At 44.5% G+C, this 115,343-nt stretch carries 99 protein-coding genes and 3 pseudogenes (1 of these 102 running past the window's edge); 58 read left to right on the forward strand and 44 right to left on the reverse strand.

All coding sequences use genetic code 11. The annotated features are described in order from the left end of the window. The first annotated feature begins 265 nt into the window (after positions 1-265). The 4 genes and pseudogenes from Q0852_RS10125 (at position 266) to Q0852_RS10140 (ending at position 4,521) form a co-directional block, all read left to right on the forward strand. Entirely contained in the window at positions 266-412 is a 147-nt protein-coding gene (locus tag Q0852_RS10125; protein ID WP_299017906.1) for a hypothetical protein, read from the forward strand. A 65-nt stretch (positions 413-477) separates the two neighbouring features. Continuing rightward, positions 478-723 (forward strand): annotated as a pseudogene (locus Q0852_RS10130) (winged helix-turn-helix domain-containing protein); the annotation flags it as partial. Positions 724-742: 19 nt separating this feature from the next. Next, a complete protein-coding gene (locus Q0852_RS10135) occupies positions 743-3,571 on the forward strand; it encodes a hypothetical protein (RefSeq protein ID WP_299017907.1) in 2,829 nt (942 codons plus the stop codon). A 317-nt stretch (positions 3,572-3,888) separates the two neighbouring features. Beyond that, positions 3,889-4,521: a hypothetical protein gene (locus tag Q0852_RS10140; RefSeq protein WP_299017908.1), complete on the forward strand. Its 633-nt coding sequence runs from the start codon at positions 3,889-3,891 to the stop codon at positions 4,519-4,521. Here Q0852_RS10140 and Q0852_RS10145 read toward each other — a convergent pair. From Q0852_RS10145 to Q0852_RS10155, 3 genes are all read right to left on the reverse strand, one after another. Beyond that, positions 4,510-5,256 (reverse strand): MBL fold metallo-hydrolase, encoded by a 747-nt coding sequence (locus Q0852_RS10145; protein ID WP_299017909.1) that lies wholly within the window; start codon positions 5,254-5,256, stop codon positions 4,510-4,512. The two genes, Q0852_RS10140 and Q0852_RS10145, sit on opposite strands and share 12 nt — an antisense overlap. A gap of 288 nt (positions 5,257-5,544) precedes the next feature. Then, positions 5,545-6,783: an NYN domain-containing protein gene (locus Q0852_RS10150; protein ID WP_299017910.1), complete on the reverse strand. Its 1,239-nt coding sequence runs from the start codon at positions 6,781-6,783 to the stop codon at positions 5,545-5,547. 257 nt (positions 6,784-7,040) lie between these two features. After that, complete coding sequence (locus tag Q0852_RS10155; RefSeq protein WP_299017911.1) at positions 7,041-7,484, reverse strand: hypothetical protein; 444 nt, start codon at positions 7,482-7,484, stop codon at positions 7,041-7,043. A 193-nt stretch (positions 7,485-7,677) separates the two neighbouring features. On the opposite strand from Q0852_RS10155, the gene Q0852_RS10160 reads away from it, so the two are divergent. Beyond that, on the forward strand, positions 7,678-7,992 hold the full coding sequence (locus Q0852_RS10160; protein ID WP_299017912.1) for a DUF6506 family protein: 315 nt from the start codon (positions 7,678-7,680) through the stop codon (positions 7,990-7,992). 10 nt (positions 7,993-8,002) lie between these two features. Continuing rightward, complete coding sequence (locus Q0852_RS10165; protein WP_299017913.1) at positions 8,003-8,857, forward strand: helix-turn-helix domain-containing protein; 855 nt, start codon at positions 8,003-8,005, stop codon at positions 8,855-8,857. Positions 8,858-8,904: 47 nt separating this feature from the next. Here the strand turns inward: Q0852_RS10165 and Q0852_RS10170 are convergent, their stop codons facing one another. Both Q0852_RS10170 and Q0852_RS10175 read right to left on the reverse strand, forming a co-directional pair. Beyond that, complete coding sequence (locus Q0852_RS10170) at positions 8,905-9,504, reverse strand: GNAT family protein (RefSeq protein WP_299017914.1); 600 nt, start codon at positions 9,502-9,504, stop codon at positions 8,905-8,907. A gap of 95 nt (positions 9,505-9,599) precedes the next feature. Further along, positions 9,600-10,466 carry a helix-turn-helix domain-containing protein gene (locus Q0852_RS10175; RefSeq protein WP_299017915.1) on the reverse strand — a complete coding sequence of 289 codons (867 nt, stop codon included), beginning with the start codon at positions 10,464-10,466 and terminating at the stop codon, positions 9,600-9,602. Between the two features lie 281 nt (positions 10,467-10,747). On the opposite strand from Q0852_RS10175, the gene Q0852_RS10180 reads away from it, so the two are divergent. Further along, positions 10,748-10,975: a hypothetical protein gene (locus Q0852_RS10180; RefSeq protein ID WP_299017916.1), complete on the forward strand. Its 228-nt coding sequence runs from the start codon at positions 10,748-10,750 to the stop codon at positions 10,973-10,975. Positions 10,976-11,044: 69 nt separating this feature from the next. On the opposite strand, the gene Q0852_RS10185 is transcribed toward Q0852_RS10180, so the two are convergent. Then, positions 11,045-11,539, reverse strand: a complete 495-nt coding sequence (locus Q0852_RS10185) for a copper chaperone PCu(A)C (RefSeq protein ID WP_299017917.1) — start codon at positions 11,537-11,539, stop codon at positions 11,045-11,047. Positions 11,540-11,826: 287 nt separating this feature from the next. Here Q0852_RS10185 and Q0852_RS10190 point away from each other — a divergent pair, with 287 nt between their 5' ends. The 3 genes from Q0852_RS10190 (at position 11,827) to Q0852_RS10200 (ending at position 17,828) form a co-directional block, all read left to right on the forward strand. Then, a complete protein-coding gene (locus Q0852_RS10190) occupies positions 11,827-12,765 on the forward strand; it encodes a LysR family transcriptional regulator (protein WP_299017918.1) in 939 nt (312 codons plus the stop codon). A 247-nt stretch (positions 12,766-13,012) separates the two neighbouring features. Beyond that, positions 13,013-14,218, forward strand: coding sequence for a NupC/NupG family nucleoside CNT transporter (locus Q0852_RS10195; protein ID WP_299017919.1), 1,206 nt, complete (start codon positions 13,013-13,015; stop codon positions 14,216-14,218). Between the two features lie 481 nt (positions 14,219-14,699). After that, the gene (locus tag Q0852_RS10200) at positions 14,700-17,828 is read left to right on the forward strand and encodes a hypothetical protein (protein WP_299017920.1); all 3,129 of its coding nucleotides are present in this window, start codon (positions 14,700-14,702) and stop codon (positions 17,826-17,828) included. Positions 17,829-17,928: 100 nt separating this feature from the next. Here the strand turns inward: Q0852_RS10200 and Q0852_RS10205 are convergent, their stop codons facing one another. After that, entirely contained in the window at positions 17,929-19,296 is a 1,368-nt protein-coding gene (locus Q0852_RS10205) for an MATE family efflux transporter (RefSeq protein WP_299017921.1), read from the reverse strand. 142 nt (positions 19,297-19,438) lie between these two features. Here Q0852_RS10205 and Q0852_RS10210 point away from each other — a divergent pair, with 142 nt between their 5' ends. The 5 genes from Q0852_RS10210 (at position 19,439) to Q0852_RS10230 (ending at position 24,738) form a co-directional block, all read left to right on the forward strand. Continuing rightward, entirely contained in the window at positions 19,439-20,311 is an 873-nt protein-coding gene (locus Q0852_RS10210) for a LysR family transcriptional regulator (protein WP_299017922.1), read from the forward strand. A 109-nt stretch (positions 20,312-20,420) separates the two neighbouring features. Then, positions 20,421-22,358 carry an alkaline phosphatase family protein gene (locus Q0852_RS10215; protein WP_299017923.1) on the forward strand — a complete coding sequence of 646 codons (1,938 nt, stop codon included), beginning with the start codon at positions 20,421-20,423 and terminating at the stop codon, positions 22,356-22,358. 95 nt (positions 22,359-22,453) lie between these two features. Next, positions 22,454-22,831 carry an STAS/SEC14 domain-containing protein gene (locus Q0852_RS10220; RefSeq protein WP_299017924.1) on the forward strand — a complete coding sequence of 126 codons (378 nt, stop codon included), beginning with the start codon at positions 22,454-22,456 and terminating at the stop codon, positions 22,829-22,831. Between the two features lie 247 nt (positions 22,832-23,078). Continuing rightward, positions 23,079-23,729 carry an outer membrane beta-barrel protein gene (locus Q0852_RS10225; RefSeq protein ID WP_299017925.1) on the forward strand — a complete coding sequence of 217 codons (651 nt, stop codon included), beginning with the start codon at positions 23,079-23,081 and terminating at the stop codon, positions 23,727-23,729. 127 nt (positions 23,730-23,856) lie between these two features. Next, complete coding sequence (locus tag Q0852_RS10230) at positions 23,857-24,738, forward strand: 6-carboxytetrahydropterin synthase (protein WP_299017926.1); 882 nt, start codon at positions 23,857-23,859, stop codon at positions 24,736-24,738. Between the two features lie 56 nt (positions 24,739-24,794). Here Q0852_RS10230 and Q0852_RS10235 read toward each other — a convergent pair whose 3' ends face one another. Beyond that, entirely contained in the window at positions 24,795-25,298 is a 504-nt protein-coding gene (locus Q0852_RS10235) for a DUF3016 domain-containing protein (RefSeq protein WP_299017927.1), read from the reverse strand. Positions 25,299-25,700: 402 nt separating this feature from the next. Between Q0852_RS10235 and Q0852_RS10240 the strand changes: the two genes are divergently transcribed. From Q0852_RS10240 to Q0852_RS10270, 7 genes are all read left to right on the forward strand, one after another. After that, complete coding sequence (locus tag Q0852_RS10240; protein ID WP_299017928.1) at positions 25,701-26,435, forward strand: IclR family transcriptional regulator; 735 nt, start codon at positions 25,701-25,703, stop codon at positions 26,433-26,435. A gap of 19 nt (positions 26,436-26,454) precedes the next feature. Next, positions 26,455-27,432, forward strand: coding sequence for an arginase family protein (locus Q0852_RS10245; protein WP_299017929.1), 978 nt, complete (start codon positions 26,455-26,457; stop codon positions 27,430-27,432). Positions 27,433-27,938: 506 nt separating this feature from the next. Next, complete coding sequence (locus tag Q0852_RS10250) at positions 27,939-29,606, forward strand: ShlB/FhaC/HecB family hemolysin secretion/activation protein (protein ID WP_299017930.1); 1,668 nt, start codon at positions 27,939-27,941, stop codon at positions 29,604-29,606. Positions 29,607-29,627: 21 nt separating this feature from the next. Then, positions 29,628-34,472: a hemagglutinin repeat-containing protein gene (locus tag Q0852_RS10255; RefSeq protein WP_299017931.1), complete on the forward strand. Its 4,845-nt coding sequence runs from the start codon at positions 29,628-29,630 to the stop codon at positions 34,470-34,472. 464 nt (positions 34,473-34,936) lie between these two features. Then, positions 34,937-35,137 (forward strand): hypothetical protein, encoded by a 201-nt coding sequence (locus Q0852_RS10260; protein WP_299017932.1) that lies wholly within the window; start codon positions 34,937-34,939, stop codon positions 35,135-35,137. Between the two features lie 122 nt (positions 35,138-35,259). After that, positions 35,260-35,550, forward strand: coding sequence for a DUF3303 family protein (locus Q0852_RS10265; protein WP_299017933.1), 291 nt, complete (start codon positions 35,260-35,262; stop codon positions 35,548-35,550). Between the two features lie 256 nt (positions 35,551-35,806). Continuing rightward, on the forward strand, positions 35,807-36,526 hold the full coding sequence (locus Q0852_RS10270; RefSeq protein WP_299017934.1) for a hypothetical protein: 720 nt from the start codon (positions 35,807-35,809) through the stop codon (positions 36,524-36,526). Between the two features lie 79 nt (positions 36,527-36,605). Here Q0852_RS10270 and Q0852_RS10275 read toward each other — a convergent pair whose 3' ends face one another. Beyond that, positions 36,606-37,919, reverse strand: coding sequence for an anaerobic C4-dicarboxylate transporter family protein (locus Q0852_RS10275; protein ID WP_299017935.1), 1,314 nt, complete (start codon positions 37,917-37,919; stop codon positions 36,606-36,608). A 424-nt stretch (positions 37,920-38,343) separates the two neighbouring features. Between Q0852_RS10275 and Q0852_RS10280 the strand changes: the two genes are divergently transcribed. Continuing rightward, the gene (locus Q0852_RS10280; protein ID WP_299017936.1) at positions 38,344-40,716 is read left to right on the forward strand and encodes a Lon protease family protein; all 2,373 of its coding nucleotides are present in this window, start codon (positions 38,344-38,346) and stop codon (positions 40,714-40,716) included. A gap of 85 nt (positions 40,717-40,801) precedes the next feature. On the opposite strand, the gene Q0852_RS10285 is transcribed toward Q0852_RS10280, so the two are convergent. The 6 genes from Q0852_RS10285 to Q0852_RS10310 form a co-directional block, all read right to left on the reverse strand. Then, positions 40,802-41,749 (reverse strand): universal stress protein, encoded by a 948-nt coding sequence (locus Q0852_RS10285; RefSeq protein WP_299017937.1) that lies wholly within the window; start codon positions 41,747-41,749, stop codon positions 40,802-40,804. Between the two features lie 194 nt (positions 41,750-41,943). Then, complete coding sequence (locus Q0852_RS10290) at positions 41,944-43,392, reverse strand: hypothetical protein (protein ID WP_299017938.1); 1,449 nt, start codon at positions 43,390-43,392, stop codon at positions 41,944-41,946. After that, entirely contained in the window at positions 43,389-44,429 is a 1,041-nt protein-coding gene (locus tag Q0852_RS10295; protein WP_299017939.1) for a glycosyl hydrolase family 8, read from the reverse strand. Before Q0852_RS10295 ends, Q0852_RS10290 begins: the two co-directional genes overlap by 4 nt. Then, positions 44,426-46,477 (reverse strand): cellulose biosynthesis cyclic di-GMP-binding regulatory protein BcsB, encoded by a 2,052-nt coding sequence (locus tag Q0852_RS10300; RefSeq protein WP_299017940.1) that lies wholly within the window; start codon positions 46,475-46,477, stop codon positions 44,426-44,428. The genes Q0852_RS10295 and Q0852_RS10300 overlap by 4 nt, the downstream gene beginning before the upstream one ends. 20 nt (positions 46,478-46,497) lie before the next feature. After that, positions 46,498-48,729 carry a UDP-forming cellulose synthase catalytic subunit gene (gene bcsA, locus Q0852_RS10305; protein ID WP_299017941.1) on the reverse strand — a complete coding sequence of 744 codons (2,232 nt, stop codon included), beginning with the start codon at positions 48,727-48,729 and terminating at the stop codon, positions 46,498-46,500. Between the two features lies 1 nt (position 48,730). Next, a complete protein-coding gene (locus Q0852_RS10310; RefSeq protein ID WP_299017942.1) occupies positions 48,731-49,255 on the reverse strand; it encodes a hypothetical protein in 525 nt (174 codons plus the stop codon). Between the two features lie 468 nt (positions 49,256-49,723). Here Q0852_RS10310 and Q0852_RS10315 point away from each other — a divergent pair, with 468 nt between their 5' ends. Next, on the forward strand, positions 49,724-51,079 hold the full coding sequence (locus Q0852_RS10315; RefSeq protein ID WP_299017943.1) for a multiheme c-type cytochrome: 1,356 nt from the start codon (positions 49,724-49,726) through the stop codon (positions 51,077-51,079). 50 nt (positions 51,080-51,129) lie between these two features. Next, positions 51,130-51,690, forward strand: coding sequence for a NapC/NirT family cytochrome c (locus Q0852_RS10320; protein WP_299017944.1), 561 nt, complete (start codon positions 51,130-51,132; stop codon positions 51,688-51,690). Between the two features lie 160 nt (positions 51,691-51,850). Here Q0852_RS10320 and Q0852_RS10325 read toward each other — a convergent pair whose 3' ends face one another. Then, positions 51,851-53,035 (reverse strand): DUF3103 family protein, encoded by a 1,185-nt coding sequence (locus Q0852_RS10325; RefSeq protein ID WP_299017945.1) that lies wholly within the window; start codon positions 53,033-53,035, stop codon positions 51,851-51,853. A 401-nt stretch (positions 53,036-53,436) separates the two neighbouring features. Here Q0852_RS10325 and Q0852_RS10330 point away from each other — a divergent pair, with 401 nt between their 5' ends. From Q0852_RS10330 to Q0852_RS10355, 6 genes are all read left to right on the forward strand, one after another. Next, positions 53,437-53,928, forward strand: coding sequence for a hypothetical protein (locus Q0852_RS10330; RefSeq protein ID WP_299017946.1), 492 nt, complete (start codon positions 53,437-53,439; stop codon positions 53,926-53,928). A 240-nt stretch (positions 53,929-54,168) separates the two neighbouring features. After that, positions 54,169-54,927 (forward strand): nicotinamide riboside transporter PnuC, encoded by a 759-nt coding sequence (gene pnuC, locus Q0852_RS10335; RefSeq protein WP_299017947.1) that lies wholly within the window; start codon positions 54,169-54,171, stop codon positions 54,925-54,927. Positions 54,928-54,938: 11 nt separating this feature from the next. After that, positions 54,939-55,670, forward strand: coding sequence for a nucleoside phosphorylase (locus Q0852_RS10340; RefSeq protein ID WP_299018101.1), 732 nt, complete (start codon positions 54,939-54,941; stop codon positions 55,668-55,670). Between the two features lie 149 nt (positions 55,671-55,819). Beyond that, on the forward strand, positions 55,820-56,500 hold the full coding sequence (locus tag Q0852_RS10345) for a Crp/Fnr family transcriptional regulator (RefSeq protein WP_299017948.1): 681 nt from the start codon (positions 55,820-55,822) through the stop codon (positions 56,498-56,500). Between the two features lie 45 nt (positions 56,501-56,545). After that, on the forward strand, positions 56,546-56,842 hold the full coding sequence (locus Q0852_RS10350) for a DUF503 domain-containing protein (RefSeq protein WP_299017949.1): 297 nt from the start codon (positions 56,546-56,548) through the stop codon (positions 56,840-56,842). 82 nt (positions 56,843-56,924) lie between these two features. Beyond that, complete coding sequence (locus Q0852_RS10355; RefSeq protein ID WP_299017950.1) at positions 56,925-57,113, forward strand: hypothetical protein; 189 nt, start codon at positions 56,925-56,927, stop codon at positions 57,111-57,113. A 47-nt stretch (positions 57,114-57,160) separates the two neighbouring features. On the opposite strand, the pseudogene Q0852_RS10360 reads toward Q0852_RS10355, so the two are convergent. Further along, a pseudogene (locus Q0852_RS10360) lies at positions 57,161-57,789 on the reverse strand (IS1 family transposase); the annotation flags it as partial. 93 nt (positions 57,790-57,882) lie between these two features. After that, positions 57,883-59,253, reverse strand: a complete 1,371-nt coding sequence (locus tag Q0852_RS10365; RefSeq protein WP_299017951.1) for a sodium:alanine symporter family protein — start codon at positions 59,251-59,253, stop codon at positions 57,883-57,885. 770 nt (positions 59,254-60,023) lie between these two features. Here Q0852_RS10365 and Q0852_RS10370 point away from each other — a divergent pair. After that, positions 60,024-60,227 (forward strand): hypothetical protein, encoded by a 204-nt coding sequence (locus Q0852_RS10370; protein ID WP_299017952.1) that lies wholly within the window; start codon positions 60,024-60,026, stop codon positions 60,225-60,227. Between the two features lie 97 nt (positions 60,228-60,324). Here Q0852_RS10370 and Q0852_RS10375 read toward each other — a convergent pair whose 3' ends face one another. The 7 genes from Q0852_RS10375 to Q0852_RS10405 all read right to left on the reverse strand — a co-directional run bounded on the left by Q0852_RS10375 (position 60,325) and on the right by Q0852_RS10405 (position 69,921). Beyond that, the gene (locus Q0852_RS10375) at positions 60,325-61,986 is read right to left on the reverse strand and encodes a methyl-accepting chemotaxis protein (RefSeq protein WP_299017953.1); all 1,662 of its coding nucleotides are present in this window, start codon (positions 61,984-61,986) and stop codon (positions 60,325-60,327) included. Positions 61,987-62,284: 298 nt separating this feature from the next. Further along, a complete protein-coding gene (gene pepE / locus Q0852_RS10380; protein WP_299017954.1) occupies positions 62,285-63,016 on the reverse strand; it encodes a dipeptidase PepE in 732 nt (243 codons plus the stop codon). Between the two features lie 97 nt (positions 63,017-63,113). Then, complete coding sequence (gene dcuC, locus Q0852_RS10385) at positions 63,114-64,502, reverse strand: C4-dicarboxylate transporter DcuC (RefSeq protein ID WP_299017955.1); 1,389 nt, start codon at positions 64,500-64,502, stop codon at positions 63,114-63,116. A gap of 356 nt (positions 64,503-64,858) precedes the next feature. Continuing rightward, entirely contained in the window at positions 64,859-66,076 is a 1,218-nt protein-coding gene (locus Q0852_RS10390; protein ID WP_299017956.1) for an OFA family MFS transporter, read from the reverse strand. Positions 66,077-66,233: 157 nt separating this feature from the next. Next, on the reverse strand, positions 66,234-66,956 hold the full coding sequence (locus Q0852_RS10395) for a LytTR family DNA-binding domain-containing protein (protein WP_299017957.1): 723 nt from the start codon (positions 66,954-66,956) through the stop codon (positions 66,234-66,236). Next, positions 66,950-68,599: a LytS/YhcK type 5TM receptor domain-containing protein gene (locus tag Q0852_RS10400; protein WP_299018102.1), complete on the reverse strand. Its 1,650-nt coding sequence runs from the start codon at positions 68,597-68,599 to the stop codon at positions 66,950-66,952. Before Q0852_RS10400 ends, Q0852_RS10395 begins: the two co-directional genes overlap by 7 nt. Positions 68,600-68,754: 155 nt before the next feature. Beyond that, positions 68,755-69,921, reverse strand: coding sequence for an amidohydrolase (locus tag Q0852_RS10405; protein WP_299017958.1), 1,167 nt, complete (start codon positions 69,919-69,921; stop codon positions 68,755-68,757). Positions 69,922-70,063: 142 nt separating this feature from the next. Between Q0852_RS10405 and Q0852_RS10410 the strand changes: the two genes are divergently transcribed. The 5 genes from Q0852_RS10410 (at position 70,064) to Q0852_RS10430 (ending at position 74,740) form a co-directional block, all read left to right on the forward strand. Then, complete coding sequence (locus Q0852_RS10410; protein WP_299017959.1) at positions 70,064-70,240, forward strand: hypothetical protein; 177 nt, start codon at positions 70,064-70,066, stop codon at positions 70,238-70,240. Positions 70,241-70,691: 451 nt separating this feature from the next. After that, the gene (locus Q0852_RS10415) at positions 70,692-72,062 is read left to right on the forward strand and encodes an amidohydrolase family protein (protein ID WP_299017960.1); all 1,371 of its coding nucleotides are present in this window, start codon (positions 70,692-70,694) and stop codon (positions 72,060-72,062) included. A gap of 253 nt (positions 72,063-72,315) precedes the next feature. Then, on the forward strand, positions 72,316-72,777 hold the full coding sequence (locus tag Q0852_RS10420) for a DUF3299 domain-containing protein (protein WP_299017961.1): 462 nt from the start codon (positions 72,316-72,318) through the stop codon (positions 72,775-72,777). A gap of 94 nt (positions 72,778-72,871) precedes the next feature. Further along, positions 72,872-74,116, forward strand: coding sequence for a carbohydrate porin (locus Q0852_RS10425; protein ID WP_299017962.1), 1,245 nt, complete (start codon positions 72,872-72,874; stop codon positions 74,114-74,116). Positions 74,117-74,464: 348 nt separating this feature from the next. Further along, positions 74,465-74,740: a nitrogenase-stabilizing/protective protein NifW gene (locus Q0852_RS10430; RefSeq protein ID WP_299017963.1), complete on the forward strand. Its 276-nt coding sequence runs from the start codon at positions 74,465-74,467 to the stop codon at positions 74,738-74,740. 145 nt (positions 74,741-74,885) lie between these two features. On the opposite strand, the gene Q0852_RS10435 is transcribed toward Q0852_RS10430, so the two are convergent. After that, positions 74,886-75,836, reverse strand: coding sequence for an NAD(P)-dependent oxidoreductase (locus Q0852_RS10435; RefSeq protein WP_299017964.1), 951 nt, complete (start codon positions 75,834-75,836; stop codon positions 74,886-74,888). 205 nt (positions 75,837-76,041) lie between these two features. Here Q0852_RS10435 and Q0852_RS10440 point away from each other — a divergent pair, with 205 nt between their 5' ends. The 3 genes from Q0852_RS10440 (at position 76,042) to ltaE (ending at position 78,252) form a co-directional block, all read left to right on the forward strand. Further along, complete coding sequence (locus Q0852_RS10440; RefSeq protein WP_299017965.1) at positions 76,042-76,401, forward strand: VanZ family protein; 360 nt, start codon at positions 76,042-76,044, stop codon at positions 76,399-76,401. A 356-nt stretch (positions 76,402-76,757) separates the two neighbouring features. After that, on the forward strand, positions 76,758-77,135 hold the full coding sequence (locus Q0852_RS10445) for a DUF6404 family protein (protein WP_299017966.1): 378 nt from the start codon (positions 76,758-76,760) through the stop codon (positions 77,133-77,135). 91 nt (positions 77,136-77,226) lie between these two features. Beyond that, a complete protein-coding gene (gene ltaE / locus Q0852_RS10450) occupies positions 77,227-78,252 on the forward strand; it encodes a low-specificity L-threonine aldolase (protein ID WP_299017967.1) in 1,026 nt (341 codons plus the stop codon). Positions 78,253-78,325: 73 nt separating this feature from the next. Here ltaE and Q0852_RS10455 read toward each other — a convergent pair whose 3' ends face one another. From Q0852_RS10455 to Q0852_RS10470, 4 genes are all read right to left on the reverse strand, one after another. After that, positions 78,326-79,321, reverse strand: a complete 996-nt coding sequence (locus Q0852_RS10455) for a hypothetical protein (protein WP_299017968.1) — start codon at positions 79,319-79,321, stop codon at positions 78,326-78,328. 360 nt (positions 79,322-79,681) lie between these two features. Then, the gene (locus Q0852_RS10460) at positions 79,682-82,087 is read right to left on the reverse strand and encodes a hypothetical protein (protein ID WP_299017969.1); all 2,406 of its coding nucleotides are present in this window, start codon (positions 82,085-82,087) and stop codon (positions 79,682-79,684) included. 78 nt (positions 82,088-82,165) lie between these two features. Continuing rightward, positions 82,166-83,356 carry an alpha-xenorhabdolysin family binary toxin subunit A gene (locus tag Q0852_RS10465; RefSeq protein WP_299017970.1) on the reverse strand — a complete coding sequence of 397 codons (1,191 nt, stop codon included), beginning with the start codon at positions 83,354-83,356 and terminating at the stop codon, positions 82,166-82,168. A gap of 855 nt (positions 83,357-84,211) precedes the next feature. Continuing rightward, the gene (locus Q0852_RS10470; protein ID WP_299017971.1) at positions 84,212-85,255 is read right to left on the reverse strand and encodes a GMP reductase; all 1,044 of its coding nucleotides are present in this window, start codon (positions 85,253-85,255) and stop codon (positions 84,212-84,214) included. Between the two features lie 297 nt (positions 85,256-85,552). Here Q0852_RS10470 and Q0852_RS10475 point away from each other — a divergent pair, with 297 nt between their 5' ends. Then, entirely contained in the window at positions 85,553-85,900 is a 348-nt protein-coding gene (locus Q0852_RS10475; RefSeq protein WP_299017972.1) for a hypothetical protein, read from the forward strand. Between the two features lie 145 nt (positions 85,901-86,045). Then, positions 86,046-86,528, forward strand: coding sequence for a hypothetical protein (locus tag Q0852_RS10480; RefSeq protein WP_299017973.1), 483 nt, complete (start codon positions 86,046-86,048; stop codon positions 86,526-86,528). Here Q0852_RS10480 and Q0852_RS10485 read toward each other — a convergent pair. Further along, on the reverse strand, positions 86,525-87,556 hold the full coding sequence (locus Q0852_RS10485) for an AraC family transcriptional regulator (protein ID WP_299017974.1): 1,032 nt from the start codon (positions 87,554-87,556) through the stop codon (positions 86,525-86,527). The genes Q0852_RS10480 and Q0852_RS10485 overlap by 4 nt on opposite strands. 164 nt (positions 87,557-87,720) lie before the next feature. On the opposite strand from Q0852_RS10485, the gene Q0852_RS10490 reads away from it, so the two are divergent. Both Q0852_RS10490 and Q0852_RS10495 read left to right on the forward strand, forming a co-directional pair. Beyond that, positions 87,721-88,125 (forward strand): MFS transporter, encoded by a 405-nt coding sequence (locus tag Q0852_RS10490; protein WP_299017975.1) that lies wholly within the window; start codon positions 87,721-87,723, stop codon positions 88,123-88,125. Continuing rightward, the gene (locus Q0852_RS10495) at positions 88,118-89,341 is read left to right on the forward strand and encodes an HlyD family secretion protein (protein ID WP_299017976.1); all 1,224 of its coding nucleotides are present in this window, start codon (positions 88,118-88,120) and stop codon (positions 89,339-89,341) included. Before Q0852_RS10490 ends, Q0852_RS10495 begins: the two co-directional genes overlap by 8 nt. A gap of 188 nt (positions 89,342-89,529) precedes the next feature. Here the strand turns inward: Q0852_RS10495 and Q0852_RS10500 are convergent, their stop codons facing one another. Next, positions 89,530-90,315: an EAL domain-containing protein gene (locus Q0852_RS10500; protein WP_299017977.1), complete on the reverse strand. Its 786-nt coding sequence runs from the start codon at positions 90,313-90,315 to the stop codon at positions 89,530-89,532. A gap of 765 nt (positions 90,316-91,080) precedes the next feature. Here Q0852_RS10500 and Q0852_RS10505 point away from each other — a divergent pair. Then, positions 91,081-91,428 (forward strand): hypothetical protein, encoded by a 348-nt coding sequence (locus Q0852_RS10505; RefSeq protein WP_299017978.1) that lies wholly within the window; start codon positions 91,081-91,083, stop codon positions 91,426-91,428. Positions 91,429-91,586: 158 nt separating this feature from the next. Beyond that, the gene (locus Q0852_RS10510) at positions 91,587-92,273 is read left to right on the forward strand and encodes a hypothetical protein (protein WP_299017979.1); all 687 of its coding nucleotides are present in this window, start codon (positions 91,587-91,589) and stop codon (positions 92,271-92,273) included. A 26-nt stretch (positions 92,274-92,299) separates the two neighbouring features. Here the strand turns inward: Q0852_RS10510 and Q0852_RS10515 are convergent, their stop codons facing one another. Next, on the reverse strand, positions 92,300-93,475 hold the full coding sequence (locus Q0852_RS10515; protein WP_299017980.1) for a cation:proton antiporter: 1,176 nt from the start codon (positions 93,473-93,475) through the stop codon (positions 92,300-92,302). A 578-nt stretch (positions 93,476-94,053) separates the two neighbouring features. Between Q0852_RS10515 and Q0852_RS10520 the strand changes: the two genes are divergently transcribed. The 4 genes from Q0852_RS10520 to Q0852_RS10535 are packed head-to-tail and all read left to right on the forward strand — an operon-like array spanning position 94,054 to position 98,829. Beyond that, a complete protein-coding gene (locus Q0852_RS10520; protein ID WP_299017981.1) occupies positions 94,054-95,535 on the forward strand; it encodes a TolC family protein in 1,482 nt (493 codons plus the stop codon). Next, positions 95,532-96,506, forward strand: coding sequence for an efflux RND transporter periplasmic adaptor subunit (locus Q0852_RS10525; protein WP_299017982.1), 975 nt, complete (start codon positions 95,532-95,534; stop codon positions 96,504-96,506). Before Q0852_RS10520 ends, Q0852_RS10525 begins: the two co-directional genes overlap by 4 nt. A 5-nt stretch (positions 96,507-96,511) precedes the next feature. Further along, the gene (locus tag Q0852_RS10530) at positions 96,512-97,672 is read left to right on the forward strand and encodes an ABC transporter permease (RefSeq protein ID WP_299017983.1); all 1,161 of its coding nucleotides are present in this window, start codon (positions 96,512-96,514) and stop codon (positions 97,670-97,672) included. Then, a complete protein-coding gene (locus tag Q0852_RS10535) occupies positions 97,669-98,829 on the forward strand; it encodes an ABC transporter permease (RefSeq protein ID WP_299017984.1) in 1,161 nt (386 codons plus the stop codon). The genes Q0852_RS10530 and Q0852_RS10535 overlap by 4 nt, the downstream gene beginning before the upstream one ends. A 41-nt stretch (positions 98,830-98,870) precedes the next feature. Here the strand turns inward: Q0852_RS10535 and Q0852_RS10540 are convergent, their stop codons facing one another. The 6 genes from Q0852_RS10540 to Q0852_RS10565 all read right to left on the reverse strand — a co-directional run bounded on the left by Q0852_RS10540 (position 98,871) and on the right by Q0852_RS10565 (position 101,404). Then, complete coding sequence (locus tag Q0852_RS10540; protein ID WP_299017985.1) at positions 98,871-99,341, reverse strand: CreA family protein; 471 nt, start codon at positions 99,339-99,341, stop codon at positions 98,871-98,873. Between the two features lie 134 nt (positions 99,342-99,475). Then, positions 99,476-99,928, reverse strand: coding sequence for an META domain-containing protein (locus tag Q0852_RS10545; protein WP_299017986.1), 453 nt, complete (start codon positions 99,926-99,928; stop codon positions 99,476-99,478). Between the two features lie 142 nt (positions 99,929-100,070). Then, positions 100,071-100,355: a hypothetical protein gene (locus Q0852_RS10550; protein WP_299017987.1), complete on the reverse strand. Its 285-nt coding sequence runs from the start codon at positions 100,353-100,355 to the stop codon at positions 100,071-100,073. Positions 100,356-100,527: 172 nt separating this feature from the next. Further along, positions 100,528-100,839 (reverse strand): cysteine-rich CWC family protein, encoded by a 312-nt coding sequence (locus Q0852_RS10555; protein ID WP_299018103.1) that lies wholly within the window; start codon positions 100,837-100,839, stop codon positions 100,528-100,530. Between the two features lie 61 nt (positions 100,840-100,900). Next, positions 100,901-101,122 (reverse strand): hypothetical protein, encoded by a 222-nt coding sequence (locus Q0852_RS10560; protein ID WP_299017988.1) that lies wholly within the window; start codon positions 101,120-101,122, stop codon positions 100,901-100,903. A gap of 66 nt (positions 101,123-101,188) precedes the next feature. Beyond that, positions 101,189-101,404, reverse strand: coding sequence for a hypothetical protein (locus tag Q0852_RS10565; protein WP_299017989.1), 216 nt, complete (start codon positions 101,402-101,404; stop codon positions 101,189-101,191). Positions 101,405-101,643: 239 nt separating this feature from the next. On the opposite strand from Q0852_RS10565, the gene Q0852_RS10570 reads away from it, so the two are divergent. Next, positions 101,644-102,195 (forward strand): hypothetical protein, encoded by a 552-nt coding sequence (locus Q0852_RS10570; protein WP_299017990.1) that lies wholly within the window; start codon positions 101,644-101,646, stop codon positions 102,193-102,195. A 191-nt stretch (positions 102,196-102,386) separates the two neighbouring features. Here Q0852_RS10570 and Q0852_RS10575 read toward each other — a convergent pair whose 3' ends face one another. After that, positions 102,387-102,695 carry a hypothetical protein gene (locus Q0852_RS10575; RefSeq protein ID WP_299017991.1) on the reverse strand — a complete coding sequence of 103 codons (309 nt, stop codon included), beginning with the start codon at positions 102,693-102,695 and terminating at the stop codon, positions 102,387-102,389. Positions 102,696-103,240: 545 nt separating this feature from the next. On the opposite strand from Q0852_RS10575, the pseudogene Q0852_RS10580 reads away from it, so the two are divergent. Then, positions 103,241-103,510 (forward strand): annotated as a pseudogene (locus tag Q0852_RS10580) (GNAT family N-acetyltransferase); the annotation flags it as partial. Between the two features lie 15 nt (positions 103,511-103,525). Here Q0852_RS10580 and Q0852_RS10585 read toward each other — a convergent pair. The 3 genes from Q0852_RS10585 to Q0852_RS10595 all read right to left on the reverse strand — a co-directional run bounded on the left by Q0852_RS10585 (position 103,526) and on the right by Q0852_RS10595 (position 106,463). After that, positions 103,526-104,071, reverse strand: a complete 546-nt coding sequence (locus tag Q0852_RS10585) for a GNAT family N-acetyltransferase (protein ID WP_299017992.1) — start codon at positions 104,069-104,071, stop codon at positions 103,526-103,528. 306 nt (positions 104,072-104,377) lie between these two features. Next, positions 104,378-104,818 (reverse strand): SRPBCC family protein, encoded by a 441-nt coding sequence (locus tag Q0852_RS10590; RefSeq protein WP_299017993.1) that lies wholly within the window; start codon positions 104,816-104,818, stop codon positions 104,378-104,380. 1,054 nt (positions 104,819-105,872) lie between these two features. Further along, positions 105,873-106,463: a hypothetical protein gene (locus tag Q0852_RS10595; protein WP_299017994.1), complete on the reverse strand. Its 591-nt coding sequence runs from the start codon at positions 106,461-106,463 to the stop codon at positions 105,873-105,875. Positions 106,464-107,023: 560 nt separating this feature from the next. Here Q0852_RS10595 and Q0852_RS10600 point away from each other — a divergent pair. Both Q0852_RS10600 and Q0852_RS10605 read left to right on the forward strand, forming a co-directional pair. Next, on the forward strand, positions 107,024-108,232 hold the full coding sequence (locus Q0852_RS10600; RefSeq protein WP_299017995.1) for a NupC/NupG family nucleoside CNT transporter: 1,209 nt from the start codon (positions 107,024-107,026) through the stop codon (positions 108,230-108,232). Positions 108,233-108,655: 423 nt separating this feature from the next. Beyond that, positions 108,656-110,077, forward strand: a complete 1,422-nt coding sequence (locus tag Q0852_RS10605) for a S8 family serine peptidase (protein ID WP_299017996.1) — start codon at positions 108,656-108,658, stop codon at positions 110,075-110,077. Positions 110,078-110,127: 50 nt separating this feature from the next. On the opposite strand, the gene Q0852_RS10610 is transcribed toward Q0852_RS10605, so the two are convergent. Then, on the reverse strand, positions 110,128-111,000 hold the full coding sequence (locus Q0852_RS10610; protein ID WP_299017997.1) for an NAD(P)-dependent oxidoreductase: 873 nt from the start codon (positions 110,998-111,000) through the stop codon (positions 110,128-110,130). 187 nt (positions 111,001-111,187) lie between these two features. Here Q0852_RS10610 and Q0852_RS10615 point away from each other — a divergent pair, with 187 nt between their 5' ends. The 4 genes from Q0852_RS10615 to Q0852_RS10630 all read left to right on the forward strand — a co-directional run. Continuing rightward, complete coding sequence (locus Q0852_RS10615; RefSeq protein WP_299017998.1) at positions 111,188-111,730, forward strand: hypothetical protein; 543 nt, start codon at positions 111,188-111,190, stop codon at positions 111,728-111,730. A gap of 237 nt (positions 111,731-111,967) precedes the next feature. Then, positions 111,968-113,782, forward strand: a complete 1,815-nt coding sequence (secD, locus tag Q0852_RS10620) for a protein translocase subunit SecD (protein WP_299018104.1) — start codon at positions 111,968-111,970, stop codon at positions 113,780-113,782. A gap of 4 nt (positions 113,783-113,786) precedes the next feature. Further along, on the forward strand, positions 113,787-114,686 hold the full coding sequence (gene secF, locus Q0852_RS10625; protein ID WP_299017999.1) for a protein translocase subunit SecF: 900 nt from the start codon (positions 113,787-113,789) through the stop codon (positions 114,684-114,686). A gap of 302 nt (positions 114,687-114,988) precedes the next feature. Continuing rightward, on the forward strand, positions 114,989-115,343 hold the start of the coding sequence (locus Q0852_RS10630) for a hypothetical protein (RefSeq protein WP_299018000.1). The gene runs 359 nt beyond the window's last position; only the first 355 of its 714 coding nucleotides appear in the window; it begins with the start codon at positions 114,989-114,991; its stop codon lies beyond the right edge, outside the window.

The raw sequence follows: 115,343 nt of genomic DNA on the forward strand, positions 1-115,343 counted from the left end.
TAGTCCTTCTTGGTCGAAAGATCTGATCACGGAACCAGCTTTTAGTTCCCAAGATTCTTATCCCGAGCTCAGGTTAACTAGGCGTCCCTGACGAAAGACACGGGCTTTTCGTATGTGTTGAATTCGGCTTCAGTTTTTCACTTTCCTCCATTACAAATAAATACTTTGTAATTGGCTTGTATTGATGAGCTTTAATTTACAAGCAGTAAAATTGGAGTAGTATACACAGCATTATTGCACGGTGTTCAATTGTTGTGATATAAGAATGACGAAAATAGTATTGGTGGAAGATGATTCAGAGTTGAGGGCGAAGCATCAAACCTATCTGGTACAGCAAGGGTATGAGGTGATGCTTTCGGAAGAAGCTTCTGTATTGGAGCTGGTTTGCGATGTTCAGCTGTTGAGATCATAGACGAGAAACTGGTATGTGGACGGTTGCAGTTAAATAGCCGGCACAAAAGGTGTGTTTTGAGTGAGCAGGTGGTGTCATTGATCGGTAGCGAGTTCGACCAACTGTGGTTGCCGGCTTCTAATGCCGATGAAGTGCTATCTCGAGAATTCTTGGTTAAGAATATACGTGGTGTTGAATATGACGGTTTTGATCGCACCATTGACAATAAAATTGCGACATTGCGCAAAAAGCTTGGTGATACGCCGTCCCAGCCAAGAAAAATCATTACCGTAAGAAGTAAAGGTTACGTATTCATGCCAGATTGCTGGTAATAACAATAAGGTTGTAAAAATGAAAAGGAATACACTCAAGCAAACGTTGGTAGGTATGCTCGTGAGCGCTAGCCTGTCGGCAGCTTCAGTGATGGCGGCACCAGTTGCCTGGGATGAAGGTAGTAAAACCTGGTTGACGCAACAGTCGGAACATTTTTCCGTTCATTTTGTAGATGGTCATCAGCAAATGGCTGCCAAGGCGTTGGATATTGCTGAACGGGTTCGCAGCGAACAGTTACCGTTTTTTAATTCTGCACCGCAGGCCCGTACCGAAATGGTACTGGTTGATGATTTTGATTTTTCTAATGGTTGGGCGACTCCGCTTCCTTTTGCGCAAATCCGTTTATTTATGAGTCCACCGGAAGACGGGGGTGATCTGGCAACCAATGATGACTGGATGCATATGCTGATCCGTCACGAATATGCTCATATTATGCATATGGAACTGGCTGCTGGCGCTCCTAAGGTTTTGCAGAAGATTTTTGGTCGTCAGGCGTTTTTCTTCCCGCATGCCCTTACACCATCGATGCTGTTGGAAGGGTTAGCCGTTTATCTTGAAACGAATAAAGAGCTGGGTTATGGCCGCCTTCAGAGCAGTAATTATGCAATGGAAATGCGGATGGAAGTTGCCAATGGTGAGATAAAAGATCTTGATCAGGTGGTTGTTGCCGATCGTGAATGGCCACTGGGTTATCAGTACCTTTACGGTGCCTATTTTATGCAATACCTCTCTGATACCTATGGAGAGGATAAGATCCAGCAATTTGTGCAAGGTTACAGCCGCCGAATCATTCCTTACTTTTTGATCAACCGTAGTGCCAAGCAGGCATTTGGCCGTGATTTTGATGCCTTGTGGCAAGATTTTCAGGCTTATCTTGAGGCTGAGTTTGCTCCTCAGCTGGCGAAGTTGCAGGCTCAGTCAGTTATTGGTGAGGATCTTCAGTTAACCCCATTCTTGCAAGTGACAGCAAGCAGTCAGCAAGGTCTGCTGGTAAACCGTAGTAACGGTGAGGATCGCCCGGAAATTTCAGCGTTTGATTCACAAAATAATGAGTGGCAGTCGCTGACTGCGGGCAAAAATGTGTCGGCTATGTCTTCACACCCGCAGTCAGGGTTGGCTGTATCCCGACTGATCCCATATGCCGATGGCAGAGGATATAACGATATCTTCTTATTTCGTGATGGCAAGTGGCAGCAATTGACAGAGCGACAGCGCTTTAGGAAAGTACGCTGGTTACCTAATGGCAAGCAGTTGGTTGCAAGCCGTAAAGAAGCCGGGATCAGTGAATTATGGTTGTTGGACGCTCAGCAGAAAGGCGAAGCCGTCAGGGTATGGCGAGGTGATGCAGATACAGTATTAGGCTCATTTGATGTTTCGCCTAACGGAACGGAGCTGGTTGCAGCAGTTAAGCGCTCTCAGCAGGGCTGGGATCTGGAAATCCTCGATCTCGATACTAAGGCATGGACACCGTTGACTGAAACCAAGGCCGCCGAGAGTAATCCTGTTTATCTACCTGATGGCCGGGTTGCTTTCAGTGCGGACTATGATGGTGTCTTTAATATCTATGTCCTTGATGAAGCGAGTGGTCAGCTTGAACAGTGGACGCGAGAACCTGGCGGAGCGCTCCAGCCGATATGGCAGCCAGGGGAAGGACTCTTCTATCAAGCTTATGACAGCAAAGGTTACCAGCTACGTCATTTGGCTGAGCCGAGAGTATTATCGACGCAGTTTGTTGGTGACTTTCAGGGCAAATATAATTATCCGCCAGCCGCTCCTAAGAGTGTAGAAAAGATGGAGCCTGTATCGTACAGCCCGTGGTCAACATTGCGTCCTCATAACTGGTTGCCTGTTATTCAAGCTGATGATACCAGGACCCAGCTTGGTGCGATGACATTTGGGTCTGATGCTTTAGGGCGTCATAATTATCAACTTTTAGCAACTTGGGATGTCGATAACGAGTTGGCTGATGTTAATGTGCAGTATCAGTATGATAACCGCTGGTTGGTGACGCTAAATAGCAGTCATGATTTCGATAAATTTACTCAGGGAAACAAGAGTGATTACCGCATAACCCGCGATGATTATTTCTCGGTTCAGCGCAACCATATTGTTACAGCTTTTGAAGATCAGTTGAGCCTTCATGCTGGTGGTGTGCTGGATAAAGAGAGCTTGGTTGAAGATCCGGATTTCGCGGTGGCAACGCCATTTAGGGAGAGTAATGAAACTTTGGTTGGTTTGGCGGCAACTTTCGATAATCGAGAAGCTTATTTGAATGTGCCGGGAATTGGCTGGGGGCATTATTTTGATTTTGTCGCTGAAACTAACGAGTTTTTTGGCTGTGATTTTGAGGGACAAAAATACCAGGCTCAATGGCTGGGTGCTTGGGATCTACCGGGAAGAACGACTTTGACGGCAAGGCTGGGCGCCGGTTATGCTGATGATGAAGCCAAGAGCTTCCGCTTGGGCGGCAATGATCGGTTTGAAGAATCTCTCCTGTTCGGCCGTGATACCCAGGCCCTTAGAGGCTATGATGAGTCGGCGCAGCGGGGGCACCGTTACGCGACGCAGCGCCTGGAAGTGAAAACCTGGTTGACTCGCTTTGAGCGTAACTGGTCACTATTTCCGGTTGGTTTAGGTGATCTGTCCGGTGCCGTTTTTGTTGATTCTGGCGCGGCATGGGATGCCGGTAAAGATCGGAAGCAGCTGACGGGTATGGGCGCTGAAATTACGCTGGAAGCGAAGTTGGGCTATAACCGGACTCTGCCAATCACCCTTGGATACGGTCACGGTTTTGATAGTAAGCTCGGTAAAGATGAAGTTTATTTCTCAGTCTCAGGCGATTTCTGATCCGCTTAATAATGAGAATACAATGTCATGGATGATAGATAGCCTTTTGATATGACTATACTGATATAAGTTTCCATTAAGTGAGTCGTTTAATGAAAATGGACTATCAGCAGAGAAGAGCTGCAGTTCACCGCTGCAGCTTTTTTTATATAACCATATATTGCAGGTAAGGCGTGATGAATGCCCTTTATCTGAGTTATTTTTCTGAGGGGAAAATATCGCAATGGGAAAAACGGGTGCTGAAGCAGGCTAGCAAGCTGATTGTCACCTCATAGTCTGACTGGATTGCCTATCAGCAATTGGTTGGTGAAAGAAAGGTGGCCTGGATACCTGATAGTCATGACTCAATTCTTGATCATGCTTCCGGAGAAAAGACTGTTTTCACTATTGGATATAATGGTTCGTGGGGCGATTTTCGCTGTTCAGTTAAGGGAATTCTAAGTCAGTTGGCGAGCGTCGATTTTCCGTTTCGTTTTATCTGTATTGGTAAGTATCAGCCGGATTTTTGCCGTTGGGTTGAGAAATATGGCTTAGCTGGATCTGTATTCATGTTTGAGCCGGTGGATAATACTCAGGCACAGGAACTTTTACGTCAGTGCGATGCGTTGTTTATTCACAAAGGGCCACCCGATAGGGGGAAGAGCGATACGCATCTTGCGACCCAAGCCATTGATTATGTGGCAAGCGGTAGGCTGATACTGGCGGAATTGCCTGAAGGAGAAACAGTAAGCTTCCTGCGTCGTTTTGCCGGTCAGCTCTATGAGGTGAACGCGAAATATACCGGAGAGTATCAGCAGCAGCTATCAGCGCTCTACCATCGATGGCAACAGCAACCCGAGCAGAGGTACTTTCCATCCTCTGAGTTCTATCAGGCGTTTGATCCCCAAAACCTCGCCTGTCGATTGTATCAGCTACTCAATGAAGTCCGGTTTCACGCGCTAGCGTCTTAAGACTTTTTTAAGTTTGGCTTTGACCGAGCGCCAATGGGTTACCGGAATTTCAGGTGCATTTTTCAGCAGGTATTGGAATTCCTGTTCGGAAGGTTGAACTTCGCCGCCGTGGGCCAGAATAATTGAATCAGGTTTGAGGGCCATGACTTTCTGAAGTGAAGTCCGGTAACGGTTGGGATAGAAAACGGGGTAAGGGGGAATATAGCGGCCTTTTACCTTGACCATGAGATCGGCAACGTAAATTCGGTTACTGGGTTGGTGATATAAAGATAAATCCCGGTCTGTATGACCTTGGGTTGATAAGCAGATCCAATCAGGGAAACCAGGAAGAGGCTCGCTGTCGTCAAGAATATAATCAGGTTCAAGCTGGCATGGGTACCAGATATGGCTCTTTGGCTTTTTCATTCGCTTGGCAACCCATTTGGCCAGCAGGATGTCGCTAATATGCATTAACTTTCCATCAAGCCCTGAATACCATTGTCCGGTCACATTGGCAGCAGCAATGTTACATCCACTCATGCGGCGTAATTGATGAGCAGCTCCAGCATGATCGGGGTGCATATGGGTAACAACGACCAGCTTTAGGTCGCTAAGCGGTCTCTGAAGCGTTTCCTGAATAAATTGTTTGATTACCGGAATATCAGCTCGGCTGCATCCATCGAGTAGTAATAACCGATTTTGATATTCAGCTAGATAAATCGACTGTATGTACCCTTCTATTTGATGGAGTTTCATTGTTGTTTGTACTCCCTATCCCTGTTGAGCGATTTTTAATCATTCTGGTATTCATTATTCTCTAACTCATCGGACCATTCAAGCTGAAAGATTATGTATAGCTAGGGAGATTAGTTTCAATGTAGGTGCGGCTTATAATGGGAAGACGATAGTTTTTAGGTTATTGGTTGGCTGTTTTGTAGATGAAGCATTGTGTTGTCATGATAACGTAGAAATAAGTTATAAATAAAAAATAAATATTTAAACAATAGGGAGGAAATATAAACCTCCCTGGTTTTAGTTGAGTTATTATAAAACCTTAATCATGGTTGCTTTTTTGGTTTTTTTATGGTCAAGATAATTGGCGCTTTTTATGATATCATTGATTGATTTAAAATTATATTGCTCGGGTTTTATTTGTTTGCTTAATTTTGATTCAAGCACTTGTGTGTTTATCCAGCCACTTTTGTCTTTATATTTATCGATAGTGTTATAAATTATCGATTTGAGGTTTTGTTTTTGTATGGTGCTTTTCTTTTTTGTCGCTTTTCTGACAAAGAAGATGTTACCTTCTATTTTTGTTTCGAAGTTTTTATTGGAAATTATAACTTTAGAAAGTTTACCTTTGGTGTTAACTCCAGTTTTACTTTTTAAAAAAGCACCAATTTCGTTTAGTCTTACCCATTCATTATTTTTCTTTTTTTGTTCTTTTAGCAGGGCTTCGAAAGCTTTCTCTAGGTTGACGATGTTTTCGTTACTATTTTCTTTTTTGTCTAGTTTTTCAAACTTTATATATGTTGACGTGTTGGTCTTCTTTCTTTCTAACTTGGTGATGATTTTGTTGTATATTTGTTTTATTAGATGCTCGCTATCTTCTTTTTGTTGATTACTCGTTAACTTTATAAGTTTGCGATGAATGTCGCTTAATTCATACCAGTGGTTGTTTTCGATACTTTTACTTTGCTTTATTGCTTCATGCATTATTTTTTGTATGTCTGTTTCTTTTTTAATTGTTTTTTCATTGGATTGGTTAATGTTTTTAATGTCATTTTTAGGCTTGATGCTGCATGGTTTTTTGTTAGATTGAGGATCTTTAATTGGTTTAACTATATCATCGGTATAGATGAAATCAGAACATGACTCAATTAATGGAGGCGGGGTTTTTCTTTCACCAGCTCCAATTACTTTAATACCTGATTGCCGTAGTCGAACAACAAGAGGGGTGAAATCACAATCAGAAGTCATAATGCAAGTAGCATCAATGTCTACATCTTTGCTATGAATTGTATCCATAACATCAATAACAAGGGCTATATCTGTTGCATTTTTTCGTTTTGTTAAATTAAATTGTTGGGACGCCTCGATGCCGTTTTTATGTAAAATTCTTTCCCATGCGCTTAAGTTGTCATTCTTCCAGTTTCCAAATGCTTTTCTTTTACACGTCTCTCCATGTTCATCCAGTGAACTTAATACAACATCAAGACTTGATGGGGATGCGTTGTCAGCATCTATAAATAATGCAATTTTTAGGTTTTCTTTATCTTTCATTACTGTTTTGTGAGATGTGTTATATGTTAATCATGATAGCATTATTTTTGTATGGGATAAATTAATTGTTTAATCGTAGGTGCTTGTGAAAATGATATTAGATACTACCTTCTTTATTAGAAAAGTCTCCAGCATCTTTTGTTACTGTGCCATGAGACTAATTATATTAATTATCGTAGGGGAGAGGTGTTTGCTAAGGTGTTAGGAAAGATGATTACAACTGAGTAATCGTCATCGTAAATTCTTCGATACAGCTTCTACCTATACCTCTGCGCGAAATACCCCTTATTTCCACAATGAAAATTATGGTACGGCGAATAATCGTCAAAGTGACCGGTCTCATCCGGAACATAGCCTTTTTCTATGTAATCCCTGATGAGGTTCGCCAGAATTTGGTAATACTCATCATCGCTGTTGCAGTGGTTTTTTAAATGTTCAAGGTACGGAGTGTAACTCGTGCTGTCGAGTGAACGCAGAATGAAAGCGACAGTGGTGAGAGCGACGCCAAACTCATTGGCTTCAGTGAGGTGGATAAGGTCGGAGGCAACACCTTTATGGCGGCTATATAGCAGGCATTCGTGGTCGATAAGTTCTTTGGCTACTGTGTTGATGTTATCTGAGTAGCTGACCACATAGAGATTTTTGGGATGCCCGCTGACGGCAAAAGGTGATTTGATTGTGTGAAGGTGTAGCTTGTCCATTGCAAGTCCCCCGAGATTAGTCGCGTGGTTAATCTTTCTGCTCACTCTATTTTGGCTGATGATGTTTTGCTTTGCCTGACCTTTTTGTTTTAGTTGTCTGAAGGATCAGTTGGCTGTTGGCGTATTTCTACAATTCATTTTTTCGCTTGCTCGGTAAGATGCCAGCCATCAACGTAAAGAGGGGATTTGAATTATGTCTGAAGTATTTAAAGCGGCTTTTATTTTTGTTGCACCTGAAGCTGATCCGGCAACTGATGCATCATGGGTTCGTACCAAAGAAGTTCACGTGAAGACCATTGCAGTATCTGGCTATCAGGAAGCCTGCGAATTGATCGATTTATTGGTAGACGAAGGCATAAAGGCCGTTGAGTTATGTGCCGGATTCGGCCACCAAGGCGTTGCGGAGGTTGTGAAGGTTGCAGGTGATCGTCTGCATGTCGGTGTGGTACGTTTTGATAAGCATCCATGCCTGGGTTTTGCCAGCGGTGATGAACTGTTCCTGTCTTGATGGATAGATAATGCCGCCTCTGTCACCACCAGAGGCGGTGTGCTACATTCGCGTCATGAATACATTACTTATCAGACCGCGCTCACCGCTTAATGATTATATTGCTCAGTTCTGGCTATGGGAGCAGAGTGATCCATTGGCGATCCCTGACATCTTGCCGGGAACGGGTGTCGAGATTTTGTTTAATCTCGGCGATCCTGTTGTGACTGAGTCGCCTTCACAAGTAAGGCTTAATTTTGGTGAAGGTCTGGCGATCTGTCCGCGTAAGTCTGTGTTCAGACTTAAACCGACAGGTGCGACAAAAGTGCTGTCAGTACGTTTCCGCTCGGCAGGTTTTTTTCAGTTGTTTGGTATTCCTCTGACGGAGATCGCCGATCAGGTTGTAGATGTCAGCGCCATTATGCCGCAAACTATTTTGTCGCAGATTGCCGGATCCGGTTCAAATATAGCGACAATCTCTTTGTTGGAAGCTTGGCTGATACAGCAGGTTAAGCCGAAGAAGGAGGATGTTTCCGGGCTGGAGTGGGCAATCGATGAAATCTATTACCAGCACGGCTCTGATGTGATCAGTGACGTAAAGTTGGGGCTAAATGTCAGCGAGCGTACTTTCCAGCGCAAGTTCAAGGCTTATACCGGTGTTGATGCTAAATATTTTGAGCGGACATCTCGGTTCCAGTCCGCTCTAAGAACCTTGCTCTGTGAAGGCAGTACCCAATATACCGGGATAGCGCTGGATCACGGTTACTATGATCAGCCTTACTTTATCAAGGAATTTAAATTTTTTACCGGTGTGACCCCGAAGCAGTATCTCAATGAAGAAAATTTCAATTTAAACCATTATAACAACGATATATATGGTTCATGACTCCTGTAGAGGTTGGCGGCCGTATCAATTTTAGGATAGTGATTTGTTCATTTGATGGACTTAGAACTCAGCTTCTTAAAGTCAGCTTTGCTCATACCAAACCAGAGCCTGTCATCAAAACTGTTATCCAGGCGATAATAGTCTCTTTGTCGTCCTTCAATAGTAAAACCGGACTTTTCCAGTACCCGGATTGATCCTGTATTCCCTGCATAGCAATCAGCACTGACTTTATGGGCATCAAGTTGTTCGAAGGCCAAGGTGGTGATGAACTTGCATGCTGTAGAAGCGATACCTTGTCGCCAGGCATGTTCTGCAATTTGATAGCCGACATCAAAGTTGCCCGCTAGCATCATAGCCGGACTCAGGCCGACCATTCCTATAAATTCCCCACTGTGATTACGGATGATAAAGGTCGGACTTTCCGGCCATTCGTTATTGGCGATCGCTTCCCGAGTATTGTCGATGATTGGCATAAAGAATGCCTCATACACTTCGACCGGAGAAGGAGCGAAGAAGAGATATTGAGTGACATTGGGGTTTTTCAGCATGGTGACAAGATCGCTGAAGTCGTCTTGCTGGATCAGCTGAATGTTTAAGTCATCGGTTAGCGGGCAAGGTAGTCCTTGCTTTAATTTTTGATACTGCATTGCGTCATCGTGGTTGTTTTTAATTCACTCATAGTAACGTTATCTGAATGGCTATGATTGAATAAAAGCGACAAGTTGGCTTTTTTCAAGTCATTTCAACTAATCGATTGATTATTCATGGCCTGAGTCGGTGATTCGAAATCACCGTAGATATCAATGATCAGGTTTCGGGTGTTGAGATAGTTTCCTGGTGTCGTTCCGATTGTTTTCTTTAACTGGCGGATAAGGTGGGGCTGATCGCTAAAGCCAAACCGGAATGCAATTTCTGCCCAGTTGAGCAAATGGTTAGGTTGTTGGTATAGAAAGATAAACAGTTTATCGAGCCTTATCATAATTTCATATTGCTTAATGGTTAGCCCGGTGACTTTTACAAAAGCGCGCTCAAGGGTTCTGCGTGAGCAGCCGAGCAGGAGCTCGATATTGGTGGTTGGCTGTTGTTCAATGAGCGTGAGTGCTTTTTGTGTCAGTTGCACATAGTGATCGATTCTGGCGTGTTCCATCATACGGCTTATGAGCAGATCCAAGTGCTTTGCTGTCTCGACCGGATCGGCTCTGAATGTAAGCATAGAAGTAAGGTGAGCGGTGTGAAGTTGCGGGTGTAGGTGAAGTAAGTTGTTAAAGCTGCTATTTAGAATTTGTTTACCATCAAGTCCCCAGAGGCCGTATGGGGCTCCGGGACGAAATTTAACACCTAACCTCAGGACATTACTGCTATCAAGTAGTGTCAGGGATCGGTTGGTTGGCATCAGTATGTGAGGGCCGGTAAAACTAACACTGTTGTCTTCGTTATATCGGTAATGATGGATCGTGTTTTCTGGGGTGATCACCAAGTGGGCATTCGGATTAGGGAGCAATACGGGTGTCGTTCTATTGCTATCATTTGGGGCGAATTCTAGCAGCCAGTAACATTCAACCCATTGGGCGATATCGAGGCTTAATGGGGCTTGTTTCCACGTTTTCATTGCTTGGCTAATGTTATTGATGATGGTTCATATTAACAATTATTTGCTGATGGGAGTCGAATTTGTGCCAGTAGGAAATTTGTTAACTAATACACAGAATGAGTACGGTTAATAATGCTTAAGTTTGGCGTAAATTGAAATATGGAATGGCTTGTTTCGCTAAGTTTGGTGGTGTAGTCAAGAAGTCTGCTTTTAAGTTATTGATTTTTAAAAAAATGCTTTTTTGGTGCGAAGTTTGCTAGGCACTGTTGTATAAGAAACAACAACTTGAGGAACAAAAAATGGAATTTACAGGTGTGGCTATTGTTGCCATTGTTTTTGGTTTTTTGGCTATTCAGCGTTATTTGGGTCATCGGGCCGAGATAAAAAAACTGGAGGGTGCCAGCGGAAGTGGTGAGGTTCAGGAACTCAAGCAAGAGGTGCAGGCACTGCAGGAGCGTGTATCCGTGCTTGAGAAAATTGTGACAGATACGGGCTATCAGTTGAAAGAAGAAATCAGGAAATTGTAGTGAGCAGAAACGAGAAGCCGCTCGAAGATTCAAACGGCTGATGAAAATATTAAGGGATTAAATAATCAATTAATGATGGGAGTGATGTTTATTGTCGTTGTTTTCCGGGCCTTTCGGTTGGTAGGTGGCTGGCTCGACAGTGACTTCGACTTCAATTCGTCCGGCTTTGGCAAAATGCAGTGTCAGTGGGAAGCGTTCGCCTAGTTTTGGTGTATTTTGTAAATCAAAGAACATGATGTGGTAGCTGCCAGGTTTGAGGTTTTTTGAACCGTTGGCAGGTACGACGATTTCCTCAACTTCACGCATTTTCATCATGCCATCTTCATGAATATGGGCATGTAACTCGGTTTTTCCTGCTATAGGGGATTCAGCTCGGATCAGAGTGTCATTTTCGTTGCCCTTGTTACTGATTTCAAAGAATGCCGCAGCAACAGAAGAGCTTGGTGGTACTTGCTTGGACCATGGGTGGTCGATATGCAGTTGTCCACTGTTGTAGTCGTGTGCACTAGTCAGGCAACTAAAAAAGAATGCGCTACTTAAGATAAGTTTGGTGATTTTTTTCATGACTTTACTCCATGTCCAATATCGTGTTGATAATAGTTGTGACTGAACATTATTTAATGTGCGAATGTGCGCATATTATCAGAGGTGAAACAATTTCGTAACGTTTGGGCAGGTGCTTGTTGTTGCTTTGAGAGGTTGGTAACGCAATTGTGCTGTGTTTTGGGGGATGCAAGGTGACATTTAGCCCGTATCTATTACACTAGCGCCTTTTTTGGTTGGGATGCTAAGCGGTAACTGAACGCTTGATTTGCCAGATAACCCAATAGCGAAGTTAGGGTGCGAATACATTGATACAAGATCGAGCAGGCCAGATGGTCGTCTTTAATACTTTAGTTAAGGCTGGGAGCTTTACGGCTGCAGCCAGGCAGCTAGGTGTGTCGACATCCCATGTCAGTAAGCAGCTGGGTGCCCTGGAGGCAGAACTGAACTTACAATTGGTTCAGCGAACGACACGTAGCTTTACTCTTACCGAAGCAGGCCAGCGTTTTATGGGGTATTGTGAGCAGGTGGTCACTGCCGTTCAGGATGCCGATGCCATTATGGATGATGCGCGAGATGAAGTGGCGGGTGTACTTAGGCTAGGTGTCTCCCAGTCTTTCGGAACAATGCATATTATTCCGGCAATTGAGCAACTTCGTAAGCAACATCCGGAATTGCAGGTGGAAGTAAGCCTGTTTGACCACAAAGCCAATATGCTGGAAGACGGTATCGATTTGTGGATCACCAACTATGAACAGATCCCGGATGGTTATGTTGCCCAAAGGTTAGCTGATTCCCGTTTTGTTGTGGTGGCATCGCCTGATTACCTTATTAATCATCCATCGCCTCATCATCCTAATGATTTGGTTGATCATAATTGCCTGACTTATCGCAGCCGCGAGCGTAATTATTGCCGATGGTCTTTCAAAAAGCAGGACAAGGAGCTGTATGTCACGGTGGCCGGTAATTACCGGGTCGATTTGGCTGAGGCTGTGCGAGATGCTGCGATTTCCGGTTGGGGTGTGGCGTATCTGGCCAGTTACCTTCTGACTGATGAATTTCGTACAGGAAAGCTGATTCAGTTGCTACCTGATTGGCAGGCGAACCAAAAAATGCCTTTCTATGCTGTCTATCCAAGCCGTAAGCATTTGCCACGCAAAATATCAGCAGTCATTGAATACTTTAAACAGCATATTGGCAAAACACCGTATTGGGACGCCACGCTTAAGCCGTTGGTGAAATTCTAATAGTGAATAAAACGGTGAATAAACAGTCATTGCTCACATGGTGTTTTTCGCGATGGCTAAAATATCTTTTCTATACGGCAATAATGGAAGAGTTAATCATATTAAAGCATTTAAAATCAGCTTGTTGTATTGGCGAGCGTGATGCTGTGTTTATTTGATTACATCTGTGTAACCAGTTGGTGTTGAATGAAACTTTTTCTAGCCTAGAATGCGCGCTTCTACATTATTTGGCTGTAAAGGTTCATTCATGACGTCGTTGTTAGGTATCGCAACAATCTTGTTTTTTGCATGGCTATTGTCGACAGATCGCCGCAATATTCCTCTTAAAACTGTATCTCTGGCTTTTGCTTTACAGGTTATTTTTGCCTTGTTAGTGCTCTACGTTCCGGCAGGTAAAGAAGCACTGAACGCCGTGACAGGTACAGTATCGAGCGTGATAAATTATGGGCAGGAAGGGATTTCATTCTTGTTCGGCGGGTTGGCGACAGGTAGCGTCGGTTTTGTGTTTGCCATTAATGTTCTTGGTATCATTATCTTCTTCTCGGCGCTGATATCTGGTCTATACCATATTGGCCTGATGCCGAAAGTGATTAATTTGATTGGTGGGGCGCTGCAAAAGTTACTGGGTACGGGGCGTGCTGAATCTTTGTCGGCTACCGCGAATATTTTTGTCGGTATGATTGAAGCGCCACTGGTGGTGAAACCGTACCTGAAGAATATGAGCGATTCACAGTTCTTTGCGGTGATGACTTGTGGCTTGGCTTCAGTGGCTGGTGGTACGTTGGTGGGCTATGCTTCATTGGGCGTTGAGCTGAATTTCTTGATTGCGGCGGCGTTTATGTCTGCACCTGCCGGCCTTTTGATGGCTAAGATTTTGTTTCCGCCAAGTGAACAAAGTCACCAGGAAGATGAAATTACGTCGGTAGATCTGCCTCGAGCTGCAAACGTTGTTGAGGCTCTGGCTGATGGCGCAATGTCTGGCCTGCGTATTGCTGTTGCTATTGGTGCGACGTTGTTGGCTTTTGTAAGTGTTATTGCCCTTTTAAACGGTATCCTGGGCTCAGTGGGCGAAATGGTTGGTATGCCGCTGAGCTTTGAGTTGATCCTTGGTTATGTTTTTGCCCCTGTTGCCTGGTTGGTTGGTGTGCCATGGAACGAAGCGGTAACTGCTGGCTCATTGATTGGTAATAAAGTTGTCGTAAACGAATTTGTGGCCTTTATTCAGTTGATGGAAGTGAAAGATCAGCTAAGTGCACACTCAGTAGCTGTAGTAACTTTCGCATTGTGTGGTTTTGCAAATATTTCCACGATGGCTATTTTGATTGGTGGTCTGGGTAGCCTGGTTCCAGAGCGTCGTACCTTCATCTCACAAAACGGCTTTCGAGCAATTGCGGCTGGCGTATTGGCTAACCTGATGAGCGCAGCTATCGCAAGTGTGATTTTGTCAATTTAAAAAACAATAATATTCATTCCGCTTTTAAGGAGCCCATTAGGGCTCCTTTTTTTATTTCTAATTTTGATGAATAAGAGTAGAAATATTTATTAACTTAAATAGGCCTACTCACTAAGTGGTATTAATAAGGGGTATCTAAAATGCGCATTTAATATTATGAGGTATATACAATGTAAAGTTTGGCATATTTAATTAGTTTCATGTAATTGAATATTGTTTCTATATCTGTAGCAATATATTTCCGTTTTATGGAAGATAAGGTTGCTATTCCATTGCGTCTCCAAATAAATCAATGACTTACTCGCCATGATTTATACTTTTATCACATGTGTTATGAAAAGTTATGTCTTCATGTGATAAAATGTGTTGATAGTGGGCGTCTGTGGAGCGTATAATCGCCAGCCTAAAAAATGCCGTTCAAAACCGTTGCTTTTTATTTTCTTTATTTATAACTATTTATAATGATTAGGCTGTTGTAATTATGCGAAATATTTATTCTGTATTACTTGTCAGCGGAATGCTGGCGATTTCTGGCTGTGGGGGCGGAGGCGGCGGTTCTTCATCTTCTTCCGGAACTGTTGCGCAAAAACCTCGTCCAGGTAAGGCATTTCGTTCACCATTAATGGCTCAGAATGTTAATACAACTTATTCCGAGTCGGGCACATATCACCCTATTGTTAATAACCAGTTTGGTCAGCTGACTTTTCGTCTGGCTGATGGTGAGCCAACAGATGTTGTTTCTGTCGATAAATATACAGGCAGCCTAACAATTCTGAATCCAGGTGATGTTCGCATCTATGTTGAAGATAACAGCTCTGTTTATAAGACATCATCAGATACATTCACTGTTCATATTGAAAAGTCACCAAACTTCGAGCTTTCAGCTTCTCAACTAACGATTTCGACGCTGGAAACTGAAGCGAAGTATCTCGATGTGCGCGGTAAGCAAGGTACCCTTATTTACGATGTATCGTCAGACAGTGCTCATCTTATTGACGTTGATCATTATACCGGTGCGATTACGCCTCGAGGCATAGATGGTTGGGCGACGGTTATTATCTCAGACAGTGGAAACCGTCGTTATGAATCGAAAACGTATAAGGCGACGGTGAGAATAAAAACGGTTAATCCGGGTTCGTTGGAATATGGAAAGATCTCGCGGCCATACTCTGAAGGTTTGACTATAACACCTCAAAAGGTCAGTGGTGGAGATGAAGGTATATTCAACTACTACTTGTCTGAGTATCATCAAGATAGTGATGTTTTAACGATTGATTCTCGTACTGGCCAAATGGATGTCAAGAAAACGGGTACAGTAGTCATTAAAGTTGTCAATAAGCTTGACGAAAGCTATGAGCAAGATTCACGTATAGCTTACTTTCAAGTTGATATTACTAAGGGGCCGCGTCCGAAGCTTACGGTGAACGATGCAAGTTTTCCCTATTCTCCGGATCATGTAATTAAGCCTGCGGCGAATAATGCAAAAGGTCAGGTTACTTATCGTGTTGAGTCCGATGATGATGCGATTGTTATTGATTCAAATACTCGTTTGCCAAAAATTGTTGGGGTAGGTACAACGACTCTGGTAGCGACTGATAACAGTGACACAAACTATGAGCCATCAACAGATCGTTTTGACTATATCGTCAATGAAGCCGCTCACCCTGGGTTGGCAAATAAAACGATTACATATGTATTTACAGAGGATGCGCAACAGCGCCAGTTGACCCCACATTTTGAAGGGCAGAAAGGCCAGCTAACGTTCTCTGGGCCAACAAATGTTGTATCAAACAAGCCTGGTAAATTGTTTATTGAGCATGCGGGTACGACAAAGCTAACAGCAAAAGATGATGGTGGGCAGAATTACCTTTCAGCTGAAGCTGAACTGACGGTTACGATCGAGAAAGCGCCTCATCCAGCTTTACAATTGAACGGTATCAACCGTACATATGAATCGAACCTATGCATCAATTTGAGTGAAGCGGCAATTAACGGAAATAAAGGGTCACTAAGCATTTCACTACGAGCCGGTGAAGATAACTCTGTTGTTACTTATGATGCTGAAAACAAGTGTTTCAAAGCTCATAAACAAGGAACCGCGGTATTTGATGTGGTTAGCTTAGCAAGCCAAGACTACAAAGAGTCTGCCCCACAAGCTTTAACTGTTGTTATTAATCCGGCAGATTCCGCTATTTCTGTAGATGAAGGTATTACAGCGGTTTATTCAAAAGGGCAGAAGTTAAAATCACCGGATGTTGTTGGTAAAAAAGGGACTTTAGCTTATGAAATCGCGTCATTTGCTAAAAAAGATGTTGTCGACATTAACCCGAATACAGGTGAGTTGACGTTACTGAATGTAGGTTCTACAGCGATTAAGGTTACTGATTCTGGCGCTAATGGCTTTAATCAAGCGACAACCACTTTTACTGTTGATGTCACAAAAGCAGAACTCCCGGCAGATCTTATTTCTGTAACTCTACCTGAAATGACTTTTGAAGCGGGTAAGCATTTTTTCCCGGAGGTTGAAGGTAATGATGATGGTGAGTTTAAGCTAGGATATTACACTCCAGAGTATTATGGTCCGGCTAGGGCTGTTAATCAGACTATTGGAGATATGGAGATTCGTTCTGCCGGCAAATATGAAGTGAGAGTAACGGTATGGGAGAGTCGTAACTACAATACAGGGCGTTTTTCTGTTTGGGGTACTATAAATAGAGCTCCTCACCCGGGTATTTCTGCGGGTTCACAGTCTATCGATTATGTACCGTTGAAAGAAGTAACTCTAGAAGAATTGCCTAAAACGCATGGCGTACGTAATTACTCGATGACTAACACCACTTTCAAAGAGGATGATACTTACAAAGCAGCATCAATTGATGAGAATAATGGCTTGGTTGTTTTAGGTGATTTTCATCCTCTGGGGAAGAGTATTAAATATGATATCAATATAACCGAGACGGAAAGTAAGAACTTTTTAGCGTTGACGGAGACTCCTGAAGCTGAAAAAGAGTTGATTATTAATCCGCCGAAACCTGGAACATCAGATTTAGATTTTACGCTGAAACCTTTGTTCACAATTTTCACTAGCGGTGTCAATGGGAACTCGAAGTATAAAAACCTTGAAGGAACGAGTATTCATTTTGCGGGTATTAGATCCGTGTTTCAGCCGACTTCAGAGCAGTTACGTACTTGGGGGGAAGGTGTAACGTTAGTGTTGAATGTGAAAAAATCTGATTCGGATAGGGTAAGTAATAGCGTTAAAGTGTATGTTCAACGCTATGTTGGTTGCCAGGATGAGGTTAATCTTACGGTTGATCTGGAGCACAACCCGAAAGATATGACTCCTCGGAAAATGGATTACACCGGTAGCTGTTATGGATCTTATACCAATCAAATTCTGACGTTTAGAGTAATTGATCGTGAAAGCCTTGGTGAAGGGGACTGGGAATTGGTAACACCATTTGTCGTTTACCGTAAATCAGTCAAATTATTTTCCGCTAACAATAATGGAGGTATGCATTTGGAGCCTAGTGAAGGGCGGCCTCCATACGGTGATGAGCCAACGCATTTAATTGAGTGGAACCGGGTGGACTTGAAGTTTACTAATTAAAGTATTCACAGCGATTCGAAATTGAAAATCCCTGGATCATATTGGTCAGGGATTTTATTTATGTATCTGTTTTTGTGAATAAAAACTAGCACTGCGTTTTTCAGTGACTTTTTACGAGTGCCATCGGTTTGGCTGTTTGACTTTGAATATCACTCCAGACCATCGGTGCGACAAACAGGAATAGCAAGATATTTGACAGCGGTACTGACAACCATATTCCGTCAACACCAATCCATTGTGGTAACAGGTACAGAAATGGTAGCTGCACCAGCATATTTCCGGCAGAAATAGCCAGCGCTTTGCCTCCCTGATTTACTGCCATGAAATAAACTGACGACAGGGCAATAAAGCCATCAAGGAACATCGAAAACAGATGCAGACGAAGGCCATTTTCGGTTTCAGCTGCCAGCTGTGGGTCATCGTTGCTGAACATACTGATTAGGCTCTCAGGGTATAGATTGAGGAAAATTACCGCCGCGATACCTGAAATAACAACGACTTTTATTGCTAATAATACGGTTGCCCTGATTTTGTCCCTTTGCCTTGCACCAAAGTAGTAACTCACCGGAGGCTGCATACCACTGGCGATGCCTTCTGACAGTAGATAGTACATAGTCATTAGGTAGCCGACGATGGCAAATGCCCCAACATGCACCGGGCTACCGTAAGTCATAAACAGTTTATTATGCAGGGCGATAATAAAACTGAAGTAGCTGTACATGAAAAAACTGGACGTGCCAAGCCCGATAGTTCTTGCCGCCAGCGCCGGGCTAAATGTCGGCTTTCCCAAGCTTAGTCTTAGCTCCGATCGTGCTGAAAAAAAATACCCGACAGCAATGACAGTGATAACACTCTGTGAGATCACGGTTGCAATCGCGGCTCCTTTCAGTCCCATATCCATATGGGCGATAAACAGATAGTCAAGCACGATGTTGATAATCGCTCCGAGCATCAGTAGCGCAGTTGAATAATTTGGGCTGTTGTCATTTCTGATCAGCATTGGTAATGCGCCGGCTGCGATAGTGAAAACGGCTCCCCAGGTGAAGACCCCGATGTATGCCGAGCCCATTTCAAGCGTAGTGCCGATAGCTCCTTGAGCAATCAAGAGTGTCGGAGCTAACATCGCTAAAAATACCATTACCAATAGTCCGGCTAGGACGATAATGCCAAGCCCGCTAGACAGTGTTTGCTGGGCTTTGTGGTTATTACCTTCCCCACGGTAGATGGAAATAAGGCTGCCTGATCCCATACCGACTAACAGGCCAAGTCCGGAGATAATTCCGATCACTGGCCAGGCCATGTTAATACCGGCAAGTCCCTCAAAGCCGATATAGTGGCCCACAAAAATCCCATCGATCACCTGATACAGGCCATTGACAAGCATGGCTGCGACAGAGGGGATGGCATAGCGCCAAAATGTGCGGCTTATGCTGTTGCTGTCATTCAACTCTTTTAATGTATCTGGCATCTGTTTTCTCGATTATTTGTTTCTCTAGTAGCGTGAATTATCCGTATTAGGCGGATTGATAAAAGTTAATATCTATCCGCTTTTCGGATAGATAAAATAAGGTGAAAGAAAAGTAGGTGAAGAAATTTGATAGGGAGACACAATGAATTGGACATTGGATCAGCTTGAAGGCTTTGTGATGGCGGTGAAGCAGGGGTCTTTCTCGGCGGCTGCGAGAAAACTCGGTAAGGCTCAGTCACGGGTGAGTACGGCTATTACTAATCTTGAAGCTGATCTCGGATTTGAGCTGTTTGATCGCAGTGCTCGTTTGCCTGTCCTTACGCAGGAAGGTGAAGACATGTTTGTTGAAGCTCAGGCTGTGTTGGCTCAATGCCAGCGACTGCAGTCCCGGGCGATGACAGTTTCGAACGGTGAAGAATTGTCGCTCACGGTTGCTATGGATGAAGCGGTGCCCATTGCGCCATTTGAGCGTCTATACCTGCAAATAGCACAGCGTTTTCCGTCACTTAAATTAACCATTATTAATGGCTCGCAGGCTGATATTGCCCAGTGGGTTGCCGAGAAAAAAGCTGACATTGGTGTTTTGTTTAATTTAAGGCAATTGCCTGACGCGCTTGACTTTATGTCGATTGGTCAGTTCCGGCACTCTTTGATTGTTTCCCGCCAGCATCCGCTTGCAGCCATTGCTGCGCCGACAATTAGTGACCTTAATAACCATCGCCAGTTGGTGATAAGGGATCGGATGGGGGGACATTTGGCTAATCCTATTTCATCAAATTACTGGCATATCGACAGTTACTATTTGATTTCGTCAATGGTGATGCAAGGTGTCGGCTGGGCGTTGGTACCGGAGCATGTTGCTAAAGAAGACTGGTATGCGAGTGAGTTAGTTGAGCTGTCGACAGAGCATATATCAGAACCGCTGATGGTTGAAATGGGCGTCGTTCAGCGTCGGGATAAAGGTCGGGGACAGGTTATGAGTTGGTTATATGATGAGCTGAGCAAAATGTTCTGAATCCCTTTACTCTATGCATAACTTTACGTTTTGCAGACATTTTTCTGTATGAAATCAGAGTATGATAACCAAAGTGCGAATGAGTAAGGAAGGGAGGAAAGAGCAAATTATGCCTGCTCAAGAAAAGACATCTACCGTTAATTTGCCGTTGGTTTTGGCTGGGCCCATTTTACGCAAATGTACCGTGAGTGAGCTGTCGGTTTGGCTCGTAACTTCAGAACCACTTGATGCCTCGTTTTCTCTGTACCTTCCCGGAGAAACTAAGGCCTTTTATTCGCACCCTATTTCATCGGAACACCAGCTTCAGGTCGGGCGAACTGCATGGGTGGTGATGGCTAACCTGAAAGGGGATTTCCCCGTCGATACGGTGCTGGAATATGAACTTTTCACTCAGCATGGCTCCCTCTCAGATCTCGTCCCTTTCTTGTTATATGCTGGTGAAAATCGTCTGTCTTTTTGCATTCGCACCCAGGCGAGCTATGTGATGCATGGTTCTTGTCGAAACCCGCATTATCCGAGCCAAGACAGCCTGGTAGCGGCAGATAGCAAAGTTGCTTCGCTGGCGGTGGGCGAGCGTCCATCGTTGCTAATGATGAGCGGGGATCAGATCTATGCCGATCATGTCGCAGGCCCGATGCTTGATGTGATCCAGCAAGTGATTCATTTACTCGGCTTGCCTGATGAAAACTTTGCCCAAGGGCCAGTGGCGAATACTCAATCACTGTATCTGCACGGTTATAATTTTTATGGCCGTGATCAGATCCTGCCACATTATGTTGATTCTGGTAACTGGTTGTCTGATAGTGGGGTGGGCGCATGGTTGCCGCATCGTGGTCGTCCTGTTTTCAGTTCGCGTGAAAGCGAAAATCACCTGATGAGTTTTAGTGAGTTCTTTGCCATGTATTTGTTGGTGTGGTCACCACAGCTATGGCACTTTGTCGATAGTGAGAGGTTGAAGAAACAGGGCTTTCAGTGTGGGCAACGGGTACTTGAACCTAAGTGGCAGGAGCGTTGGTACGAAGAAAAGCAGCATATTGATGAATTTGTTGTCGGTTTGCCACAAGTTCAACGCTTAATGGCGCATATTCCAACCTATATGATTTTTGATGACCACGATGTTACAGATGACTGGAATCTGACGATTGGTTGGGAAAAGGCTGCTTACGGCAATTTATTATCGCGCCGAATTATCGGTAACGGTTTGATCAGCTATTGGTTGTGCCAAGGATGGGGGAATGCGCCTGAACACTTTGATTTAACGTTCTGGTCTTATGCTAAAACTTTTTTTACCGATCCTTGTAATGCTCATCAGGATCAGTTTATTGATTATCTCTATCGCTTTGAGAAGTGGCATTACGCGATAGAGACAACCCCTAAAATGTTGGTGCTGGATACCCGAACCCGACGTTGGCGATCAGAGTCAAAAATGAATAAGCCATCAGGTCTGATGGACTGGGAGGCTCTAACAGAGTTGCAGCAATCTTTGCTGAATGAACCTGCGGTGATACTGGTTTCGGCGGCACCGATGTTCGGGGTGAAATTTATTGAGATGTTGCAACGGGGGATGACTTGGTTAGGACTGCCTTTGTTAATCGATGCCGAGAATTGGATGGCGCATCCGGGGGCGGCGAATACTCTGCTGAGTATTTTTACCCATACTAAAACCCCAACAAATTTTGTGATCTTGTCTGGCGATGTTCATTACTCTTTTGCTTATGACGTTAAGTTGCGCTTTCGCCGTAGTAGTCCGAATATCTACCAAATTACTTCTAGTGGTATAAAAAATGAGTTTCCGAATGCCTTGCTTCGGGTTTGTGATTTTATGGACCGGGCTTTATATAGTCCCCATTCGCCGTTGAACTGGTTTACCAAACGTAAGCGCATGAAGATTAAAAAGCGGGATCCAGATACTCCGGGTAGCCATCGGTTGGTAAATCGAAGTGCGATTGGTGAATTGCGATTGGATAGTAATGGCAGGCCAACTGACATTGCTATTCTGACCGCTGATGGTAAGCGAGTTGTGTTTCCCAAGATAACGTCGAATTAGCTATCAACGGCTAAACTATATTGATACCAAAGAAGGATTTATCAGGAAATTCGACTCGGAAATTGTTAGGTGCTAACAAGCTCTGAGGAGGTGTTATGAATTACTTACATGGCATATCGATGGATGTGGAACGGTTGGATGAACGTATCTTTATGGAGTTTAAGGCTATTGGTACCCTTACTCATTCTGACTATAAAAAAATCACACCGCAGATAGATGAGGCTTTGATCGGAATAAACAACCCTATTGTGAATGCGTATGTCGATAGTACTGAGTTTGAAGGTTGGCAGTTACAAGCGGCATGGGATGATTTGCTGTTGGGTATGAAACACGGGAAAAAGTTCAACAAGGTTGCTGTTTACGGAAATGGTGAGTGGGATGATCTTATCTCCAGGGTTGGCACCTGGTTTGTCTCCGGTGAGGTGAAGTGCTTTGAAGAGCCTCTGGATGCCTTGAGCTGGCTTCGGGAATAAATGCCCGACTGATGTTATAGCAGTGTGGTTGATATGGTTGTGTGATTGATATGGTTGTGTGATTGATATGGTTGTGTGATTGATATAACGGCGTGCTCGATGTTATAGCTGCATGAGTATGGCATTGAAATAGTTGATGAATTACTATGAGTATGTTTTTCACAATAATATATCGATGATGATTGGCTCATGCCTGTCGTACTTTTAGCTTCGGAATAAGAACGGAATCGCAGTTATAAAGGTGATCATGGACAGATTAAAAACGGCTGTAGCCTTACTTGTTGCATTACTGCCTGTTATGGTTGTGGCTGAGACAGAAGAACAGCCAATATCGCCATTACAGTATTTTGTCGGCGTAAAAGGCGGGGTTAGCAAAATCGGCAACTCGAACCGAGTTGTGCAAAACGGTGGTGAGAAACTTGAGACAAAATCGTCAGATTTTGAAGGCTTTGCCGGTATGGACCTCGGTATTTACACTCCAGGTGGTAGGAGCCGTGTTTATTATAGCTTTGAGCAACACCGTTCTGAGAGTAAGTATTCAAATACATTAGATTTTGAAACTATTGCCAATATGCATCTGCTAAGTGCTGATTATCTTTTTCGGCAACAAAGTTCGTTAAATCCGTTTGTGGGTTTGCATTTCGGTTACGCATCGGTTGAGCCTGAATTAGGCAGTTCCGGTCAATTTGATGAGAGTGGATTGGTGTTCGGCTTGCAAGCGGGTATCAGCTGGACTGTGTTAGACACGTTCGGTTTAGAGTTTGGTGTTCGTCATTCGTTGTTACCTTCTGATATTAAAAGCGGAACGAGTGTTGAGAATAACGGAAATTCAGTGACGGTTGAGTCTCAGCAAAAAGGGGTTACATCGTTATATGCTGGAGCCAGTTATCGTTTCTAGGCTTTAATATCCCCCGTATCGTCTTGGCTGCCAGGTGGTTGATGGCAAGCATCGGTTTACTACCGGCTTCAGCTGCGTATAATGCCCTGCTAGTTTAACGACAACCATTATCAGTAAGGACTTCAGTTTGAAGCTATTTGTCAGAGATCTTACCGTCATCGATGCCTCTTACCTGTGTGAAAAACGAGGTATGGTTGGCGAAAGTTGGATCCTCGATGTGGTGATGTCGGGTGAGCTGAATGAAATGAGCATGGTGCTTGATTTTAGTCGGGTCAAAAAGCAAATCAAACAGCTGGTGGATGAGTATGTCGATCACCGCCTGATTGTGCCGACTCAGAATTCCCGTATTCACGTTGCTGAAAGCAAGCCAGGTTATGCAACAGTTGATTTGTTGCGTGAAGGGAAGAGCATCCACCTGAACTGCCCTGAGCAGGCATATTGTTATATTGATGATGACGCAGTAACGATTGAATCAGTTACTCAGCATTTGCACAAGGTTCTGGAAGGTAAGCTGCCGGAGAATGTTCAGGGGCTGGAGCTGAAGCTGCGTCATGAAAAGATTGACGGTGCTTTTTATCACTATAGCCATGGTCTGAAAAAACACGATGGTAACTGTCAGCGTATTGCTCACGGTCATCGTTCGCCTGTTGAGTTGATTGTTGATGGTCAGCGAGATACCGAACTGGAGCTTCAGTGGGCTGAGCGCTGGCAAGATATTTACTTGGGCAGCAGCGAAGATGTTGTAGCTCTGCCGGAGTTGGGGCTGAGTGAACATGCGGCTGTTGCATCTGATACAACTCACTATGGCTTTCGTTATACCGCACCACAGGGTGAGTTTGAGCTGGCAATTGCGCGCGCTGAAACTGAAATCCTTAATACCGATACGACAGTTGAGCTTCTGGCCCAATATATTGGTGAGCAGGTGAGTCCGACGGTTAAGGGCAAGTCCCTTGATGTTGTTGCCTACGAAGGTGTAGGCAAAGGCGCAATGGCTTCTGTCGTCTTTTGATAGAATAATAAGAGCCCTCAGCTGTGAGGGCTCTTTGTCTGTTTAATCTACCCTTTTTACTTCCTTAGTGTTTTTCTCGCCCAGTCGTGGATCAGTTGTTTCTCGTAAACCAGTGCCCTGCTACCGCTTCCTCCAAGGACACTCGATTGGTAGTTCAGATCCGTTAATCTCACGCTATCAGATTTGAGTGCTTTCCCATCCTGTTTGATTTGATAATTAAAGCTGATTGCCGGTGGAGTAATACTGGTCAACACGCGTATCTCTTGTCCTGTATTTGAGCTGTGGCGGGTATCTCCGGCCAGATCAAGGTTTGTTACTTGAATACGCAAGGTTTGTTCTGGCTTGAGGTAAACTCTGGCCATTTCACTGAAATGTTCGCTAAGCCGCTGAAATAGGTTGGACTGGAAACGTTTTTGGCTCCCGCCTGTAGTGCGGATGTCGCGATAGTTTTCGGGGCTTACCCAGGTAACATAAGCTGGCGGGATATGGATAGTCTCGTCGGCCATGGCAGATAGGCTAAAGATGAAAAGGCCGGTACTAAGCCTGATAGGAATTTTCATGGATGAAGCCTCCAAAAGGTGCAAGGATTTATGCCTGTGTATTGGCAAGGTGTCACCTTGGTATAAAAGATTATTCCCACAGTTAAGTCTATCAAACGATCCACCCATTAGCATGAACGATACTGACCTGGATGCCATAAGAACTAACTTGTTTAAAAATAATAACTTACAGACGTGATAATTAATGTGTTGTCACAGCCTAAGGAAGGGAGGTGCTCGCTTGGCGCCTCCCTCCCTTTGTTTTAACTTGCCTATTATGGCGAAACCGGAATTTTATAAGCCATTATTCTTTCATTGTGGGAATCACTATTGCTAATTTCCATTACATTCTTACATTGTAGGAATCACGCTTGAGTCGCGCCAAGATATGAGCGTTAATGACTGGGTCAAGGGAAGTGGTTTATGACAAGCAAATACACACTCAATTCAAATGAAAAAATGTTGCAGGTGCTAATGCACATTGCATCATCGTCTGAGCCTTTATTGGCTCAGGAGATAATAGAACAGATAGGTATGCCGACCAGCAGTCTGTATCGGTATCTGGCGATATTAAAACAATGGAATCTGATAGAAGAAAACCATGGCCAGAAGTCCTATGGTGTTGGTCCTGCAGCATTGCAGCTGCTGCGTAATTTCCAGATGTTTTCTCCGTTGTCTGATGGGGTTCATCCGGTTTTGAAAAGGCTACAGCAACAGACAGGTGAAATGGCCGCATACATGGTACCCGTTGGTTTTAGGGCGTTGTGTGTGGCTCGTATCGACAGTCCCCACGCATTACGTTGTGCCTATGAACAGGGACAGAGCCAGCCATTGTTTCGCGGCGCTTCGTCGAAGGTGATGCTGGCTCATTTTCCCCAGCAGCGTCTGATGAGTACGTTGCACCATTTCGGGATTAACCAGGATGCTGATGTCGAACGATGGCTGGCGGAGCTTGCCAAAATAAAACAAGACGGTTACGCCATCAGTTCCTCTGAGTTTGATCCCGGGGTGGCTGGCGTTAGCGCACCGGTGTTTGCGGGGAATAAAGTTGTCGGTGCTGTTAGTGTTATGGCACCGGAAGAACGGGTACTCGAATGTAAAAACAGGATTGTTTTTGCGGTGTTACAGGCCGCAAGGTTATTACCTCCCGATCATTGATAAAAATAAGGGGCTTATTATGGTGCAGCATCTCAAGCGTTGGTTTCAGTTTCCGTTTGATGGCGAGCGAGCCTGCTGTCGAAAAGCCTCTTCGATGATCGTGCCGTATGCGGATCAGCGAGAGCGCGGTGCCGTATTATTGGGTATGGCCAGCGATCTCAGCATTGGGTTTAATCATGGTTGCTTTGGGGCTAAGGAAGGGCCCCATAGTATCCGCCGCATGATAACGGCAATGAAGCCATTATGTCCGCTTCCGTTTTATGATGCCGGAGTGATCGAAGAATCTGCCGTTGATTCCTTCGACGAAATGGTTGCAGGGCAGTATGAAAAGCTGAAGGCCGCTTTGCAGCTTGGTCATTTTCCTGTGATGCTTGGTGGCGGGCATGAGATTGCCATTGGCAGTTATAAAGCTCTGTCAGATACAGTGCATCAGGCTGCAAATGACTGGGAAGGTGTTGCGCAACTCCCGAATGCCTGTGCCTGCCGGGTCGGTATAATTAACTTTGATGCCTGTTTTGAGTTACGCCCGACTTTATTGCCACGCACTGGCTCGGCATTTCATACTGTTGCCAGCTATTGTCGGGATCGGCACCGTGAGTTTAACTATCTGGGATTGGGGATCTGTGATCATGTTAACTCTCAGGCTGCTTTCCATTATGCCAAATCACTTGGTGCAGAATGGCTGCTGGATCGTCAGATGACAATGAGAAACCGCAAGCAAATTCAGGTGACTATCGAAGCATTTTTGTCCCGTGTTGATCATATCCACTTGAGCATTGATCTGTCCGTGTTTTCTTCAGCGGTGGCTGAAGGGGTCAATATGTCGCGGGTGTACGGGGTGAGTTTGTCTGTAGTTGAGCTGGCACTAAAACAGATATTGACCAGTGGTAAAGTGCGTATACTCGATATAGCTGAATTGAGCCCAGAGTATGATTATCAAAACCAGACGGCTAAATTAGCAACAAAACTGATTCAACATTGTTTGAAGCACCTCTGATGCTTCGGATTATTTCCCTCCTACTTACTCATTAGTTCTTTAGTCATTTGACAATGAGGATCCCGATTTATTGGGATCCTTTTTTTAATGCGCATGATATTGGAAATGACGAATGCTGATGGAGGAGATAACTTACTATTTCAACTTGCGACAGAACCAGTTTGCCAGCATAATCGGCAGATGTATTCAGTATTGGTATAAGGTGTCTTGATTAGATCGTGAAGAAAAGCTATCAAGCGATGAAAAATGCTGGAGATATGCCGATTTGGAGTAAATATACACCAAAGCGTCGTAACAGTATTTGGGAATGGGTGTTTCTATATTCTAAATTAAAGATGTGGCAGAGCCTTTTATTGACTCTTTAGTATGAGCAACGGTAATCACGTTTGTGAAGAGGAATATGTTGATACGATTGTTATTCATTTTCTTTTTTAATGATTAAGCAATATTGTTACATTAGATGGGTTTTTATTTGCAAATATAACAGGTAATAGAAAAACAATCAGATGCTAAAAAAAATAATATATTTATTACTTTGCTTTAATAGCATTGCTTTTGCTAATTCTCTATCCGAGGGTCAACACTTTTCCCCAATTTCAGAATCAAGACGCGCACTACAAAAGAGTAGCCGAGATATTAATCAACTATCCGAACTCAGCCGACAGGAGCGTTTGAAAGAGAACAATAATCAAGAAAACGTTACACCTAAAGAAGTATTATTGCCTCAATCTGATATTTGTTTACCGGTTACAGGAGTTTATTTACAAGGTATTACTCTGCTTAAATCCGTGGACTTACTTGCTGTAAGTGCTTTGCCGGATGACTGTATTACAACAAATAGTCTAAATAAACTAGCGCGTGAATTGACGCAGTTATATATAGATAAAGGCTATATCACGACTCGCATTCAATTTGTGCAACCAAATGCTCATGGTGAGCTTGGTTTACATGTTGTCGAAGGCTTTATTGAGAAAATTGAAGGGGGAGACCAGTGGGTTAATCCAAAATTCATTTTCCCAGATATGACTAATAAGCCACTTAATTTGAGAGACTTAGATCAAGGGCTAGATCAAGCAAACCGATTACAATCAAACCATACCACTGTAGATATTTTACCTGGTAATCAAAGTGGTGGTTCTATTATTGTTTTGAATAATCAGCATGTTTCACCGTGGTTTATGACGACCAGTCTTGATAATTATGGACAAGAAAATACAGGGAAATGGTTAGGTCGAGCGACAGTATCATTTGATAGTCCTTTGGGAATATCTGATTTTATTAGCTTTAATGCAAATACGACATTAGAGCCATACTCAGAACGTTACAGCAAAGCATATACACTATTTTATTCTGTACCCTATGGTACTTTGACGTTAAGCAGTTTCTATAGTTATTCTAAATATTTAACTAAAGTACAATTGGTAACAAATAATGTTGTTTTAGACGGCAATACACAACAATATGGTTTTCGTGGTGACTATCTGTTTTATCGCGACCAAGATGATTTGCTGACCTTTAGTGGCCAACTTTCAAATAAACAAGTTAACAACTACTTCGAAAATTCATTAATTTTAGTCAGTAGTCCCCAACTCACTGTTTTAGAATTAAGTGCTAATCATTCACATATTTTTCCTATAAGTATATTGACCTCTGATTTTAGCCTTGAGAAAGGATTGTCTATTTTAGGGGCGAATTCGAAAAGCAATATTATCGACAATCAGTTTATAAAGTTCAAATTATCCTTCAATTATAATTACAGTTTTGAATTGTTTGATGAAACTTATAAGTTAAGTCATCAACTATTAACTCAATATAGTCCCAAAGCACTTCCCGGTGTTGAATGGTTAAGTTTAACTGAGCGTTCTGCCGTTCGAGGGTTTAGCCAATCAAATGTCTCTGGTGATAACGGTTGGTATCTTAGAAATACCATCTCTCGAAATTACTTTATTGCGGATGCTTTAGTTACGCCACGTATTGCAATGGATGGCGGACAAGTTTTCCCCCATGGCGCTACCCAACATAGAACTAGTGTTATAGGAGTTAGTACAGGTGCAACATTGCGTTATAAGAAAGTAACATTTGATCTTGATATAAGTCACGGTCAACTATTATTGGAACATCAAACAGGACACGAAGATGTAGCATTCCTTTTTAATAGTACCTATCAAATTTAACAATGGTAACGGAACACAATAATGAAAATAAAAAAATTTACACTATCATCATCAGGTAAAATTGCCGCTACAATCGCAATTACATTAGCATCAATTCCTAGTTATTCTGCCGGAATTATTTCTACTAATGGTGGACCGAGTGTATCGACAGCATCAACAGGTGCTGAAGTTGTCAATATTATTAAACCTAATCAAAATGGATTATCTCATAACAAATATAATCAATTTAATGTCAATAAGCCGGGTGTAGTATTAAATAATTCATTAAATGCAGGTCAATCTCAATTGGCTGGAAAACTTGGAGCAAACCTCAATTTACAAGGCCAAACGGCTAATATCATTTTAAATGAAGTGATCTCGCGAAATCCTTCATTATTGCTCGGTAAACAAGAAGTTTTCGGTATGGCGGCTGACTATGTTTTAGCTAACCCAAATGGTATCACATGTGATGGTTGTGGGTTTATTAATACGAATCATTCATCTTTGGTTGTTGGTAATCCATTAATTGAGAATGGTAAATTAGATAATTTCATTACTGAGAATAATAATAAGCTTCAGGTTAATGATAACGGTTTAATGACAGACAGTGTTTTAGATTTAATTGCACCAAGCATTATTGTAAAAGGTGCAGTAAATGCCAAAGACATTAATGCGATTACCGGTCATAACCAAGTCTCCCGTGATACTTTAAGTATTTCATCGATAAAACAGTTACCGAATGCTGTTGACAGTTATTACTTAGGCAGTATGCAGGCTGGACGTATTAGAATTATCAATACCGCAGAAGGTAGTGGTGTCAATATAGCCGGTCGATTAACAGGTAAAGATGTGGTTCATGTTGATGCTAAAGGAAATTTACTCTTAGCTGCGTCTCATATCGAAGGCGATGATATTGAGCTTAAAGCTCAACAAATTCGATCTAAAGGTAAAGTGACGAGCGATACAACACGTACTCACGGTTCTAAAAATTACCAAAATTACAGGGGGGGAATTGATGTTAATGGTCAGAAGGATAGCCAACATTTAGCTCGTACTGAGTTGGTAGGAAAAAATATCAGTATAGTGGCAGAAGAAGATAACCATCTAACCGCAACGGTTGTTCGTGGTGATGACGTGTTATTACAGGGAGAAAACCTTACTTTAGATGGTCAGCAATTAACGCAAAAGCAACGAAATACCAACAATAATTGGTTCTATTCTTGGGTTCATGATTCAACCACAACCACGGAAAAGACTGAGCAAAAAGCCAGTGTGATTGAAGCTGGTAAAACGGCAACCCTAAAGGCAACCAAGGGTGATATCAACATTCAGGGCGCTAAAGTTAAAGCGGGTGAAAAGCTTACCGTTGATGCTGCACATGATGTGATGCTTGCAGGGATAGTTGAAAAAAATAAACGAGATCATCATCGTAATTTGCGTAATCATACATCGAGCTTAATTACAGGTAAGTCCTATGATGGTAATGAAAACGAAACATTACAGGCAGCAGAGTTGACTTCTGGTGGTTCACTTGGGATAACGGCAAAAAATGATGTGCAATCTCAGGGGGTAAAAGTTCATTCTAAGAAAGATTTAATTATTAATGCTGAACATAAAATTGATATTAATGTTCAGCAAACAGCTAATAACAAAATCATCAAAGATGGTAAAACATATTGGGGAGGTATTGGCGGTGGAAATAATCAAAATAACAGTAACAGTAGCACTATTAGTCATCGCTCTGATATTTCATCTGACGGTTATTTATTAGTATCAGCACATGATGGTATTAATATTACCGGTAGTAAAGTTTCGGGTAAGGCTGGCGGGTTTGTACAAACGCAAGACGGCGGTTTGCGAATTGATAATGCCGTAAGCACCTTTGTTGATAATATCGATACTCGCCAAGGAACTGCATTTAATATTACCAAAAACTCTAATAAATCAGCACATAGTACTCAAACGATTCACGGTAGCGAATTGGTCTCGGATGCCGATCTTAAGTTGTTGAGTAATAAAGATATTGTGGTGGTTGGTAGCTTGGTGCAAAGTGCTGGTACATTAGGTATTGAATCTTTAGGCGCTATTAACGTAAAAGCTGCTGAGAAAGTTGAAAAACTGGAACAGACTAAAACCGATCTGACAGTGAAAGGATATGTTAAAGAAAAAGGCGATAAACAATACCGTGTCGGCGTACGAGTAGAGCATACTACTGAGACAGAAAATACCACGAAAACGGAGCATGTTGGTTCATCTTTAGAAAGTGGTAGTGTCGACGTTAATGCTAAAAAAGATGTGATGTTTAAAGGCTCTAACATAAAGGCAATGACTGGTGATGCGACGGTTAGTGGTGACAATGTTGCATTTTTGGCAGAAGCAGACAAAACAGAAACAATTAAGACGAAAGATACGGTTGGCGGCGGTGTGTATTATACCGCGGGTATAGATAAAATAGGTTCTGGATTAGAGGCTGGTTTCGAAAAAGAAAATACTCAAACAAATAAAGAACAGGCTGTTGTTTCTAAAACAGATGTTGCCGGTAACTTAATAGTAAATGCCGAAAATAAATTGACTCAGCAAGGAGCCGAACACAAGGTTCAAGGAGTATATAAAGAAAGTGCGGAAAATATCGATCACTTGGCTGCTGTTAATAAAGAAGAAACAACAACAACGACTGCTTCAGGTGGGGGGGATATTGGCGCTAACATTGATTATAGCGGTGTGACCCGACCAATAGAAAAAGCGGCGAAAAAGCTGGGTAAAGCCGATGTTATGGGAGCGATTGATGACATTGCTACGGTGGGGGCGCCAAACCTTGGACTGGATGTTAATGCTGAAGGTAAAACAACAGAGCATGTTAAAACGGATACGACTGCAACCGTAACAAAAATTACAGCAGGTAATATTGATGTTAACGCTGAGGGTTCGGTTCGTGATCAAGGGACTCAATATAGCGCTAATCAATCGGATATGAAGCTAAAAGCAAACCAACATATTGATGAAGCAGCCAAAAGTAGTCAGTCAGAAACCACTAAAGAGACGCATGGTGCAGCGGGTTTTCGTGTTTACACAACAACAGGGCAAGATGTTTCTGTTGATGTCAATGGTGATGGGGGGAATCAATCAACCATCAATGAGAGCTCTCAAGCTGTGACTGGAACGATATCTGCGAAAAATAATATTGATATCAATGTTACAAGAGATGCAGTTTATCAAGGAACCGATTTTAAAACTGAGCAAGCAAATATTGGCATAAAAGCGGGGGGGGATGTAAAACTTGAACAGGCTAGTAATACCCGATCAGCAACAACAAAAGGCCTAAATGCTCATGCCTCAGTGAACGTTGGTACCAACCCCGACGGAAAAAGTGGCGCTTTAGGGCTTGGCGGTGGTGTGAATAATAGCGCATCGGAATCAAGTTTTGCTGTAGCCGGTTCAATGACAAGCAGTGGCAAGATTAATATTGAAGCTGGTCATGATGTTTCTTTCCAAGGTAATAAAGTAGGCAGTACCAGTGATACCACAGTTACTGCGGGCAACCGGGTTATCATGAATGCTGCAGAGTCTCATTCAAAAGCAACAGGAAGTAATATTGCTGGTGATATTAATTTCGGTGGCAGTAGCTCAAATACCAAAGAGAGTACAGGAGGTAGCTCATCTATTGGCGGTTCTGCGCAATTGGCCTTTAAGAATGAAAATACGGCAGATCGCCAAGGTACTGAGTTTACAAGTGGCAGTAACTTTATGGTAACTGCTGGTAGTCACGATAAAGAGGCTATTTACGGTCAGAGCGCTCAAGTCAACGCTAAATCTGCATTATTTAACGCTGATAATGGTGGTATTAAATTAGAATCAGCCCAAAGTGATCAGAATAAAAATAACTGGAATTTAGGCCTTAGTGGTAACGCAAGCATCGCTCAATCGTTTGATAAGGACGGGAAAGGTAATGTTGATCCAAATAGTGGAACAGATACACATAACCTTAAATCTGGTTTGAGTGTTGGGGTGGATAAACTGCATAAAGAAAGCCATCAATATACGCATGTTAATGCCACAAATGTTACGATTACAAGCCAAAACGATACGGTTTTGGCCGGAGCGAAAGTGTATGCAGACACTGTCACTGGCTCAATCGGTGATCGTTTACACGTTGAGAGCCGTAATGATGTTGAGCAGAAATCAACGGTAAATATTAATGCCGGGCTTGGTCATACTAATGATGCTGAAACAAGTATGACATCAAAATTATCTAAGATTGGAACAAGCCATTATTCAGAAAAGCTTAAACAAAAATTAGATAAGACCGTTGAAACCACCGCGACAAAGGTAACGGATAAATACAATACCTTTGCTCGCCGTCATGATCCTAAACAAGATACGACAGGATCGGTGAGTTTCAATAAAGCGACGAACCAAGTAACGTTACCAGAGAAGCTGACAGATAATTCAGCGAAGGAAAAAACGGCGTTGTGGGATCGTGGTGCACGTGCTGCAGGTAATGGGGCGAAAAGTGCGTTAACAGGGGCTGCAGGACGTACAGGGCATTTCGGTATCAATGTGGATGTCGTTAATAAAAACGCTGTTTCAGAGCAATCAGGTATTCATAGTAATAATGGAATTCAGCTTGATGTTAAAGGAAGCACGCAATTAACAGGTGCGGTTCTAACTAGTCAAACTGGAGCTGTTTCATTGGCTGACTCTAAAGTAGTAACCCAAGATATGAATGGGTACCGTAATCAATATGGTGGTCGATTAGATGTTCCTTTTACTGTAGGTGGGCTCACTGGTGCCTTAGCTAAAAGTATCGCGAATGGTGAGTCGCCTGTTGCGATTCAGATAGACCCAAACCAAGTGATGACTAAAAGTAAAATAGGTGGTCAAAACTAAATATGATTGATGTTTTTTAACATCATTGACCAAAGTCAGATTGGAGCAAGCATCTCCAATTTGACTTTTTTTGTAATTGCCTCTTATTAAAGCCAGTAATGGTGGTTTGTTGCAGAGTTTAGTCTAATTGCGTGCGCACTGATTTTCAGATACTTGATTGAAAGGATTTCAATTAGATTCAGTATTTCCCCGTTATTCCAAAGCCCAACATTTATGGAGTTCATAACTTACAATTCCAGCTTGTGACAGAACCAGATAATCACAAAGGCTTCGAGTTGAAGGTGATTCGTTGTTCTATTATTTAAATTAACGAGGATGAGGCAAAGCGAGCAGCAAAATGAAGAACGATATGTTCCATATTTGGTTGAGGGGAGAGCTTGACTCAAAAAATGATCCAGTTCTCCATGCGGATATGTGCTTTGTCAGATGGTAATGCTGTTTTCCTGGTTCAAAAAGGAGGGCTGATGTTCAGGAAAATAACTGAGTTAGACTTCTTTAAGCTATTTGGCTTGATTGGGGTCTATTTCTTTTCTTCATATCTGATCTATCTGTTTCTTAAGTGGTTTGGCCATGGTGATGAATTCTTGTATTTGCTGGTGTTTGCTTCGTTAGTGATAACGGGGTTGCTGTTTTGGGCGTTATTCCAAATGAAGAAAAAGCGATAAAAAATGAGCTGGTTGCCAATAACCTAACATTGATGACAACGCTTGGCTTTCTGTTTGAAAGAATGCGTGCTTGAAAGCCGGCTATCTATACTTATCGTCAGTACAACCAAGAGGTACTGATAATGACTTTTTTAATCACGTGGCAGTTACATCAAGGTAAACTCCATCCGATACTTGCGCACTTTTCCCAGCTGACTGAAGAGCAGGATCAGACCATGATGGGTGACGATATAAAAATGGTGGGTCGTTGGCACGATCTGGTCAGTGGGACAGGAGTGGCGATCTGCGAGTCAGACAGTATTGAGGCAATATCTGCCTACGCACTTAAATGGAATAACGATATGGATATCTCGGTACAAGTTGTGGTTGATGATGCCCAAGCGCGTATGCTTGGCAGTCGCTTGTTAGTGTAGAGCACGCTTGTTGGTGTCGTGGTGTAGGGCAATATCGTCCCCAGATATCAGCTTGTTTGGTATCTGGGGCTTTTTATCTTGAGTTTCTGATTAGAAAGCCTGTTTCGTTTGTGTTTGTTATATGTGAGATCAAAGGCTTGGTATTACTAGGGGTGAACTATACTTTTCATATAAATGGCTAATAATAAAGGGAGTGTTTGTTCGTAGCGAGGGGCTTCTTGGCCATAGAGGGATCTGATATTGAGGGACTAAAATCATGCTCGATTTTGCGAATAGCCAGGCATTGAAAAGCAAACAGACTAAGGCAACGACGGCATCTAACATTATTAAAAGTGTTATTTTGGCGGATCTTGCCGAACTGTATTCACCTGCAGAAATTGAATTACTCCAACAGGCTCAGCAACTTATCGAAGATGGTAAAAATCGCATTCAGATTTTGAAGGAAAAACGCCGCAAAGAAGAAAAGCTAAGAGAAGCGGTGGAATCAAAGTTACATGAAAAGGCCTATCATCAAGCGTTGTCTGCTCTTGAAGGGATGGCATTGGCCGATCTTTATAGGCTTAATGTCTCTTTCTCATTTCAGTATTCGGTTATCGGTGAATTGATTGCAGATTATGATCACCAGCACTATCTGGAGACGGTGCAAAGCTGGTTGGATATGAATGTAAGAACTGACATTTACCTCGACCAGTCACCTGAGGAGTTGCGCGAAGAGTGGCAGGCCGGTATTGCCGAAGCTGCGGTTGAGATTATCAGTTGGCCATGCTTGAAATTTCATCGTGATTTTCAGGCTCCTTCTGGCCATTTCCATGAGCCTGTTGGCATTCCAGAGGACTTTCCGGAAGCTATATATGCGGATATTCAGGGTAAGAATGTGCATCGCCTGATTTCGCCATGTCTTGAGGTTATAAAGGCGATTCAGGAGTTTGAAGAGAACGAACAGAAGGTGAAGTTGATATTGAATAATCTGGGGTGATTGAAATTATTTAATGACACTTAAAAAATAAGCCCTGCAAGTGCAGGGCTTATCGGCTAATGCTAGCTGTTAGCAATATTTACAACACGATACCGGCAAATAGGAAGCCGAACATGATGCTGAACACCATACTTAGCAGGCCAGGGATCATGAAGCTGTGGTTGAAGATGAACTTACCGATATTGGTTGTACCAGTTCGGTCAAAGTCGATAGATGCGATGATTGGGCCGTAGTTAGGGATAAAGAAGTAACCGTTAACCGCAACAAATGTCGCAATAATAACTTCAGGTGGTAGGCCAAGGGTAATAGCAACAGGTACCAGTACCGCAGTAGTTGCACCTTGGCTGTTTACCATTACAGATAGTGCAAACAAGGCAAATGCGAATGTCCAAGGAGCGACTTCAACCAAGCCAGCTACTGCTTCCTTAACCATTGCCCCGTGACCGCCGATGAAGGTGTCACCTAACCATGCGATACCGAAAATGGCTACGATAGCGCGCATACCAGCGTGGAAAACCGAACCTTGGGTAATGACATTGCCATCAGGCTTACAAGCAAGGATGATCAGTGCGGCAACAGACAGCATGACGATTTCAATGGTATGTGCCATACCCATTGCTTGGCCGTCGAAGCTAGGGCGTAGATTAGGGAAAGCACCCATCAATACTACGATTAATGAGCCGAACAGGAACAGAGCAACTGCTTTTTTTGCTTCTGGTTTGATAACAAGTTCGCTGATTTCAACTTCTTGTTCCATTTCAGCACGGAAGGCCGGATCTTCCATACGGCGAAGGTATTCAGGATCTTCGTTCAGCTCTTTACCTAGCTTGTTGACAATAACACAAGCGGCGGTTAAGCCCAGACTGGTGCCTGGAATGGTAACCATCAGTACGTCGGCCAGGGTAATACCTTGTGGTTCAAGGAAGGCAACCAATGCGACAACGGCTGCTGCAATCGGGCTGGCAACAATCGCAAACTGAGAAGCAATAACCGCCATACCCATTGGGCGCTCAGGACGGATACCGCTACGACGGCTAACTTCTGCAATAACTGGTAGTACAGAATAAGCAACGTGGCCTGTACCAGCCATCATAGTGAAGATGTAAGTAACAACCGGTGCGATAAAAGTAATGTATTTAGGGTTTTTGCGCAGGATGTTAGTTGCGATTTTGATAAGGAAATCAAGACCACCGGCTGCCTGCATAGAAGCGGCTGCGGCAACAACGGCCATGATCATCAACATAACATTAATTGGTGGGCTGGTTGGTTCAAGGCCGAAGATAAAGCTTAGTACGGCAAGACCAATCCCCCCCATAACACCCAAACCGATACCGCCAATTCGGGCACCGATCAATATACAGATAAGAACGATTAAAAATTCAACAAAAAACACATCAATCTCCTTGATGAAAGCGTTTAAAATATAGGTATCTCTGGTTGCACATAATAAATGTTTCATATATCTAACAATCAAACATTCATCACACATAAAACCAATAACTACTTATTTTTTCTGGTTATTTTACTTGTATCGATATTGTTGTTAGTAGAAGGTTTGCTGTTGTTTTTGTTAGGTTGGGGTGGTGTTTTGTTTGTGTGCTTTATTTGTGTGTAATTACAACATTGTTTTAATTTAAATCACCATTTTATGGCAGTTCTGTATTCAGGAGGTTTTTTTACTAATTGCTAGGTGGGCTGTTTATAAAATAGGCAAAAAACGGGCAAATAATGCTTCACACTGCTAAACGGAAGGTAAGTCACTAAAATTCAATCAGTTAGTGTCTACACTGAAGGAAATTAGAAGAAGAGGGATCTTTATGCCAATTCAACCTCTGAGCAGTGACAAACTGTATCGTGCATCAGAATTAAATGGCCTGGCTGATGACTGTAAGTCGACCAAACACCTGACCCCGCTGGACGAGATTGTCGGGCAGGAGCGGGCACAGCAGGCGGTTGAGTTTGCGATGTCCATCAAAGAGAAGGGCTATAACATCTATGCGATTGGCCGCAATGGCCTGGGTAAGCGAACCATGGTGTTGCGCTATCTCAATCGCCATGATCCAAATGGTAATGGCGTTACCTTGTATGACTGGTGTTACGTTGCCAACTTCGAGGAAACCCGTAGCCCGAAAGTATTGAAGTTACCAGCAGGTACGGGTCATCAGTTCAAGAAAGAGATTGAGAAGCTGATGACGCGGCTGGTTAAGGCTTTGCCGCTCGCGTTTGATAACGAAATGTATTACACCCGTTCGGAAAAGCTGAAGAACCAGCTGACCCAGAAGCAGGAAAGCTCACTGCTGACGCTTACCAATGAGGCCAAGGAAAGAAGCGTTAGCCTGTCGTTGACTACGCAGGGTGACTATCAGTTGGTTGCGCTCAACGGTGAGGAACCACATACCGAAGAAACGTTTGCCAAGCTGTCGGACCAAGAACAGAAACAGTTTGAGGTAACCATTACTGATCTGGAGAAAAAGCTCCGTGGCATTGTTCGCCAGCTGACTGAGCTGGAGGAAGAGTTCTCCGATAAAATTGAAAAGCTTAATGATGAAGTGGCGCTGGATGTTGTGGTGCATTTCATTAAGGAGCTGAAAGAAGCTTATCGGGAGCAGCCTGAGGTGAAAGAGTATCTGACTGCGATGCAGAAGGATATTCTGGAGAACCTCGATATTTTCCTTGAAGAGAGTGAAGAGCAGGTTGCTTTGGCCTATGCGGCGCTGGACAAAAAAATGCCTCGTCGTTATCAGGTGAATGTTCTGGTGAGCCAGCCAGAGCATAAGTTTCCTATTGTGGTCGAAGAAAGTCCGAGTTATCACAATATTTTTGGTTATGTCGAGAATGCGACCTACAAAGGCACCGTATTTACAGACTTTTCGCTGATCCGCCCGGGTAGTTTGCATCGCGCTAATGGCGGGGTGTTGCTGATGGATGCGGTTAAGGTGCTGGAACGCCCATACGTGTGGGATGGCCTGAAACGAGCACTGCGTTCGCGCAAGCTAAATGTGAGTTCGCTTGAGCGTGAGGTGACGCTGTCGGGAACCATTTCCCTTGAGCCGGAAGATATTCCGCTTAATGTTAAGATCATTTTGTTTGGTGATTACCAAACTTACCAGCTGCTTCAGGTTTATGATCCGGAATTTAATGAGTTGTTCAGGGTAACGGCGGATTTTGAAGATGAGATGCAGCGTACCGATGAGTCGGAAAAACAGTATGCTCAGTTTATTTCAAGTATCGTGAATGACAACGGCATGCTTCATTGTGATCGCAAGGCTATTGCTCGGATCATCGAGTACAGTTCGCGCCAGGCCGATGATCAGAATAAGCTGTCTTTGCATTCGGCGGATATCGCTAACTTGTTGCGGGAAACCAACTATACGGCGAAATCGTCCCATGCGACGATGATCCGTGCCAATCATGTTGAGCAGGCATTACAGAGCCAGGAAAAACGGGTTAGCCGTTTGAGGGACCATGTGATGCAGACGTTTGCCAACGGCACGACTTTGATTGACACCCAAGGTACGGCGATGGGGCAAATTAATGGTTTGGCGGTGGTTTCCACCACGGATCATCAGTTTGGAGCTCCGAATCGGATCACCGCGACGACGGCTTACGGTGAAGGAGAAGTGTTCGATATTGAACGTAAGGTGAAACTCGGAGGCAGCATTCACTCGAAAGGGGTGATGATTTTGTCTGCTTATCTGGCTTCAATTTTTGGTAAGACAACCAAGATCCCACTTACTACCAATCTGACTTTCGAACAGTCTTACGGTGGGGTGGATGGTGATAGTGCCTCAATGGCTGAGCTCTGTGCGATTGTTTCGGCATTCTCACAATCACCGCTTCGTCAGGATGTGGCAATCACTGGATCAATGAATCAGTTCGGTGAAGCCCAGCCTATCGGTGGGGTAAACGAGAAAATTGAGGGGTTCTTTGATGTCTGTAAAATTAAAGGGCGTCAGCCAACTCAGGGCGTTATTATTCCTAAGTCCAATGCCCATAACCTGATGTTACGCAAGGATGTTGTCGAAGCCGTAGAGAAAGAAGAGTTCCATATCTGGGCGATTAGTCATGTGACAGAGGCTATCGAAATCCTCACCGGTAAACCGGCGGGAAGCTGGATAGAGGAAAGCGGTTATCCACTGGATTCCATTTACGGTCAGGCCCAGGTGAAACTCAATGCGTTGAGGAAGTGATACGGTCTCGTTCTTAATGTGGGGTGTATATTACAAAACAAAGGCCTCAAATGAGGCCTTTGTTGCATTTAAAAGGTGGTAGCGGTTATTTCTTTATGACCGGTGATTCGAATTCTTCGGGTTTGAGTGTGAGGACTGAGCACTGGATTTTATCCAGCATGTATTCGGATGTATTACCCATAAGGAAGCCAGCTACCCCTGTTCTTGATACCGTCCCCATAATGACCAGGTCAATATCATGGCTGTTGATGTAATCGGGCATCACGCGTTTGGCATTGCCCTCGAGCAGGGTGATATTGATTGGAGTATCCGAACTTTCATAGGGTGTCGTCAGTGCTTCCATACGCGCAGTGCGATCGTCACGCATCTGTTTGGCAATGACAGCAATTTCCAAATCAGTGCTACGGTTCCACTCTCTCAGGTACCCTTCGCTTTCAAGCCGCCAAGCATGGCAAGGGTAGAGTGTTGCCTTGTTGATTTCAGCGAAATCGTGGGCGACTTGAAGGATCCTCTTGTTGAGTTCTGCGCAGTCGGCATCTGTCACATCAATGGCAGCAACAACTTTTTTGATATTCGGTTCTATATTCGGCAACGAACGGATCGCCCAGATTGGGGTGGGGGATTTACGCATTAAGTGCCGGGTTGTTGTTCCCCATTTACAGGCGGTTTCTTTATTATCCCTGTGGGCATCAATCACGATTAGGTCAGTGTTGTTTGCTGCCGCTTCTTTGATGATTTCAATAAATGGAATACCGACGACGACTTTGGTTTCGAAGGTGATATGCGGGTACTGTGTTTTGAGTTCAGTAACATATTCTTCCTGTTGTCGTTCACACTGATTGGTGACTTGGTCTAGCAGGTTCAGTGTCGATACTGAATACTTGCTTAGTTCTTTCATTTCAGTGAGTTCGGCGATCACCGTAAAAAGAGTGACAGTGGCTTTTTGTTTATCGGCGAAGAGAAAGGCTTGATGGAAGGCAGAGCTGACAATTTGTTTCGGGGCGAGCGGAAAAAGCAGACGTTGATAAGACATGGCGATCTCCAAAATGAATGGCATTGTTGTTATTAAGTTTTGCCTAAAATTTGTTATGTACCACTTTGAAATGTCTATTTATTGAAAATGATCAATCTATCGAGCGAATTTGAGACGTTAGGCAGGTTTTTTTGGAGCGTTCATGAAAAAGAAGAGGCATCGATTGTGATGCCTCTTTGGGTAGGAAAACATTGTTAGTGACAGATTTTATAGGATTTTTTTTGTGCGCATTGAGCTGTCTTTAAGGCATCCCTAAACTTGGTATCGTGAGGGTAGGCATCAACCAGATGTTGGAAGGTTTGAACCGCTTCAGTATTTTGTTTCTGGTTGTAATGAGCCCAGCCTTTGATTTCTGTCAGTCCTATTTCAGGGCCGAATTGCTGTTCGTATAGATTGCTCTTCTCTATAACATATTGATAGTTATGGTGCTCATAGGCATTGAGTATGGCTTGTGATGCCTGTTGTTTGGCATACATTTCTTTATGTTCCTGATTGACCAACTGGGAAGCAAGGGTTTCTGCCTGGCGCTGGAAGCCTGCTCGATTAAGGGATAGCGAGTAGCCGTAAAGCGCATTTTGATGTTGTTCACTTCCGGCCGGAAGCCCTTGGAGGGCTTTCTCGAAAGAATGTTTAGCGGTCAGTGGCCGCTGCAAATTGTACCACTGCCATCCGGCAAGAGAGTGTTGTACCGGGGTCAGGGTTGGCTGCTTTTCCAGTAGTTTAAGACAGGCTACTGGCTGTGATTTACAGGTGCTGGCTAGCAGTTGTGAATGGGCATCAGGCGTCTGTTTCTTTAGTTTTGGATACCGTTTCACCCATTGATTATAAAATCTCTCATACTCGTCTGTACGCTCTAGTCCTTTCAGGCTGAGTAGTTTTCCTTCAATCAGTTTTTGAGATGGTTTGCGTGACCAGTTTATGGCGCGATCAAACCAAGTCAGAGAAGCAGAAAAATCCTTATCTTGAAGGTATTGCCAGGCTAGCAGCTCGGAACCTTCGGGGCATTTAATATTTTTAGCCTGCTTCGCGACCAGTTTTTTTATGGCGGTGTCTTTGTTGTTGCCGGCTAATTGCTCAAGGTGCAGTTGATAGGCCAACATAGAGTAGTCTGCGGTTTTGAAGCCAGGACTCTGGCGATATAATGCCAGAATTTGAGTTTTGGCTGAACGAGGGGCCCATGACATTATTTTTTTGGTTGTACTCAAGCTGTATTGAGGACAATTGTTAACGATATTGCGGTATTTCTTCTGCGCATTAGGGCCAAAGCCTGTTCGAGTTTCATGTTGTAAATCGAGCCAGGCCCATTGGATTCGCTGGCAACTGGCCCATTTGGGGTGTTTATTGAGTAATTCACTGGCTGCCGAGCGGTTTCTTGATTTCATCGCTGTATTCAGAGCCGCCAGTTGAGATTGGTATTGGATCTCTTCAGTTAGTTTGTCTGATATTGGTTTGTCTTTTGCTGCATCTTGTGCGGCTTTCCAGCCTTTTCCCTCCAGAACCTGCCAGATCACTGTTTCGTCGAAATAACTGTTGTTAGACGACTTCACTTCGACCGCTACGCCTTGGTCAAGTAGCTGTATATTGGGGGGATTGTTGGCTGTGGCGGGTAGTGCCGCTAGCAGGGCAAAATAGACGAGTTTCATTGGCAATACCTCTCATGAAAGGCAATGTGAGAAAAAAGTATAAGGCTGGCAGAGTAGTAGTCATCCTGATGGTCAGGGTGAGGCAGAGAACTACGGTATTTGTTTGTTGTCTGGCTTTGCTGGATTAGGGCTGCAATGGCATGGGCCCCACCAGGGGGACCATAATTCGCCATTTCGTTATTAATGACATTTAGCCAGGCCGAATTAGATCTCTGTAACCATTTGGGGAAGTTATGATTAATGGCATTGTCGTAGCCACCCCAGACTAAGTACAGTGGTACTCGGTAGCTGGAATAGCTAAACCGTGGTGAAAATTTGACCGCTGGATGCCAGCGGGAGTGGCTGAATTCCAGCCAGTCCGACGGAAGCCGGAACTGGCCAAATTGGTTTTTATCCAGGATTTTTTGCCCGCTTTGACTTAGTTTTGTCCAGATTGCATTTTTACGGGCAAAGTCATTGAATGCAGGGTAGACCCAATAAGATGGGTTGATGATGGTCGATTCGGTCTTTTTGAAACCGTATTTTGCTGGTAACAGGGCATATTCCTGATCGAGCGATATTATGTGGCTCTTTGCCAATTCTTCAATAATAGCTTCGGCATCACGGATATAACTGTTCCCCGACCATTTTTGCTCAGCTTTCAATAATGCCCAGGCAATAAAAATATCCCCATCGCTTGCATTGTTTGGGTCCGGAATGTGGGGCGTTTGTTGTTGCCACTTCCATGAAAATAGCGGGTCGTTTTGGCGCTGCAGTTTGGTTTTGGTCCAGTGCCAAATCTGTTTGAATGATTGGTGATCATTAAAGAACACCGCCATTAACATGCCGTATCCCTGCCCCTCGCTATGGCTGATATTTTTATTACCGTTATCAATAACCCGCCCCTGTTGGGTTATGAACTGCTGCTTGTAAAAGCTCCAGAGTTTGTCATCGGTTCGGGTATCACAGCCGTGAACGTTATTCTGTGTTTTGGCCTGAGTTAGCAGTGGTAGGCATATAGATGAGATGAAAAATAGCCGTAGCAGGATCCCTCTCATGATTTAACTCCTAGCCTTCTGTGAATAAAGAGTGCTAATGGAACAATTAGACCAAAAACCAGTAAAGGTAGTAGGTAAGGGTGATAGATAAATCCCGCACGAACTAATTGGATATCATCCTGGTAATTGGGCATGGCCTGGCGAATTGCACCTGAGTGCTGGAGATTGGGTTGGTTGAGATAGTCGTCGATCTTGTCCTTTAACTGTGTGTTGTCAGTGGCGGTGAAAGTAATCTCGCTCCAGCCTGATTCTTCCTCAACAGATATGATTCCAAAGGTGTCGCTGATTTTTGTTTGGTGGTTGCTGTAGACGGGATTTCTGTCGTATTGAAAGAAAGGCGATATTGGCTGACTCGGTTGGGAATCGGTCAAAAAGAGCTCTGAGTTATTCATTTTCGACAGGATATATTGCCTGGCAAGATTGATGTAACTCACTTCTTTCATGTTGTTCGCTGAGAGTGCCTGTTGGTAGGCGTTGCCGATATTGAAACTGAGATTAAGCGGTCTTGATTGGAGTGGTTCTTTTGTCAATAGTAGTTCTGGCATTGGCTGGCGGGCGTTCAGGCTGACATGGCTGATAAGCTGCCAGACTTCCGGTAATGTTGATGGTTCCGGATAGTTTAGGGTTAGCTGAGATTGGCGGCCGTTATCGGTGGCCATCACCAGTAATTCCTTTGCGTTGACTCGCTCTTTGTGAGAAGGCAGGTAAGTAACCCATGCTCCTAATTTTAAGTTGGATTCAGGAGATATAGAGGCAGTAAATGGCTGATATCTGAGTTTTTCTGTGAGGCTGATTTTTTGCGTAGGGCCATACAGTTCAATGCTGAGGGTATTTAATCCCGGCTGTAATTTATCCATCGGAAATGTTAGCCGGTAATGCTGCGAATCCCGCCAGTAGCTGGCACGCAGTGGAGTACTGTTGGCGTAATCCCCGTTGATCCTAACGACCATGGCCGCTTCGCCGGGAATGATCTTGGGGTGTTTCAGCAGCAAGTTTAGTTGGGCTGTTTCTTCTTTGTTAACCAGGATATTTGCCGGCATTAATAACGGTAGTGTCAGTGGTTCATCACCAAATTGTTGTTGTGTTGAAAAATGCCCGATAGGGTAGCGTCGGTTGCTGGTCAGTTTAGATTTTTGCTGTGGTTGGTGAGAGCCAACAAGCGTGAATGCTTGTTTGGGCAATTCATAGCCAGGGGTTGCAAAGTGTTGAGCGGCATTCACTACTTCGCTTTCGTCCCGACCTGAAACAATGAACAGCCAACTATTTTGTTTTTTGTCCCTGTATAAGGCCAGGAATGGCCCGCGTATTTCCCTCAGATATTGAGATGGAATCGTCGGGTTTGTTTGTAATTGTGTTTGCGTTCCGTAGATAAGGCGAACGTTCGGAGTTGTGTTTTCCTGGTAAGTGTGGATAGGATGATAGCTAAATTGATATTTATCGGAGCAGCTGCGTAATGTCCAGCCTTGTACTAACAGGCTGGCGATAGAGAGTGAAGTATCGCTGTAACCAGGAAGCGCACTTTCCAGTTTTATTGAATGCTCGTGGATTTGGCCGCTTTTGATCAGCTGGGTGAATCCCGACAATGTCTGGTTGTAAGGTTTCTCACTATAGGTCAGTTCGAAGAAAGATTGATCGAGTAGGATCTCTGTTGCGGCTTCTGAGGCTTCAACGCGTTTTTGAGTGACGTTTAAGGTCGGAGGAAGGCGATGGTTAGCCGACAAGATGAGCTGATTACCATATTGGACCAGGTGTTCTGGTGTTAGCTCTGCAATGATTTTCTTTTGAGTTCGGCTTGGCTCAAGTTGGATTGTAGCCAGAGGTTTATCACCTAAGTTTAATCGTAGGGTTGTTTGTAGGATATTCTTCGATTGTTTGAGTGCCAGTGAAATCCTGATTTTTTCTGCTTGTTGGTTATTCAGTATCCTTAGTGGGAAACTGATCTTATCCCACTGTCCTCGGAGTATTGGTGTTCTGCCGTCAGGTAGTAGAAATGACAAAGGTACTTTGACTGCTTCGGCCTGTGCGTTACAGACCCAAAAGAAACTCATGAGTATAAGTATGCAGTATCTCATTGGCGGATGTCCTTTTCTGCTTGAGGCTGGATAGTGGTTTTTTGTTGTTTTCGTATTTTGCGGGTTGCTTTTAATGCCGTAGCGGCACTGGTTGTAGCCAGTAGGCAGAAGTTGGTAAGCGCGGTAATGATCCCCTTGCTTTGTTCTTCTTCAAAGCGGCGTCGTTGCTGCCATCTATTACTGTGAGCAAAAATAAAACCAGTAAAGGTGTCGAGGGCTTTTCTGTCGGTATCAAGTAATTTGCAGCGAATAGCTTGTCCTGTCGCTGTTTGGCGGCAGCTGCGGATTTTCATCGTTACGTTGTGCGGCTGAAGCTTAGGTTTCCTGCCTTTTGTTTTTTTGCCGTTTTCTATATAGCAAGTCAGGGTTATGACCTGGTCTTGTTCAAAAGCGGGAAGCCGGGAGTTTATTGAAATGCAGGCTCCGTGGATTGATGCATCTTGGATTTTTGCCTCGTTTTTCATTTCTCCGGCGGTTAACAGTGCCGGGATATCACAGCGGGTACGAGGTTCTGAACGACGTTGTACTTTTTCCAGAACAGCTCCTAAGCTTGCAGCGCAAAGAAGCAAGTTGAGTGTATTGAAGATCAGAACGACTGCGAGTTGTCCCTGCTCGATAGGGTAGTTGATAACACGGTATAGTCCCCAGATTTCAGCTGCGGCGATGAGCGCAAATAGAACAAACATCACCGGTGCCAGAGTCGAAAAATGGGTATGGTCGGTGGTTTCACCCTTTGGGGTGACCGCAAAACTGGGTTTCTTCGGATTGACCAGAACGGAGAGAACAGGAATAAAAAGGTAGATAGCGAGTACGGTTTCGTAGAATTCTGAAAACAGCGTATGGCGTGTTTTTCCGAAGAGGTGCTGGGTAACTAGCATACTGATGATCAGGTGTGGGATCGCATACACGAGGAAGTCATTGGCATTACCGACAAAAATCTGCAAGTCGAACAGCAGGTAGCACAATGGAGCAATCAGATATATCACCCTAAAAACCGGAAAGAACCAAAAGAGGGTTGAGTTGAGGTAACTGATTTTTTGTGGCCAGCTCAGGCCTCGTTTGAATAAGGGATTGTTGAGTAAGAATATCTGTACCATTCCCTGTGCCCAGCGAGAACGTTGGGTAACATAAGCGCCGAAGGTATCGGGGGATAACCCGGCAATCATAGCCCGGTTAAAATAAGCGCTGCCCCAGCCTTTGGCATGCATGTTCAATGCAGTGTCCGCATCTTCGGTAATGGTTCGGGTCGCAATACCGCCGACATCCAACAGGGCTTCCCGGCGGATAACAGCAGCAGAGCCGCAGAAAAAGCTGGCGTTCCAGAAGTCCATGCCGGACAGGATCCGGTTGTAGAACATCTCATTTTCAGACGGCATTTTGTCTTCGACCCCTAAGTTTCGTTCGACTGGTCCCGGAGTAACAAAGAAGTGAGGTGTCTGAACAAAACCCAGTTTAGGCTGTTGCTGGAACATACCGACAGTATTGATTAGGAAATCACGCGATGGTACGTGGTCAGCATCGAGGATAAGAATTAGTTCTCCCCGGCTATGTTCAAGTGCATGGTTGATGTTGCCCGCTTTGGCACTGATGTTAGCCGGGCGGGTCAGGTAGTTTGCCCCAAGTTGCTGACATAACTTCTTTAAGCGGGTGGCTCTCTGTTGAGCTTGCTGGGCCTTATGCTGGTCACTATCATTGAGCTTTTGGTGGGTGCCTCCGTCATCGAGTACCCATACATTTACTTTTCCCGGATAATCAAGCTTCATGGCGGCAGCGATGGTCGGTGAAACAACGCGAATTGATTCGTCGTAGGTGGGGATAAATACATCAACGCAGGGAATTGGCTGATTGGTATTAATTGGTGTAACCCCTCGGTTGCGCTGGCGAACATTAACGAACATACCCAATAAGGAAATGGTGACGCCGTAACATTCCGTTGCCAGCAATGCGATGGCAAAAGGCATATCCATGCTGCTTTCCCAAGGGAGAGTTTCGGATAACCGCCACCACAGGTAGCGTAGGGAAATAAAAGCGCCTGTGAGTAGCATGATAAGGTGAAGCAGTTTTCTGTCGTTGGATATCATCGTGATGATAGCAAGCAGGAAGGCGCTGGCAGAAAGCCATAGGTGGGTTTCTATCGTTACTTTGAGTGTCGCCAGGCAGGCAATTGCTGTAACGATGATGGCTATTGCCAGCACATGTATCCACTTCATTGATTGAGTGTTTTCCATTTTAGAGTCCTTCCAAATAGAAGCTGGGTTTGATCTCATCTAACCAAGCGATATTTTCCGTTTTTGCTTCAGGCGTACAGAAATGTACAAAGAGAGAAAGCCAATTGTTGTCTTTTCGGGTGTATTGCTGGGCATAAACGCAGGATTCCCCACTAGGCTCAGGTATGATCCAGCGGGTGTATGGGCCGATAGCATTGTAGGTTTTCTCTCCCTGATATTGAGGGAGAGAAAAAGCAAAGTGTGCTGGTGGTTGCGCCAGTGGTTGGTTACTGACTATCTGGACAATGTAATTTTCACCGCTCTGATAAGTTTGATTTTCCAGTACCGACCAAAACCAGGTTTGCAGGTTGCGTTGTTGCCGGTAACTGGTTTTTATTTCGATCCCGTCGGGAAATACCGGTAGCTGGTAGCCATGAACCACGACCGGATCGTTAAAAGTATGCATGGTGTGCAGGTTAGTGCTCTGGCATCCAGTAATATTCCCTGCCAAACCAATCGCTATGCTGGCTAATAGAATTTTTTTCATGCCACCCTCCTTGATGTAATAAAAACTTTAGCAAGAGAGTGACCATTTTTTATATGATGGTAATTTGTTGATTTAGATAGAGTTGTGGTGGTGGGGGAGAGATGGTCTTCTCAAATCGCAAGTAAAGTTGCATATGCTTATTTGCGATATGCAATACGGTTGATCTTTGGCGGTTTAAATTTTGATTATTCGACTTTCTGCTGATTATTTAACTTGCGTCTCTTTTCTTAGTGAAAATCCCATAAAAAAACATGGAAAAGACTTCCTCATCTAAGCTTGATACGAAAATAACGAGTTACATAGTTAGCAGTCATGTAGCAGAGCAAAAGCAATGTACGTGGATGAGGGTTGGTTATGGACAATGAAAAGTTGGCTATACGATACTTATTTTGGATCTTGTCAGCGATGATAATAACGGTGTGCCTGTCTTTGTCGGTCGCCGTAAAAGCAGAACCAAAAGCGCTGATAATGAAACCATTTAAACAGTTGAGTGAACAAAGTAAGGAGTGTGCAGCCTGTCATAAAGAAAAGAATCCGTCAATTTATGCCCAGTGGGGGCGTTCTAAGCATTATGGTGCCAATGTTGGTTGCTATGAGTGTCACAAGGCTGATCCTGCCGATAAAGATGCAATTAAGCATGAAGGTTATGATATTGCGGTGATTGTTTCGCCGAAAGATTGTGGCCAGTGTCATAACCAAGAAGTTGATCAGTTCTCGAAAAGTCACCATGCTAAAGCAGGGCAGATTATAGGCTCGCTGGATAACTTTCTGGCCGAAGTAGTTGAAGGGGCGCTGACGATGAACGGCCAGTCACCTGCGGCGGTTAATGGTTGCTGGCAGTGCCATGGTTCAGAGGTTAAGGTGCTGGAAAACGGTGATTTGGATCCGACAACTTGGCCGAATACCGGTATTGGCCGGATTAATCCGGATGGCTCTATTGGTGCCTGCAGTGCCTGTCACCAGCGTCATGAGTTCGATATGGTTCAGGCTCGTCGTCCAGAGGCATGTGGTAAATGCCACCTGGGACCGGATCATCCGCAAAAAGAGGTCTACGAAGAATCGAAGCATGGCATTAATTTCTACGCTCATGTTGACCGGATGAATATGGACTCTGCGAAATGGATTGTTGGTGAAGATTATGACGCAGCCCCTACTTGCGCTACTTGCCATATGTCCGCAACTCGTGAGCTGGCGGTAACCCATGATGTGGGTGACAGGATTTCCTGGACATTGCGCCCGGCAATTTCTGAGAAAATTGATGCAAAAGATATTGCCATGGGCAAAAAGACTAAGAGCTGGCAGGCACGACGAGCAGATATGCAAAATGTTTGTCAGGCTTGTCATACCAAGTCGATGATCGATAATTTCTATACGCAGTTTGATGCTTTAGTTGAGCTCTATAACGAGAAGTTTGCCCGTCCGGGTAAGACCTTGATGTCGACGTTGAGCAAGGAAGGCATGATTACTGAGATCGGCTTTGATGAAGAAATTGAATGGACCTGGTTCTATTTGTGGCACCACGAGGGCCGTCGTGCCCGTCACGGGGCGGCAATGCAGGCGCCAGACTATGTACAGTGGCATGGTATGTACGAAGTCGCTGAACGTTTCTATATCGAGATGGTACCGCAGTATCTGGAGCTGGTGGAAAAAGCCGAGCATAAAGGCAATAAAGAGGGAGCAGAGCGTGCACGTAAGGTGCTGCAGGAGATCCTTGACAGGCCTGAGCATGCCTGGTTCAGCGGTAAGGAGCCAGAGTCGGTTAAAGAAGCCCGTAAAAAAGCCCAGGCTGAATTTAAAGCCCGCTATTTGAGTGAAAGTAAGTAATTACAATCCGGGGAGGCCGTGAAACCGGCCTGACTCCTAAGTGAGGAACGATGGGAGAAAAATTATCTCGGACGCAACGCTTGTGGCGATGGCTGAAGACACCGCTGCTATGGGGGATCCCGATAGGTATCTTCCTAGCGGTACTGGCTGTGGGGGCATTTCAGGGTGTGATGGTTGCGTCCAATCAAAATGCATTCTGCTTTAGCTGCCATCTGGCGATGGATACGATTGTCCAGGAATATAAGGCTTCGTCGCACTATGTCAGTGACGACGAAGTGCTGGCAACTTGCGCGGATTGCCATGTACCACAAGGCTTTGTCGATAAGATGAAAGTAAAGATTGCGGCAACGGCAGATATCTATCATATGTTCAAAGGAACGATAACAAAGGAGAACTTCGAACAGCATCGTCCGCGACTGGCAAAAATGGTGTGGGATGACATGGTGGCGAATGACTCGGAAGCTTGCCGGACCTGCCATGCCGACGATAATTTTGATTTGAGTCGTCAGCCGCAGCGGGCACGTCTGAACCATGAGCTGATGGAAAGCCGCGGGGAAAGCTGTATCAACTGTCATACCGGTATCGCTCATAAACGGATCACGATTGAGTGATCGGCTGGTTATTTGTTTTTATTTGAGTATTTGTTGATAGAACAGGGTTTACCGTTAGTTAGTCAGGAAATATAAAAAGACGCTACTTCAGGTAGCGTCTTTTCTTTTTCGTCATTTTTCTCAATGTATCACACGGTATGCGTGACGATGAAAAATGGTTTTAGTTTGTACGATCAATCGTCAGTGGCGCGAATGTCGCTTGGGCATTGTTGTTTGCCCCCTGGCGATCTTTATAGCGTTTACCCTGACGAATGGTGTAGTAAACATCAACAAAGTCGTCATCGTTGGTCATCCAGCTGTCAGGAATCGCGGCAAGCACCTTGTTAGTCAGCTCAGGAATAATGGCATAAGCTTTTACTTCAGGATCTGGGTAGGCGCTCAGTGCGGCTTTTGCAACATCTAACAGGGTGCGGGCCAGATCTTTGTAGTTAGTGCCGTCGTCTTTTTCCATCAGCAGAACATCTGCCGCAGACCAGCGGTAGCGATCCCAGTAAATTATGATTTGCTCAGGGCTGTAGTCGGTTTCGCTGTAATCAAGGTAAGGCATGTCGACAATATCCAGCACTGGTTCGTCACGGCTTGGGTTCACGCCGGTGACGATGGCATAGATTTCCGCTTTGCCGGAGATCCATGGTTCGTGATCGTCTTGCAGGCGGATTTTCTTCAGCACTGTGGTTGAGATCGATGGAGTCGCTGCATCCATGGCCATTGCTCGCGGTGCCGGAGCCGCTTCTGGTTGCTCTCTCTGTAGACGGTTGATCTCGTCATTCATGGCTTTGATACCGGCTTTCAGTTCTTCACGGCTGTTAGTGTCTATAACCAGTACTGGACGGTTCGGTGCTTCGTATACGTCTAGCAGGTGAATATTACCATCGACGTCGTAGGCTTCGATGTATTGCCAGTCTTCATCATTACCATCCGGTTCCCAGGCAAAAAGCGGTGACTGACCAGCTTGCCAGCGAGCCAGCATCTGAGGATCTGCAAGACGCAGCTCCATGATTTCGTTGGTGTAGTCTGTGATGCCTTTCTTGTTCCGCAGCACCATATCGGTTTCCATCATGTTGCGGGCAAAGGCTGCCGAACGTTTGTTGCGCTTCAGGGTTTTCAGTGGCGCATTTAACTGATACTGGTCTATTTGCTGGTGCAGTAGCGGTGCCAACTGTTGGTATTGACTACTGAGTTTATAGGCAAGCTCCCGTTTGGCTTCAGCAGTAGAAAATTGAGAAAAGTGAGTACTGTAGCCTGCGTTATCAAATGAGGTGGTAGCAGCTGTTTCCGTGGCGGACTGGGCACAAGGGACCGCAAGCATTCCCATCGCCACTGCCAGAGGCAGAATTTTATTCATACCTAAATCCTTATTGTTATTAAAATTAAATCAATGCATAGCAACTTCTTGCATTTGTAATATTTATCTCACTGGGGTTGTATTTGTACAACGAATACTTCTCTGTCTTGTGATGCTTGTTCAGTAATGGAAGGTGGGTAAAGGGAGGAAAATAAAAGTGAATCCAATTTATAAAATGGTTGTAATAACAAGAGTGTTTGATTGGTGTTAAGTGTGATATTAAAGGAAGAAAAATAGAAATAAGTATCACATTTAATATTGCCTTAATATATTAAGGCTTAGAGTTAAAGCTTGGAATTTTGCGATGTTGATCCTAAAAAAACACGGCTGTAATTAACTAATAGCCACAGTCTGTCATGCTATTGTCCTCAATATTACTTACCACTGATACAGTTAATGATATGAAAACGTTAATCAATGAATGGAGTGCGAGGTTACTCACTGCAATCATAATGGGCCTGCTGGTAACACCGGTTATTTATATTATCTTAGGTGCAATACTGGATTTTCCATATGCCTTCGATACTGTATCGATACCGCTTATGCTGATTTCACAGGGTGTACTGATTTACTTTTATCTGTTTTCGAGGGTGAAGTTCACCTTCAAGCGTCTTGCCGTGGAAGCAGTATGTTGGTTTTCGGTATTAATCTATAACTTTATAGCTTCCGGTTTTAACTTTTTTATCGCCGGTGAAAAGTTTGGCGCTTTTAGTTGTATGTTCTTACTGGCTGTATTTATTAGCTGGCAGTTATTTAATGGTTATCACGGTGAATTAGAACGCCGTGTAATGAGAATAAAACCGGCACTGACATGTGCTATTTCAACGTCGGTTATTCTTATAAGTATGTTTGGTGTGATGATTTTTGCGTTCAACCCGGTCAGATTCATATAATCATATATTGAATTTAAAAAGGCTGCATTAATTGCAGCCTTTTATATATGGCGTGATTATTGAGAGGTTGAGGGATATGTCAGGTGCTCGCTGATTAGTAACAAAGTGAACATTAATTCTCAAATTATGACCGTCGCCAAATCTGATAGGACAAATGTCCTTATTACCGGCGAATAGGTTTTTTACAATGGCTGCAATTTCAAGCAATCATGTCAACAACTACAACGAAAGGACAACGGGATGGACTTTGCAGCTTGGTTTGATATTAACAACACTCTGGTAAATATTCCGATTGGCGACGGTTACGCGATGTCGTGGATTGAGGCGATCGGTACCGTATTTGGCTTGCTATGTATCTGGTTTGCCAGCCAGGAAAAGACAATTAACTACTTGTTCGGCCTGATTAACGTCACGCTGTTTGCTGTCATCTTCTTCCAGATCCAGCTGTACGGTCTGTTGTTGCTACAGCTGTTTTTCTTTTGCGCTAACGTTTATGGCTGGTATGCCTGGACACGGCCGACATCAGATTCAGGCGATATGCTGGAAGTACGCTGGCTCAGCAAACAGAAGCTGGCTTTTACTGCCGCTGTCAGCGTGTTGGCAATCGGCTTGATGACAATTTACATCGATCCGTTCTTCTTTGCCCTGGCGAATATTGCCGTTGACGGTCTGAACATGTTCGGTGCCGAGCTGGCAAGTCCTGTACTTGAACCGGATGCATTCCCGTTCTGGGACTCAACTATGACAGTATTGTCTGTGGTTGCTCAGATCCTGATGACTCGCAAGTATGTAGAAAACTGGATCCTGTGGGTTGTCATTAACGTAATCAGTGTTGGTGTTTATGCTGCACAGGGCGTGTATGCACTTTCTATCGAGTACGCAATCTTACTGTTCATTGCTGCTAACGGTACTCGTCAGTGGATGAATACAGCTAAAAGCAATACAGAAAAGCAAAACCAAACTGGTTCTCAGCAGACTACTGATGAGGTGGCAGCATGAGCCAAGACAGTATGAACAAGCTACCTCACATTGCCGTCAGCGCTGAACAAGTTACAGAGCGAGTGATTGTTTGTGGCGAGCCGGATCGCGTTAACCGTATTGCTGCTTTGCTTGAGCAACCAGAGCTACTGGCGGATAACCGTGAATATCGTGTAATGCGTGGTCATTACCAGGGACAGGAGATCACTGTCTGTAGTACCGGTATTGGCGCACCATCGGCGATTATTGCCCTCGAAGAGTTGGCGCAGTGCGGCGCTAAATACATGATACGTGTCGGATCTGCCGGTGCACTTCAGGCTGAAATTGCTCTGGGTGAGCTGATTGTGGCTGAGGCGGCAGTGCGTGATGAGGGCGGCTCGAAAGCTTATGTTGAAACGGCTTTCCCTGCGGTGGCGAGTCATCAGCTGGTGGCTGGTATGGAAGCTTATTTGAGCGAGCACAGTTATCCGACTCATTACGGTATTATCCGTTCTCATGACAGCTTCTACACCGACGAAGAAGATCAGATCTGCCAGTACTGGAACAAGAAAGGCGTATTGGGTGCCGATATGGAAACCTCGGCTCTGCTGACTGTCGGTAAGTTACGTGGCGTTAAAGTGGCGTCGATTCTGAATAACGTTGTGCTGTATCAGCAGGATGTACAGGATGGTGTTAATCAGTACGTCAATGCCGATGATGTTATGATGCAGGGTGAGACTACCGCGATCAAAGCAGCATTTCATGCGCTTTGCATGCAACCGTAACTATATATGACAGCAGGATTAACTGACATATCAGCCCGGCTCCGGCCGGGCTTTGTACTATTTGTGACTTCTGTTTGATACTGAATGTTGTTCTACGAGCGATGTTTAGCTAGGATTTGCCCACTCATTTGGCTGTTGCCTCATCTATTATGCAATTAAAACCTTATCCCACAGGTCGGTTCACTTCGCATCTCACTGCGCTGTATGAAGAGTTTCGTCAGTCGTTTTATCAATGCTTGCTTCATAGCAAATATTACCAGTCTGGTGAGGAGATCTTGCGCCAGGGGCAGGTTGTCGAGCATCTCTACTTGGTGTCGGTTGGTCGGGTATCAATGAATATCTCGGCGGTGAACGGTAGGCGTTTTCAGTTGGGGGAGGTGGATTGTGACCACCATATTTTTGGCGAGATGGAGCTTTTCAACGATACACTCTGTCAGTGGAGTGTAGTGGCAGAAGAGCAAATTGAAGTGGATGTGATCTGCTTGAAGGCAGTGGCCGATGTGCTGTTAAAGCGTCCGGAGTTTTCCCTGTTTTTTGCCAGTGCGCTGGCTTATGACTATCAGGACTCTCTTGATATTTATACGTATCGGTTACTACATCCCATTACTTACAACATCGCTTATGACCTTTGGCATCGCCATCAGAAAAACGTAATGCTGGGTTCGTTCGATAAGGCCGGGCAGGAGGCTGAGCGTTTCGGTACCTCTAGTAGGGTATACCGACGAGCGGTGAAAGAGCTAATTGATAAGGAATTAATTGAAAAGCACGGCAATGAGATCCGGGTGATTGATATCGATGCCCTTAAAGTATTCCTTGATAAGTTCGAGTAGTTGTCGGGGAAACCTGCTAGGACTGGTTTGGTATAAGCTTAATCCATGAGTGAACAATCTTTCTTTATTACTGTCCTGACTGTTGAGCTGATGATCCCTTATTCCCATTCCCTTAAGGAAAAACGCCGCGAGATACAGGGATTGAGGGATAGGATCAGGCAGAGGTTCAATGCATCCGTTGCTGAGGTGGGGTATCGTGATAAATGGCAGCGAAGCATTATTGCTGTCTGTTTGGTCGGTAATGATAAGCGACGCCTGGAGCAGGACACAACTCGTATTCGTACGCTTTGTGAAGAAGCTGTGAATGTCGAGATTTCATCAGTTCATCAGGATTGGTTATAATTGCGAGCTTTATTGGATATGGATGATTTTACGGGATGCTTATAAATGTATCGCCATGCAAATCAACCTCTAAGGAATGAATATGAAAATAATGCAGATTGGATGGGCTGATGTGTGCGGGTATGGCGATTGGTTGACTCCGGAAGCAGCGTTGAAATTTGCTCAGGGTGGTTATACCTATGTGGAATTTCAGGGGGAGGTCGTGAAAAGTGAGCTGAGTTTCTCTGATGATGGCACCCCAATGGTTGGTTTGGGTAAGGATGTAGCCTGAGTGTTGGGCAGCACGATAGAGCTAGTGTGCTGCCCGAGTGTCTGGCTATCTCGCTCAATGAATGTACCAATCACCTTGTCATGCATATCTTCTGATTTAGAGAAGCCTATAGTTTTGCGGTTGAGCCGCTTTAATCTTGTTCTCAATGTAAGATTCTGCCGTTCTATACGTTGGGTAAATAACTTCCCAGTAATGTGCTTTTCTGGTGGTAGGTTTGATGAATAAACTCTGAAGTTGTCTGTACAGAAGAAATTGATTGCAAATGGTTTTAATAGCTCTAGCAGGGTATGCAGTGTTTCCTCACTGCGTCGCACAAAAGTATGGGCTGTGATCCGCTTAAATCTTGGCTCCCAAGCATACCAAAGCCAACGTTGATTCTTTTTGCACTGAACAAATGACCATTGCTCGTCGACTTCACAGATAAGCTCGATCTCAGCACGGTATTAACCCCAACTTTAAGCACTCTAGCAGTATTACGTAGCCCAGCATTGTTCATGGCCATATCAACAATTTGTTCTTTCACACCAGGACGATAGGCATTGTAGGCGTAATCAAGTTGAAATGCCTTTCGGCAATCAAGACAGCGATAGTGTTGCGCTTTATTCGCTCCTGTCCCGTGTTTGCGAATTGATTTGGTTTGATAACAGTAACGGCAAGGAACTTCTAACGTCGCCATAAGATCACCCAGTAACTCAACAAATAATTAAACTATAGTTTAAATCACCAAGTTGGCATCACGACCAAATTTTCATCTTCCTATCGCCCTAACTTACTTTCCATTCCCCCTTTTCTTCTGCTGCGCAAAATACTCACTGGTTAGTTTAAAGACGACAGGGCTGAGCAACATCAGGGCGATCAGGTTAGGGATAGCCATCATGGCATTTAAGGTATCTGCCAGTAGCCAGATAAATTCCAGCGAGCTGGTTGCACCAATCGGAACAGCGACAATCCACAGGATGCGGAAAGGGATGATTGCTTTAATACCAAATAGGTATTGGATACATTTTTCGCTATAGAAGCTCCAGCCCAGAATTGTGGTAAAAGCGAAGATGGACAGGGCAACGGCAACGACATAGTTACCGACCCCCGGGAGTACTGAGGCAAACGCAACAGAGGTTAATGTTGCTCCGGTTTCGCCGCTCTGCCAGGCTCCGGAGACCACAATTGCCAGCCCGGTAATACTACAGACGACAATGGTGTCAATGAAGGTTCCAAGCATTGCAACCAGGCCCTGAGCGACAGGATTTTTAGTTTGAGCCGCGGCATGGGCGATGGGGGCGCTGCCCAGGCCGGCTTCATTGGAAAAAATACCTCGAGCAACACCGAATCGAATCGCCGCCCATACAGCCGCACCGGCGAACCCGCCTTGTGCGGCTACCGGAGTAAAGGCACTGCTGACAATTAAGTTAAATGCAGTAGGGATCCCGGCGGCATTGACCCCCAGAACCAGCAGCCCTGAGGCAATATAGAATGCAGCCATTAGCGGAACGAGCTTACCGGCAACATCGGCAATTCGTTTGATACCACCCATTAGCACCAAACCGACCAATACCATCATGATGAGTCCTGAAGCCATTGGAGGCAGGTTGAAGCTCGATTGAAGAGCTGCCGATACGGAATTGGATTGTACGGTGTTACCGATACCGAAACCGGCGATGGAACCGAAAATAGCGAAAGCGGTCCCAAGCCATGCCCACTTGTGGCTTAAGCCATTTTTGATGTAATACATCGGCCCGCCGACATGGTTTCCATTTTCGTCGGTTTCGCGGTACTTCACCGCGCAGACGGCTTCGGCATATTTGGTGGCCATACCAACCAGGGCTGTACACCACATCCAGAACAGGGCTCCGGGTCCGCCCAGAAAAATGGCTGTTGCCACACCTGCAATATTTCCTGTTCCTATGGTGGCAGAGAGTGAGGTCATCAGAGCATTGAACGGGCTGATTTCGCCTTGGATATCTTCATCTTTTTCCGGAATACGGCCTGACCAGAGCAATTTGAAGCCCGCACCGAGTTTCAAAATAGGCATGAGTTTGAGACCGATGGTCAGGAAAAAACCGACGCCGAGGATCATCACCAGCATGGGAATGCCCCATACTTGGCTGTTAATTGCACTAATCAAGCTCGTTAAAAATTCCATATGGAACACTCACTTTCATATTTTCTTATGTTTGCAAAAACATAGGTCGACTTTGGGATAAATACAACAGCAGCCAAGATGCTTTGTTAATATTTTGTTGTTTTTGTCGATAGTGCCATAGCATCCCTTTTGCCAGACAGGTGTTTCGTTTTCTTTATAGATTCAAAGCAGTTACAGATAGAAAAAATCGGTAGTTGATAGAAATCAAAATGAAACAGAAAAGTCATGTTAGCTGGCGTCAGGCGGCTACACTTTAAAGTGATATCTAGCTGTTTCTTTATGTAATCCATGGGAATTAATCATGTTGTTGCTCGAGGGGATATGAAGAAACAGGCCATGGGATGCTTCTCGCCTGGGGAGGTGGAGAAAAGCGTAGCGAGGGTAAGGAAAAGATCATGCGTCATTGGAGCCGGAAGAATAAACAACGACTTACACGACAATTCAGAGTAGAACATATTGCTGAGAAGATGATTAAAGATTTTCTTTCAAAAAAAGGTTTAGGCAGGGAACGCGTTTGGCGGTAAAAATGCTTTATAAACCTAATGTTCAATAGGTTAGCGATCGCAGGCTGGCGGTCGCTTTTTTGTTTCTTGAATTCATGTGTGCATGGTGCTGCATATGTGATTAATCAAGTATATTGATCAGCTTAATACTTTTGCTGGATTTATTTGAGTTTGCTTGGGGTCTTCTGTAATTAAGTGCTATATAGTTTCATAGAAACTTGTCTCATCTTACCTCTTTGTTGTTAGAAGTATTCAAGGATTGTACTCATGGTAAAGCTGTACGCTGTATTTTCAATCAAGCATCCAATCTACCATTGGATGTTTATCGCTACGCTGTTATTAATTTGGATCGCTGGTGCTTCTTTGTTGCTTGAAACCAATCAGTTTATATACGTTTGGGGAATGGGGCTGCCGGTGCTGCCTTGGTTTCTGTTGGCGAAGGCATCAAGTTATAAAAGAAGATATCTTTAGCTTTTGGTAGTTTTGAAAGGATTTAGTAGGAAGAGAGTTCGTAGGAAAGAAAGATGGCAGCTACGGCGATGTTTGCCGCAACTGCCCGGTTAGCGGTTTAAACAGTAAATCGATCGACTAAATCGTAAAGCTCGTTGGCACTTTGGTTGAGCTCCTGGCTACCAATACGATTTTCATTGGCAAGCTGTGCCGATTGGTTACTTTGGTCTGAAATCACCACGATACGTTGTGAGATCTCCTGGCCAACAATGCTTTGTTCTTCGGTTGCTGTAGCAATGAGTGAGTTCATATCCATAATGGTATTAATCGAGTCTTGGATTTGAATCAATGCCTGGCTGGCCGCATTGGCTTCTTCAACTGTGCTTACGCTTCGCTCCTGACTGGAGTTCATGGCATTGACTGCTTCGTCAGATGCAGATTTTAGCTGCTCTATCATTTTATGAATGTCACCGGTACTGGCTTGGGTACGGCTGGCAAGCTGGCGTACTTCATCGGCAACGACCGCAAAGCCTCGGCCTTGCTCACCAGCGCGTGCCGCTTCAATCGCTGCGTTTAATGCCAGCAGGTTCGTCTGCTCGGCAATATCCTGGATCACTTCTAGCGACGAAGAAATGTTTTTCACATCACCCTCAAGTTTAGAAATAACTTCATTGGCTTCGGCGACTTCGTTAGCAAGAGCTGTAACAGAATCTGCGGCTGAGGAAACGATCTCATGAGCTTCCTTGGCATTGTTGTCTGCGTCTTTTGCTGATTGTGCTGCCTGGCTGGCGTTATTGGAGATCTCGTTGGCCGTGGTGGTCATCTCTGTCATTGCTGTTGCTACTTGGTCGGTTTCTTCACGCTGGCCGGAAGCGAGGCCATCTACCTGCATAGTGCGCTGTGACATGTTATTGGTTTCATCGACAACCTGACGGCCGACCTGGCTCACGTTTTTAATGATATTTTGCAAACTAGCAACAAATGTATTGAAGTTTTCGCTGAGCGTTGCGAATTCAGGTACGCTGAATTTTTCCATGCGGGCTGTCAGGTCGGCGTCACCGCTGGCAAATGAGCGGATAGAAGCATCAAACATCTCTAGTGGGCGCATGATGCTGCGACTGACTAGAACACCAAACAAGCCGACAATGGCTGCGATGATTAAGAAGATAATAGCAATTGTGGAGAGGCTTTGGCTTAGCATCTCTGAAGAGTGTTCTTCCATTCTGGCAATGACTCCGTCTACATCATCAGTGTAGAAACCTGTACCTATCATCAGATCCCATTGTGGAATGTAAACAGAATAACTGAGTTTCGGCAGCGGAGTATCTTGTCCCGGTTTTGGGAAGTAATACGTTGTGTAATCACCTGTCTTGGCATTATTGATAAGATCGCGGATCAAATAGTTGCCGTGGCTGTCCTGAAGATTCCAGTACTTTTCACCTATCCCCTTGTTGGTTTGGCCCAGTAGTAAACGAATACCTTCGGAGTTGTAACCGAAGATATAACCGTTCTGACCAAATTTAATTTGCTTGAGGGTATTTAGTGCTTCATCTAAAGGGGCGTTCGCCTCCATTAGCGGTTTAAGTGAAGATTCGGCGATCTGAAGGTAAGATTTCAGTTCGGCGCGCTTCATTTCCATCATGCTTGAGCGGGTAGTGCTCATTTGCTCATGGTTGAGTTTTTGGGATTCTGAATAGGTGAAAAACATCATGCTAAGGGCAATGATGAGTAACGGGGCTATCGACAGTGCATAAAGTCGGTTGCGAATAGTAAAGCTCATAATAATTTTTACCAAGTGTGAGGGCTTTTGTTTGTGTTATATGTGATGTGAATGGTTCTTGTCGATAGAATACTCAATAGTCCGTTGCAAAATTGTGACATTTGACGGCTTTGTGACAAGAGATTACGTGGTCAGATCTTTGCTGATGCCAGTATCTACAGGGGATTGAAGGGAAGTTGTTGTTTTTTAAAAGAAGGTTAAATAATGCTTGAGGATAGTGATTTTTGGCGGTTTTTTTGCCGTCAAATGATGGGGAGAGAGGCTCTCCCCATTTGTGTCAGTTTGGATGTTTGCTGACTTAACAGCTGTGCTCCATTAGGAACTGAATATCATCATCGGCGTTGAAGTATTCTGCTTCCTGCTGGTTGCGGAATAGCTTCAGTGGGTTACCGTTGGCTGTGTAGTAGTGAAGGTGGCCGTCATGCACGTGCAGCATGGTGCCTTCCGGAATACCCACCACGATTTCGTGAGGATTGACCAGAAGGAACTCTTCAATCCGCTCATCGCGGGTTTCCCCCATATGACCATCAATCGACGCTTCGATGTAATGCGGGTTGATCTGGAACGGGATCAAGTTCAGTGAAGGAAGAACTGCAGCCGTGACAATCGGCATATCGTTAGTGGTGCGGATAGTCGGCGAGCCAATGTTAGTGCCGGCGCTCCAGCCGATATACAGTTTGTTTTGCTTCAGTACGGCTTTGCGGATCGGGCCGATCAATCCCTTATCGTGCAGGGTTTTGTTCAGTACCCAGGTGTTGCCACCGCTGACCAGAATGCCGTCAGCTTCTTCAATGGCTTTTACCGGATCTTCAGCCTGATGGATACCCACGACTTCACAGCCGAAGCGGCCTAGGCTGTCTTGTACCATTTGGGTTCGATCGTCATGGCTTGCACGGATCACAGCATATGGAATGAATACTAATTTCTTCACACCAGTGCGTTCAACCACATCCTTGATCCAATCGAGACCATACTCTAATGGCCTGGTGTTTTCAGGTAGCTTACCATTACTAAACAGCATAATGTCCATGAACAATACTCCTTTGTCATGTGGTAATTCACATGATGTATCAATTAACAATGCGCACCATCAGGTGCGAACAAGCGTCAAGAAAACGCAATATAATTTAGAAACTCATGATGCTGACGATGACGGAAATCACGATACCGCCCAGCATCGGGATAGCCGTTCGTTTGGCCAGATCAAACGGTGAGGTATCAGCCACACCAGCAATTGCCACCATGTTTGGTGCAATTGGTGAAATGTTACGGCTCATACCTGCCACAAACTGCATTGGAAGCAGCATCATCACTGGGGCGATCCCCATCTTGCCTGCAATATCCGGAACCAGGTTGGCAAACGAGAAGAAGGCGGCATTGCCCGAACCCATCAGGATTGCAGAGGTCATGATGATCAATACCATAACTATGGTCATCAGAACCGGGCTGAATCCGGCATTTTCGGCTGCAATAACAATGACATTGATCGCACCGATGGCTTTCAGACCCTGAGCGAACGTCTGACCGGCTACGATAAAGGTCACCACGTTGGCAAACTGACGTCCCATACCGTCAAAGAAGTGCTGGATGGAGTCAACGACAGCCATCGCACTATGGCGGCGGAAAAATTCGAACACAAGTGTGATAACCAAAGAGACAAACATCGCTGTGGTCACATCCATCTTGATGGTGGTGATCACTAACTTACTGAAGGTAAAAATCAGCACCAGCGGGATGACGGGCAGAATGGCATAAATAGCAGGCGCTTCTTTTTTGGCGTCATCCTGCTTGATATTCACTTCTTCTGAATCACCTAAGTGGCGGTGCTCACTGGCGATATGGCCGCTTTTCAGGTCAAAATGTTTTTGGATGATCACATGCAGGATCGCTACAACAGCAAGAGCAGCCAGAGCAACATAGATCTGGTAGTCAACCACATAGTCGACGACATCAATACCGATGATGTCGGCAGCAAAGTTAACGTTACCTTGGCCCGGTCCCATTTCAACGGCAACAGCAGTGGCAATTGGGGCACAGGCCGAGAGTCGGCTTAGCCCGACACTGCGCATCAGCGGATACAGAGTCACCATCAACAAAACACCCAAGCCGGAAGCACTGGTGATGAAAATCGACAGGAATTCACCAATGATGAAACACATCGCCATAAACAGATAAGGCATGTGTTTGATCCGCGCTAGTGGACGGGTCAACACTTTAACCAATGCTTCAGATGCCCCGATTTCATGCATATAAACCGCAAAGCCTGCGATTGCCATGATTTTCAGGCCAAGACCGGCGCTTTGGCTGGAAAACGTGTTCTTAATAAACTGGAAAATATCCAGCCATTTGGAGCCGGTTGAAGCGGTTTCTGGTAGAGGAAGATCCTGACCGATCAATATAGCGGCAATCATCAGAATGATACCGCCAGCCAGAAGGACAGCCTGTGCTTTGTAGCCTTTAAGGACAAATCTGGCGACGAAGACGGTCACCACCAGGGCAATAATTATAGAGAGCATGTTACCTCGACATTAAGAATAACCAAGAAAGGCATATTGAGTGATTGTTTATGTTGAATAAGTGAACTTTTGTCAGTTATATGTTTTGGTTATCTGACATAAAGCAGAGATATCGGATGATATTGGCGGGTGCAATGGAATATTGTGATGGAGTGTTCAAACTGATAAAAATCTTGATAAATCTAAGATTTCAAAAGGAAAAGAGAGGCTGCGCTGAAGTTGTTCGTGTGATGCTAAAAACAAAGTATAAATATTCGACAAATCGATGATCTGCTTATAAAGAAAAGGCCCGGTTTCCCGAGCCTTTGATCGTAGCATAATCAGTTTTTTGGTTCCGCAAGGGTTAGGTATATACCCTAATTTGCTGCCAGCGGCTCGGCAGTAAACTCGTTTTGTTCTGTACCCGGAGCTTTGATTGTCAGCGAAATTGCCAGTGATACAATCAGCAGACCCAACATCAGGTAGAAGGTTGCAGCAAAGCCACCGAACAGGGATGCCACGATTGAACCGATGAAGCTGCCGATACCAAAATTCAGGTAGATGAAACCGTAGTTCTTGGTCAGGTTGTTTAGGCCAAAGAAGTCACTGACTAATGATGGGTAAACTGTGATTGTACCGCCGAAGCAGAAAGCGATGCAGGCTACAGCAAAATAGAAGCTCATTGCACTTGCTGGTGCAAACAGCAGGGCGCAAACGCCAAGCAGGCAGACAAACAGGGCAATGGCAATTGCTTTGGTACGGGCGATGCGATCAGACAAAATCCCCAGAACCAGGCGGCCGCCCAGGTTACCCACTGCGATAATCGCAACGGATGCCGCTGCTGTCGTCATTGACAGGTTCACGTAGTTTTCACCGATATCTTTCGCAACACCGATGACATATAGACCGCTCATGCATACAGTCAGGAACATCACTGCCAGCATCCAGAACTGAGGGCATTTCATGGCTTCTGCCAGGGTATAGTCGCTGGTTACTGAGTTGTCGGTGTTTTGGGTTTCCAGCTTAGGTGCGTCTGTCATCATCAGGCCGCCGATGATCACCATCACCATACAAATGAAGCCCCAGATTTCAAATGTAATTTCAAGGCCTGTGTTGGTCAGCAGATACATCAGGATGTATTTGAAAGCCAGCGCACCAAGGCCGTAAGCACCGATAGCACAGGCAGAAGCCAGGCCCTTGCGTTCAGGGAAGAATTTCACACAGTTCGACAGCACCATCAGGTAGCCGGTACCGTCAGCAAAACCTACCAGCAGGCCGGCGAAAATGTACAGCATGATCAGGTTGGTTGCGTGACCGGTCAGGTACAGGCTGATACCAATCATCAGACCTGAAGCGATAGTGACTTTGCGGATACCAAAGCGTTCTTGCATTTTGCCTGAAAGGGAAGAAGCCACCGCCAGTGCCAGACTCAAAATACCGAATGAGAATGCAACACGGCTTACCGGCTCAGAAAGTTTGTCGGCAAGTTGAGCATTGAACAGGCTCCATGTGTACACAGAGCCCAGGGCGAACTGGGTAATAATAGTTCCCAGCAGGGTAAAGGCACGGGCTCGGCTAGATACCGGATTGGCCATAAGGTTAATCTCCAACGAAATAAAAATCTTTAAGATGGCTCTGGCCATCCCTTTATACCCTCCAAAATACGGGGCTCGTTGGCGATAACAATAGGTTGCGGAAACTATAAAATGAGATGTATCAGTAGCGGAATGAAATGCAATATATCGGCATGAATTACAATTGCATCAATTCACGGAATCGCTTGATATTACTCCGGCTGACAGGTACTTCTTCGTTGAGGTCGCACATTTTAAGCATATAGGTGCTATTCATCCAAGGGATTATTTCTTTTATTTTTTCCAGATTAATGCAGTACGAACGATGAGTACGGAAAAAGCCCTCTTCCGGCAAGCGTTCCATCAGCTCACTGATACTGTACGGTGCGATGAATACACCGTCAGTGGTGAAGACATTAGTGACTTTTTCACAGGCTTCGGCATAGTAAATTTCATCAACCTGCGTCACCCGGATGCGGTTGTCTTTGGTCAGGTTGACGGTTTTAGGTCGTGCCGATTCCGGCGCAGGTGACTGGCATTGATGTGCAGCCTCCAGCTTGTTGAGCAGCCCGATCACTCGCTGTTCGTTAAGCGGCTTGAGGATGTAATCAAACGCTTCAAGCTCGAAGGCATCCACCGCAAATTCTTTATAGGCTGTGGTGAAAACAATGTGCGGCTTTTGCGCAAACTGGTGGATGTTTCGTGCCAGTAACATGCCGTCAATCGACGGGATTTGGATATCTAGAAACGCGATATCGATTTTGTTTTCTTGCAGGTACTTAAAGGCGTCTAGACCGTCTTCGAAAGCGGCGACAATGTTGATATTACTGTAGGTTTCGATCAGGTAAGTCAGTTCTTCTCTTGCCAGGTACTCATCTTCGACGATCAGCGCTTTTAGCATTGTTGTTTCTGCCTGTTTGATTCATTGATGTAAAACGACATTTCGGTGCCTTGCTCCAGGCGCTTAATATGCAGACCTTCATCATAGAGCATGGTCAGGCGCTGGTGCACATTGCTCAGACCGATGTGACGGGAGTCCATATTGCCGCTATAAAGTTTGTTGATCACTTCCTGACGGATACCCACTCCGGTATCGCGAATGATGACCTTAACCCGCTCTTCCGCCTGCCGGATAGTGATAAAGACGTTGCCCGGACTGCGGGATGGTTGGATACCGTGCAGAATCGCATTTTCTACTAACGGCTGGATCAGCAGGCAAGGGATCATAGAATGGACATCATCAATATCGAATTCAACTGTCAGCTTGTTGCCGAAGCGGGCCTGCTCAATTGCGACGTAGTCTCTGACCTGTTGCAGGGCAATATGAATATCGATTAGCTCTTCAGTACGCTCAAGGTTATAGCGCAGGATATCAGCCAGCTTGCTAATCAGCTGACGAGCCTGATCCGGGCGGATCCGGATCAGGGTAGAAATAGCATTTAAGGCATTGAACAGGAAGTGCGGGTTAATTCTGCTCTGCAGGGCAGAGTACTCCGCTTTGCTTGCCATGGTTTTTAGGTGCTCAACCCGCGATACTTCCATCTGGGTTGAGATCAGGTGTGACAAACCAATCGCCATTTCCCGAAGAGACGGGCGAATTCGGTGAGGCTGGTGGTAGAAAATCTTCAGGGTGCCGCTGACTTTGCCGTTCTCCCATAATGGAATGATCAGCAGGGAGTGGAAGTCATGAACATTAAGGCTGTTGCTGATGATCTGATGCCCGGTACGAACCGCCTGCTGAGTCATATCGCTGATTTGATGTGCTTCCAGGTAGTTTTCCTGTCCGGCACCGACGTAAGCCAGTACATCGTTAGTATCGGTGATTGCAACCGCATCCGCTTTGGTCTCTTCCCGGATGATATTACAGACGGTTGCTAGCGATTCCCGGCTGTTTTTACGAAAATGAGGCAGGGTTCTGTTAGCAATATCTAGCGCCAGCTTTGCCTGTTCTGCCGCGACCAGATCTTTTTCTTTCTCCAGCCCCTGAACAAGGCGGATGATCAGACCGATACATACTGCGCCGGAAATCATCGGCATACTGATATGGGAGACAATGTTGTAGGCTTGTGTTTTATCTTCAGACAGCGCCACAATCAGCACCATAGTCAGCATTTCACAGAAAATCCCGGCGATAATACCGAGGCGGGCGTAGTGTTTTTTCGGGCACTTTCTGTGGATCCAAGTTGCCAGCAGTCCGGCAATAATACTGGTGATCAGGCAGGCTACGGAGGTCGGCCCGTCAACATCAATCAGGTAGCGGTGGATACCGGCAATTATTCCGGCTGAGATACCTATCCAGGGGCCAAACAAGATGCCGCCGGACAGTACCGCGATAATGCGAACGTTCACCAGCGAGCCGTCAACTTTGATTCCCGTGTAGGTGCTGAAGACAGCAAACAGTATAAATAGCACTGAAATCATCGCGATTTCGACCGGGCGACGGTGGCGCTTTTTCACTATGTGCTGGAAAGGATGGGTCAGGGTTAACAGGAAAAGCGCCATCAGCAATAATGCTGCTCGCTCAAATACAGCCAGCAGCATCATCAGTTGTTCGGTATACACAGCTTGCCTCGAATGGATCGTCGGAAAACGGGCTGGGATTGTACGCGTAAGCTCCGCAGAGTTACAGGTCAATTACCAGTTGAAAAGATAGATTACGCAGAGGAAGTGGCACTAATCCATTGATTAGTGCCTTGATCTTATGCACCGTGTAGATGACGAGCAATACTCAGAAACAGATCGCTTGCTGTTGTTATCAGTTCGTCAGGGAAATCGTAGTCGGGATTGTGCAGCTCTGGGTGAGCTTGCCCGCTACCAAGACAGAACAGAGCGCCGGGCCATTTTTGCAAGAACTCGGCGACATCTTCCGACCAGCGCATTGGCGCATCAATCTTCTCAATATCAAGGCCAATCTGTTCTGCCTGCTGGCAAACGATCTCGTATGGTTCTGGCGCATTCACGGCAGCATTAAACGATTCTTGCCAGCAGACAGTACACCCAAGTCCTTCTTTGACCGAAATAGCTGAAATTTCTTTGCATAAGTCCTGCTTCATATTGTTGAAGACATCATTGTTATCGCTTCGCAGGGTGGCGAGGACTTTTGCATAACCCGGTGAGGTGCCGAATGCTTCTTCTCCTAATGTCGCGTGGATCACCGTGACTAAAGTGAAGGCTTCATTGTTTTGCTCTGGCCTAGTGTATTTTCCAGGCATAGTTTGCAGGTAGCGGATGATCTCCAGCATAGCCGTGGTCGGGCTGATACCGTTTTCCGGTCTGGCGGCATGGGAGGTTTTGCCTTCTAACTCAATGGTTACACCGGTCGAAGCACAGGCAAAAGTGCCGGGTTTGATGATAACAGAATTGAGCGGATAACCAGGAAGGTTATGGTAGGCGAATACCTGATCGACGCTCTGCTCTGCCAGCCAGCAGTTTTCAAGCATGCTGGCTGCGCCTGTCCCTATTTCTTCAGCAGGCTGGAACAGCAACAGGACTTTACCGGATGCAGGTGGGTTCAAAGATAGCTGCTTAGCAACAGCCATCAGACTCGCCGTATGGCCGTCATGACCGCAGGCGTGCATCACGCCGTCATGCTTTGAACAGTGACTATGGTTGTTCTTTTCGGGGATAGGCAACGCATCGAAGTCGGCGCGAAACAGGGTAGTGATGCCGGGTTTGTCACTGTCTATGGTGCAGACGATGCCATGTCCGCCAATATCGGTTTTCGGCTTCAGGCCAAAGGCGCGTAATTGTTTGGTGATCAGGGCTGCGGTGTCGGCTTCATGCAATGACAGCTCTGGATACTGATGAAGATGCCGGCGAAACTGAGTGGCATCAAATTGTTGAGGATGCTCAGGTACTTTGCCCATAACTAACTGACAAATAAGCTATTAAAGGAGCCGGATAGGATAGCGCGCTTCGCTTGGATGAATTGTGATGATAATCTCAACTTGCTCGACGGATGATTCAAAATAACAATGCAGTTAACGATGAATTCAGTAGGGAATATTAATGGTTAAGTTTAAGCGGATTTTATTTACTTTTATATTGGCGCTTTGTGCTTTTTATGCAGGTATGAAGTTTGAGCAGTTTTTATATCTCGATAAGTGTTTAGATCTTGGTGGTGGGCAAGACCCGGGGAGTTACCCGATTTGCGTGATTGAAGTGAATGAGCAAGTTCCAAGTTAATATTTCCGTAACGAGCAACAACCCCATTCAAGCCTTCCCCTTGGTTTCGGCTTGGTAAAATATTTATACATAGTGGCAAAGGATTAGTTCTGAGTATAGAAATGAGGTGATTGTTTTGAAATCCTATCTCGTTTTTGCCCTAAACCTTCTTATCTGCCTTTTACTCCTATCCTGTAACATTATATTTAACTAACTTTTTCTAATGCTACTGTAGTGGTATCGAAAAAGGTGTTTGTGTGATTTTTCGGATATTAAAGTAGAGGTATATGTTTGTTTAGGGAGTGAGACTCCAATGAAGATACCTATTGAAATCAATTGTTTTTCATAATATTGACAAGATTATAAGTGTGGGCTTAACTTCTTTGTGAGGCATTGCGCTAGCGCTAGATTACCTAAATAAACGCTCATTATGCTTATGACAGCAAAAATACTATTTATTGAAGGATTACAAATGAAGAGTTTTATTCTGCTTACCATGATGACCTCAATGGCTTTCGCCTCGGATGATACCAAAATCGGACAAATAGTTTTCAAGAATGTCGACATATTTAACGGTATTGAAAATAAGCTGTATGAGAAATACCATGTATTGGTAGAAGGGAATATCATTAAAACCATTTCAGCCGAGGAGATTAATGCTCGAAGCGATGCGATAGTCATCGATGGTACGGGCAAAACCCTCACTCCTGGCTTTATTGAAAACCATGCACACTTGATGTTAATGGGGCCGAACCTGCCAGCTATGGAGGCTGATAAGACTTGGGAAGATTTTGCCATCCACGGCGCTCGAATGGCTGAGATGTATCTGATGCAAGGTTTCACCACAGTGCGAGATGCTGGTGGTGCAAACGGTGGTTTGAGAAGAGCCATTGATGCGGGAGAGATTGTCGGACCTCGTTATTATCCATCCGGTGCATTTCTAAGCACTCGTGGTGGTCATGCTGACTTTGCAAACTACTCAGCTCCTGTTGGCGTAGAGACAAATTTCGGTCGCCTAAACCTCTCGCAAGAAGTTGACAGCGTTGCTGAGGTTAAAAAGTATGGCCGAAATAACTTTCGCATGGGGGCAACGCAACTGAAATACATGCAGTCTGGAGGTGTAGTCTCCGCATTTGATCCATGGCAGTTACTGGCGGGCTCTCCTGAGGAAATTGAGGCTGCAGTTGCTGTCGCTGAAAGTTATGGCAGTTATGTGATGGCTCACTCTTATCGTAAGGAAGCGATTCTTAGCGCTCTTGATGCGGGAGTAATGTCCATTGAGCATGGCTTTGCTTTTGACTGTGATATTGCCGAAGTAATGAATGAGAAAGGCGCATTTATAACCACTAATCTGACAGCATTTGACCCTGGTCTTTTAGATATTCCTGCAGTAAAGAATGTTCCTTCTAGTTTAGCGAAAGCTAAATCAGCGACCGAAACGTTTAAAAACTACATACCAAACATGAAGAAGTGTCCGGTTAAACGTGGATTCCAGACTGACTGCGTAGGCTCTGTCGATGCATGTAACATTCAGATCGCTTACGAAAAACACTTAAATAACGAGTTCTTCGGGTCTTATGAATCTTTGAAGACTATGACGTCAGTCGGTGGGGAAATTTCTAAGCTGACCGGTGACTTCACCAATCCTTACCCTAAAGCTAAATTAGGGGTGATTGAAACTGGTGCTTATGCAGACATCCTTCTGTTAGACGGCAATCCGTTAAAAGACTTTTCTGTAGTCGGTACTGGTGACAAATGGTTTGGCGCAGAGAAGCGTCCAGAGAGCCCTGAGACTATCCGGATAATCATGAAAGATGGTGTTATCTATAAAAACACTCTTTAGATTTACCTGCTTTTAAGTACTGCTGTTAGAAGTTAGAAGTTAGAAGTTAGAAGTTAGAAGTTAGAAATAAGGATGCATAGTTTTGAAAAAGCTTATTCCATTTCTATTAGCGCTTGCATCTTTAGGTAGTTTTGCCAATGAACCAATCACTCTTGATTGGCAAAAACTAAGGCCTGAACCCCCTTAAAATCAGGTTACCCTTCCAGAGCTCAGTGATAAAAATAGGCTTCAGCTTCAAAGAATATTCGCTCTGATGCACTCAGGCGAACAGCTTGACTTGGAGCGTATAAAATCAATAAAAATGCAATTAAAGACAAAAGGCGTCGATGCTGATGAACTGCTTAAATTACGCGATGTGTACATACAAGCGCAAAAAATGGCGGCTGAAACGATCACTACGGAGTTCGATGGTAAAAAAGTTAGAATCCCAGGCTTTCTTGTCCCAATTGAGTTTTCTGACGCTATGGTGACGACCGATTTTCTACTCGTGCCTATTGCCGGTGCTTGTATACATATGCCACCGCCCCCTGCGAACCAAATTGTCCACATATCTTTCCCTGATGGGTACAAGATGAAAAATGTTCGACACCCGGTTTGGGTGGAAGGAATTATCACTTCATCGGTTAAATCAGAAGAAGTCTACATTGTAGACGGTACCAGTAACATCACCATGGGATATAGTTTGGATGCTTCAAAAGTATTTGATTATCAATAGTTGGAAATAGAACCAACATCCGGCATACGATAACGAACGATGTCTCTGTATTGAGTATTGTTTGAATGGAAGAACAATTTTATAGGGTAAGCATATGCTATGCACTAAGATCAGTGTCGGCGGACTATTGGCTGCGCCTTTGTTTGCAACGGCTGTCTCGGCCGCTAATTTTGGAGGGCCTGATTCTGTAGGCAATACTATTTCAGGGCAGATTGCTGAGAAGCGCTCTTGGCGTGAAGAGCTTGTGCAAAATGGCGTTACTCTCGGTATTGATTATAATGCGGTCGGCTTTATTTCTGCCAATGGCAGCGAAGGCAATAGTGTTAGCACCAGTGGTGGCGTGGCTCGTTTCTATGGGCAGTGGGATGTCGTGGGGTGTGGTACACGAAATACGGGTAGCTTGGTATGGAAGATTGAGCACCGTCATGCCTACTCTGATTATTCACCTAAAGATTATGCCTTCCTTTCTGGTTTCGGTGGTAAGGAAGGTTTGGGCTACATTGGCCTCGTTCAGCCAGCATTTAATGACCAAGGTGGTCGCCTCACGAACCTTTACTGGAAACAGCGTCTAAACGACGGTAAAACCTCACTCATTGTTGGTTTTCAGGATGTGACCGACTACGTCGATACCTACGCCTTGGCTAGCCCATGGACTGCATTCTCCAACTTCGCTTTCCAAACGGGGGGGGGGGCGATGGGACTGCCGGATGATGGGTTACTGTCCCTTTCTGCTGGCCATATGATCACCGACAATTTTTATGTAGTCGCGGGTGTGGCCGATGCTAATGGGCGATCGGACATTGAAGACGTGTTTGAAGGCTTTGATACTCTGTTTAACGACCACGACCTATTTACTTCCCTGGAGCTTGGCTGGACAACCTCACAAGAGCAGATTTACACCGATAATATTCACCTGACCTACTGGCATATCGACCCGACATTTAATGACGACGGCAGCGCCAGACATAGTGCGTATGCAAGCCAAGGCTTGAACTACTCGCTCAGCTACTTTGTCACGCCACATATCATGCCATTCTTGCGCGGTGGGTTCTCATTTGAGGGCGATGCGGCGCTGTATGAGACCTCGATCTCGGCTGGATTTGGCTACTTTGCGCTAGGCGCGCCAAATAATAATCTTGGCTTTGCGGTTAACTGGAGTCAGGCAAACGAAGACGCTTGGGGAATGAATGATAGTCAATCGGTCGTTGAGGCCTTCTACAACATGCAGCTGGGGGATTACTTTCAGCTGACACCAGATCTGCAATGGATTAATAATCCACTGCTTTCTGACGAGAGTAACATCTTTGTGCTTGGGCTCAGAGGGCGAATCTTTATTTAATCTGACGGACTATGTTTGGTTATTAAAGATTAATGCAGTGGTGCAATTAAATTGACCATCAAAATGAAGGCGGGCCCTTTAGCCCAATACTCGTAGACATAAAGCAAGGCAATTTTGTGATACCTGAACTAATTCATCAATTATTAATGTAGCAAATTAAGTGACTCGCTTTTGTCCCAAACTATGTTGAATCGTAGAAAAAATAGTTGGATACGAAGTACATTTAAGGCAGCTTAGCACCTGTGTTATAAATCCTGCCTGCAAGATATCGGGCAAAGCGCGTGTTACATAATGATTCACTCTCCGCGCTTTGCTAAACTGGCGCAAAGATCACTGTCAGATTAAATTATGAGCCAAAACGATATTCAACAAACTATCGCGAGTTTTACTTCAATAGAGCAGGCGCTGAAGTATTTTGAAATTGACTTTGACAGTAAGTTCATCGATGAATACCGCACACAGTTGGTGAAACGCTTTAACGGATATCTGCTGATTTCAAAGCCGGATGATTGGTTTTCCGCCCGCCGAGCACTTAAAAATGCGTATTGCAAAGTACAGCGTGGTCGTTTGGATCGTCACACCCGTTCTGCTTGCCGAGGGTGTACGTCGTGTCAGCGTCGTTAAAGCATCAAATCAATAACAGATTAATACTACCCTAAAGGGGGTAGAGCTGTGCCTTTCTTCATTTCTGCGCGCAAGATGCGTTTTTTTCAGGGTAGAATGCGCTTCTGACAACCTGTCCTGATACCTCATGGGGTGTTATTTTTTATTACGAGTTGGCGTCTGATGCTGATACAAATACAGGGTCAAACGCGGATTGCTCGATTAGTATCATCATTTCGGGAGAGGGGCGTGCAGGAGAGAGAATGCAAACCCTAACATTTTGTTTTTCAAGGCTGGAAGCTTTATGAAATAACTGCTGGTATGGAACTTGTTCACGTTCTGCATCACGGCGGCAGAGGTCAACAAATACGTCAGGGCAGGCATCGCAGTACAGTACATATTCGGCTTGCTGCATCAACCGCAGTGCTTTCAATGTCAACAGTTCCGGATCGTTGCCAACATGCACAAAGGTAACATGCTGTGCCGTTTCGTTGGGAGAATTGAGCAATTGGCTAAATGCTTGTTCAAGCTCTTCAACGTGTTTTGCGTGTTCAACTGTCGGTAAACGGAAAAAACGTTCCCAGAATTTTCTTCGTTCATCAATACTATCAAAATGTTGCTTGATGCGATCCCGTTGTTTCCCTGCAAAATTAGCTAGCATTGCCAAATTTTGTGGCAACAGAGTTTCAAAGCGTTCACGCAGGTAACGAACCAAGACCGGAGATGCGCCACCGCTGGAAATGGCGACCTGGATAGGTGAACGATCTATCATTGACGGTGTAATAAAATGACAAAATTTTGGGGCATCGACTACATTCACCCATAGGTCACGTTTGGTGGCATCACGATAAATCTGGTGATTAAGCCCGCTTTTATTTGTGGTTGCCCATACCTGATCAAAGCCAGCCAGATCGTTTTCTTCATAGCTTTTACAGAGATAATTCAGCCTTCCTTTGTCGGCATAATTCGCAAGGAATGGGTGAAGCTCAGGGGAGAGCACTGTGACATTGGCATTGGCACGAAGTAGCAAATCGACTTTACGGCAGGCAACATCACCACCGCCAACAACGAGCACTTGCCGGTCAGAAAGACGCAAAAAGGCAGGGAAAAAATCCATATTGTTCGAAAACTCAGTTTAAATAATCGGTTATACCTCAAGCATTTTGAGGTCATCTGAGTATAAGCATAATACGTGATCATGGCAGCTGATGGGAATATCGTGTATTTTCCACAGTCTTATACTTGTTTCTGGTTCTGCCTGCTTCTAAGATCGCAAGCTTATGTAAAGCTGGTAATTTAATTCACATTCGACAGGCGATTTAATGACTTCTCTTATCAAATTGGTTCAAAAATACTGGGCTGCGCTTACACTGGCAATCTTGTTTACAATTACGTTTCTTTCTTTGACGCCAATAACGGAATTGCCTGACGTTCCCGGTACAGATAAGACCCACCATTTTATCGCTTACGCGGCATTAATGTTCCCGGTTGCTTTGAGAAAACCGAAACACTGGTTGTTTATTGGATTGCTGTTTGTTGGCTGGAGCGGGATGATCGAACTGGTGCAACCTTACGTTAACCGCTACGGTGAGTGGCTGGATTTAGCGGCCAATACCGGTGGCCTGATTTGCGGGTATGTTCTGGCAGGTATCATCACCAGCTTTCACTTTACTAAATCGTAAAGCTAAACATCTGTTCTGGCTTTGGGCTTTTTACTTGTCTAATTGAAACTTTGTATTTTGCTGTAAAAACGCCCTTTATTAATCTTTACCATTAGTGATGATGGTTATCGTTTGCGGAGGCTGGACAATCATAATTTGAAGGTTCCCACATTACTACGTGATGTGATATTGAAGAGAAATAACCGCACTTATGCATGGTTGGTCATACTTATGTGATTTAGATCACAAACAGTTAAGGGCGAGTGAGATACCTTTTACTCGCTTTTTTACCGACATAGTGATTTGTGTTCGGACTCGTAGTCAGAACTGTTGAACAATCCTTATTGCTGTCGTCTTAAGTTAGTAAGGAACCAGCGATGCTGCCGGATGAATTTATTCGTAAATATCTGATTTCACTTGGTGCTTCTGAAGATGATATCCAACCTTATCCTTACCTTTTCTATAAACTGACCGGCCGGAAGGGTAAGCCGCGTATTTTTGAAAACCCGCTGAAACTTTTTTTGCTCCAATTTGTTATTGGGACATTATTCTGGGGCGCAGGAATGTATATTTTTGTATGGCATTTTCGGGGGCCAATGATAGCTCAGTTTTATTCGGCTATTGCCTTCGGGGTTGGCTCCGGAGTCATTCTTGCGGTTCAGGTTCGCAACAGAGCTCAGCGTCTGAAATTATACCAGTGGGAAAAGTGGCTGAAAGATAAAGGGTTCAGCGAGGAGCAGCACACCGCGCATTAATGCGTTTCTTGTTAATATTTTACAATCCCAGGACTGCGTTTTATGTCATGCTTAGCGGATGACTGATGTAACAACATAAGGATATTCCCGGATGATCGATTTTCGCTCTGATACTGTTACCCAGCCGACGGCTGAAATGCGTGCAGCAATGGCTAATGCACCTGTTGGTGATGATGTTTTTGCTGATGACCCGACAGTAAACGATTTGGAGCAATGGACCGCTGAACGCCATGGGTTTGAAGCCGCTATTTTTACCAGTTCAGGTACACAGGCAAACTTGCTGGCATTGATGAGCCACTGTGAGCGTGGTGATGAATATCTTTGTGGCCAGCAGGCTCATAATTACAAATATGAAGCGGGTGGGGCCGCTGTTCTGGGTTCTATTCAGCCACAACCGGTTGAAAATGAAAAAGATGGCACTTTGTGTTTCGACAAACTCAAAGCCGGCATTAAGCCGGATGATTTCCATTTTGCCCGTACAAAACTCCTTAGCCTTGAAAACACCATTAATGGCAAGGTGCTGCCACTTGAGTATTTAGCCCAAGCCCGACAGTTTGTTGATGAACATGGCCTGAAGTTGCACCTGGATGGTGCCCGGGTGTACAACGCAGCGGTTGCGCTGAATGTGGATATCAGAGAAATTGCCTGTCATTTTGATTCAATGACTATTTGCTTGTCGAAAGGGCTGGGGGCACCGGTTGGTTCGCTATTGCTTGGCGATGCTGAGTTCATCCGCAAAGCACGCCATATCCGTAAAATGCTGGGCGGCGGTATGCGTCAGGCGGGCATTCTTGCTGCTGCTGGCAAAATGGTGCTGATCGAAAATGTTGAGCGTCTGGCTGATGATCACGCCAATGCTAAGTATCTAGCAGAGCAGCTTAATCTGGTTGATGGCTTTACTGTCCGCAGCGAATTAATCCAGACCAACATGTTGTTCGCCAAAGTCGCCCCAGCGATTGCTCAACAAATGTTGTGCGCAGAGCTAAAGAAAAAAGGGATTTTACTGTTACCCGGAAATCCAATGCGATTGGTTACTCACCTTGGTATCAGCCGAGAAGATATTGATGTTTTTATTTCTGAGCTCAAAGGCGTACTAGCAAGTCTTGGTAATGATTAACGGTAATATATTTTAAAATCAATCGAGCAAAGCAGGGGGGGATAGCTAAAATCCCCCCTTTTAAACCTCAACGTTACCTGTTTCCGTCACGTAAAGTATATAGACGGCTGCCTCGATCATTTCCTTCATATTTACCTTTGTTAAAGTCCTTCAAATAGTGATAGTTCAATAGGTGGCCAGCACCACTTTTAACGTAAATTTTGCCTCTGGTTTTATTGACATTATTAAGAACGCCAACCTCTGCTACGTAGTCACTGTCGTTTGCAAAGTGCTCGGTGAAGGGAAAATTTTTCTTATGGTGTGTTGCCCAAGGTGAGGGATACTCATCATGGGCGGATGCGAAGGTATAAATTTCCAGATGTTCAAGTAACGAATTGCACTCGGGATCTTGAATTAGCAATTTGACTACGTTCGAAATAATTATCCCTCCTTGAGAGTGAGCAATAATCACAATTTTATATGTACTTTTTTCGCCCGCATTAGCTGTTGTTATTTCTTTCTCCATTTTTATTAGCTCATCTTTGATGTGAGCTTTGGCTGATTCGGCAATGGACGTACGCATGTTAAGTAACCTGCCTTTTGCGACTTCCAGTAAATCATTTTTAAAACCATTGGTTGGATTATGAAGAGGGGTGATAGGGCGTTTGAATATCTTGTTGAGCATCTTGGCATTAACACTTGCCATATCCTCGTTGGTACCGATTCCGTTCAGAAAGAACCATTTTTCATTAGGTTTGTGATTCACTGTTCCATTCACGGCTGGCAATGCTTTGATTTTATTGGTTTTCGAGAAGGGCGTGGGGTCTATGAAAAAACTTCTTATCGCGCGTGAATAGTTATTTTCTCCTAGGTAGTATTTTACGCTTAGCTCACTGCCTTCCGCGCCAAATGGTTCTAGGGGGTTATCGCCTAATACTTTAGTTAGGGAATCTATTTTTGTCAGGTCGGTTACAAGGTTTTTGATAAATTGGTCAGGCTCTGGACCCTTATAATTTAGCATTGAAACAGCTTTACTTAATCCACGCCACCACAACAGCTTAGCCATTTTCTTTCCAAGGGTTAATATCATGATATATCTCCTTTTTATAAGTTGAAAACAATGTCCTTTTGAATGCGACGTTGAGACTTTTTTATTGAATTAAGCAGGCAGCAATGACTTTTACAAGAGTAAAGGTAAATAGTGATGTTTGATTCAATGTTAAAATTGTTATTTTATATATCTATGATTGAACGCTTTTAGAAAATAGCTATTTGAATTGGTAGGTTTTGCTTCATTAATGAGAATGTGATAGGGAAAACTTGCCATCATGTTAATAATGTCATGTGTTGAAACAACAATTTACGATTATTGATTTTGTTTATTGTAGGTATCTTGTTCGTGAATAAAAGTAACACCTCCGGTTTGCCGGAGGTGTTGTTAGCGGGCTAATTAGTTACCGCATGACCGAGTGCTTGGTATAGCTGTTCCCGTGAATTCCAGATGGATACGCTCTACCTTGGATAGGTCATAGCCTTTCATATTTTGCAAAGCGATTGACCAAGTGGTGAATGGGGTCGGTTCAAAATAAGCGAAGGCATATTTTTTGGCCACTTTACCATCGGTGATGATGCTGATTTGCTCTTCAAGGGATCGATCCAAGCGGCTATCATCCAACTGATAGTCGAATGCCCGCGATAGTGGTGCGGCACTGAAGGTATACTGCTTATCTTTCAGTTTATCTTGGTACGTGCCACTGTTAGTAATATTCAGATAAAATTCCTGCCCGGCCGTTAATTCACTGCCCTGTAGTACTGCCCGTACTGTATTTAGACGGACGCGATCATAGCGGCAAAACGCGGGTTCATCCAGCGGAAGGCTAAAGCTTAGTTCGCCGGTAGAGGCAAAGTTCTTTAGTTGGGCTGGTTCGGTAATGTTGATACTCCGGATGGTAAATTCGTGCGGTTCCGGTTGGAATGACGCCATAGCCAGTGAGTATTCATCCTCAAAGGTCGCCCAATCCGCCTTATAATCGAGGTAGGATTTATTTAGAGCAGGTTTGACCTTGCTCTCTTCCAGTGCCCAGTATTTGAATGCCTCGCGATAATTGACCAACGCAGCATACATAGGACGCTTGAAGTTGTTGACTGCCCGCATGAAGTGCTGCTCAAGTTCGGCCATTGCCGCTTCGTTGTCTTCCATCTCGGCAATTAGAGCTGTTACTCGTTGCTGCTGGCGCTGATTGACTTCGGCGGTAATCATCAGATCAATAAGTCGAGACTGTTCAGTTACCAGCCGTAGCTGGGCTGAGTTGATCGACTTACCGTATACAATAAGTTTTTCAAGCTCTGCTAAATAATTACGTGCGCCGCGAATGCCCAGGCTATCTGCAAAGCGCAGATTGTTGCGGACATCAATCAGCAGGGTGTCCCAGGCATCGTTGCTCTCCTCGATGGAGGGCACATCAAAATTGAACTCGTTGACAACACCAACCAGCTTGCCGTGGACGATGTTCTTTTTCACTTCATCGGTTAGCTTCGCGATGCCGGCAACGGATTTGGTGATGTTGTCGATCACCGACGTTACTGATTTGATGTTGGTCGCCAAGTTTTTCATTTTATCAGCGGCATCAGGAACTTCTTCCGCCAGTTGTTTAGTTAGGGCACTGGCTCCTTCAAGGTTGCCGACAAATACGCCGGTAACAGCACTTCCAAGATTGGCTATTGCCGAGAATATTTCGAATGCAGCATTAAGCTCCTCTTTGCGCTTCCAGTTTTCAATTCCAACCAGATAAGTGGATCGAGCGTCGAACACGGCTTCTTCTTGGTTATGGTAACGTCCTTGGACGTTTTTCAGTGCCGCTTCCAGTTTGCTAATCGTCACGTTAGCGTGATCGATAATAGATGATTCAGCCTTGGTTGCATCATTCAGTTTGCTCAGTGCCAGCCGGGCTGACTTTTTACGGGTAATATCATCTGCACTGCGATCCATGAAGCGATCATACTGCTGTTGATAGTCTTGCATGGTATCGAGATAGGCTGCGTATTTATCGCTGTATAATCGATGATCCAGATAAGGAACATAATTATTGTTGTGGCTGGTAAACTCGACAAATTGCTTGAAGCCAGCTGTTTGCAGATAGAGATTAGCCAGTTGCGGGTTATTATCCAGGATAACGGATGAAGCACGTAGGCTTTTTTCCATCCATGTCAGCATTTGGATGCTGAGCTGTGGGTTCTGATCGTAGATCAACGCCGCCATATCAAAGGTTTTATTGAAAATATCCTGATGAGCCCATGGATTCATTTGTACATATCCTGAGATATCACCGGTTATTGAGGTAACATCGCGCTCACCACCTGCCAGGGCGATCATTTTTCCCCAACCAGCTATATTTGAATCCAGCGTGTCGAGCTCAACCGAGCCATCGGCCAAGCTGGAAATAATATCGATTGAAGCCTGGATATTTTCGCTGATCACCGTCACCATACCTGAATTATCAGGCGAGCCGTCAAGGCTTATTACTCCACTGCCTGTACCTATGATTTGGCGAGCGAAAATAAATACGGCCTGATTTTCAAGTGACAGCACAAAATCGGATGGAATTTCTAAAGTATCGGCAACCACGACAATCGTGGCCTGTTGATTGAGGATCACTTCAGGCCTAGAGAGGATTTCGGTCAAATTAAGATAGAGATCCGCAGCCACTATTTCCGTGCCGCTAGTGGTCATGATTTTGGATTCAAGTGACTTGGGTAAGTTTGCCGGTTCAATTAAATGGTGAATATTAGTCCACTCACTTGCCTGGGCCTGAACGCCGGCGAGCAGTAGACTTGTTGCTAATGCTAAACGGTACATATATTGAGTAACCTCAGAGGTAAACCAGGCTCGATACCCGGTTTACCGTAAAATTGAAAGATAAAGGGAAGGTATGAATTAATTGGCTTTTTCAACGTAAGCGTTTTGTGCAAATTGCTTGGCTTTGACACTGATTGCTAGCCAGTTCTTCTGCACTTGGCCTAGGTTGATTGTGGTAAGCATGCGTGCCAGTTTGATCTTGGCATTTTCAATCCCGCGAGGACCTTGTGATTTTTCCAGTAACTCAAGTACTGTATTAAAATCGCTGTCGATCTCCTGCCAGTGAAGTTTTAATTCATTGACATGAGGGATCACTTGTTCGACGCTTTCTTTGATTGTGGTAATACTGGCAGTAGAGCGTGAGAATGAGCTGTAGACATGCTCTTGATAGGTTAAATCTTTAGACCACTTAGCTAAATCTTCTTGCAGCTGATTTCTCTTAAATCGTGCTTTTTCTGCTCTGTCACCATAAACGCCCATTACCGGAATACTGGCCAGAGGGAACCAGATATACGCTACCGCAGAAGCAGAAACCTTAACGTTATAGTCATACTCTTCGTTCAGGTCCTGAATGTCGGCTTCAAGTTTTTTAACTTTGGCCTTCAGTGCACTGCCGTCATCGTCGAGAAATTCGCTATGGGTTGTTTTCAACGTTGCCAATTGAGCGTTTTCGGTTTCCAAATCGGTAGAGAAGTCATTTAGTTGTTTGACGACTTCACCAACTCTGTTCTGGCGATTGTTGGCCATTTCTTTTAGGTTTTTTAGCTGTTCAATCGCAAAATCCCGATATATTTCAGCTTCGGATGTATCATCGGCGTTGCGCATCTCATTTAGCGATTCGAGTACAGGGATGATTAAATCACTGTGAACACTCGCGTAACTTGATAAATCAAACGCTAAGTCAATAACGCCCGGATAAATATCACGTTTCCATTGATCAGCCGTGTTATGAATACGACCATATTCTTCGAGCAATGGTTGGAAATTGGCAAAAGGCACATCATCGGGAATAGCAAAAGCCGTTTTCATTGAACTTTCGGTGATAGGTAAACCTAGTGCCCCTTCGACATAAACTTGAATTTGCGCCCATTCGGATTGGCTGAGCACGAACTTGTCCGATTTTGCATCAATGAATTGCCCGTAATCGCCAACAATAGTGTCATAATTGGCTGGAGTAATATCAGGTACACTGGCTGTTGCCAGGCCACTAACTCCCATTAAAGAAAAACAAATCGTGGTTGCTAGTAAGTTTCGTTTTAGCTGTTTCATATTTTAATCCCAACTCAAAATTGGTTAATAGCGATAGTTATTTCTTTTATAATATTCGTCACACACAAACTCAGTGTATAAACGTGCAGCATCATATTCCCCTCAGGAATAGAGCGCCAATTTGAATGGCGTTTTTCTGATCTTCAATCCATGAACAACATAATTGGTAAAAACTATTTTTATGAGTGCTAATAACGATTTTATATGCGCAGTAAATAATAATAATGAAATTTAGATCACAAATTGTAGGGGTGTTTGTTTTGTTAAGATTAAGCTGGGTACGAATAATTGAGAATATTGAAAAGTCTTTATCTTAGATGTTATTCGTTAGTAATAAAGTTATATCTCATCTCAACGACAGGTTTCTTTCATAGCGGCTTAATTAGATCGTGGACTTTAACAGCAGAACTGAACCTTGCTGGGGGGATTTCAATTCTTCACTGGTTAAGTTGTTGATAATAAATAAAAATAGCGTTAATTGCTTTGCTGCTATAGTTCTATTCCTAATTTTTTACTTTATTGACTGGTTAGTGGTTTTTTCCTATTAGTGAAAATTGAACTATTAACTGGGTTAGTCAGTAACGGCAAAATGAGTAGTTGAGTTTTTGGGGGGAGAAATAAGTGAACCGTCACTTCGTTAGCTCTGGAGCAAAACTCTGAGTGCACAAAGTACGAATGAGAAGTCATTCTAAAGAGAGGTGGGGTAAATGCTATATGTTGATTCTAGCTTTTGGGCTTATAGTCGGCGAGAAACAGAACTTTTATACTTGAAATAAAATTATAGCAAGTAGAACATTTAAACAAAAAGGCCACCCGAAGGTGACCTTTGAAAAATGTAATTTGATAAATTAACTTTTACTCTTTACCAAACACGTTATTTTCCTGCTCCAAAACGCGGATAAACGTGGTGCGTTTTGTTAGCTCTTTAAGCTTCGCCGCACCAACGTACGTGCAGGTTGAGCGCACACCGCCAAGGATATCCTGGATGGTATTTTCAACCGGGCCGCGGAATGGCAATAGTACGGTTTTACCTTCAGCCGCGCGGTATCTGGCAACACCGCCTGAGTGCTTGTCCATCGCTCTCTGAGAAGACATGCCGTAGAACTTCATGAACATTTCGCCGTTTTGCTCGACGATTTCACCGCCGCTTTCTTCATGGCCTGCCAGCATACCCCCAAGCATAACGAAGTCGGCACCACCGCCGAAGGCTTTGGAAACGTCGCCGGCACAGGCACAACCGCCGTCACCGATGATGCGACCGCCCAAGCCGTGTGCGGCATCGGCACATTCGATGATGGCTGAAAGCTGAGGATAGCCAACACCTGTTTTTACTCGGGTGGTACATACCGAACCTGGGCCAATACCCACTTTAACAATATCGGCACCCGCTAAGATCAGCTCTTCGACCATATCACCGGTAACGACATTACCAGCGCTGATCACTTTGTCCGGGAACTCGGCACGTACTCTCTGTACGTATTCGACCAGGTGCTCTGAGTAACCGTTGGCGATATCGATGCAGATGAAGATTAAATCGTCGGTTAGCTCCATGATGTCTTTGGTTTTTTGGAAGTCTGTTTCTGACGTTCCAGTTGAAACCATCGCGTTGTTAAGTACGTTTGCATCGTTGCTGTTGATAAACTCAGCCCATTCCGCGACAGAGTAGTGTTTGTGAATCGCTGTCATTACACCGTGCTTGGCAAGGGAGATAGCCATGTCGAAGCTACCTACGGAATCCATATTAGCGGCAATAATAGGTACACCAGACCATTGACGACCACTATGCTTGAATGTAAAATCGCGGGTTAATTCAACTTGAGAACGGCTTTTTAGGGTTGAACGTTTTGGACGAAACAGTACATCTTTAAAACCCAGTTTCAAGTCTTGTTCGATACGCATTAGAATTTCCTTAATCTTATCGAATTTTGCCCTTCGGTTTCCTTGCTATTGGCAGATAGCAGCTAGATCACTGGAGAGCAGGCACAAAAAAACCGGAGCGTTGGCAGACGCTCCGGTTTTCAGCATTATAGGCAGAGAAAGATAATTAACAAGCCTGATAATTCAACTTTTTTTGTGTTACCCTCACGAAGGTACGAACTTCTAAATCTCGTTTTTTTGTCAAATTTCTTTGTTTTCCTCGCTTATCTCTTCCATTATTCCCTAATCGTTGCATAATCACTTTGTCTAGCTGGCTAAGTGGATAGGTTGACCTTGTTAAGCAAAAGAAAAATAAAAAAGACGTTTCCACTCGACTTCTACGGAGAAGAGGGAAGCTGGCGCTTTATTATCCGGGCAGAGCATCCGGATGAAGTGCTTGATGCTATGTATTGGCGGGCATATATCTCATGTCACCGAAAAGATTTTGATTTGCTTCATATGGCGACAGATAAGTTTAACTACAAGTATAACTACTCGAGCTCTGAAGCTTCTGAAATCCATTATGGGATAAGTGGATCACCGCTGACGATCAATATGATGGGACCGATTGTGCCAATATCTGCGATCTTAGAAAAAATATCAGCCAATAAACGTGATAGCGAATAGGCGATAACGAGGGAACGTAATAAAAAGGAGCTGGCAACAGCTCTTTTTTTATGCTTATTTGTACTATTGATATATTGGATATTGGCAGCGAGTAATTGTTAAGTTATTGTTGTTGTAAAACCTTGCTGACTAACCGGAGAGACAAATGAATCGCTTGGTAAATGGATTTCTATTGGCAGCTGGTATATTGCTTCCGGGCATAGCCGTTGCGTCGTCGCTGCCGGCTGTTGATGGGAAATGGCAGTGTGTGCCGGAGGAGGAGAAGTCGCAGGAGCAAAGCTGGGTGACTTATGACTTTAAGTCGGACGGAACCATGTTTTCCCAGGAGTGGGTTCGCTATGAAGAAAATGAGCAGACTCAGTTGGAATTTAACCTCTTCATTGATTATCGCTATATTGCCAACGAAGAAGACTACATGCTGAAGCCGGTGAAGCTGAGTCGGCAAATCATCGCTGATCCGACTCATGCAGATCCGTTCGATTATGCGGCCCGGCGTGATCTGACCGGTTACCGTATTTTCTTCAAGCCTATTTTTCAGGGGAAAAATGAGGCCTTGTTTGATATGTGGTATCACATTGCCCCAAATACCCATTTCAAGATGCAGTGCAAGCGTCAGAAGGTTGCCTAATCCTGGCTGCGCTCTAATAGTCTGTCTTTATACTGCGTCGGCGTGATCCCACGCTGGCGTTGGAATGCCTTAGTGAAACTCTGCACGTTGTTATAGCCAAGAGTCTTGGCAATTTCTGTTATCGACATATCCTTGAGCATGTACTTGATAGCCAGGTTGCAAAGTACATAGTTGGTTATATTGGTGAAGTTCCAGCCCAAGGCATGCAGGCGTCGTTGTAGCTGCTGACGGGATACCTTCAAGCGGCTGGCAACAAAGTCCAGGGTCGGATAGCCGTAGAAGCAGGCATAGCTGACCATTTCATACATGATTTTGGCGGTATCGTGAGGCTGCGGCATGTTGAGAAATTCATCAAGCTGTAGGTTGGAGACCAGCATCGGGCGGGTAGTGACAAAAGGTTTGGCGCTTCCGTGTTCAAGGATCGAGATATCAAGCCAGACCTTGGTCATCGGTGCATTCCACTGGACATCACAGCCGAAGAAAGCTTCTACCCGCTCTTCACCACAGCGTGGACCGCTGATCTCCACGTGTTTAGGGCTGTACTCGTCTCCCATGAAGTGCTTTAGGGTGTTGTTGAACATCAAAGCTACCCGCAGGCTGTCATGCAGTCGTCCCCGCCCCTCGGCGAAGTGGTTGTCGTAGCTCCACTTGATTATTTTCCCTGATTGCTCGCCGTGGAAGCTAACTCCGGATTGTAAGCAAGAGGTGCCATAGTTAATGCGCCTGAAGGCCAGTGCGAGATCCGGACTGGAGAGAAACCAGTCACCGAAGTAACCCATATTGTCGAACTTCAGTTCGTCACCGATCTCGATCATAAAGGCGGGATCACCGACACGATGTTCGACTTCTTCCAGCCAGCCTTGAACATCAACGAAGGGAACTAGGCACATAGGCTCGGCCAGTATCTTTGCAGGGATCCCGAGATCTTCCGGCTCCAGGCCATAATGTTTTCTTAATCCAGATGAGACTGGCTGCATAAAGACGGAGCGAATGAAAGAGATATTGAGTTGTGGCGTCGGCTTTTGCATTTGTTGGACTTATTTCAAATATCTGATTGGATAGATTATTCCATAAATGGCACCAAAGTGATTTGTTCAGTCCGTAATTCGGACGGGCATCACATTTTCTCGCACACTCTGTCGCAACAAAAACAGAATTATAAATCCTTTGTTGTAGATCGGAGTTGATTAAGATGAGTCTCATCAGCATGCCTTTTGTCGATAGCGGTGTCGACACAGCGTTGCACGTCGTAGCTGCTGTGGTTCTAGTGGGAACTATAGCGGCTGCTGCCTATGGGTTCTGGAGAATTCATGAGCTGCCAATTCAAAAAGCGCATAGTAAAGAACATCACCAAATAGGCTTGATAACGGCCCTGACCTGGATCGGGTTCATTTGGCACTGGGTATGGGTGATTGCCGTTGTCATTGCGTTTATCGATGGTGAGCAAGCCTTGCGCCGGATTCGTGACATTTGGAAAGGCACAGTTGAGGAAAATACTGGTGTGAGTCAACCGCAGCTAGTTTCTGGACAAGTTGTTTCTGAACAAGAGGTTTCTGCTGAAGAGGTAAATAACAATAAGGAGGCGGAACATGCTTGAAGGTCTGGCGGTATGGACGCTTTTCATTTATTTACTGCGCATGGTGGGCATGCCATGGAATAAGTTCACTCAAGGTTTTGCTTTTCTGGGGGGAGCTGGGTGGTTGCTGTTTGTCTGGGTTGGATTGATCACCTTTGCGCCGATGGATCTGTCCGGAGGTTCTTTGGTTCAGTCTCCGCATGTGCAGTTACGCCCGGCGTCAACCAAGATCAAAGGCCATGTTGAGCACATTTATGTTAAGCCTAACGAGAAGGTGACTAAAGGGCAGTTGATTTACTCCCTGGATGACGAGCAATATCAGATAGCGCTCAACAAAGCGATGTCGAAGCTGGATGCGGCCAAAGTAACGCTATCAATTGCTGAAGAAGATGTGCGTATAGCAGAAGAAACCTACAATGCGGCGCTTAAAGATATTGAGATATCTAAAAATCAGCTGATCGCTGCACAGGAAGATCTTAAGCTGAAGCAGACGACCCTGAAGCGTTATGTTGAGCAGAATAAAGTGGTGAAACACACCATTACTGAGAACAAAATGGATGAGCAGCGTACAGCGGTTGAAGTCGCCAAAGTGCAAGTGATTACGCTGACGTCTCAGCTGGAGAAATCCAAGCTGTCAGCCAACAAAAGTAAGTTGGCGTTTGAAAAATCTGAGTTGGCTGTTACCAGCTGCCAGGTAGACATAACCAGCGAGCAGGAAAATGTGGCGCAGGTACAATGGGATCTGGATAACACCAAGGTTTACGCTCCTGCTGATGGCTACCTGAATAACTTCATTATGCGTGAAGGTCAGTATGTTGGCATCTTGCCTCGTATGCAGATGTACACCAACGAGAAATATGTGCTGATGCGAGTCAATCACCAGGCGATCCGTAATGTTAAAGTCGGGCAGCGAGCTGAATTCACCTCTGCTGTCTATCCGGGAAAAATTTTTAATGCGGAAGTTGAAGGCATTATTGAAGCAACCGGTGAGGCTCAGGGCAACCTGATGGGACGTGATGATAATGTTCGTCAGACAACTGGTCAGAATGCGATGAATAAGCACCATTTTGTCCGCCTTAAGCTGGATGAATCTGAAGCGTATGACATTCCTGTTGGCTCTGTGGGGCTGGCCTGGATCAGTGCAGAGAAACCTATTGCGTTTATGAACTTCCTGGATGTAATTCGCGGCATCATTATCCGTATGAAGTCCCAGATTTACTTTATTTGGTCGATGTAAGCGAAAAGGTGCAATAACAAGAAAAACAATATGCAGTAAAAGCTAACCGCTCTCAGGTGCTAGAGGTAGGAACTTGCCAATACCACCTGAGCTTTTTGAACTACGTTAATGCTGTAGTTTAGCTGTAACTCTTTGAGGCTTAGGGTTACAGCTTTTTTTCGTTACTTTGAGTATGCCAGCAATGGCGCTTAATGTGTTAGTTGAGGGTCGAGAGGCTGTGGACGGCCAAGCAGAAAGCCCTGATACATATCTATATTCAGATGAGAAATTTTGTCCATCTGCTCTTCCGTTTCAATTCCTTCAACGATGACTTTGGCACCAATTTGGCGAGATAAGATGAGTGATTCTTCCAAGTTTCGACTTTGGTGGGTGATGAAGTCATCTAATATGGACTTGTCTATCTTGATGATGTCCGGAAGTAAAATTTTGGCTCTTGAGTGATTAGAACCGCAAATGCCGAAATCATCCATCGCGATGGCGATACCGTACTTGTTTAATACTTTGATCCAAGAAAAGATGGATTCCATATTCCCTTCATCAAACTCCATGATCTCATACACAACTTGAGTCGGAGATAAATTTAATGAAGCGAGCAGTTTTATGAGGACTTGAATGGCGATGTCATCATGAGAAAGCGTTTGGAATACCGATGGAGAAGCGTTGATGAAGAGCGTTTTATTGCAATGTTCAGATTGAGCAAAGTTTCTCAGGTGAATACTTGCACAAAGCAGGGATAGATTAATGGCGTCGATAACCGTTAAGTCTGGTGAGCTAAAAAATAGATCCGGTCGAACAGATTGCTGCTTCGCACTTTGAATACGAACCAGCCCTTCAAAGGCGAAAAGATTAACGTCGGACTGATAAATAGGCTGAAATACACTTCGGAATGTATAACCGTTATATTTCGCATAAAAAAGTCCACATTCGTCCATGAATATATGCTTTTGAAAATCTTCCGGCTGAATAAGATGCATGAATATACCTCTTTATTTATTTTTATTGTTTGTTTTTGATGCATCTTATGTTGCTTCTGCGATTCTTGCAATGAAAAAGCTGAGACGATTTAAATCTAAAAATACATGATGTTCTGGTTGGATAACTGGTGGTTATAGATAAATGACTGTATTGGGAATCATTAGTAAGCGAGTCTGGATTATAATGTTTGCTAATTTTATTATTAAGTCAGTGACTTATCGTAGAGTAAAAGGTCTAGTTGATATTTTTATCTGTAATGGCTGGTGTTATTTATTCAAGTTTGGAAGAGGGATGCGCAATAAATTTTACTTGTCTTTATGCAACTGTTTTGGTTTGACTTTCAAGTGAGTTTCTTGAATTGATATTTTAGAAATACTGCCAGTCAGAAACTAAATGTGTCATTGTTGACTCGGTTGATTGTGTTTCTTTTGATGGTAGGTTGTTTTTTATCAGGTTAGACCTGTGTCTCAATTTTTAATTATGGCTTGTAACTATATTTGTGTTACTTATAATGCCACTCCATCCAAATGAGAACTGTTTCATTGCTGATTAATCATTATCTCTTTTCTGTTTTAGTTTTATCTAATTAACAGGTGTAACGTCATTTTATTAATCGAACTCAATATCGAATGTTGTATTTCAAAGGTGGGTTAAGATGAGGTTATTGGTTTTAAAGTATGTGTTTCACAATAAATAAAACTACGAAGAACGGTATTAGTAACAACTATATTACAGCTAAATGATAATTATACGTTGAGGGTAAAGTGGAAAAATTTATTCAAGAAAAATTGAATTGGTTAAAAATGCTTGGCGTCAAATTTGATGAGGATAATCTGAAAGTATGCCTTGAAGGTCATATCAGAAGGGAAAAAGTATGCACCGCAATTCTTAAGGCAAAAGAGCTTGGTATTTCTCTGGATAGCGAGTTTAACCGGGCGACAGTAGCGGCAATGATTCTCAGTAATTCAGAACATAAGTGCTTTATTTCAGAGTTGGAAAAAATTGAGGATATTCCTCCTCTATTCGTTGAAGCTGTTAAAAGTACCGATGTATATTTAGAAATGCTGTATGCACTTGAACCGCACGGCTGTTGTGACGACGAACTAGTGTGATGCTTTTTGCTGCTTTTGACTGATCCTGTGAGTTGCTTGTAGTGGAGAGAACAACATAACAACCCGTTAGAGAGTTGACGTATACGCTGTTGCGATCATTGATGTTCTGCCAAACTAGGGGTAAAACTAGCCATGTTTTTCTTGTTGCGGAGTATAATGTGCCTCTTTCACTTCCTGCCATTTTCCGGCGTTTAATCGTCAGAACCTCAATCTTGCTGTTTGCAGGCACTTTGTCGGGTAATACTTTTGCTTATGAGTCGCCATTGATGGGAGAGTTTAATCTTCATGATGATGCGGAATATGTACGCTCTCTGCCTGAAGCTTTTGATTGCTCTGAATTGTATGATAATAAGATGGTTGTCTGTTTTGACCAGCGCAAGGACTTCAATACAAATGGTGGTATGGCGGCAACGTTTCTTTCTGAGGGTAAGCTTCATCATATCGAGTTTACTGCGCCGCTCACTCAAACTAATTACAATGCAATACTGGCAGGTTTAAGGAGGCTGGGGCTGGTATTTGCTTACCTGAATGTAAGCGGTGAATCCCTTGATGTGCTGGCTGGTATTCAAACTTTAGATCGGCAGACCTTAGATGATCAGATGTTTGCGTTGGTTAACCGGTATGATTTTCTGGTTCGCCGGGAATATCTGTTTATGGATAAGAATGCTTTCCAACGTGCTTACCGTTTAGGTTATCGCGATATGGAACATTGGATCTCTGCTGACTTAGGCAAAGATCCGAAGGAAAAAGCTGAGGATAGAATCGTTACCATGAAGGTCTTTGATGACCAGATCACTTTGGTTTTTTCCTACCCGTTTGCCAACGTAAATCCGAACAAGCCTTAACTTGTTGTGTTTAGTTTTAGCCGCCTTTAATCCTGGCGTAGGTGGCTGGCGATAGAGATTGGGGTCGGGAAGTATTTTACGACCCAGTAAGTAGAAATAATAAAGGTAGTCATTGTGGCTGTCTGAATAAACATACTGGCCTTCATCGAAAGCAAGTCGGCATTCATTGCAGCGTAAACCACCAGGAACGAAAATTCACTGGCCTGGCTTAGCCTAGCACTTAGCTCCCTGTTTATTGTTGGCTTTTCATTTGCCAGTTGAAAGGCCTTAGAAAACCCCCATGCCTTGATAGCCACCAACATAGCGCCAAACAGGACGCCAAGCAGGCTGTAAAGATCGTTGCCCGACAGCTCCATTCTTGCCCCGATAGCAAAAAAGAACAGGATAAGGAAAAACTCACGCAGAGGTTTCAGGTGGACTGAGATGGCTTGGGATACTCGGCTGACAGCTATGGATATACCTGCGATGAAAGCTCCGCTCTCATAAGACAGACCCACCTGGTGGCTGAGTTCGGCCCAAAACAGGCACCAGCCAAGTGTGGTGATGAAGCTGTATTCCTGAATAACATCAAAACGCCTGAACAGCGGTAAAATCAGGTGCCGCACTCCAAGGAATGCCAGTGCACAAAGAGCGGCAAATTTCAGCAGCATCATCATAAAAGCCAGCAAAATACTGTTTCCTCCCTGACCGATGTTAAGGAAGATAATTACACAGATAGCCAGGATATCTTGAACCAGCAATATACTGGTCATCATTTCCCCCATACGCTGGTGGTGAAGGGTGGTAGTAGGAATAAGCTTGAGCCCGATAACGGTACTGGAAAACATCAGAGCTGCGGCAATGATTAGAGCATCATTCAAGGGAAGTTGGATGACTAGGGCGAAGAGCAGTGCGCAGGCAAAGAAAAAGCAACTGGTACCCAAGGTAATAAAGGCACTTTCCTTGAACAGCCTGATGAGTTTTTTAGGTTGAAGATTAAGTCCGATGAGAAAAAGCAGCAGGATAACGCCGAGATTCCCGATTTGGGTGATGTGTTCAGTGTTCGGGATCCATTTCAACCCGCAGGGGCCGATGAGCATACCGGAGGCGATATAAGCCAGAATAATGGGTTGCCGTGCATATAAGAAAAGTGTGCCGAGAATTGCAGCACTGATGACAATAGCACATAGCTCGAAGATCAGGGGAGCTAGGTCGACCTGCATACAACAACGTCCTGTAGATCAGGTAGTTATCCAATAGAAAACGTGTCGAATGCAGCAGATCATAATTCCGTTGGCATTCAGAGCAATCCATGGTGTTGCTATAAGAATAATACATCTGCGTTGTCGTACATTAGCAATAAGTTGCTATGCATCTAGTGTTATTTAAGCTTTGGTACAACGAGGATTGCTAAAGTGAAGTTTGTTATGAGAACAAGATCACAAAACCACATACAGAGCACTGTTCTCTATTTAACAGAATGCTATTCTCTATCATGTAATGGTTCTCAGCAATATGGATGTTGCTTGATTAGGCTTAATTTTTTGTAGCGAGCAGATGCTCGCTTTTTTTGTCTGTCCGTTCTCCGTTCCTAAACTCCTCTTCCGACCTATCCTTTTATTTCCATATAAAACAATGTGATAGGTATATTTTAGTGTTGTTTTTATTCTCTGGGGTCACCTTTTTGTTGTTCTGGTTACTGTTTCGAAAATAACTTATGTAGCACAGAAGAGTTGAATTCTAGAGTATTTACTCTAGAATTAATTTCAGACCACTAAATAAAGGCTTAATGGAAAGAATAATGAAGATAAAGCCTATCGCGGCCATGACGTGTTGCGCCGCATTGCTTTCGATACCGTTTAGCGGTTTTGTTACTGAAGCGGAGGCATCAGAACTTGTTGAGGGTAATAACGCGACTGTAGTTAGCCCGGTTAGCCAGCAGGCGGTGAGTTTTACCGATGCCTGGCGAGCTGTTGTGATGAGTAACGACGGATTGGCTGCTGAGCGTGCAAATGTAGAGCGTACTGAGCACCTGCAAGATGCTGCCAGCGATTTGTTTTTCCCACAAGTTACGGCAAAGGCCAACTATACCCGCTTGGATAAGCCGATAGAGATTAAACCCTCAGATGTGATTGGCAGTATGCCTGCTGGTGAACAAGTGGCTGGGTTAGCCCAAATGCTGGGAATCAATCCCGCAGCCGTTGATAAGATGTTTACCTCACAGCTGACAGATCGCGATATTTTTACCAGCTCTATCCGAGCGGTCTGGCCGATCTTTACCGGTGGCCGGATTATGGCTGCGCAGGATATTGCCAAAGGACAAAATGAAGAGGCGCGTTATTTGCTGGCGATGAAGCAGCAAGCCAAGTTTGAAGATTTGTCCAAATTCTACTTCGGCGTTGCGATGACCCAACAGCTGTTGCAGACCCGTGTTGATGTCGAGCAAGGCCTGAAGAAACACTTTGAGCATGCCCTTAAGCTGGAGCAACAGGGGCAAATTGCCAAGGTTGAACGCTTGCAGGCAGAAGCCTCTTACGACAAAGCTCGGGTAGAGCGACAAAAAGCCGAGCGAGACATGGAGATTGCCCAAGTGGCGCTGACCAAGCTACTTAAGCTGGAGCGTCCGGCAGTGCCGTCAACGTCTTTATTTATCAATGAATCTCTTCCGCCGATGTCGGCATTTATCGAGAAGACGCTGAGTGACTATCCTGGCTTGCATATTCTCGATGCTAAAAAGAAACAGGCCAGCGGCCTGATTGATGCCGAGAAGGGGAAATACTATCCGGAAGTCTACCTGTACGGTAATTACAGCTTACATGAAGACGATACGCTTGCAGCTAAAACAGCACCGGATTGGGCTGTCGGTGTCGGGGTCAACATTCCGCTGATTGACAATTCAGGGCGCTCAGGAAAAGTAAAAGCGGCGCACAGCATGGTGACTCAGGTGAACTACCTGCACGCTCAGGCCGAACAGGATCTGTCGGTATTGGTTGAAAAGACCTACCGCGAGGCAATGCAGGCATTAGAAGAGTACAACGGCTTGTCATCAAGCTTGAAACTGGCAAAAGAAAATGTTCGCCTGCGCGAGAAGGCATTCAGCCAGGGGCTATCAACATCTTTGGATGTGGTTGATGCCGAGCTGTATCAGGCCAGTGTCAAAACGCAGCGTTCAGCGGCGGCGTTCCAGTATGTGATTTCATTGTCGCGCCTGCTGGCGATGAGTGGCGAGATGAATAGTTTTAATCAATATCAGCAATATCAAGGTGTAGAGGTTAAGTCATGAGTAAGTTTAAGTCTTTAGCAGCAGTCGTGCCGGCAGCGGTGCTGGTAGGTTGGCTGGGCTATACCTTCTGGCAGGCTTACCAACCTCAGCCTGAACGCATGCAAGGGCAGATTGAAGCCCAGCAATATAATGTTTCTTCCAAGGTGCCGGGACGAATTGAGCAGGTATTGGTTCGCAAGGGCGATAATGTTGAGCGTGGTGATCTTATCTTCACCCTGCTAAGCCCGGAGCTTGATGCGAAACTTGAACAGGCCAAGGCTGGTCAGGAAGCGGCGGGGGCGATGGCTGATCAGGCTGAAAAAGGTGCTCGAAGTCAGGAAATCGAAGCCGCCCGCGATCAGTGGCGAAAAGCCAAGGCAGCTTCAGAACTGATGGGCAAGACTTACCAGCGTGTTGATAGCTTGTACAAGGATGGTGTTATTGCTGAGCAGAAGCGTGATGAGGCGTACACTCAGTGGCAGGCGGCCCGCTATACAGAGCGAGCGGCTTACCAGATGTTTGAAATGGCCAAAGAAGGTGCCCGTGATGAAACCAAGCGTGCGGCAGCTGAAAAGGCACGTATGGCTGCCGGTGCGGTTGCTGAAGTAGAAGCCTACGCGGCGGATACCAAAGTTGAAAGCTGGCATGATGGCGAAGTGACCCAGATTTTGCTGCATGAAGGTGAATTGGCTCCGCAAGGCTTTCCTGTAGTCAGCGTGGTGGATATCAATGAGGCCTGGGCTGTGTTTCATGTGCGGGAAGATAAGCTTAAAAATTACAATCAGGGCGCGCAGTTTGAAGCCTCTGTTCCGGCTTTGGGTAATCAAAAGTACAGTTTTAAGGTGAGTCATGTTGCTGTGATGGGGGATTTTGCTACTTGGCGGACAACTGATCCGGCACAAGGATTTGATATGCGCACCTTTGAGGTAGAAGCGCGTCCGATTATGCCGATAGATGGACTGCGTGTCGGTATGAGTGTAATTGTTGAGTGATCAGCATGTCTTTTAGTTCACAGATACGTCGAGAATGGCAATTGTTACTTGGTGACGGTTGGTTAAGGGCATTGGTGTCATGGTTGCCTATCGCCCTGTTTCTGATGATGTGGGGGATCTTCTCTGTGGGGATCGCTCGCGATCTGCCTATTGGTGTTGTCGATCTGGATCATAGCCGTTTATCGCGCCAATTGGTTCGAAATTATGATGCTAGCCCGGCAATTGCGGTTGCTCGTGGTTTTTCGTCAGTTGATCAGGGCAGCCGAGCCTTGCGTGAAGGTGAGGTTTATGCGCTTGTGGTGATCCCAAAGGATTTGGAAAAGAACACCATGTTGGGTCAGGCACCCGATGTTACAACCTTCAATAACAGTCAATTCATCTTGATTGCAAAAGTTGTTAATTCCGCGATAGTACAGGCTCATGGTACGTTGAATGCCTCGGTTGATGCTTTGAAAAAAATGGCAGGAGGAGCGACTGTCCCGGTTCAGGCTCTGGGTCAGGCAGTGCCTATTCGCTCTCAAGTGACTCCACTGTATAACCGTAATAATCACTATGGTCAGTTCATTGTTTCAGCGGCTATTCCAGCGGTTTGGCAGATTGTAATGGTGGTAACGACTATTCTGGCGCTTTCAGCAGAACTTCATAACCAGGGGATCGCTCAGTGGCTGCGAGGTGCACCAGTCCGGAATCTGTTGGTTAAGTTGTTTCCTTATACAGGGTTGTTCTTGCTGCAAGGGATACTGTTCCTTTGGGCAATGTATGGTGCCCTTGGCTGGCCAATGCATGGCAGCTGGCTGATATTGCTGTTAGCGCAATTGCTGACGGTTATCGCCTGTCAGGGCGTTGGAGCATTGTTTTTCTTGCTGGCGCTGGATCCGACTAAGGCGATGAGCTTTGCTGCAGGTTTTACCGCTCCGGCATTTGCTTTTGTCGGGGTGACATTCCCTGCAACGGACATGCCGGCATTTGCTCAGTTCTGGCGTTCAATGTTGCCGGTTACGCATTATCTTGAAGTGCAGGTTCATCAGGTTAATCATGGTCAGTCATTAGCAGCTGCAGTGCCGCAATTAGCTGTTCTTTGCGTCTTTATTCTGCCGTTACTGTTGGCGTTTTGGCGTGCCGTTATGTTGGCCGGAAAACACAATCAAGAAGAGGTAACCCAATGAGTTGGCGAAACCTGTTTAAATTTGAACTGAGTGCGATTTTTACCAACCAGTCGATTCTGTTTACTGTGTTCGGCGGGGTGTTGATTTATTCGTTCCTATATCCCTTGCCATATTCGCAACAGCTACCGCGAGAGCAAAAGGTGGCGGTGGTCAATATGGATAACAGTCAGCTCAGTCATCAATTGGAGCGCATGGTTGATGCTACTCCACAAGTTCAGCTTGCAGCGCGGGCTATGAGTGTGCAAGAAGCCAAAACTTTGCTTAACGACGGTCAGGTGCAGGGGCTGTTGGTGATCCCTGAGCACTTTGCTCGTGATTTGTTGCTAGGTAAAAGTCCGATCCTTTCTTATGCTGGCGATGCGGCTTATTTCTTGGTTTACGGCTCAGTAGTCGAAGGATTGGCAACGGCTGGCGGAACGTTGGGAGCACAGGCCAAAGTGTCTCGTATGGTGATGTCTGGTGAGAACATAGCCTTGGCATCTCAGCAATATTCGGCAATGAATCTGAATATGCAGCCGGTATTTAACCCGACAATGGGCTATATCAACTATGTGGTGCCGGCAGTATTCATTCTGATCCTGCATCAGACTTTGTTGATTGCCGTTGCTTTATTGGGAGGCGGTCAGAATGAATATTACCGACAGGGTAAATCTGGTTACTGGTTGCAGTACCCGGCCTGGAAGGTGATGGTTGTCCGTGGTTGCTTGTTTATGCTGCTCTATATGCCATTAGTGATGTATTACTTTGGTTTTTGTTTCAGTTATTACCAGATCAACCGTTTGGCATCGATATCTGACTTGTTGTCGCTGATGGTGCCATTTTTGCTGTCGGTGATTTTTCTGGGGATGATTATCGGCCAGCTGATCCCTCGCCGGGAGCTGGCAACAGTGGTCGTACTGATGAGTTCGTTTCCGCTTATTTTTTCTGCCGGCTTTATTTGGCCGATGTCGGCCATTCCGGCTCCGATTAATGCGTTAGCTCAAGTGATACCGGCTGCTCCGGCAATTAATGCTTTTTTAAGGGTTAATCAGATGGGAGCTGATTTTAGTCAGGTAGGACATTATTGGTTGCAGTTGTGGGGCCTGGTGTTGGTATACGGTTTGCTGGCAACGGCAATGCTGTTGAAAACTCAGCGGCGATCTAAGGTTGTGAAGTAATACTAAAAAAGCGCCTTAGGGCGCTTTTTTAATAATGGTGATCACTGCTTTTCTGGAGCCGGGAAGTGATAGGCTTTGGTTCCCCACAGAGGAACAGTTGAAAGGCTGTGTTTGTAGCTTCCTGATGTTTCTTTAGTGGAGTAGGAAACATACATCAGGGTTTGAGAGTTCTTATCGTAGATACGACGGATTTTCATTGTTTTGAAGAAGATACTTTTCGATTTCTTGAAGACAACTTCACCTGACTTGGATGTATCAATCGTCGCAATCATCTCTGGGGTAATTTCGCCGGTCTGGCGGCATGAAATGGATGAATCGGAAGGATCGGCGAGGCTTAAATCTGCTTCAATACTGGCGACATGGCAGGTCACGCCGCTCACTTTCGGATCAATAAGCGTGTTAAGTTTAATATCTTTGGTAGTGAATACGCCTAAGCTAACGTCACCTACTTCATTTTGATCACAACCACTCAACAGTGTTGCGAGTGTAATTGCGAAGAGAATTTTTTTCATATCTGGAAGCCCCTGAGAATGTTATCTCTCTGATTGTATGGCAATAAGAGGGGTAAAGAAACAGCAGATGCTTACGGTGTGTTCCTCAATTAGTTTTGCCACCGCTATAGGTTCAAAATTCGAGATAGCAGCGTTTACTGTTCGGTTTGTATATCGTCGCTGTAATCTGTCGGGATAAAAGTGAGAATATGTTGTTCGGAAGTCAGGGTCAGGATTTTGTTTTCGAGTGCGACACTGTTCCACTTTTGCAGGGATTTGGTCATTACGGATTCAATCTGCGCCTGATCTTCTGGAACACAGGCCATTTTGGTCGCCCCCATAGCAACGACACGAAGTTTGTAGCCTTTTGCCAGCTCAACTTGACCAAAAAAGCGGTTACAGCCACTGAACCCGGCAACTTTGAGCTCGGTATCAATAGCCATATTGGGGACGGTTTGGGGCTCTGCAATAGTGATATCTTTGCCGTCGATTTTGGTGAGAACCCAATTACCATGGAGTTTCTGCTTGGAAAATCCTGGTTTCGTGTCCGCCTCGCACCCCATCAGAAAGAGTGGAAAAATAATACTCGCAAGCAACCACTTTTTCATAGGAATTACCCCATCATTACGACATAAGTCCCCGAATGATAATAATAGTATACCTGGTATAACGAGAGATTCGCTTAATCGGGACTTGGCTATTACTGTGGATGATTTGTTTATCTCACCGTGTTTATGGCGAAAGCCTTCATTAGGATCCGGCGCGTAGTCCTGTAGAACGTGTTGCCTTGCAATAGCTTTCACGATGTCCGAATGCTTCACGTGTTGCGTCGATGGCTCGTTCAGTGGCGCGGCGGATATTAGGAACTGCTTTGGTATCACTGAAAATCATATGCTGCTTGGCTAGCATTCTGCCGACAACTTTCATACAGAGTTGCTCATTGTCAGGAAGCGCGTTGTAAGAACGGGAGTGGGTAGCAGATTGAGCCTGTGCATAGCCAGATAAGGAGGAGTAAGAGGCAAGTGCTTTTTTCATCGAGCTAATCATTGGTTGGGAAGTAATTGATAAATTATATTTATTCTTATTTGTTATGAGGTTTGAAACGCAGATGGTGAATATTGAAAACAAAAAACGAGGTATAGGTGAATTCGGGAAAGATGGGGTTGTGTATATATTTTCCACTGAAAATTAAATCGCGGATATAGGATTATTTATCCAACAGCGGTAACTTACTCAGACACTCTCGGCATAGGCAGTCTGGAGATTCGATACCCGAGGTATCACGCTTTTCAATCTCGAAACACCAGCAGGTTGATTTTCCTGCGCTGATATCGCAAAAGGCCGGTTTACCGCATAGGCTACAGGTATGGGTAGCACTAACACCCTGTATTGAATTGATGGTATCACTTTGTTTGACTTCATCCATATGACGCCACTCGGTAATTTCAGTCATGGTACGAAAACAGCCGCCGCAGATCCCATCCTGGTTTTTACATTTGGCGACACATGGCGTTCTCATCATGAAATGCTCTGTACTACTCATAATAGAGCAGTACAGTAGCACGTCATATAGACTCAAGTCACTTCGTGCGTGGCCGTAACTCAGCGTTTACGCCAGATGCTCGTTCGACCGAGCAACCTATATCCAGTGCTTTGGCAGCTTGGTTTATCTTGATTTCGTGCAGGCACTGTTTGACTCCATTGATACAGAAGTTAGGGACATCAAAGTATTCACCGTCGTAGTGGAATTCCAGGTATTGGGAGATCATCTCATCGGTTTCATAGATGTTGACTGAGGTCATGCTGCTCGGATCCTGGCTTGATTCGACATAGCGGAAACCAGCATGTCGATAGAAGTTACGTTGTAATCATTTGCCGTCTTGTTTTCGCCAGAACCGGGGCATTTTAGCCTTGGTATATTCAAGCCAGGCTTTTCCTTCGTCGTTCCAGAAGCGGGGGGGCAGGTAACCATCATTACGTACAAAATCCATAAATTCCTGGTTTGAAACCAGAAACTTCGATGTTTTGAAATCATTGACGGTTAGCAAGGTTGTACGTGTTGCTTTGGTGTGATTATTGTCCACTTGACGTCTATTTTTTTGAAACAATAAACTTAAACGTAGCTAGTGCCGGAAGGGATCACAAAAAAGTTCAGAGATACTTTTGTTACGCAATTGCGACATCATTAAAGCTGGATTTTATATTTGTTTGAATATTTAGGAAGGGGGGCTGTTATGGTTTATTTGCCATACTTAGTAATAAACAGTAATTAATTTATGTGGTGTCAAATTGGTAAAATACCTGAGTATGGATAGGGCTGTTTATGCGAAAATGGACAATACAAACCTGGATGCTTGTAGCTGCTGGTTTAACTTTGAATATCATATCGGCTCTAATGACGAATTTTTTTATAGATGACGCAACTCGTCAAGCGAGTCAATTAGTTCAGAAACAGCAAAATAATGACAAACTAATCACCCTGATTTGGCAGCAAGTAGAAACTGTCGAGAGGAAGAAAGAAAATGTACTGGGATTGATATTATCCAGTGATCTGCATAAGCAACCTATTGCCATTGAAATAAGTAGGCAAGTCATAGGCGAAATTAATTATTGGCTCGATGAGAAAAAAATTGATGACTTGTCTCTGACAGGAATACCACGGCTAATTTCTGCGTTAAACCAAGTGCAGGATGATCGCAGAGAGAAAATAAATCAGCTCTATCTTGATAATTTACAGTTAATTGAATTGCATTCTGAAAAAATGAAGTCAATTTCACAGTTGCGGAATCTGGCACTGTTTCTGCAAATCATTGGTTTAGTTTTGGTTTTGGCGAGAGACTTAAATTTGCGTGATTATCGTTCTGGGGATGTATAGGAAGCCGAGAAGTTTAGCAAGTGGGAAGTTTGTAAAGTAGGAGGTTTATAAGGTAGATGGTTTATAAAAAGGATGACTATAACACAGGTAGTTATAAACAGATGGTTATAAGGCAGGTGGTTTAAGACTGGTAATTATAAAAAGATAGCATAAGGCCCTGTTGTAGGGAGCAGGGCCTTTTATTGTATTCGTTATTTGTTGGTAGAGTGGAAAGCAAAGCGTGATGATTCACGGCCGCTTTCTGTTTTCGCTTTATATTTGATAGAGCGAGAGTTTTCTAGTGTTAATGGAATAAATACACGACCTTTTTCGTCTGTTGTGTATGTTTTCTTTTGTTGCGGTACGTTAGCAACTGTAACTGATGCATTGGCAGCAGGCTGTCCGTTTTCTGTAACCGTAACCCATGCACCATTGTGCGTATCTGCAACGCGGATGTCAGCAAATACTGAAGACGACATAACAATCACAGCTGTAGCAGTTAGTACTTTCAAGCTAGACATAATCTTCACCTCATAGTCTGTGGCATCAGCCATTTTTATATGTGCATATTTTTCCACATTCAAAATATAAGACCTGCCATTAATACATATCTTTCAATAAAACATCTTATTTTTGTTTTAATAGAAGTAACAATAAGTTAGGTGGTTATTTTAGTTTCAATCTGAAGCTGTATTGAAAAATAAGTTTCAGATTGTCTCTGAATATACATGCCACCTCGTTTGTCACTTGTCATTTTGAGTATAGTCCCAACTAAAAAAGTTAGATTGGAATTTTAAAAGATTAGTTATTTAACACTTTGTTTTATTGTGAGTAAATTATCATTGTTGATATTTTTATAACCGAATATTAGTAGGTATATGCTTTTAATGATAAAAATATACTGATTTGTCATTACTTTCTATATGGGTATTTAGTAAGTTGAGCTGTGTTTGTTATTTTATAAACTTAATTTTCTTGGATAGAGTCTTATCTATTTATAATCAATAGGAATTTTCGTTTGTTTGGAAGTGAAGCGAATAAGTGATTGTTTGTTATATCAAGGCACCGACGCAAGCATGTTGCTACATTTGGGGTGGCAGTTAGCGATGAACATCAAGGACTAGGCGTTGGTAGTACCTTGATGTCAGCGATGATTGATCTTGCCGACAATTGGTTGAATGTGATGCGGATTGAGCTGACAGTGTATACCGACAATCAGGCAGCCATTGCACTCTATGAAAAATACGGCTTTGTAATTGAAGGCGAAGCTGTGAATTATGCTTTTCGTAATGGTGAATACGTCAATGCTTATTACATGTCGAGAGTGAGAACCTAGTTTTAATGTCTGGCATCAGGTTTCGGCTTCAGCGATTGCCTTTAATTCGTAATACTCAAGATCTTCGGTGAGCATGTTGACCCGGGTAGCATTGGATTTAGTCATGACGTGTTCCATGCCGATCTTTTGCAAGATCTTACCTGGCGAAGGATCTCGGCTGAAATGCTGGCCGTATATCAGTTCTAGATCCAGGCGCTTGAAGCCGAATTCAGTCAGACGAATCGCAGCCTCAGTGCAGTATCCACGTCCCCAGAAGGGGACACCAAGCCAGTAGCCGAGCTGGGCTCTATTGTATTCGATATTGTGAAGCCCAACACTGCCTATAAGTATGGGGTTTGACTTCAGAGTAATAGCATAAATTGCCGATGTTCGGCTTTGCCATCCGGCAAGGTGTTTGCCAATCCATTGTCCGGCCATCCCGTCATTATAGGGGTGGGGGATATTGATTGTACCGTTGGCAACGAGCTCGTCACCGGCAAGTTTTTGTATGTTGCGGGCATCGGATAACTGGAAAGGCCTGAGTATCAGCCGTTCAGTTGTTAGCAAAGGTTGTTGTCCCATAGGATCCACCTTGTTATCAATGAAGAACTGAAGGAGATTTATTAAATCGCGAACAAGAATGGCACGCAATTGTTTTGGTTAAATAACGAGCAGTATGTCTCAATGCTCAAGATTCAATTGGTTTCATAGTGATGAAAGTAGCGAATTAGTTTGACACTACTATGTCAGAGAGTTTGTCATTGGGGAGCTAGGGTTCTGACAAAGTATAAAAAAGCAGGGCCCTGGTTGTGAGCTCTGCTCTGGAGGATGTTAAATCAGAAGAAAATCGGTTTGGATAGCAAGGATGTTAATCGATAAATAGTGGCTTTATTCACGTTTCCATTTTGCTTCACCGAATTGGGCGATATTGAAGAGTGCCTTCTTTATGTCTTTCTCCAATAAAAGCTTGATCAGCCAACCTGTCCCTCGTATTCGAGGGGTGAAATTGATTCGGTAATGAATCAGGCTCTGGTTGGCATTAAGGCTTTGAAAACGGATCCAACCGCCGTGCTCATCGACTGGGCCACCTTCTATGATTTTGTAGTGAAGGTGTTCATTTTCTTTGTAGTCGATGATTTGTTCCTGAAAAGTAAATGGTCCAGTGGTCACTTTTCTGACAGCACCTATTCCATTAATGTCTGGCTTTCCATGTTTGACTAATGAATACTCGGCATCGAAAAAGCGGCCGAGGTTTTCATGGTCAGAAAGTAGCTGAAACAGTACTTTCTTCGGTACATCAGCAGCCTGCTGCAAAGTGATTGTATGCATTCCCATGTTTCCGACCCTATGTCAAGATACATTGCGATGTTAACAAAGTGTGTCATCATGTCAACACTGTGTTGTCAATAGATGTAACGTTTTTTTGAGAGGTTATACGAACTATTTATGAGTCAATGTTAATTAATTCTTATTTTTTAAGTAGTTAATTGAAGCTCATATGCGTAGTTTATTTGAATATTAATAGAAGGATGATTGTCATCACACAAAATTAAGCAAATAGTAGTTGCAATAGAGAACATTGGCTCTTATATTGGTTCCGTTGATATATATTGTAAGGTGAAAACCCAAAGAGAAAGTGGATAGCCTTAATCCGTTAAATAAGGTCACTTCTAGCGTCACTTCTACACGAAATATCACATAGAATTTACCCCCTGGGCTTATAGGCGAACAAAATTAGATTGATTGTTCTATTGTTTAAGCTGATTTATCAGGGAGTCGAGAAGCTTTGCAATTATCGACCTGTCATATGGATGTAATGATTAGGTGATTTAGTAAAGCAGTTTGATGAGTAAGAACGGTATTATAAAAGAGAGATATCAACCTTACTCGTTTTGGAAAATGAGAGGTGTATTATGAGTAATAGAAACCGTAGACAATGGTTCTATCATCAGTCACAAACGACAAATACTAAAGGGAAATCAAGACCATAACTTGCATTTATATATGTAAGGTTAATGATTTTCAGTGTCGTTGAAACAAAAAGCCAGAAGCACGAAATGAAATAGAAATATGTTTCTGGCTAAAAGACCCCGCCTAATTAAACCGATAATTCTTTCACGCAAGCATTTGACTGCTGACTAAAAAACAAGCATGTTTATATTGTGATAGTAATCGTTTTTATTGGGCGGTTATTATTTATTGCTTTAATGATAATATTGCGTTAGTTAGCTTTATGCTTTTTTGCACTCCGCAGTATAGAAGTATATGAACAAAAAGCAGTTTTATCCCTTATGGTTAAAGTGGTTTTTCTATTATTATCGGGTTCGTTATTTGTTTTTTTATTGAACAAATGGATGATTTTGATTCGATTTGCTATCAATAGCTATTGATAAATCTTGCCCCCAACAGTTATTTCTTTCGGAAAAATCGTCACGGGCGCCCCTCCCAGATAGATATTACCTTTGACGACTAAAAATTTTGGAAGTTCGCTAATTGCAGTATTGGCCAGGTAAAGATTACCATCCACAAACAGGTACGGTGGCAGTTTGGTGATTTTTGTACCCATCAGGCTTAAATCCCCTTTTACTTGCAGGCCGTTATTAAGGTAGCTGACCTGAGAGTGGGCCAGATTGATATAGCCGTGAACTACGAGTTGTTGTGGAAGTCGGGTAACAGCACTGTAGGCTAAGTTCAGGTTTCCTTCGACAGTCAGCTGGCGAGGGAGACGTTCAATATTGCTATTTTCCAGATTAAGGTTGCCTTTAACCGTTAAAGGGTCTGGTAGTTCAATGTTTTTTGTATTGCGCAGGAAAACATTGCCGTAGGAGTCGGTGTAGTTCAGAAGTTTAAGTTCTGAAACATATTGGTTGGCATATGAGGCCGGAGTAAAAAGCGACGAGGCAATCGCAATGGTAAGGGCTGATTTCCATTGACGATAACAGTGAGTGCGCGCTGAGTGAGGGGCTTTAGCCATATAGACCTGCTTTCTTATTAGTATTCAGCGATTATGCCTTGCTGCTTTTAATAGTCAATTCTATTCGGCACACATCCTGAGAAAGCCTTAACGGAGTTTGAACTCAGTTCATATAACAGGGTGAACAGGGAATGCGTTTCCCTCTTTTACTTTTTTTTGACTCATTTATTGGTAAAAATGAAGCTGTCTGCCCATCATTGTCTACTTATTGTACAGTTGAACCAAGATCACAAAAAAATTCACATCAAGGGTTGTTAATGTGAACCATACCTCTATATACTCCGCACTCGGCCAGAACCACTGAGTTCAGCCACCTTAGTTACAAGCTGTCATCATGGAATGTGAACGACCCACGGAGTTGGACCGGCGTTAATTTAGCTTGTTATCAAGGTGACTTGTATGTTGTACATATGGACGAACAAACACAAATTTTCTGAACGTTATTGTTCAGAACCCTCCTATTTCGCTTTTTCCCTGAAAGCACTTGTTCTCCTATTGCAGCAGGCAGTAATACCTTCATTTTTCGACAATCGATTTAATCAACGCAGCAGGACGAAATAATGCAGTTGTTAATTAGTTTGGCCGGTATCTTTGTGCTGGTAGTATGCGCTTGGGCGTTTTCTGAAAACCGTAAAGCGATTAACTGGCGTACCGTCGGTGGAGCCTTATTCTTACAGGCAAGTTTTGCCGCTTTGGTACTCTATGTCCCGTTGGGACAGAAGATGCTGGGATCCATGAGTAATGGTGTTGCCAGCGTATTGGGATTTGCTGATGAAGGTATTAAATTTTTATTCGGTGACCTAGCTACTTCCGGTTTTATTTTTGCCTTCCGTGTTCTTCCTCTCGTTATTTTCATTAGTGCTCTGATTTCTCTTCTTTATTACCTTGGTGTGATGCAATGGGTGATCAAAGTGATCGGTGGCGGTATTCAGAAAGCTCTGAAAACCAGCCGTGCAGAATCACTGGTTGCTACTGGTAATATTTTCCTTTCTCAGGGCGAGTCCCCACTGTTGGTGAAGCCGTTCCTACCTCAAATGACCCGTTCTGAACTCTTTGCAGTGATGACAGGTGGTATGGCATCAGTAGCAGGTAGTGTGCTTGGTGGTTATGCAGGCTTAGGTGTTGATCTTAAATACTTGATTGCAGCGAGCTTCATGGCGGCACCGGGCAGTTTGCTAATGGCCAAGATGTTGGTGCCTGAGCAAAGCGTTGCGGTTGAACAAACTGACATTGAAATGGCGAAGAGTGACCATAGCAATGCGATCGATGCACTGGCTGCGGGTGCAATGAACGGTATGAAAGTTGCCGTGGCAATCGGTACGATGCTGATTGCTTTTGTGAGTGTGATTGCAATGGCGAATGCTGGCCTGGAAATGGTTGGTGAGTGGTTCGGTATGCAGAACCTGACGCTACAGGGAATCCTTGGCTATGTGTTCTCACCTCTGGCATTTGTTATCGGTGTTCCGGCAACAGAAATGCTTCAGGCTGGTGCATTTATTGGTCAGAAGCTGATTCTGAACGAGTTTGTTGCATTCCTTGATTTCGTAAGTGTTAAAGAGACGCTTTCGGCTCAGAGTCAGGTGATTGTAACTTTTGCACTGTGTGGTTTTGCAAACATCGGTTCTATTGCAATCCAGATTGGTTCGATTGGTGTGATGGCACCTGAGCGTCGCGGTGATGTGGCAAGCCTGGGTTTCAAAGCGGTTCTGGCTGCGACTCTGGCGAACCTGATGAGTGCGGCACTGGCAGGTATCTTCGTTAGCCTGTAATTGTTGCTTCAAACAAATAGATTCAATTCAAAACCGCCTCATTAGTGGCGGTTTTTTTGTTATGGATAACCAGAGCAATTATTTTTATCGATATGGCCTGAATAATATAAATTGATGTTTCTTATGGGCTATTACTTGTTAACCTGATAAGGAAGTACTTATGTGACGGTTTATAATTTTGTCTCTTCTCGGCAAACATTAACGCGTACACGTTCTTAAATAATGGGGCATTAGCTGATAACCATTTAGATCAAGAGGTTCTGGTTCAGACAGTCTTTTTTTCACTTTTTTGATCATTAGTATGCTGAAACGTACAAGTGTTTTCTCGGTGTGTAGCATAAAATAGACATATTCATATCTTTATTATTAAGACACTAATCCTTTACTACACTTATGAAAAATAACAGTAGCAGAGGTAAATACGTGTCTAATTTCTTATCGTCTAATCTCCCCAATTTACGCACGGGCTTGTGTTTTTTTGCACTAGTTGCGGCATTGCCTGCTTATGCCGAGCCTAATTTTCATGCTGGCCAGGTATTGGTGAAGGCGACACCTGAAGAACTTGGAGAAGAAAAAGTTTTGCGCTTTTACCCTAAGTCAGGAGTGTCTGTTGTTAGTGTCGAGCGTGGTAAGGAAGCCGGTCAGCTGACAGCTTTTCGGGCTAAGGGGAAACGATCAAGCAAAAACTATATTGCTAATCATTTTGTTGATGATCCTTATTACACTACTTACCAATGGCATTTTAGTCATATTGAATCGGATCAGGCGTGGGGAACGAGTGATGGTTTTGGTATCACCGTAGCTGTTCTGGATACTGGGCTGCGCGAGGGCGGGAATGATGGCATAGCCTGCATTGATACGAATAAAGATACAGGCCAGAGGACGGGGGTCGATATTGTAAATAATGATAACGACCCAACAGATGGTGATGGTCACGGAACGCATGTATCGGGAACCATTGCCCAGGCTACCGGAAATAAAGTTGGTGTTGCGGGTTTGGCCTATGCCAGCTGTGTAATGCCGGTGAAAGTATTGAGTGATACGGGCTCGGGTAGTTTTGCTGATATTGCCGAAGGAATCTATTACGCGGTAGATAATGGAGCTGGGGTCATAAATATGAGCTTGGGTGTAAGCGCTCGCTCTGGCCTCACCAATGATCCGCTCATGGATGCGGCATTAGACTACGCCGCAGATAATGGTGTGATTGTTGTTGCAGCTGCGGGTAATGATGGTTTTAGGAAGAATGTCAGTTATCCAGCGATATATCCTAGTGTTATTGCTGTTGGGGCAACAGATTTTAATAATGCATTAGCTTCATATTCTAATCGGGGCAAGGGGTTAGATGTGGTCGCGCCAGGTGGAAATACTAGTGCAGATGCTAATGGTGATGGTTTTGCTGATGGTGTATTACAAGAAACTTTTGGTAGTGACGGAAGATGGGGGTATTACTTCTTTCAGGGAACGTCGATGGCGGCTCCTCATGTAAGCGCCTTGGCGGCGATGCTGTTAGCGAATGGTGTTGCTCCGGCAGATGTTAAAGATGCTATTACTTCTACTGCACAGGATTTGGGAAACTCAGGGTATGACAATTCATTCGGACACGGTTTGATTCAGAGTTATCAAGCACTGAACTGGACTACCGGAGACTCGGATGGTGGTGGTTCGATACCTGATGGCGGGGGGGAAGGAGCGACTTGTACCGACAGTGATGGCGATGGTTACTGCGTTGAGGATGGTGACTGTGATGATACCAACGCTGATGTATATCCGGGAAGGAATGAGAAAGGTCCACGGGGTAGAGATGGCCTGGATAATAATTGTGATGGATTTGTTGATAATAAATAACTAATTAATCGCCAACGCGGTTAGTGGCTGACCGCGTTGGTAATGTTGCTTTACTTATCAAATTGTTTGATCAGAACCGAGGTATCGGCACGGTTAAATCCGCGAGATTGCAGTTCTGCATATTTATCGTCGACCTGTTTGGCCAGAGGCAGTTCAACCCCCAGTTTATCGGCGGCATCAAAACAGATCCCGAGATCTTTACGCATCCAGTCAAGTGCAAAACCAAAATCGAACTTGCCTTCGGCCATTGTAAGCGCACGGTTTTCAAGTTGCCATGAGCCTGCCGCACCGTGCTTGAGCACATCCGTCATTTTTTCGATATCCAGTCCGGCAGATTTGGCCAGTGTGATGGCTTCCGATAATCCCTGCAAAATGCCCACGATACAAAGCTGGTTCGCCATTTTTGTGATTTGCCCATAGCCAACATCACCCATTAGTGTGGTTGCCTTAGCAAAGCAATCCATCACAGGTTTTGCTGATGCAAATACATCCGGTTTCCCGCCGACCATCACGGTGAGGCATCCATTGATGGCTCCGGATTCACCACCGGATACCGGCGCATCAAGAAAGGCTGCGCCATGTTTTTCTGCGGCTAATGCAATTTCGCGAGCTACTTCAGCAGATGCTGTTGTATTGTCGATCAGAATAGAGCCTGGTTTGACGCCGGACAGAATGCCATTATCTCCTTTATATACCTCGCGAATATCATCATCGTTACCGACACAGGTAAAAACAAAATCGGCTTCTTTGGTTGCAGCTGCCGGAGTGGTGGCGACAGTGCCGGGATAGTGTTCAGCCCATTTGTTTGCGGTGGCTGTAGTGCGGTTATAGACAGTGACATGGTGGCCTGCATTGGCGAGATGACCGGCCATAGGGAAGCCCATGGTGCCAAGTCCGATAAATGCGATATTGTGAGTGGTCATTTCCCAGCATCCCTCTTGGTATATGTGTTCTGTTAGAGCAATATAACTCTCACTCTGAAAAAAGATGCGCAATTAACAATCCATATTTGATGAACGACGAAAAAGTGTGATTCAGTGCAAGTTTTTTCTTGTGAATGTTCATAACAGGCCATATTATGCCTTTGATTATTTTGGTTGACACTGACTTATGCTGATTACATTATTTCGTGCATTGATGCTGATGATCTGCTTAGGAGCTACTTCGTTTGCTCATGCAGATTGCCACTGCTCCGATACGGTTGCGGTGATGCCGACTAATGCGTCTCAGCATATTGTAAGCTCCGCCAACTATGATCCTGTGCTTGCACAGCTCGATGCCTATTCTGATTCCGATAAAATTGTTAAAAGTGTTGACGCTCAACCTCTTGTTTGGGATTTCCCTCTGCAATCGGCACCAAAACCTGCAGAGCAGCACTCTAGCCAGACGCATGGTTATGATCTTGCTTTGACTAACTGTTCACGAATGGCCAATCTGATGCGCCATGATCCTGAAGAGGTTCAACCGTTGTATCAGTTGGCAATTGAGTTACCCGTTGAGCCAGTGCCAAGCTTTGAAAAAGGCTACAGCATTAATTTTAGCGACAGCCTAAACTGGGTGCTCAATACCCAGCCTACAGCCAGCCGGCTCTCCGGCTGGAAAGAGAGTAATCTCACCTACACCGTCTACCACCATCACATTCTCAGCGCCTGATATGTGCCGTACTTTGCTGCAATTTAGCAGTGGGTACAGTCATGTCTATTTTCATATCCAGCATTAGGTTTAATCCGGCACGAGCCTGATTATCCGGTTGTCTGGTTCATTCTGGTCTGAGGCTACGTTTGCTATCAACACATGGTTGATAATGTTGTTGCGTAATGCCAAGGAGCAGAGATGTATTCCATCACTTTTGGACGTCCGTTCTCTGAAAGTGTATATGGCGCGTATAAAATGAGAAAAACCAATAATCAACGATTACTTAATCATTATCCGGCATGGAAATATGTTGTGCTGGTGGTGTCTGTTCTTGTCATGTTGCTGAGCGCAATACCAACCTGGTACGGTGAAGATGCAGCTGTGCAGGTTGCGGCTAAGGGCGAATCAGTTCCCTCGGCGCTTGTACTGCAACATCAGTTAAAAAATAAAGGCATTATTGCCAAGCGAATTGAACAACAGGGTGATAAGACAGTTGTTGTTCTTGAGGATGATAGTCAGCAGACAGCTGCTCGGGCTGCGCTGGCTGATATCGTCAGTGACAAGTCGCAGCTGACACTGGCACTGGAGCCTGCTGCACCGATGTGGTTGCAGGATATGGGGTTCGCTCCAATTAAACTGGGGCTGGATCTGCGTGGTGGTGTTCAGTTCCTGCTTGATGTCGATGTCGATCAGGTTTTCAAGGCGCAAGGTGAGCAGCTGGCCGAGGAATTACGTCAGCAAGTTCGCCAAGACGGTATTCGAGGTGCACGTATTGAAGCATCGGGCATTGATGCGTTGCATGTCCAGCTTTCTGACTCAGAAGCTAACAGTAAAGTACGAAAATTTATCCGAACCAATTATCCGCAGTGGCAAGTAACCAATACGATTGGCCACGGGGTGAAGCTAACGTTGAAGGATGATGAGAAAACAGCACTGCGAAACCTGACGGTTCAACAAAACCTGCAAACAATGCGAAGCCGTATTGAAGAGCTGGGGATCACTGAGGCTTTGGTGCAGCGTCAGGGTGAGAATCGAATTCGCATTGAATTGCCGGGCGTGCAGGATCCGGCCGCAGCAAAAAATGTGATTGGTGCGACGGCAAGCCTGGCTTTTTATGCGGTTAAAGAACCGGGTACCGGAAGTACCATGGAAGTGATGGATAAGTCGGGAAAACCAGTACGTGTTGCCCGTAAGCCGGTACTGGGTGGTGATCATATTGTTGATGCCCGCGCCAGTTTTGGCCAGATGGGGATGGCTGAAGTCAATATTACGCTGGATCATGCTGGCGGTAAGATCATGTCAGACTTTTCCAGCCAGAATATCGGTAAGCCGATGGCAACGGCGTTCAGCGAATACAGTCGTGATAGCAGAGGTAATGCAAAGCAGACTAGTGAAATTATCAGTGTGGCGACAATTCAGAGCCAGCTGGGCAATCGTTTCAGGATCACTGGGGCGGGTTCTATTCAGAACGCTCAGGAACTGGCGCTTTTGCTGCGAGCTGGGTCTCTGACTGCACCGGTAACTATTGTTGAAGAACGTACTATCGGCCCGACACTAGGAGCTGAAAATATTCAGAATGGTTTTGCTGCTTTAGGGCTGGGGCTAGGGATGACTTTGTTGTTCATGGCTTGCTGGTATCGCCGTCTGGGCTGGGTGGCAAATGTGGCATTGGTCATGAATATGGTGATGCTGTTCGGTTTGCTGGCATTGATCCCTGGGGCGGTTCTGACTTTGCCGGGTATTGCCGGTTTGGTACTGACGGTCGGTATGGCAGTCGATACCAATGTGCTGATTTTCGAGCGAATTAAGGACAAGCTCAAGGAAGGGCGTAGCTTTGCCCAATCCATTGACCGCGGTTTTAGCAGCGCATTCAGCACAATTTTTGACGCTAACTTCACGACAATGATCACCGCAGTCGTACTCTACGCCATCGGTAATGGCCCTATCCAGGGATTTGCCCTTACCTTGGGACTTGGTCTGTTGACCAGTATGTTTACCGGTATTTTTGCTTCCCGCGCCATGATTAATCTGGTTTGGGGACGTGATGCATCTCGTGAAGTGAGGATTTAAAGCCATGTTTATCAATAAAAAAAATGCAACTAAGTGGCGTCACTTTACCAGTGCTGTCTCCGTGTTATTGATGGTTATTTCCATCTTGATGATTGCCACCCGAGGTTTGAATTGGGGGCTGGATTTCACTGGCGGCGTTGTCAGTGAAATTCGGTTAGATTCGGCGATTACCAGCAGTGAATTAATTCCATTGCTTGATGCGGGTTTGCATCAGGACGTCAGTGTGATTTCTGCCGGCGAGCCGGGGCGGTGGGTTTTGCGCTATGCGATGCCGGAAAATAGTGAGCAGTTGTCGTCGATTAACCAGTTATTAGCCCCATTGGCAACGGACATCACTGTGCTTAATACCAGCATTGTCGGCCCGCAGGTTGGTCAGGAACTTGCCGAGCAGGGTGGATTGGCTTTACTGGTGGCTGTGTTGTGTATTTTAGGGTATCTGAGTTATCGCTTTGAATGGCGCCTGGCATCGGGGGCCTTGTTTGCCCTTGCTCATGATGTCATTTTTGCCTTGGGGTTTTTTGCTGCCACTCAGATGGAGTTCAACCTGACAGTATTGGCTGCGATTCTGGCAATTTTAGGGTACTCGCTAAATGACTCGATCATTATTGCTGACCGTATTCGTGAGCTTCTGATTGCCAAGCCGCATAAGCTGATTCATGAGATCAATAACGAAGCAATTGCTGCAACCATTTCGCGTACCCTTGTAACCTCGGGTACCACGTTGATCACGGTCGGTTCTCTCTGGCTGCTGGGAGGCGGGCCATTGGAAGGTTTCGCGATTGCCATGTTTATCGGCATTATTACCGGTACCTGGTCATCGATTTCGGTGGGAACGTCATTACCGGAGGTGTTTGGATTGCGCCCAGAGCATTATATGCCGGAGCCGATCACTGACGAACCATAATCTGGAATGCTTTCAATAAATAAAGGTCGCTAAAGCGGCCTTTATTGTTATTAATATGTTTAAAAGTGGAACAGATTAATATTTGTTGCAATACTTTGTGTGATGTAACTTTTTTGTGCAAACAAATTTTGACTAATATGTCGATAAAAAAGTGAAAAATTGCTTACAAGATGAGAATGCAATCACAAGAATGCTTTATGTGGCAGTGATACAAGTAGAAATGTTAGGCGTTGTTATTGCATTTATCTTCAGTGAGAGCAAGGCATGAACTTCATACACTGGTAAATGACAAGGGCAGTATTATGTATGATACAGAAATGAAGCTTAACCATCAGATTATTCAGTTTTTAGAGTTTCAGTTGCAGGCGTTGCTTCCGTCAAAAGAAGATCGTAACCGTTTGAACTCTTCGGCAAACAGTGAGCAATATATTCCTGCCGCTATGTTATCGGTATTGGTTCAGTATCTGTCTGGGCTAAAGGCTATCAGTTGTCTGCTAAACAAGGGTTTTGTTTCTCAGACACGTGGGATTTTTCAGACCCTAGGTGATGATTACGAAGATATTATCTTTCTAAGCCTGCCGAGCCAGGATGGCTTGCTGACACCGCTGCATCAGGAGTATTTGAGAAGCGCGGCAGGTGACGATTGCCGGGGTTGCT

Source organism: uncultured Photobacterium sp., from assembly GCF_947502415.1.
Classification (GTDB): Bacteria; Pseudomonadota; Gammaproteobacteria; order Enterobacterales; family Vibrionaceae; genus Photobacterium.

Coding starts and splice junctions, on each gene's coding strand:
- Q0852_RS10245 (WP_299017929.1), top strand. CDS start 26,455: ATGGTGCAGCATCTCAAGCGTTGGTTTCAGTTTCCGTTTGATGGCGAG.
- Q0852_RS10365 (WP_299017951.1), bottom strand. CDS start 59,253: ATGGAATTTTTAACGAGCTTGATTAGTGCAATTAACAGCCAAGTATGG.
- Q0852_RS10255 (WP_299017931.1), top strand. CDS start 29,628: ATGAAAATAAAAAAATTTACACTATCATCATCAGGTAAAATTGCCGCT.
- Q0852_RS10425 (WP_299017962.1), top strand. CDS start 72,872: ATGCTATGCACTAAGATCAGTGTCGGCGGACTATTGGCTGCGCCTTTG.
- Q0852_RS10300 (WP_299017940.1), bottom strand. CDS start 46,477: ATGAGTTTCTTTTGGGTCTGTAACGCACAGGCCGAAGCAGTCAAAGTA.
- Q0852_RS10430 (WP_299017963.1), top strand. CDS start 74,465: ATGAGCCAAAACGATATTCAACAAACTATCGCGAGTTTTACTTCAATA.
- Q0852_RS10315 (WP_299017943.1), top strand. CDS start 49,724: ATGAAACCATTTAAACAGTTGAGTGAACAAAGTAAGGAGTGTGCAGCC.
- Q0852_RS10485 (WP_299017974.1), bottom strand. CDS start 87,556: ATGCAAAAGCCGACGCCACAACTCAATATCTCTTTCATTCGCTCCGTC.
- Q0852_RS10410 (WP_299017959.1), top strand. CDS start 70,064: ATGGTTAAGTTTAAGCGGATTTTATTTACTTTTATATTGGCGCTTTGT.
- Q0852_RS10520 (WP_299017981.1), top strand. CDS start 94,054: ATGAAGATAAAGCCTATCGCGGCCATGACGTGTTGCGCCGCATTGCTT.
- Q0852_RS10200 (WP_299017920.1), top strand. CDS start 14,700: ATGCGAAATATTTATTCTGTATTACTTGTCAGCGGAATGCTGGCGATT.
- Q0852_RS10500 (WP_299017977.1), bottom strand. CDS start 90,315: ATGCATCTTATTCAGCCGGAAGATTTTCAAAAGCATATATTCATGGAC.
- ltaE (WP_299017967.1), top strand. CDS start 77,227: ATGATCGATTTTCGCTCTGATACTGTTACCCAGCCGACGGCTGAAATG.
- pepE (WP_299017954.1), bottom strand. CDS start 63,016: ATGGACATTATGCTGTTTAGTAATGGTAAGCTACCTGAAAACACCAGG.
- Q0852_RS10205 (WP_299017921.1), bottom strand. CDS start 19,296: ATGCCAGATACATTAAAAGAGTTGAATGACAGCAACAGCATAAGCCGC.
- Q0852_RS10135 (WP_299017907.1), top strand. CDS start 743: ATGAAAAGGAATACACTCAAGCAAACGTTGGTAGGTATGCTCGTGAGC.
- Q0852_RS10515 (WP_299017980.1), bottom strand. CDS start 93,475: ATGCAGGTCGACCTAGCTCCCCTGATCTTCGAGCTATGTGCTATTGTC.
- Q0852_RS10175 (WP_299017915.1), bottom strand. CDS start 10,466: ATGAAAACGTGGAAACAAGCCCCATTAAGCCTCGATATCGCCCAATGG.
- Q0852_RS10445 (WP_299017966.1), top strand. CDS start 76,758: ATGCTGCCGGATGAATTTATTCGTAAATATCTGATTTCACTTGGTGCT.
- Q0852_RS10545 (WP_299017986.1), bottom strand. CDS start 99,928: ATGAAAAAGTGGTTGCTTGCGAGTATTATTTTTCCACTCTTTCTGATG.
- Q0852_RS10470 (WP_299017971.1), bottom strand. CDS start 85,255: ATGCGTATCGAACAAGACTTGAAACTGGGTTTTAAAGATGTACTGTTT.
- Q0852_RS10585 (WP_299017992.1), bottom strand. CDS start 104,071: ATGGGACAACAACCTTTGCTAACAACTGAACGGCTGATACTCAGGCCT.
- Q0852_RS10525 (WP_299017982.1), top strand. CDS start 95,532: ATGAGTAAGTTTAAGTCTTTAGCAGCAGTCGTGCCGGCAGCGGTGCTG.
- Q0852_RS10615 (WP_299017998.1), top strand. CDS start 111,188: ATGCTGATTACATTATTTCGTGCATTGATGCTGATGATCTGCTTAGGA.
- Q0852_RS10285 (WP_299017937.1), bottom strand. CDS start 41,749: ATGTCTTATCAACGTCTGCTTTTTCCGCTCGCCCCGAAACAAATTGTC.
- Q0852_RS10530 (WP_299017983.1), top strand. CDS start 96,512: ATGTCTTTTAGTTCACAGATACGTCGAGAATGGCAATTGTTACTTGGT.
- Q0852_RS10440 (WP_299017965.1), top strand. CDS start 76,042: ATGACTTCTCTTATCAAATTGGTTCAAAAATACTGGGCTGCGCTTACA.
- Q0852_RS10170 (WP_299017914.1), bottom strand. CDS start 9,504: ATGCAGTATCAAAAATTAAAGCAAGGACTACCTTGCCCGCTAACCGAT.
- Q0852_RS10495 (WP_299017976.1), top strand. CDS start 88,118: ATGCTTGAAGGTCTGGCGGTATGGACGCTTTTCATTTATTTACTGCGC.
- Q0852_RS10570 (WP_299017990.1), top strand. CDS start 101,644: ATGCGAAAATGGACAATACAAACCTGGATGCTTGTAGCTGCTGGTTTA.
- Q0852_RS10220 (WP_299017924.1), top strand. CDS start 22,454: ATGAATTACTTACATGGCATATCGATGGATGTGGAACGGTTGGATGAA.
- Q0852_RS10265 (WP_299017933.1), top strand. CDS start 35,260: ATGACTTTTTTAATCACGTGGCAGTTACATCAAGGTAAACTCCATCCG.
- Q0852_RS10350 (WP_299017949.1), top strand. CDS start 56,546: ATGAGTGAACAATCTTTCTTTATTACTGTCCTGACTGTTGAGCTGATG.
- Q0852_RS10185 (WP_299017917.1), bottom strand. CDS start 11,539: ATGAAAAAAATCACCAAACTTATCTTAAGTAGCGCATTCTTTTTTAGT.
- Q0852_RS10555 (WP_299018103.1), bottom strand. CDS start 100,839: ATGAGAACGCCATGTGTCGCCAAATGTAAAAACCAGGATGGGATCTGC.
- Q0852_RS10480 (WP_299017973.1), top strand. CDS start 86,046: ATGAATCGCTTGGTAAATGGATTTCTATTGGCAGCTGGTATATTGCTT.
- Q0852_RS10330 (WP_299017946.1), top strand. CDS start 53,437: ATGAAAACGTTAATCAATGAATGGAGTGCGAGGTTACTCACTGCAATC.
- Q0852_RS10215 (WP_299017923.1), top strand. CDS start 20,421: ATGCCTGCTCAAGAAAAGACATCTACCGTTAATTTGCCGTTGGTTTTG.
- Q0852_RS10550 (WP_299017987.1), bottom strand. CDS start 100,355: ATGAAAAAAGCACTTGCCTCTTACTCCTCCTTATCTGGCTATGCACAG.
- Q0852_RS10325 (WP_299017945.1), bottom strand. CDS start 53,035: ATGAATAAAATTCTGCCTCTGGCAGTGGCGATGGGAATGCTTGCGGTC.
- Q0852_RS10195 (WP_299017919.1), top strand. CDS start 13,013: ATGACGTCGTTGTTAGGTATCGCAACAATCTTGTTTTTTGCATGGCTA.
- Q0852_RS10155 (WP_299017911.1), bottom strand. CDS start 7,484: ATGGACAAGCTACACCTTCACACAATCAAATCACCTTTTGCCGTCAGC.
- Q0852_RS10270 (WP_299017934.1), top strand. CDS start 35,807: ATGCTCGATTTTGCGAATAGCCAGGCATTGAAAAGCAAACAGACTAAG.
- Q0852_RS10210 (WP_299017922.1), top strand. CDS start 19,439: ATGAATTGGACATTGGATCAGCTTGAAGGCTTTGTGATGGCGGTGAAG.
- Q0852_RS10590 (WP_299017993.1), bottom strand. CDS start 104,818: ATGCATACAATCACTTTGCAGCAGGCTGCTGATGTACCGAAGAAAGTA.
- Q0852_RS10145 (WP_299017909.1), bottom strand. CDS start 5,256: ATGAAACTCCATCAAATAGAAGGGTACATACAGTCGATTTATCTAGCT.
- dcuC (WP_299017955.1), bottom strand. CDS start 64,502: ATGCTCTCTATAATTATTGCCCTGGTGGTGACCGTCTTCGTCGCCAGA.
- pnuC (WP_299017947.1), top strand. CDS start 54,169: ATGGACTTTGCAGCTTGGTTTGATATTAACAACACTCTGGTAAATATT.
- Q0852_RS10240 (WP_299017928.1), top strand. CDS start 25,701: ATGACAAGCAAATACACACTCAATTCAAATGAAAAAATGTTGCAGGTG.
- bcsA (WP_299017941.1), bottom strand. CDS start 48,729: ATGGAAAACACTCAATCAATGAAGTGGATACATGTGCTGGCAATAGCC.
- Q0852_RS10540 (WP_299017985.1), bottom strand. CDS start 99,341: ATGAAAAAAATTCTCTTCGCAATTACACTCGCAACACTGTTGAGTGGT.
- Q0852_RS10465 (WP_299017970.1), bottom strand. CDS start 83,356: ATGAAACAGCTAAAACGAAACTTACTAGCAACCACGATTTGTTTTTCT.
- Q0852_RS10225 (WP_299017925.1), top strand. CDS start 23,079: ATGGACAGATTAAAAACGGCTGTAGCCTTACTTGTTGCATTACTGCCT.
- Q0852_RS10535 (WP_299017984.1), top strand. CDS start 97,669: ATGAGTTGGCGAAACCTGTTTAAATTTGAACTGAGTGCGATTTTTACC.
- Q0852_RS10345 (WP_299017948.1), top strand. CDS start 55,820: ATGCAATTAAAACCTTATCCCACAGGTCGGTTCACTTCGCATCTCACT.
- Q0852_RS10260 (WP_299017932.1), top strand. CDS start 34,937: ATGTTCAGGAAAATAACTGAGTTAGACTTCTTTAAGCTATTTGGCTTG.
- Q0852_RS10280 (WP_299017936.1), top strand. CDS start 38,344: ATGCCAATTCAACCTCTGAGCAGTGACAAACTGTATCGTGCATCAGAA.
- Q0852_RS10390 (WP_299017956.1), bottom strand. CDS start 66,076: ATGGCCAATCCGGTATCTAGCCGAGCCCGTGCCTTTACCCTGCTGGGA.
- Q0852_RS10165 (WP_299017913.1), top strand. CDS start 8,003: ATGCCGCCTCTGTCACCACCAGAGGCGGTGTGCTACATTCGCGTCATG.
- secF (WP_299017999.1), top strand. CDS start 113,787: ATGTTTATCAATAAAAAAAATGCAACTAAGTGGCGTCACTTTACCAGT.
- Q0852_RS10395 (WP_299017957.1), bottom strand. CDS start 66,956: ATGCTAAAAGCGCTGATCGTCGAAGATGAGTACCTGGCAAGAGAAGAA.
- Q0852_RS10160 (WP_299017912.1), top strand. CDS start 7,678: ATGTCTGAAGTATTTAAAGCGGCTTTTATTTTTGTTGCACCTGAAGCT.
- Q0852_RS10310 (WP_299017942.1), bottom strand. CDS start 49,255: ATGAAAAAAATTCTATTAGCCAGCATAGCGATTGGTTTGGCAGGGAAT.
- Q0852_RS10560 (WP_299017988.1), bottom strand. CDS start 101,122: ATGACCTCAGTCAACATCTATGAAACCGATGAGATGATCTCCCAATAC.
- Q0852_RS10420 (WP_299017961.1), top strand. CDS start 72,316: ATGCACTCAGGCGAACAGCTTGACTTGGAGCGTATAAAATCAATAAAA.
- Q0852_RS10600 (WP_299017995.1), top strand. CDS start 107,024: ATGCAGTTGTTAATTAGTTTGGCCGGTATCTTTGTGCTGGTAGTATGC.
- Q0852_RS10125 (WP_299017906.1), top strand. CDS start 266: ATGACGAAAATAGTATTGGTGGAAGATGATTCAGAGTTGAGGGCGAAG.
- secD (WP_299018104.1), top strand. CDS start 111,968: ATGAGAAAAACCAATAATCAACGATTACTTAATCATTATCCGGCATGG.
- Q0852_RS10575 (WP_299017991.1), bottom strand. CDS start 102,695: ATGTCTAGCTTGAAAGTACTAACTGCTACAGCTGTGATTGTTATGTCG.
- Q0852_RS10460 (WP_299017969.1), bottom strand. CDS start 82,087: ATGTACCGTTTAGCATTAGCAACAAGTCTACTGCTCGCCGGCGTTCAG.
- Q0852_RS10595 (WP_299017994.1), bottom strand. CDS start 106,463: ATGGCTAAAGCCCCTCACTCAGCGCGCACTCACTGTTATCGTCAATGG.
- Q0852_RS10610 (WP_299017997.1), bottom strand. CDS start 111,000: ATGACCACTCACAATATCGCATTTATCGGACTTGGCACCATGGGCTTC.
- Q0852_RS10415 (WP_299017960.1), top strand. CDS start 70,692: ATGAAGAGTTTTATTCTGCTTACCATGATGACCTCAATGGCTTTCGCC.
- Q0852_RS10375 (WP_299017953.1), bottom strand. CDS start 61,986: ATGAGCTTTACTATTCGCAACCGACTTTATGCACTGTCGATAGCCCCG.
- Q0852_RS10295 (WP_299017939.1), bottom strand. CDS start 44,429: ATGAGAGGGATCCTGCTACGGCTATTTTTCATCTCATCTATATGCCTA.
- Q0852_RS10370 (WP_299017952.1), top strand. CDS start 60,024: ATGGTAAAGCTGTACGCTGTATTTTCAATCAAGCATCCAATCTACCAT.
- Q0852_RS10455 (WP_299017968.1), bottom strand. CDS start 79,321: ATGATATTAACCCTTGGAAAGAAAATGGCTAAGCTGTTGTGGTGGCGT.
- Q0852_RS10435 (WP_299017964.1), bottom strand. CDS start 75,836: ATGGATTTTTTCCCTGCCTTTTTGCGTCTTTCTGACCGGCAAGTGCTC.
- Q0852_RS10180 (WP_299017916.1), top strand. CDS start 10,748: ATGGAATTTACAGGTGTGGCTATTGTTGCCATTGTTTTTGGTTTTTTG.
- Q0852_RS10250 (WP_299017930.1), top strand. CDS start 27,939: ATGCTAAAAAAAATAATATATTTATTACTTTGCTTTAATAGCATTGCT.
- Q0852_RS10355 (WP_299017950.1), top strand. CDS start 56,925: ATGAAAATAATGCAGATTGGATGGGCTGATGTGTGCGGGTATGGCGAT.
- Q0852_RS10400 (WP_299018102.1), bottom strand. CDS start 68,599: ATGATGCTGCTGGCTGTATTTGAGCGAGCAGCATTATTGCTGATGGCG.
- Q0852_RS10320 (WP_299017944.1), top strand. CDS start 51,130: ATGGGAGAAAAATTATCTCGGACGCAACGCTTGTGGCGATGGCTGAAG.
- Q0852_RS10405 (WP_299017958.1), bottom strand. CDS start 69,921: ATGGGCAAAGTACCTGAGCATCCTCAACAATTTGATGCCACTCAGTTT.
- Q0852_RS10490 (WP_299017975.1), top strand. CDS start 87,721: ATGAGTCTCATCAGCATGCCTTTTGTCGATAGCGGTGTCGACACAGCG.
- Q0852_RS10235 (WP_299017927.1), bottom strand. CDS start 25,298: ATGAAAATTCCTATCAGGCTTAGTACCGGCCTTTTCATCTTTAGCCTA.
- Q0852_RS10290 (WP_299017938.1), bottom strand. CDS start 43,392: ATGAAACTCGTCTATTTTGCCCTGCTAGCGGCACTACCCGCCACAGCC.
- Q0852_RS10150 (WP_299017910.1), bottom strand. CDS start 6,783: ATGAAAGATAAAGAAAACCTAAAAATTGCATTATTTATAGATGCTGAC.
- Q0852_RS10340 (WP_299018101.1), top strand. CDS start 54,939: ATGAACAAGCTACCTCACATTGCCGTCAGCGCTGAACAAGTTACAGAG.